We start from the raw sequence: 115,343 nt of genomic DNA on the forward strand, positions 1-115,343 counted from the left end.
CTTTGGTTTGGTTTGGTTTGGTTTGGTTTGGTTTGGTTTGGTTTGGTTTGGTTTGGTTTGGTTTGGTTTGGTTTGGTTTGGTTTGGTTTGGTTTGGTCATTTAGCAGCCTCTAGTTTTTAATGATATATTTAATATTCATTTTAGTATATTATGTTAGAAAAAACGCCCCGAATTTGGGACTTTTGTGAATGAACGTGATTTAAATCATATAATAGCAAGGGTCGCTTTTTATACTTGATTATTTGTATAATGAGAAAATTTGACTAACAAAACTATAATAATGGAGAAGTATACGATGGAATATTCAGAATTGTCTAAAACTAACTTGATGGATTTACTAGCACAAGCGTATCAGGTGTTGTCTGATAAAAAAGAACGAGAGGATCAAATTGCAACAATTAATCGTCGTGTACATCAAACGCTAAACAAACCAGTGGGTTTTCAAGGTATTTTAAAATGGGGAATACCTGCCGCTGCTTTCTTGGTAGTCCATGTCTTAGTATATTCTGTTTTAGGTATTGGCATTGGCATTATCTGTGGTGGCGTTGCAGCATACTATGCCTACAACTACAGTTCTGGTAAAAAAGATAAAGCCTTGGTGAAGGAGAAGGTAGCCCAGTATCGTCAACTGGCGAACAAAGCACAGAATGAACTAGAAATTTATCAAGCAAGTGACTCTTTTCTAGACAGTCTTGATTTTTTATTGCCTGAAATGAAAGATATATATGCTGTAGCAGCTTTATATAACATACTGAATAGTGGTCGAGCTGATAATTGGAAAGAAGCTATTAATAAATATGATACTGAAATACATAGGTATCGCCAAGAGCAGAATCAACAAGAAATCATTAATAATCAAAAGAAGCAAATGATGAATGCAGAGCAAAATAACATTTTAATGAATAGAATAACTACATCTATTGGTACACAAAATGCAATGATCGCAACACAAATTGCGCAAATTGACAATATTAATAAAAATACCTCATCGATTAACAGTAGTATTAACGCAATTAAAAATCGATAAAAAAGGAGTACATCAATGGGATTATTTAAAATGTTTGGGAATCATATCAAACAACAAACAATTCAAAATTTGGCTGATTCTAGTGGCCTTATGCGTGATCTAATTAGAATTAATCAGATAAAAAAACGTGAGAATGCACAAAATAAATTTGGTGTGAGATTGGAATATGTACCAGAAACATCTGAAGAAGATTTAGTCAGTGTCTCTAGTGAATTATTTGATATGACAAAAGATCAAGTATTAGGTTATGTAGCAAGCACACCTGTTGTATATGTTAAAGGGTTGGATAATCACACAGCAAAAGAGGTTGTTAAATATTTAAAAGGTATTGGTGTTCAGTCCAGTGTTTCTTAAGTCGGGTAGTATTTTTAAAGATGTTAGCCGACAGTAATATATCAGGGAGATTATAAATGAATCAGTATAATAATAGGGCAACAACACGCAGGGAACGATACGCTGTCAAGTCACACAAACAGATAATTGCTTTAACTACAGCAACGGTAGTCACAGCAACAATTGCATCAACTACTGTCAATGTTAATGCTGATGTCATCAGCGGTAATCAGTCAACGGATACAGCAACACAGACAAGTTCAAATCAAGTTACACCAAAGTCAGATTTTGAGAATGCTCAAGAATCAGAAGCTCAAAAATTAGCTACGTTGCAAGCACAGCAAAAAGCCGATGAAGAGGCCAAAGCGCAAGCTAATGCCAAAGCCCAAGAAGCTACTGAACAAGCCAATGCTAAGGCATTGGCTGATGCACAAGCAAAACAAGTCGCCCAAGCGAACGCTGATGCACAAGCTAACGCGCAAAAGCTCGCGGATGAACAAGCAGCAAACGAAGCTGCAAAAGCACAACAAGCTCACGACGCTCAAGTTGCTCATGATGCTGAAGTTGCCAAGCAACAACAAGCAGCAACTGATTTTGCAAATCAACAAGCTCAAGAATCTGGTTCTGCTCAAGCACAACGTGACACTGTGACTAATCAATACAATGCTGACCAGCAAGCTGCTCAAACAGATGCTACCGCAACAGACAAGGCTATTGATACTGATGCAAAAACAGCTACGGATGTTGCATCTACCCAGCAAGCTACAGCTAATCAAAATGCTGATGCCGCACAAGCTAAGGCTCAAACTGATGCTCAGAACCAACAAGCATCAGATACAACAAAACAATCTGCTGAAAACACAAAAGCCCAAACAGCTCAAAAGCAAGCTAACACAAAAGCTGAAGCTACTGCTCAAAAGACTGTTACTTCAGCTAAGCAAGCTGTTGATAAGACTAGCGTAAAAACAGCAACACCAGCCAATCCATACGCTGACAATTTTGACTCATATGATTCTGATGCACCATCTAGTGTCAATGAAGTTGGCAACTTACCAACAAAGATTACAGACCCAAAGATTCCATCAAATCATGTTAACGACCAAGGTTATATTGATTATTACCAATACTTTGGTGACAATGACAAGACACCTGAAATTAAGGGTACTCCTACGGATATTCAACAAAATGAATTAGCTGATTATGCAGTAACTCTTGTTAATTCATATCGTGCAACACAAGGTAAAGCACCTGTTCGCTGGACAAAAGAAAACCAAAAAGCTGTTATTGCTTCAGCAAAGGCTCGTGAAGAAGCCAATGCCGGATTCAAGCATACAGCCTACTTGGGAAATTCAGCTACAACAAAAACAGATGAAGCCTATGCCGCTCAAAACCTTTGGTTTGCTGGCGAAAATCTCGGTGTTTCACCTTATTCTGACTTAACAATGTTATCAGCCAAAGTTAATCTCTTAAATGTTATTACTGCCATGATTTACCAAGATGGTGCCTATGGAAATGGTCATCGTAACAATTTCATGAAAGATGACCAAATTATGGGATTTGCTATGCAGAAAGATAACACTGGTGATTGGCCATATGTTGTTATTTTCCAGAATGCTGCTATTTCCGATAATTTGGATTTAACAACTGACATACAGACAACTTCAACTCAAGCAATTGAAACGGCTCGTGGTGGTAACACGCAAGCCAACAAGCAAGCTTTAGCTGACGCTCAAGCTAAGTTAGCCCAAGTTAAAGCTAACAATGCAACAGCTTTGTCAAACTTGCAAGCAAAGAATCAAACTGCAATTGACAATATCAATCAAGCTTATGCTGACGCTATTGCTCAAATCAAGGCAAACCATGATTCAGCAATTTCTCAAAATGCTACGAACTATGCAAACAAGATTGCTAGTATCAAGGCTGATGCCACAGCAAAGCATGATGACAATGCAACCAAATTAGCTGAAACACTAGCTAATTTGAAGACTGACTATGAGACTACAATTGCTAGTATCAAGGACCTTTCGCCTGAAGACTTAGCAAGTAAGAAAGCCACTGAAAAGGCAGCCTTTGACAAAGCACAAGCAACTGAATTAGCTACGTTTGAAGCACAACAAGCTCAAGATGCAAAGACTTTCTCCGCGCAATTGGATACAAACCTAGCTAACTTGAAAGCCCAATTGGATGCTGATTTGGCAACAAAGACAGCTCAAGGAGCAAAGAACGTTGCTCAAATCAAAGCTCAAAATACTGATGCTTACAACAAGTTAGTAGCAGCTAATGCTAAAGCATTGACAAATCTCCAAACAGCCAATGCATTAAGTTATGGCAAAGCCAAGGCTGAAAGTCAAGAATACTTGAACCGTATCAACCCAGCCAACGCTAAGCCAACACCAGAACCATCAAAGCCCGATGATACAAAGCCATCTCAACCAGATAACTCAAAGCCATCAAAGCCTAATGATTCTAAACCTGGTAAGACTGATTCAAACAGTAAAGATGAGTCAAAGAAGCCAACTGCAAAGCCAGTTGCCGACAAGACAAATTCTGAGTCTCAAGCCAAGACTGACTCAAAGAAGACAACGATTCAAAAAGCCGATACAAACAAGAGCTTAACGCATACAAAAACTCAAGTAAATACTGTCAAAAAAGTACCCCAAGTGACAGTAGCTAGCAAAACAAATATCGTAATTGCACCTGATAATACAACATATATCTATGATACGGGTACTAAAGCGTTAAATATGATATCAGTAGAAAATCAACATATGAATGTTACAGCTCAGCCCGAGATTAATAGGCCAGTATCAGTGAAACAAGGGAACCAAGTTAATGCTACACCAGCTGTGCTACTTCCTAAAACCGCAAAAAATCAACAACACAGTAATCAGGCAATATTAATCAGTTTATTTGGTTTACTGGGCGTTTCATTGTATGCCCCAAAGCATATGAAAAACAAACGTTTTAATGCATAATATCAGCAAACTAAAAAAGGACTTCAAATTTTCATACTTTGAAGTCCTTTTTAAATACTTATCATTAAAATTTCAAAAACACCCCGATATAGGGAGGTTTAGGTAAATATACTTTTTTTATATTATAATTTTTGGATAATGGGTTTTTATTGAGAAAATCGAAGTAGGGAGATCGTATGGCTACGAAGCAAGAATGGCAAGAATATTTTGCACTAATTAATGACCGCCAACCATCAGCAGATGAGGTATTGGCAGCCATTGAAAAAGGGGAGATTACACTGGGGAATCAAGAACAAACTATACCTAAGGCAGAGATTACAGAGGACGCTAATCGTGTTTATACGAATGCGAAGCAACATGCTGGGAATTATTGGACATGGGTTAAACCAATCATTGTTAATCCAAGTCGCTCTAGTGATGCATCAGACAATACACTATTTTTGTGGGTGTCGTTTGTTATCGCATCATTAACGGGAGCATTTTCATTCTCAAACGTTATTCGACGTGGTTTGAATGTTGCATTGAATAGTTATTCATCTTTTGGCACAGATTTAACCAAGATTCGTAGTCAGTTAAGTGCACTAAATTGGCAATTATTTTTTTATGTTGTCATTATTTTTGCCATATTTTATCTGGCAGCATTGCCTGGGTTACTACTACTTAATCGTCGGTATCTTACTGTGAAACAAACAGTTTCCAAGTATTTAAAGTGGTTCGTACCGTTATCTTTGATTAATATTATTGGTGCCATATTATCATTTTTTGTACCAATTGCATCTATTTCAATTTCAACATTGGAAGATATGTCGTCAATCGTTAATACCTTTTTTGCTTCCTTTGCGGTGATTACTTTTATTTTGACACTCGGAGCAGCGTTGTTAATTGCAGCCCAACAATTTTTAATTTCAGAAGTACATTTACATCAAGGTAAATTTGATGCTGCCTGGGTTACTTTACTCCAGTGGATCATCAGTATAGTTGTGATTGCCATTGAAGTACGTATTATTGTAATACCATTACTTCAAAATCTAACCCAATCAATAGGAAATTGGTAAGGAGCATAATATGGATCAGAAGAAAAAATGGTTAGCTGATTTCAAAGCTAAAAATCATCGTAATCCAACAATCGACGAAGTTACTGAAGCTGATAAACATGGTTTTGTTTTAATTGATGATGAAATGCCTGTACAGAGTGAAGAAGACTTAGCAACAGCAACGCCATCAGTAACACCGGCAACGTCTTGGCGTGAAAAGTTTAAATTAGCTAATGGTCGCTTACCCAACCTTGAAGAGGTGAAGCAAGCTAAAGCTACTGGTTTTAAAAGTGTAGAACCACTAATAACAGCCCAAACTGAGAGTGAACAAAATCCAGTGCCTAGAGCACCGAGACAACAAATGTCTAAAGGCAAAAAAATTGCACTAACAACTGGAGTAGTGATTATTGCGGTTGGCGTTGCCTTGGTGACTTGGGGCAATAAACATTATGCTAAATCAGCAACAGCACAACGTACTTTAAAAATTTTGAAGTCAGAGAGTGCTTCGCAATACGCGAAGAATTTTGTCTGGTCAGATACAAAGAAAAAAATTGACCAAGATGAATTGGCACCATTTGTTAATAATATGGCTAGTAGTAAGTGGTCTAATCAACGTGAGAACGACATTTATAATCAATTGTTATCTGGACAAGCTGGCAACGGTTTTACTTTTAAACGAACAGGGCATGCTTTCTTAGTATTTCCGAAGTATCAATTAACTGTGAAACCCGTCGATTTTAATGTTTCAACGAACAATAAAGATATAACCTTAAAAATGAATGGTAAAACGATTGGTACTTCAGATTCGGATAGTTATTCTAAATCATATAAACACCAAGTTAGTGGTTTATATAAATTTAATGCGACAGGCAAGATAAGTGGTCAAGATGTCGCAACGAGTGATGAAAAAGAAATTGATAATAATACCAATGTTAATTTGGCGATTGACATGATTAGCTTTGATGTTAATTCAAATCTTAGTTCAGGTGATTTATACATTGGTGACACAAAAGTTGGTACTTTAACAGATGGCTTATTATCAGTAAAAAATATGCCAGTCAGTAAGGGTGCAAAGGCCTATGTACAAGCTAAGTTTGGAGATCAAACCATTCGAACAACTAAAACAAGTTTGCAAGACATATATGATGGGGAAAGTATCAATTTAAATGCAGATGGTTTAATGACAGAAGATGATGCTAACAGCACAGTTTCGTCAATGTATGATGCTTTGGGGTCATATGCTTCACAAGAAGAGGATCCAGACAACTTGGATATGTTTAAAAATGGTGCTAATAACAAAGCCTATCAAGACTATAAAAAAATGATACGTCACAATCTTCATGATGCCAAACGAAATGCAGAGTCTGTTTCATTTAACTCGCCAGACGTTAAATCGGTCAAGCAAACTAGTCTGACGACAGCAAATGCAGTGTATCAGGTAAAAACTGATTTTTATTACAGCTCTGATGATGATAATGATTCATATGGGGATTTAACGCAGACATTTGAATTAACCGCACATATGGTTTATGACAAACGTAATGAAACGTGGCAGGTTGATTCAATTGATCCTAATCAAAAGAAAATTTCTGAAGATAATAATGTTAGCTAATCGAAAAATAAGGGAGTATACAAATGTCTGAAAACGGTGCAAGTCATGTTGTCATCAATAATGTTGTAGCAGAGAAAAATGGTATAGGACTGGCTGGATTGATTGTCTCAATCGTTGGTTTTTTCTTATCATGGATTCCGGTACTGGGATGGATTGTTTGGATTGTCGGATTAGCACTGTCTATTGGCGGCTTATTCCGTAATCCTAAAGGAACAGCGATTGCTGGTTTAATTATTTCTTTCTTAGATTTAATTCTACTAATCATACTAGTAAGTTTAATTGCTGGTGTAGCTAGTACAATCTAAAATATTGCTAAGATGTGCTTTTAGCACATCTTTTTAATTGATTATAAGAAAGGACGTTATGATGAAACGTTATTATAAATTAGGAGTCGGTGTCGTTGTTATCATTGTGTTATTGGTGATTGCTGTTCGGATGTGTACTCATACTAATGATCCTATCGCACAGCGAGAAAAAGAGAATAATCAACAAACTGCATCAAACGCAGGGAAATCTGTCAAACGTTTTATGACAAAAAAGACTGTTGATTTACAGTCGGCATCCACGGAAAAGCGTATTCAGGTTGTGAAAAAGTTTTATAATTGGGCTGGCACATATGCTAGTCAGCATAATCAGGCTCTAACAGCTGTGGATACTGAAGCATTAGGTATGCGTCAAGGTGGGCCAACATCATATTATATTAGTACAAGTGATGGTGATATGTCGGTATGGAACCAAGTAGATGCTGTTGACTATCAACTACAATCTGTTTATGCACAAAAAGATGAAAATGATCAATTCAGTGGTCATGTAAGCGATATGTTGTGGTTGTATACTAATACAAACGGTGATACAGGTATTTCGGATGAAAACGATACAGACGAAAGTGAGGCGACGAGATATTCAAATGTTGATATGACTAAACCAATCACAATGCTAGTACTTGGACTAAATGGCAAGGTTTATAGTGCTACATTTCATCAAATGCCAACGCCGTTTGGTCAAAAGCCAATAACTCGAAGTATGATTAATCGTGGGAATACATCTAAAACAGGTATTTGGACTTCAGAACAATTAAAAAAACTAAATCCCATCGAAGTTAATCATAATATGACGCATTTACTTGCACCACAGGCTAGTATTTTTAAATCAAATCATACAGAAATATCAGAACAATATCAAAAACTAATTCAAAGCCAAATTGGTCAATAAACAGTGGGTTTCTTGAAGCAATAAAAAAGATGACTAATATATATTAGTCATCTTTTTTATTTAGCTGAGTCCAGTACTTTGAATTTTGCTGTCTGGTAGTCAATTTCAATGCCTGGTTGAACATTGAAAATCCAGTAATTTAAATTAAGCGTTTTACCGTTATCTTGAACAGATTTTGCCATGTAATGAACACCACGGGCTAAACGATTGTTAGCAATGTATAACGGGGTTACTTGGGCGCGAATTGTGATAGTTGGATGTTTATTAATGGCATCTCGAATATCATCTTCAGGAGCTAACTGGCCAGGATAGGCATTTTGTACACGTGTACCAGTAGTCATATTTTCAGTTACCATAGTTGGTAAGCCAAAAAATTGATAGCCAACAATATGTGATTTATTCCATAATGCCTGCTTACCATTACCTAGCTTGACGTTTGGATTATCATGGTAACCACCAACCCATTTTGTACCATTATAATGATCATTTATAAACCAACCTGATGGCCGTACATCATAAGGAATACGGTCAGGACGTGCAGTGACCTTTCGAATAGCTTTTTTGCTAGCGACAAAATTGGCCTGTTGAGAACGTCCTTGTGAATCAAGTGGCGATAGACTTAAACCATCAGCAGGTCGTAATTTTGAACCTTGAGATGGGAAGGTTTCATCAAGTTGATCATCAGTAAATGTGGCCTGATTGTTATTGATACGCACAATATCACCATCTAAAGTGCCATCCCATTTTAAATTAATTAATGCTTGATCTGATTGGGCAGTGACAGTTTTAGATTTTGAGGTATCAGGTGAAGTGGGTTTGCTATTTTGTTCATTTTGCCAAAAGTAAAAACCGGCAACAATGAGGACAATAAAAAGTGATAATATTTTGTTCTGGGGTTGCTTTTTACGGCGATAAGTACGTTTTTTAGCCATGTTAGTCTCCAATAAATACAGTTAATCATACCATCTTTTATAAACAAATAAAAACAGACATATTGTCTGCTTTTATTTGTTTATAAAAGATGATTACTGGATATAAGTAGAAAATTATTTCGTTAAGTGCCACTCAGATTTAAACTGATCTAGGAAAGCTAACATAAATTGATGGCGACTAACAGCAATTTTCTGTGCTGTTTTTGTGTTAAGTCTGTCTTTGATCAGGAGTAGCTTTTCATAAAAATGATTGATTGTTGTACTGTCATCTTGGCGATATTGTGCTTTAGTTTGAGCAATGCGTGGTGGTATATTTGGGTCGTATAAAATCCGATCTTTTACAGCACCATAAGTGATGGCACGTGTAATAGCTATCGCACCAATCGCTTCTAAACGATCAGCATCTTGCACGATTTGACCATTAAGGTCAAGTGGTTTGACGTTACCAGCAATTGATTTAGACCATGACATATTGTCAATTATTGTGATGATTGCGTTGATTTGATGTTTAGTCACGCTAATAGACTGTAAAAACAAGATCATGTTTTCTTTGGCGGCCTGTGCTTGTGCTAGTGAATGAAAGAGTTTATCATCATAGACGTCATGCAATAATGATGCAGCGCGTACAATAAAAGTATCGGCTTGAGGATAGTCTTGAAGAATTTTATTTGATAAAGCAAGTACTCGATCAATATGATCAACGCTATGACCAGTTTTATCGGCACTTAGCGATTTTTGCATATAATCTGTAATATCATCGAGTTGGGTCATAATTGTCCTTCCAAAAGCATAAAAGCGCATTCAGCTAGCTTTATTTTAATTTTGTATCAATCTAAAATTACTATACCAGAAAAAATTTTTAAAAACTATGAAAAGTCCTTAAAATTAGTTATAATTATCTTAGTAAAGTCGGCCTCATGCGGCTAAATGTGCGAATGAATATGATAAACGTTAATTGACTCATCGACACATTAGAAAGAGAGAAGACTCATATGTCAGAACCAAACAATGTCTTGTTTAATACAGCTAATCTTACGGATTCAGCAGTTATTTATGATAAGTTTTCAAAAGCAGAACAACAATTTGCAACTAAGAAAGATAAAACTTTCTATATTACAACGCCTATTTATTATCCATCTGGTAAATTACAATTAGGTAATACTTATACGACGGTGTTGGCAGACGCTGCTGCGCGGTATCATCGTTTACTAGGGGAAGATGTTTATTTCCTAACAGGAACAGATGAGCATGGTTTGAAAGTACAGCAAAAAGCTAAAGAAATTGGCAAATCTGAAATTGAATATTTAGATGGCATGGCTAAACAAATTAAAGATTTGTGGCAGTTAATGGATATTTCTTACAATGATTTTATTCGAACAACTGAGGAGCGTCACGAATCGATTGTTCGTAAAATTTTTAAGCACTTAGTTGATAATGGTGATATTTACAAAGGTGAGTATCAAGGTTGGTATTCCGTTTCAGATGAAGAGTATTTTACAGAATCACAACTTGCTGAGGTTTATCATGATGATGAAGGTAAAGTTATCGGTGGTAAGGCACCGTCAGGTCATGAAGTGGAATTGGTCAAAGAAGAATCTTATTTCTTTAAGATGAGCAAATATGCTGATTGGTTGTTGGAATATTATAAAACACATCCAGAATTTATCCAACCAGAAGCTCGTATGAATGAAATGATCAATAATTTCATTGCACCAGGCTTAGAAGATTTAGCAGTGACCCGTACAAGTTTTGACTGGGGTGTGTCCGTTCCTGGGGATCAAAAGCATGTTATATATGTTTGGGTTGATGCGTTGGTCAACTATATTACAGCGCTTGGGTATGATACTGATCATGATGAGTTGTTTAAACGCTATTGGCCAGCCAATGTCCAATTGGTGGGCAAAGAAATCGTTCGTTTCCATACAATTTATTGGCCAATTATTTTGCATGCCCTAGGTCTAGAGCTACCAAAGACAGTTCTTGGTCACGGTTGGTTAGTGATGAAAGACGGTAAAATGTCAAAATCTAAGGGTAATGTCATTTATCCTGAAGTTTTGGAAGAGCGGTATGGCTTAGATGCTGTCCGTTACTACTTGTTGCGTGCTATGCCATTTGGTAATGATGGTGTCTTTACACCAGAAGATTTTGTTTCACGGGTTAACTTCGACTTAGCAAATGATCTTGGTAATTTACTAAATCGTACCGTAGCTATGATTAACAAGTATGAAAATGGTATTGTACCAGAACTAAATACTGGTAAAACTGAATTTGATGATGATTTGGTGCGTACTGTGTCAGAAGGCATTGCTGAATACCATAAGAACTTTCAGAATATGCGGACAGCTGATGCACTTGAGAGTGTATGGACAATTATTCGTCGTGCAAATAAATATATTGATGAAACGCAGCCTTGGGTATTAGCTAAAGATGAAACCAAAAAAGTGATTTTGTCTAGCGTGATGGCACATTTAGCTGCTTCATTACGTGTTGTAGCTGTGTTGTTGCAACCTGTTCTGACCAAAGCGCCACGCAAAATATACGAACAACTAGGATTTGATTATCCTAAAAATGGTGCGCCAATTGCTGGTTTGTCATTTGGTAAATTACCAACAGGTGGTAAAGTCGTTAAAAAAGGACAGCCGATTTTTCCACGGCAAGATGTTGCTGAAGAAGTTGAGTTTATTTCTGGATTGGTATCAAAAGATACTAAAGGCAAGGGCCGCGCTGTTAAAGAAGCTGCTAAACAAGCGGCTGTTGCAGCTGATTCTGGTAAGTCACTAATTGCTTATGATGATTTTGATAAAATTGAATTAATAGCGGCCAAAATTACCGCCGGTGAAATTGTTGCTAAATCTGATAAGCTGTTGAAATTTACACTTGATGATGGTTCAGATAAACCACGCCAAATTCTGTCAGGGATTCGTCAATGGTATGAAAATCCAACTGTATTAGTTGGTAAGACAGTTGTCATTGTTGCCAATATGAAGCCTCGTAAAATGGCTGGTGAAGTATCAGAAGGCATGATTTTATCAGCAGAAAAGAACGGGATAGTCACTGTTACAACAGTACCAGATAGTATTGAACCTGGTTCAGGAATAGAATAAATATACTGTGTATTAGCATGATTTAAGAAGACGCTTTGGCGTTTTTTATGATCGGATGAATATTGTTTGATATTTCACAAATAAGTTTAAAAAGTAACACACCGCTGAATCTTAAAGTATGTGAGATTGTGATCAGTACAATTTCAATTTTAAAGGAATGACTATAAAGTATATTTATCTTAAAACCAGTCATACCTAATGATAGACCATTTTTTTGCTGATATAGATAGGCAGTTTATCTGTCATGAATTGTGCTTGGAAATACTATAAATACGGAGATTTATTCAGAAAATAGTGGTATGTTTACATTCGCTCACCTGATAACTTTGTGCTATAATAGTGTTGTTGACATAAGTCAAAAAATTTTGGAGGATCTAAACACATGACTGTTAAGATTGGTATTAACGGATTTGGACGTATTGGCCGTTTGGCTTTCCGTCGTATTCTTGAGTTGTCAGACAAGGCTTCAGATATCGAAGTTGTTGCTATTAACGATTTGACAAGCCCTGATATGTTGGCATACTTGTTGAAGTATGACTCAATTCACGGTACTTTAAACGCTGAAGTTTCATCAGATGATACAGGTATTGTTGTTAATGGTAAGCACTATGCTGTTTACTCAGAACGTAACGCTGCTGACTTGAAGTGGGTTGCTAATGATGGTGTTGACTATGTATTGGAAGCTACTGGTTTCTATACATCAGCCGAAAAGTCACAAGCTCACTTAGATGCAGGTGCTAAGAAGGTATTGGTTTCTGCTCCAGCCGGTGCAGTTCCTACAGTTGTCTATGGCGTTAACCAAGACATCTTGACAGCAGATGACAAGATTGTTTCTGCTGGTTCATGCACAACGCAATCATTGGCTCCAATTGCTAACGTATTGGAAACAGAATTCGGTGTTAAAACTGGTTTGATGTTGACAGTACACGCTTACACAGCTTCACAAAGCTTGCAAGATGGTCCTAAGTCAGCTAAGTTTGCAAAGCGTCAAGCTAACCGTGACGCAGCTTCAAACTCATTGCCACATTCATCTGGTGCTGCTAAGGCTATCGGAATGGTTGTTCCTTCATTGGATGGTAAGTTGACTGGTTCAGCTATCCGTGTTCCTGTTCCTGATGGTTCAATCACTGAATTGACTGCTGTCTTGAAGAAGGATGTTACAGTTGAAGACGTTAACGCAGCTATGAAGAAGTACGAATCAGATTCATTTGGTTACAATGGTGATGGTTTGGTATCTACCGATATTATCAATGATACACATGGTACTGTCTTCGATCCAACACAAACTGAAGTTGTTTCTGGTGACGGACAACAATTAGTTAAGGTTGCTGCATGGTATGATAACGAATACGGTTTCACTTCAAACATGATCCGTACATTGTTGCATTTCGCCACAATGTAATATTAAAACTAGATAATCTTGACATCGTCATATATATTGTCAAGCGTAAGAATCCCATTTTGGTGGGGTTCTTTTTCTATTTGTGCTAGAATATTGTGACTAATATGTGCTATAATCTATTCAGTGCTTTGAAAGAGGTTTCACTTGTGAAAGTTGCATTTTCATCAGATAATCACTTAGATTTGAATAAAATTAATGTTGAGCGTATTATGAATGTCCAAGCGCTTTATTTGCTGAATGCGAGTATAAATCTATATGTCATTGCTGGGGATTTATTCAATGATTTTGAAAAAACCTTAACTTATGTTCGCGATATGCAAACATTATTAGCAGATAAAGTACAGATTCGTTTTATTGCTGGGAACCATGATATGGCTAAAGGTGTCACTTATGAAGAGTTAGAAAGTGATATTGACCCATTGTACTTACACAATAAGTTTATTGATCTGACACCAACTGTTCGCCTAATTGGCAACAACGGTTGGTATGATTACGATTTTGTAGGTGATACCTACACAGATGCACAGATTCAACAATTCAAACAAACTTTTTGGTATGATCGTCGTATCCAACAACCTGTGACAGACAAGGAACGCTTTAATAGGAATATGGCGCAAATTCAGGCACAATTGGATGCTGCTGATCGCCGGCAGACAGTAGTAGTATCTCACTTTGTGCCACGAAGTGACTATATTAAGCGTTTTCCAGCTAGTAATCAACGCTTAGACATGGCAAACGCCCTTCTAGGCAGTTCAAAATTAGGGAAGATACTAGATAATTCTTATACGGTAGCTACGGTTACCGGGCATTTACATTTACATCCGGCGCCGTTAAAGGTAGGGAATAATACCTATTATAATGCTGCTGTAGGATATCACACTGTTCGAGTAAATGAATGGGATAGTGATGATTTCATGACTGAATGGCAAAGACGTTTGGTGGTATTGGATTTTTAAGATATTGTAAACAATGGTTTGTTATATAAAAATAGTTTGACTATCGAAGTAAATAATGCGATAATTTCTTTATCATATTATTTCGATAGTCAAACTATTTTTTCGAAAGGACTAATTTAATACTTAAAACGTATTAAAACAATTAAAATTATGGCAGTACTTACAACAACAGAAATTATGGCATTGATTCCCAATCGTTATCCCATTCTTTATATGGATTTCGTTGAAGAAATGACGCCAGATGAATCAATTGTCGCAGTAAAAAATGTAACGATTAATGAACAATTTTTCCAAGGACATTTTCCAGGGAACCCAGTAATGCCAGGGGTTTTAATTATTGAATCACTTGCACAGGCAGCTTCTATTTTGATTTTATCATCACCACAATTTAAGGGTAAGACAGCTTACATGACTGGTATTGATAATGCTAAGTTTAAGAAAATGGTTGTACCAGGTGATGTCTTAAAGTTACATGTTAGTTTTGGTAAGTTACGTGCCAATATGGGTAGCGTACTTGTTGAAGCAAAAGTTAATGGACAAACAGCAACATCTGCTGAATTGATGTTTGTTGTCTCACCAGACGAAGAGAAATAATTATGGGTGAAACACTAATAACTAATTTTGAACAAATAAATAGTGAATTAGTAGGTGTTTTTAATAATGTAATGTGGATTGAAGAAGCTGCATTAAAACAGAGCCTTTTTAAAGATCTTTCTATTAAAGATATGCATACAATTGAGGCAATCTCGATGTATGAAGAAAAGAGTGCTTCTGAAGTTGCAAGGATAATCCATATCACACCCAGTTCTATGACTAGCGCAATTGATAAGCTAGTTGAAAAAGGTTATGTGGAGCGGCGTCGTTCGATTCAAGACCGACGAGTCGTTAAGCTAGGGTTGACACACAAAGGACGTATTGTTTATCGTGCTCATCAAGGTTTCCATCGCGATATGGCACGTAACTTTTTGGAGGGCATGTCATCTGAGGACGTCACGGTTGTGCAGAAAGCTATTCACAATTTGATGAGTTATTTGACACGGTTACTTCAGAAATAAGGGGATTATGGAACAAATTAAAATTGTGGCCAGTGCGCGGCAAATACCGCAACGTACTGTGACAAACGATGAATTGAGCGCCATGATGGATACCGATGATCAATGGATTTATTCACGTACAGGTATTCATGAGCGCCATGTTGTGACAACAGAAAATACAAGTGATTTAGCCTTAAAGGTAGCACAAAAGTTATTAGAACAAAGTAACTATGATGCTAATGATATTGACTTTATTTTGGTAAGTACAATGTCTCCTGATGCGACATCGCCCAATACAGCAGCACTTGTACAAGCAGGGTTAGGTGCTAACCAAGCATTCGCAATGGATTTAAGCGCTGCTTGTTCAGGTTTTGTTTACGGCATGAGTGTGGCAACATCATTGCTTAGTTCGCGTTACCGACGCGGTATTGTGATAGGTGCAGAAGTCTTATCTAAATTAGTTGACTGGACTGATCGCACGACAGCTGTACTGTTTGGTGATGGTGCAGCTGGCGTATTGATCGAAAAAACAGATGATGCTGTGGGACTATTAGCTGAAGATTTACGATCATTTGGTGACGTGAATGGTTACTTAGTGGCAGGAAGATTTGCAAATGCAAATGCTTTCAGTGGTGAAATTACTACATTGGATCCTTTTTTTCACCAAAATGGTCGAGAAGTGTATAATTTTGCTACACGTGAAGTACCAAACACCTTAACACGTGTCTTAGCTAAGGCAGAGTTAACCGCAGATGACGTCGATGTATATCTGTTGCATCAAGCCAATGCACGTATTATTATGTCAATTGCTAAGCGGCTTGGACAAAACATTGAAAAGTTTCCTATGAATATGAATAAATATGGGAATACAAGTGCAGCGACTGTGCCAATTTTGTTGGATGAACTACGTGCTGATAATGTTGTCCATGAAGGGCAAACAATCGCACTGGTAGGATTTGGTGGCGGATTAACGATTGGCGCACAAATTTGGAAGTTATAATCAGGGTATTATTTTAAACAAACGTTTGGTGTGGGACGGCTGCACCATAAAAATCTAACCGATAAATATAAAAGAATCCTACAGGAGAAAAGAAATATGACAGATGCAGAAGTTTTTAACAAGGTAAAAGAAATTTTGGTTGACCAATTTGATTTGGAAGACGACGAAGTGTCTTTAACAACTGATTTAACTAATGATATCGATGCCGATTCATTGGATTTGTTTGAAGTTTTGAACCGTGTTGAAGATGATTTTGATATTAAGTTGGCTGTTGCTGAAGATATCAAAACAGTACAAGACTTGGTAGACAAGGTAAAGGCGCAATTAGCAGCCTAAATGTTACAAGTGGTCGGCAATGATCACGTACATAACTTTATTTAAAGGAAAATGAAATGGTTGTAAAAGAAATGAGCCCAATTTTTAAAAAGTTAGGCATGAAGTATCCTATTGTTGAAGGCGGAATGACATGGGCAGGAACAGGTAAGTTAGCTGCTGCTGTTTCTGAAGCTGGAGGCCTTGGTTTTATTGGTACAGGTTATTGGCATGGTGAAGATGTGCGTAACGAAATTCGTCGTGCAAAGTCACTGACAGATAAGCCTTTTGGTGTCAACGTGATGTTATTGAGCCGTCACATTCGTGAAGTGTTTGATGTCATTATTGAAGAAGGTGTCAAAGTTGTTGCTACTGGTGCGGGAGATCCCTCACCGTTCTTAGATGAACTTCATGAAGCAGGCATTATCGTTATTCCAGTTGTACCTTCTGTATCATTAGCTAAGATGATGGAAAAAAAGGGTGTGGATGCTGTCGTTGCTGAAGGCATGGAGTCTGGTGGCCATATTGGGATGCTGACAACAATGGCCTTAGTACCACAAGTTGTGGATGCTGTTAATATTCCAGTTATTGCAGCTGGTGGTATTGGTGATGGACGTGGTGTGGCTGCTGTCTTTATGTTAGGCGCAGCGGGAGCTCAAATGGGCACACGTTTCTTAACAGCAGCGGAATCTGAAGTTCATCCAAACTTTAAGCAAAAGGTTTTGAAAGCTAAAGATATCGACACAATTGTTACAGGTAATTTGCTTGGTAATCGTGCACGTGTTTTGAAAAATAAAATGGCTAAGTCGTTTGTCAAAAACGAAGTACTTGAATTACAAAAAGAAAAGCCAGATGCTGCAGCTATCGAAAAATTAGAATCTGGTACCTTGCGTAGTGCGGTACAACAAGGTGATAAAGAAGGCGGTGCATTCATGGCTGGTCAAATTTCTGGTTTGATCCACGATGAAAAGCCTGTTAATGAAATTTTGGCTGATATTTGGCAACAAGCAACAGATGTCATGGGCATTGAAAATACGACATTATAGGAGGCAAGCTACTTTCGTAGCTGCTTCTTGTAAAGAAATAGTATATGGGGTTTAATATGAAATTAGGCATTTTATTTAGTGGTCAAGGGGCACAGAAAGCAGGTATGGGATCTGATTTATACCAATCTCTGCCTGCATATAAAGAGACTGTTGACAAGGCTTCTGAGATTGTTGGATATAATCTCCAAGAAGTAGCCAGAGATGAAACTAAAATTTCTCAAACAGCATATGCACAACCAGCTATTTTAACAATGAGTCATGCGATTATCAGTGCTTTAGGTGATGCATTACCAGTACCTGTAGCTGGGTTAGGTTTAAGTCTTGGAGAATATTCTGCCTTGACAGCAAGTGGTGCGTTAACGTTTGATCAAGCAGTTGCTATCATAAAAGATCGTGGTGCTTACATGCAAACAGTCGGGGATGCGAATCCTGGTAAAATGGTTGCTGTGATGGGTGATGATCAAAAATTAGTCGAAAATGTTTTGGCAACATTGCAATCAGAAAGAAAAAAAGTTTACCCGGCTAACTACAATACATTTGCTCAATTAGTTATCGGTGGTGTGGCGGCTGATGTTGATCTGGCTGTTGAAAAATTGACAGAAGCTGGTATTCAACGCATGGTAGAGTTACCAGTTTCAGGTGCTTTTCATACGCCATTATTAAAGGACGCGGCGACACAGTTGGCAACACGTTTGACTGGCGAGAAATTCAACAGTTTCAAATATCCTGTATACTCCAATACAACTGGAGATATATTTACGCAAGACACACTTTATGATACTTTAACGCAACAGATTATTTCGCCAACATATTTTGCGCAAGCTGTGCAAAATATGTTAGATTTGGGAGTAGATACATTCCTAGAAGTTGGACCATCTGAAACGTTGGTAAAGTTTGTTAAAAAGATTGCACCTAAAAGTGTAAAACGTTATGCTATTACAGATTTAGAAAGTTTTAATACTGTTCGGGATATGCTAATAGCAGAAGGAGAGGAAACTAAATGATGGATTTTACAAATCAAACAGTGTTAGTTACTGGATCATCACGTGGTATTGGCTTAGCCATTGCGCAAGCATTTGATGCTGCTGGAGCCAAGTTGATTTTGCACGCACGATCAGAAATCAAGCCTGAAATCATCGCATTGTTCAAGCAAGAGCCACAGGTTTTGCAATTTGATATTGCTGATGCAGAAGCTGCAGAAGCTAGCTTGAAAGCGTTATACAAACAAGATGATTTTGATGGTATTGATGTATTAGTTAATAATGCAGGTATCACAAAAGACCAGTTAGCAATGGCATTGGCGCCAGCCGATTTTGCTGCAGTTGTTAACGTTAACTTAAATGGGACATTCAACGTAACACAACCCGTATTTAAAAAAATGATTCGTCAAAAGCATGGTGCAATTATTAATTTGAGTTCAGTTGTCGGGCAAATGGGTAATATGGGGCAAAGTAACTATGCTGCGTCAAAGGCTGGCATCATTGGTTTAACTAAATCATTGGCTAAAGAGGGTGCGCGTCGCAATATACGTGTCAATGCTGTTGCGCCAGGTATGATTGTATCTGACATGACTAGTGTTTTGCCAGAAGCAACACAAACAGAAATTTTAAAGAATATCCCGCTGTCACGCTTTGGCAGTGCAGAAGAAGTGGCTGACGCGGTGTTATTCTTAGCTGAAAATTCATACATAACAGGACAAACACTTACTGTTGATGGTGGATTATATATTTAATCAAAGGAGATCTTAATGTCACGAGTAGTAATCACTGGGCTTGGTGCTGTTACACCACTTGGAAATGATACAGAAACATTTTTAAATGGTATTTTTAATGAAGAAATCGGTATTAAGCCTATCACAAAGTTTGATGCATCTGAAACAGGTATTACAGTAGCTGGACAGGTCGATGGTTTTGACCCAGCTCAGCGTGTGGGTAAGCGTAATGCTCGTAAGCTGGATTTGTTTTCACAGTATGCTATTGATGCTGCAGATCAAGCATTGGAAAATGCTGGCTTGAAAGCACCAGAAGGATCAGAAAATCCAACAACTGTTAAGGATCCAAACCGATTTGGTGTTATTTTAGGTAATGGTATTGGTGGATTAACAACAATCCAAGAACAAGTTATTAAAATGCATGACAAAGGACCACAACGTGTGAGCCCATTGTTCGTACCAGAATCAATTCCAAATATGGTTGCTGGTAACGTATCATTGCGTTTTGGTGCTAAAGGTGTGAACTACACCATCGTTACAGCGTGCGCCTCAGCTACCAATGCAATTGGTGAAGCATTTTGGCGTGTACAATCGGGTAAAGCTGACGTGATGTTGACCGGTGGTTCTGAAGCGACAGTTAACGAAATAGGTATTGCTGGTTTCGCCGCTCTAACAGCATTGTCCACTGAAACAGATCCTAAAAAAGCTTCAAAGCCATTTGATAAGAATCGTCACGGTTTTGTCTTGGGTGAAGGATCAGGTATCTTGGTTATCGAGAGTCTAGAACATGCTCAAGCCCGTGGTGCACATATCTTGGCTGAATTAGTAGGCTATGGTTCATCTTCTGATGCTTACCATATGACGTCACCATCACCCGATGGTGAAGGAGCTGCTCGCGCTATTAAAGATGCACTACAAGATGCTGATTTACAACCACAACAAATTTCATATATTAATGCACATGGTACTGCTACGGGTGCTAATGATTCTGGTGAAGCCCACGCTATCGCTACAGTGTTTGGTGAGAATACAGTAGCTGTATCATCTACAAAGGGTATGACAGGTCATTTGCTTGGTGCGGCAGGTGCTATTGAAGCATTAGTTTCTGTTGGTTCGTTAGTTCGTGGTGAGTTACCTGTTAACGTAGGTATCGATGAGCCAGATGAAGATACTAAAGTTGTTAATTTAGTATCGGCAGCTACAAAGAATCAAGCACCAGAGTACGTTATGAGTGCAAATTATGGCTTTGGTGGTCATAATGCTGTTGTTGTATTTAAAAATTGGCATGAAGAGGCTTAATTCATGAGTTTAAAAATTGATGAAATCCGTGAACTGATTGCAGATTTAGAAAATAGTTCGTTGCGTGAATTTGAAATTGCAGATGGTGATTTTAAATTACATTTGTCAAAAAATGATAATGCAACAGTTATTAATACACCAGAAACACCTATATCAAAACCAGCTGCTAAAGTAGATGCTGAACCTGAGCATCCTTTGGCTCAGCCCGCTCAAACAGGTACTGAGATTGTGGCTCCCATGGTTGGAACAGTATATTTGCAACCAAAGCCTGATGCGCCAATGTTCAAACGAGTAGGGGACAAAGTGTCAGTTGGTGAAACAGTTGCTGTCATTGAAGCTATGAAACTTATGACTGAAATCCATAGTGAAGTAGCTGGTACGATTGCTGAAATTTTGGTAGAAAATGAAGAAGTTGTTGATTACAATAAGCCTTTGTATGTTGTAACAACGGACTAATGCATGCGGTTTTTCCGCGTACATATTTTGGAGGAAACACAAATGAGCGTTTTAAGTACAACAGAAATTATGGCAATCATTCCGCATCGTTATCCAATGTTGATGTTGGACACAGTTGAAGAATTAATACCTGGTGAGAAAGCCGTTGCGTTGAAGAATATTTCTGTTAACGAAGAAATTTTTCAAGGCCATTTCCCAGGTAATCCAACTTTTCCTGGTGCTTTGACGGTTGAAGCATTGGCACAAACTGGTGCTGTTGCCTTATTATCACTCCCTGAATTTAAAGGAAAGACTGCCTATTTTGGTGGGATTAAAAAAGCACGTTATCGCCAAATGGTACGTCCAGGAGATCAATTACGTTTAGAAGTAACGCTTGATCGTTTACGTGGCCCAATTGGAACAGGTAAAGGTACTGCTTGGATTGGCGATAAGAAGGCAACAACTGCTGAATTAACATTTATCATTGGAGATTAACTGTGTTTAAAAAAGTATTGGTTGCAAACCGTGGTGAAATTGCGGTACGCATTATCCGAACATTAAAAGAAATGGGCATCGCTTCTGTAGCAATTTATTCAACAGCTGATAAAGACAGCTTACACGTACAAATTGCAGATGAAGCAATTTCAGTTGGTGGTCCAAAACCAAAAGACTCTTACTTAAATATGAAAAACATTTTAAGTGCTGCCCTATTAACTGGTGCCGAAGCAATTCATCCAGGATACGGTTTCTTGTCAGAAAATGCACTATTTGCCGATATGGTTGGTGAAGTAGGCATTAAGTGGATCGGTCCAAGACCAGAAACAATTTCATTAATGGGTAATAAAGCCAATGCACGTGAAGAAATGCGTCGTGCAGGTGTACCAGTGATTCCAGGTTCTGAAGGCTTTATTCGTGATTTCCATGAAGCAAAAGCAGTTGCAGAACGTATTGGATATCCTTTGTTACTAAAAGCTGCAGCTGGTGGTGGTGGTAAAGGTATGCGTTTTGTGTATGCAGAAGATGAGTTATCAGATAAATTTGATGATGCTCAAAATGAAGCAAGATCATCATTTGGTGATGATCATATGTATATTGAAAAAGTCATGACTCGTGTTCGTCACATTGAAATGCAGCTTGTACGAGATGAAAACGGCCATGTGGTTTATTTACCAGAACGTAACTGCTCATTGCAACGTAATAATCAAAAAGTGTTAGAAGAATCACCAGCAACTGGTGTCACAACTGAAATGCGTGCTGAATTAGGTGATATTGTAACTCGTGCAGCGCAAGCATTGCGTTATGAAAATACAGGTACAATCGAATTTTTGCAAGACCGTGAAGGCAAGTTTTATTTCATGGAAATGAACACACGTATTCAAGTTGAACATCCAGTGTCAGAAATGGTAACTGGAATTGATTTAATTCGCTTACAAATTATGATTGCTGCTGGTGAGGATTTACCAGTTACACAAGATGATGTTAAGGTTCAAGGTCACTCTATTGAAGTACGATTAACAGCTGAACAACCTGAAAAGAACTTTTCGCCTAGTGCAGGTACAGTTGATTTTGTCTTTTTACCAATGGGTGGTTTGGGTATTCGTATTGACTCTGCTTTGTTTGCAGGTGATAAAATTCAACCATTTTATGATTCGATGATTGGTAAGTTAATTGTCCACGGTGCAAATCGACCAGAGGCAATGGCAAAGTTACGCCGTATTGTTAATGAAACAGTTATTCACGGTGTGCAGACAAATCGTAATTTCCAAAAAGCATTATTAGACGACCCACAGGTACAACGTGGTGAATTCGATACACGCTATTTGGAAAATGAATTTTTACCACGTTGGGCTGAGAGTTTGTCAATTAAAGATTAGTTATAAAGTCGTAGACGGTAAAGAATTGTAAAGAAAGGCATATGTTCAGTTACCTGTGAGGGCACGGAACATACTCTTGAAAATGGATTTATATAATAACGACAAATCAACATCGAAAATTAAACGTGCTGAATCAGTGAATGAACGTATTCCCGACGGCTTATTTCTAGCGTGTCCATATTGTGGTACACAAATGTACAACAAACAATTAGGTGCTTATCGTGTATGCGCTAATTGTGGATATGGTTTTCGTTTACAAGCAAGGGAACGCATTGAACTTTTAACTGAGTCGTTTGATGAATTGGATGCAGATGTTACAATGACACATCCTGATTTCCCTGGTTATGCTGATAAGTTACAACGAGCCAAGGATCAGACAAATCTTGGCGAGTCTGTTTTGACTGGTGTCGCAACGATTAAGGAACAAAGGGTTGCGCTAGGTATTATGGATTCGTACTTTATGATGGGATCACTTGGATCAATGACAGGTGAGAAGATCACGCGTTTATTTGAGCACGCAACATCAAACAGGCTACCAGTCGTATTATTTACGGCATCTGGTGGTGCACGAATGCAAGAAGGTATGAATTCCTTAATGCAAATGGCAAAGGTTTCAGCAGCGGTGGCGGAACATCAAGAAGCTGGACTATTGTATTTGGTTGTATTGACTGATCCAACAACTGGCGGCGTGACGGCTAGTTTTGCTATGCAGGCAGATATTACCCTGGGAGAACCACATGCTTTGGTTGGTTTTGCTGGTGCGCGAGTGATTGAATCAACGATTCATGAAAAACTACCAAAAGACTTTCAGCGTGTGGAAACACTCTTGAAGAACGGCTTTGTTGATGATATTGTACCAAGACCGGAACTCGCTGAAAAGATTGCAACCTTAGTGAAATTTCATCAAGTGACGGAGGAGTGATATGGCTGTTAATATTGGTTTGAAATTATTTAAACGCGAGCTGACGCCAAAGGATATTGTAAAGAAATCACGAGAAGATCGCTTTCTTGCTCGTGAAATCATTAATGGGATTTTTACAGACTTTGTGGAATTACATGGTGATCGATTGAGTGGGGATGATACATCGGTTATCGGTGGTATTGCACGACTTAATGACCAGCCAGTTACGGTTATCGCCATTGATAAAGGCGTTGATATTCATGATAAGCTAAGTAAGCGCAACGGTTCGCCTGAGCCATGGGGTTACCGTAAAGCACAACGCTTAATGCAACAAGCAAATAAATTTCACCGACCTATTGTGACTTTTATTAATACACCAGGAGCTTTTCCAGGTAAAACAGCTGAGGCACAAGGACAAGGCGAGGCGATAGCACAATCTATTTTGTTATCGATGAAGCTAACAGTACCTATGATCGCTATCATTTACGGTGAAGCTGGCTCTGGGGGAGCGCTAGCGCTAGCAACTAGTGATCAAGTCTGGATGTTCCAAAACTCTACGTACTCCATTTTATCGCCAGAAGGATTTGCTTCTATCTTATGGAAAGATAGTAAACGTTCTGATGAAGCTGCGGCATTGATGGGTTTGACACCTAAAGACCTATTAGAAAAACAAGTAATTGACTATATTATTCCTGAATCTCGTAACCATCCCCGTGTATTTAGTTTAATTAGAAAACGTTTGGACAATGAATTTAAGCAGTTAAATTCATTAACACCTGAAGAGTTAATGAAACAAAGACGCGCAAGGTTTAGAGCATTTTAATTTGTGGTATAATAGATTATCAGCTGTTGTTGATAATCTATTATTTTTCTTTATTGAGAAAAACTATTGGTTTTTGGGGCCGTTTTTGGAATTCGACGGGTTGTTTAGGGCAGGGACTGCGTTTCGCCATCCGGGCGTAAAGCGGGCAGACATTTTAACTGCAAAAAACGAAAACACTTTCGCAGTTGCTGCTTAAAAAACAGTAACGCGTAACTTAGTCTTGGTTGCTGACATCTAAGATTAGGTCATAAAAGGTCAGATCGTATACTTGTTTAAATCTGGAGCAATTATATTAAATTAATCAGGTTAGTGATTAATATTAGCCTCGTTTTGTGGCGTGATTAATTATGAAATTTAAATGACAAAGCTATAAGCGTAGATGTTTCTGTACCGGGCGGTCTGGACAGGGGTTCGACTCCCCTCGGCTCCATTCAGTATTTCATGGCGTTGCATAGGGTTTCAAAAACCTAATGTAGCGCTTTTTTGTTCAAAAACGTTGCACTGTATTTCATAGCATTTCACACAAAGTGGGGAACTTTTTGGGAAATATTTTAAATACGTAAGTAAGCAGTGTAACGGCGTTTAAGCCGTTTTTTATTTGCAGAAAAGGGCAACAAATAACACATAAACTAGAATGTGGTACATATTTTAATAGCATAAACGAGATAAAGAATGACAAACAAAACAGATAGATTAGTTTGTGATTGCTGCTCTGGCCGATTAAACCTTATGGTAGAGCTGAGCCAACTTACAAGAAATATATTACTGATATTACTTTTTATTTAAAAGTCATCTGGCTAGGTCAGTTGTAAACAAGAGTTTATAATGAACATAGGTATAATTAAGGGGGATATTAAGTAATGACTATTTTTGATGAAATAGTAGATGACAAGGCAAATTCTGAGTTTACTAGCAAAGGACTGAAACCAATCTATCATGCGCCAACGAGCGCAAAAATAGTTATTATCGGACAGGCTCCGGGATTACGTGTCCAAAACTCAGGTATAATGTGGAACGATGCTTCAGGAGATAGGTTGAGAGACTGGATGGGTATCAGTAAAGATGTTTTTTACAACTCTGGTAAGATTGGTGTCATACCCATGGACTTTTATTATCCTGGAAAAGCTAAGTCGGGTGATTTACCACCACGTAAAGGTATCGCAGACAAATGGCACCCACGTTTGTTAAAACAGATGCCCAATGCACAGATGACTATCTTAGTAGGTTCCTATGCACAAAAATACTATCTAAAGCTAAATAGTCAGGCTAAAATAACGACAGTCATAAAAGATTATCAAAAATATCTTCCTAATTACTTCCCAATTGTTCATCCTTCTCCTAGAAATAATATTTGGCTCAAAAAAAATCCTTGGTTTGAGCAAGAAGTTGTCCCAGACCTGCAGAAAATGATTTCTCAAATCATATCAAATTGAAATCCAGGTTGACATACTTGATAATCAATAATATAACAAGTTCAATACCTCATATAATGGCGAAAAATATGCTTTCATATGTACGCACTCTATGAGTGCATGATTATTATTTATAAACTATTAAGGCAGTATATGCAAACACAGGCGTTCTATACTGTACCTCAATAATTTCGTGGCCATGAGCCTCTAAATCAGCTAAATCCTCATTTAGTTTGTCAGTAAATCCTTTGGCTGTCCAAAAACCAAGTACAAGTTGTGTCCTCATTTGTCATCCCCTGTAATGCTTTTAACGTGGTTCAATGCACGTATTATGTAATCACTCTGTGAGTACTTTTGATTTGTATAATCAGGATGTACAAACAATTGATAGTATGTGCCATTGGAAGATAATTGATAACATCAAATGAGTACATTTCTTTTTATTGCTTTTAACAATTATAATACCAAAGAATATCACGTATTTAAAGGCAAATACCCACCGATGTAGCTTAAATTGACATTGATCATACTAAATGAAACGATGATTTTTTGCTAAACAAATACTAAAATATATATCAATCTAAAAATATATTTTTAATCTAAATCACTAGGAGAATTGCTCATGAAAAAAATATCTATGCCAATTAGAGCTATATTGTTTACTCTAGTTATTTTCTTATTAGGAGCGTTGTCCTCTTTTAGTGTTGAATGGATTAGAGGTGTGTCAATCGGTGAGGTATATGGCACATTTAGATTACCACCTTTTGCACCACCGAGATGGCTGTTTGGACCGGCGTGGGGATTTTTGTATATTTTGTTAGGTATTTATTGTGCTAACTTAAATTCAGTCAAAAAGAATAGAACGATGATATATAGTTTCATGTATATTCAATTAATATTAAATATCTTTTGGACTGTTGTATTTTTCTCTTTTGCTAATTTATTCTGGGCTAGTGTAATGATTGTGGTGATGGATATTTTAGTTTTTGGTTTACTTCTCGCGGATCATCGACGTATTAGATATATTTTGATACCATATTTAGTTTGGTTACTGTTTGCTAGCTACTTATCAATTGCTGTTCTTTTATTAAATTGAGTACTTATCAATAAAACTAGTCAATCAATTCGTTAAAATGTGACATCACTTGAAAATGAGAATACAAAAAGCACGGAAACTTTAATATTAAAGTTTCCGTGCTTTTTAATGACATTAATTGTCTACAACAGTATAATGATTTTGACGTAAGCACACTATGGCTTTTGAAAGGTTAGCTTCTTTGCTGTAATGTACTCTTTTTACCCAGCAGGATATTTTCAATGTTGGTCGCAAAGTCCCTCCGTGAGATAGGACGTAAATTGTTAAAATATTTAATCCAACTAAGATAGGTTAAAAATAGACCTGGTAGATATGAACTATATCTTGCTTTATCAAAGATAATACCAGGATAAACAAAATATGCACGACTTGCTAATCGTTTTTTGGCTTCGTTTTCGACAGCGCGTTTGGCGTTAAGATAAGGTTTCATAAAGAAAGGACCTGTATTTGCTGAAATAAATAAGAACTTTGGTGTAGGTTCCGCAACCAGAACGTCAATAATACTTTTCGCTGGCTCATAGCTACTGTTTTGATAATTTTGTTTTTTAATTGGGTTCGGTAACAAGATACCTATTGCATCAATAATCCAGTCGGCATCTGCGACAATGTGTTGCCATTCCGTAGGATTACTGAGGTCTACTGCATGATAAAAAGTTTGATCCTTAGCATGTGATGAAAATGGGTGCCTGGATAAACTGTGTACTTCAAAAAATTCTGGTGAAAGTTGTTGAATAATACCTTGTCCAACAAACCCAGTACCACCGGCAATGACAATTTTTTGTTTTTTTATAACATCCATACTTTAAAACCCTTTCAAATTGTATTGTGGTAGGCTTGGAAATTAAGGATAGGGCAAATGTAGTTACCTCACTAATAAAACATGTGATATCTGCCCAGTAATTGTGAACATAAAAAGTAGCAGCAAGGGGATGATGACAAGTGACAATTTCGTTTTCCAAATATCAGGGTATTTTATGTTGATATGATAATAATTTTTGACATAATATTGAACACTTTACATTGGTATTTCAATAATTTCTGTTCATCATAGTTGATAAAAATATTACTATAAACAAGAGATATAGCGCCATTAAAACAATAAAAATAATAAATTGGACTAAACCTGCACGGTTCCATGTCGCTTGCACAGCCTTAAATGTGTCAATATCTTTATAATCGCCCTTTTGCCATGCCCACTCATTACCTTTAAAGCCACAAACAAACATCCAAAATAAGTTAAACACTGGAATCAAGCAGAGCAAAGGTAGATAAGTTTTGTTACCTATACCCCAGAATACATTGTACATGAAGGCACCCCAGTTCCATCCTCTAATCTCATTTGGTACGGTTATGCTATTCTCGTCCATAATATTTTCTCCTAATCTTTTTAACATGTGTCAGTGTAGTGATTGAGCGATGTGCATTATATGCCATCCTCATTGTTAATCAAAAAAGATTGCATTTGTTGCATAAAATATCATATTCTAATTAAATCATACCATTTACGAGTTGGTCGGTGGGGTTTGTTGTTTGTCATCTAGGATAAACGAAATATAGCTATGATAAAAACGTCACGCGTTTAAAAAAACACATGTTCTAACTTAATATTAGAGCATGTGTTTTTGAAATAAATTAGAACCACAAAGGTAACATGATGGCTGATGCTGCAATGGCATCATATTTTGTGGCATATTTTTTGATTTGGTTATGTAATGTAATTGCTGCTTCAGGCAGTTGATTTTTGGTTTCCCAGTAATACAAAACAAGACTTTTAATCATTTTTGAAGCGACCAAATGATAGTTTTGTGTCTTATCTAATTCTTTTGCATAGTTAAGAATCATGTCGCGTAAATCAGGCTGTGCTTTCACTTGTGGATCAGAAAATGCAACGCTCATCTGGTCTAAGATTGTTTCAACTGTTTCTTCTTGTGAAGCCATACTTCCCCCTAATTATTTATATACTTGTGTGGCGCGTGGATCTGTTAAAAAGTGTGTTATTTCATTAACCCATTACGATTATCCCAAATGTAAGAAATCGCCAGAATAAGTAAACCTAAGTTAGAAGCTAAAATAGCAAAGGTAGATTCGTTCATAATCCAGCTAACTAACGAAACAAACATCAAAATTAAAGCTAAAATAACGACATATACTGAACTTTTTTTCATAATAATCTCCTTGGCAGTTTAACGTGATTACGAGGCACGTAGGGTCATGATTTATATCATGTTGTATTGTCAAATCAGAGTACGGCTTTTTTCCACTTGCGTATTTTTGTTCTGAACGTACCAAAGGGTGCAACAGAGTTGATATGAACCCATTTCCAAACTGGACATTGTGCAGCAGTAGTTGCCCATTGACGTTGATTTGGTTCAAATAAAACCTCATCGTTGATAGGATAAGTTTTCACTAGGCATATGATTTCATTGAGTTAGTACCCGTTCTTAACAATTTGGTGACCAGTAGAGGGATATGTAGCAAATTATTTTATATCATTAGTGTAGCAGATTATGCTTATATTATAAAGATTAGCAGATAGTATGTTAATTTTGTAACAATATTTTTTAATTTGGCGTTATATTATTAAAAATGGTAGGATAGAGGTAGTTAAATAAATCACGGTTGGGCGAAAGCTTCAAGAAATGAATTGGTCGGGGAACCAATTATTTCTTGGAGTTTTTTGAATTAAGGAGAATGTCATGGTCTATGTATCAATTATACTATTAATTATTGTCACAATAATATTTGGAAAGATAGGTGTTAAGTTAGGATTTTCAGAAGTTGTCGGACAACTGTTAGCTGGTATTGTATTGGGAGGTAGTGTATTTAATATCGTACAACCGACTAATTTAATTCATGTGATATCTGAAATTGGTATCTTATTACTAATGTTAAATTCCGGTATGTCATCTGACATCAAAGAAATGAAAAAGTATATTAAAGCATCCGTTCTCATTGCTGTAATGGGTGTTCTTGTTCCGGCAATTGTATTTCCTATAGCATTCATTTTATTAGGTTACAGTATACAAGTTGCGATTTTTTCAGGCGTTATTTTTTCAGCTACGTCAATTTCTATTACTTTAGCAGTATTAGCTGAGCAAAAAAAATTAGCAACGACTATGGGTGCTATTATTCTTTCGGCTGCGGTTTTAGACGATATTATTGCATTAATTGCGGTTATTCTATTTTCAATATTTGTCGGTGGCGGTGGATTAGGTATTAATAGCTTATTACCACTAGTTGCTTTTGCAATCGGTATTTTATTACGAAAAGTATCTTTTTCACAACAACTGTCTAGTGGTTTTAATATGATTGGGCAATGGGTGTTTTATCCCGTATTCTTTGGTGCCATTGGTTTAGGCTTAGCTGTACAAAATTTAAATGATAAAATCTTGCCAATTATTATATTTAGTGTGTTAGCAGTCATCACGAAGTTTGCAGGCTCATTTATTGGTGCAAAAATAGCCGGATTAAGTCAAAATATTGCTAGTGCTATTGGGGCTGGAATGATTTCCAGAGGAGAAATGGCACTTGTGATTACGCAAATAGGTATATCATCTAAAATTATCAGTGAAGCGACATCTGGTGAAGTTATCATAACTGTCATTATTTCTACGATTGTTGCACCGATACTGATGAAACCGTTGTTTAGCAAGGTATAGATCATTTGATGCTAAATAGAGGATAGGCATGAATTGATTGATTGTTGTAAAATATGTTCATGATGAAAAATAGTTTTATGTTAGCAGCAGATGAAGTGTTATCGGATGAGCAGACAGAGATTGTCACGCAAGCAGTTCATTTTGTTGAAACCAGTTTACAACAAGACCAAAAACGTATTTTTGTTATCGAAGGTGGTGCAGGTACCGGGAAAAGTGTGGTATTGCTCGATATTTTTAAACAAATACAAGAAAAAAACATGCAACAAAATCAACAATCAAGTCACTATTTACTCGTCAATCATGCGGAAATGTTAAAGATTTATCGTGATTACGCTGGTAGCCAGCCTCTTTTTAAGAAGAATCAATTCTTGAAACCCACGTCTTTTATTAATCAAATGGATAAGAGGAAAGCCACAGCAGATGTTGTTTTAATTGATGAAGCGCATTTATTGTTAACTTCGCCGGACCGTTATAATAAATTTAAACAAGATAATCAGTTAGTTGAAATCATCAAGCACGCGCGAGTTATTGTTATGGTTTTTGATCCAAAGCAGGTTCTGAAATTTAAAAGTATGTGGGACAATCAATTATTAATGCGCATAATTGCGTCATATCACCCTGTGATTGAACATTTAACCAAACAATATCGGATGACGGGGCAAAGTGAAGCTGTGGTGAAATGGATTAATCAGCTGACGCAAGACCGACAAGTAGCACAATTAACAGCGGTGAAAGATTTTGATTTTCGAGTATACAATGATGCCACAGCAATGTATCAGGCAATTCAGGAAAGAAACCAACAATTGGGAATGTCACGTATATTGGCAACGACTGATTATAAATATACTGTTAATCGCGGGACATGGTACGTCACATTGGATAATTTTCAATTACCATGGGATCAATTAGATACTGGCACAACACCGTGGGCAATGCGGCCAGACACAATTAATGAAGTGGGATCTGTTTATACCATCCAAGGGTTTGATTTGAACTACGCGGGTGTTATTATTGGCCCTAGCATTCAGTTTGACGAACAACTACAGCAATTGGTGATTGATCCCCATCTTTATGAAGACAAAGCAGCTTTTAGGCAGTTAAAAGGGCAATCATTTAATCGTCAGGCAAAAGAAGAATTAATGCTCCATGCATTAGAAGTACTTCTAAAACGCGGTCGATATGGGCTTTATTTGTGTATTGCAGATCGCAAGTTGCGCCGACATGTTTTGAAACAAGTGAGTTCTGAATTGTGTGTTAGTGATAACATATAGATACTAAAAAGCTACAAATATTGACAAGATAATAAAGTGATGGTAAGCTTCATAATATAATTGAATAGAAAAATATCTGGGGTGCCTATTATTTGTTTGGCTGAGAATATACCCATATAACCTGATCAGATTAGAATCTGCGTAGGAAGATGTGATTAATAATATTATTTATTGAACTGTTTTTTGCGTACTTTTAACGTGGGAAACAGTTTTTTTGTATTTTGGCAAGTGATTTTAACAATTGAGAGGTTAATCAATGATAATGACTAATAAAAATGTAGATTACTCGCTTTACTTAGTGACCAACAGATATGATTATTCTGATAAAGCATTTTTACAAATTATTACTCAAGCTTGTGAGAGCGGTGTGACTTTGCTAGAACTAAGAGAAAAAGATGTCACATCAAAAAGATATTTTGAGTTAGCAAAATCTGTGAAACAGGTAACAGATCGTTTTGATATTCCATTGATTATTGATGACAGAGTAGATATTTGTCTGGCAGTTGACGCAGCCGGTGTTCATGTTGGTGATAACGATTTGCCAGTTTATAAGGTACGCCAAATGATTGGACCAAATAAAATACTAGGTGTTTCAGTTAAAGATATGGCTCGTGCGATTGAAGCCAAAGAACAAGGGGCAGATTATTTTGGTGTTGGTGCCATTTACCCAACAAAAACAAAAGTAATTACCAAACATACATCAATTGAAACGTTGAAAAATATAGCAGAGCAAATGAACATACCGGTCAATGCAATTGGTGGGATTAAAGAAGACAATATTAGTAGCTTGAAAAATACTGGTATTGCTGGTGTCTGTATGGTAAGTGATATCATGCAAGCACCTGATGTTCAAACAAAAGTAGCTCATGTATTAGATCAGGTAAAAAAGATACTATAGATAAAGTATTTGGGTAACACCAATGATAGCATTCAGTTTTTAGTCAATTAACCCGGAACGCTAAGAGAAATTGTGTAATAAACAGTATGATATGTAAAATGATGTAGAAAGTAGACTAAATAATATTAAAAAAGCTATATTCTTAATCGAATTAGCTTTTTTAATACGTTTAGAACAAGTACATGAGGTTTGAAGTTATCCCGAGAAATACAAAATACTTATTGTGGAAAGTCATTTTCTCAAAGCGTGTTGTATTATTTGCCGACAAGATGTATACTTACTATTAGTAAGAAAGAAGGATTAAAAAATGACTAAATATGGTGTGGTAGTAGGTTCAATTCGAAAGAATTCATATTCAAAGGGCGTAGCTGATGCTTTGGTAGCGGGGTTACCTGAAGATTCAGAAGTGACTTATATTGATATTCATCACCTACCTTTATATAATCAAGATTATGATGCAGATTCACCTGAAGAATATACAGCATTTCGTTCAATAATAGCAGCGCAAGATGCCTTCATTTTTGTGACACCTGAGCATAATCGTAGTATTTCAGCAGCGCTGAAGAATGCACTCGACGTTGGTTCACGTCCATGGGGTCAAAACAGTTGGGCTGGAAAGCCAGCTTTGGTAGCGTCGCAGTCAATTTCTGGGATTGCCGGTATCTTAGCTAACCATGTGTTACGCCAATCTTTGGTTTTTTTGGATATGACGACAATGCAACAACCTGAATTATATATTGGGAATGTTCAAAATCTAGCAGATGAAGAGGGACATATTACAAATACTGATACACAAGCATTTTTGGCTAGTGCAACACAACAATTTGTCTTGTTTGCAGATAAGTTAATCGGCTAAATTGTTTGGCTTCAATTTGCTGATAGGCGACAAAGAGATACGTGTCCTCATGAAAACGGTTCTGGACAATTAGCAACAACAGTTGGCATGGCATCCTTACTGTCGTTGATGACTTATTGCGAATGCTTAACTTTTATTTGAAAACAGATTAAAAAAGCGCCTTCTTTTAGAAGAGCGCTTTTTTAAGACATTTAATGATGTACTAAAAATGGGGTTACAATAATTTTTTTGCTTTTTGCGTATTAGCAAAATGTAATTTAGCAAAGTGATTGAGATCCAAGCCTTTTTTCATTAGTTTAGCGGCAATGATATCAACTTGATGTCCAGCACCGATAGGGAGCAACATACCAGCTTCTTCACTCAATCTAGCAATGGCATCAAGTTCAACAACACGTGCCAAAATTGAAGCGGCAGCCACGCTTAGATGGTATTGTTCACCCTTTGTTGTAAAATAAACATTTTGATTAACAATATGTGATTGTTGCGCATTGCGTAAATATTTGTAATAAGTACTTTCTTGAGCAAATTGATCAATCAAAATGCCATCTGGCACATTTGGGGCAATTTTTTCTAATACCTTACCCAGGGCAAAATTGTGAGAAATTGCCTTCATTTGATTGACATTATTTTTTGTTTGTAGCACATTATATTTTTCGGGCATAATGTTAACAACATGATGAGGTAAATGATGAATAATTTCTGGGGCAATTTGTTTCATTTTCTGATCAGTTAATGTTTTAGAATCAGCAATGCCAAGTTGGCGTACCCAATCAAGATTATCTTTAGAGACATAAACGGCAGCTGTAGTTAAGGGACCAAAATAAGCACCCGCACCAACTTCATCGGAGCCAAGAACTGACCAATCAGCGAAATCTCGTGGTATACTAATGCCTGGTGTTGTATTTTGCCTCACCATGGCATGTGACTCCTTCTGGGGTTCTTCAGTATGCCAGCGCGCGGCTTCTTGTGCGAAGCCAGCACCTTGGAACATTACTTTACCTGATTGATAACCGGTAATGGTTGCGCGAGGTGTTTTCGCTGCAAAAATTGCGCCGTTTGGTAATTTTGATGTCAGCTGTTTAGCATAATAAGATGCCATTTTTTTTAATTGTGGTTGAGAAACTTGGATAACTGTTTGCATACGATCAATTATATCAAGTTTTAGCTGGTAAGAATATGGTGTATAATTGATTAGACACTATTAAGGAAAAGACTATGGCAGGAAAAAACGATAAACGACGATACAAGGCAAATATTGCTGGCAAAAGTTACACGATTTCAGGTCATGCTAGCTTGCCACATTTTAAAGCAACAGAGACATTATTTAATAAACAATGGACACAAATTCAAACAGTTGCGCCTCAGCTAAAGCCACTTGAACAAGCTGTTTTATTAACTTTCAATACCTTATCTGATCAACTTTACAAGCAGGCTGAGCTAGACGAATTGCAGAAGCAAATCACGTCATTACAAGCAGAATTGGATGAGCTACGGCAATCTCAAAAATCAACATCAAAACGAGAGCCTAAGAGTGCAATTACATCGATTATTGATGATGCTAAACATGATAGTCAAGTAAGGTCAACTAACAAACTATTTAAACAGGATAAAAACACATGATATTATTGATAATTGCAGTTATTTTTGTACTAGCTTCACTGCTTTCAGGATACCGACATGGTTTTGTAAACGGGCTCTTACGCTTGGCATTGTTAGTCGTCGTGTGGTACATTGCGATTAAATTTGCCGAGCCATTAGGAGCAGTATTTTCAAATTTTGTGAGCGGACAATTTGTACGAACAGATGTCCCACAAGATGTTGCTAATCAAGGCTCAAAATTTTTAGCTTCAGGTCTCACGTTTACAGTACTGTTAATCATAGGAGGAGCAGTTAGTCATTATATTCTGAGGTCACTCAGCATTATTCGACGAATTCCATTATTAGGATGGGTTGATGGTGTTCTAGGTGCGATACTATATGGCTTAATTAGTGCAACAATTACCTTTTTTGCGCTACAGTTGTTATCCGTCATACCGAATGTATGGCTTCAGGATCAATTTTTGAATACACCTTTACTAAATGAAATATTAGATAATGCACCATTTTTTGCTCAGCAAATCTATCAATGGTGGTTATGAGTGGTGAACTTTTGAATAGAAAAAAAGGATAGCGTATTTTGCGCGTAGATGGATGAATAAAAAAGTATTACAAACTTTAGAATATGACAAAATAAAATTGCAATTGCATGCTTTTTTGCTGACACCAATTGGGCGGCAAGAAGCAGACGCGCTGGCACCTGAAACAGACATCGACAGGATTAATTATTGGCTACTTGAAACGGCTGATGGTGTTTTAATTGATCGTTTAAAAGGTGGGTTGCCAATTTCTAAACTGGCGGATATTACACCACATTTAAAACGATTAAATATTAATGCTAGCCTGAGTGCCACTGAGTTATCAGAAGTAAGTACGGTACTACGTAACACAAGCACAATTGCTAATTTTTTTGAGCAGTTACAAGATGAGGTGATTGGCGAATCATTACAAGTATTACCTGAACAAGCACAAAATCTTGAAATATTACAAGATGTCACGCGACAAATTCAAATAGCTATTGATATATCGGGGCGAATTAATGATGAAGCCTCCTTTGAATTGAAAGCCATTCGTGGCAAGATTATTGGTCATGAAAATGCAGTTAAGCATCAGATGCAAGATTATACGCGTGGTAAAACAGCACAGTATTTGAGCGACCCAATTGTGACTATTCGTGCTGATCGCTATGTGTTACCGGTTAAAGCTGAGTACCGTAATCAGTTTGGCGGTGTTGTTCATGACCAAAGTCAAACGGGACAAACGCTTTATATTGAGCCACAAGCAGTTGTAGAGTTAAATAATAAGTTAAGCGAATTACGTGTTAAAGAAGCGGTTGAAGAGCAACATGTGCTGCAAGAGTTATCTGCTGCTTTAGCACCACATACTGTAGAAATAGCTAATAATGTGAAAATTATTGGTCATTTTGATTTTATTAATGCTAAATCCAGATTAGCTGCACGCTTAGATGCCATGCAGCCTACGGTTAATCCAAATAATCATGTGAATTTGCAACAAGCTTGGCACCCTTTGCTAGATAAAAAAATTGCGGTAGCTAATGATATTGTTTTAGGTGAAGACTATAAAGCAATTATTATTACAGGACCTAACACTGGTGGAAAAACAATTACCATCAAAACATTAGGTTTGCTGCAATTAATGGCGCAATCAGGTTTATTTATCACAACAAAACGGCCATCCACAGTTGGCATTTTTAATGAGGTCTTTGCTGATATTGGTGATGAACAATCTATTGAGCAAAGTTTATCCACCTTTAGTTCACATATGGCCAATATTGTTTCAATGCTTGATAATATTGATGATCAAACACTGGTTATTTTTGATGAATTGGGTGCAGGTACTGACCCCGCCGAAGGGGCGGCTTTAGCGATTGCTATTTTGGATAAAGTTGCTAGTTTGGGAGCGTATGTTATTGCCACCACCCACTATCCAGAATTGAAATTATATGGTTATAATCGTCCAGAAACAATCAATGCTTCGATGGTATTTGATGTTGAAACATTGCGACCAACTTATCAATTTATGATGGGGGTGCCTGGTCAGTCCAATGCCTTAGCTATCGCTAAACGACTTGGGTTGGGGGAGGATGTGATTGGTGCAGCCACAGCATTAACAAATGAATCAGATCAAGATTTAAATAACATGATTGCCGATCTGGTAACAAAGCGGGATCAAGTTAATAAAGAACGAGAGATTCTTGAGTTACAATTGAAGACGACTGATGAGCAAGCCACGGCTTTTGAAGAAAAGCAGCGCCAACTAGAAAAAGATCGCGCACAGATTGTCTTAGATGCTAAAAATGAAGCCAATCATATTGTAGCGTCAACAAAAAAACAAGCTGAGCAATTGATTTCTGAGATACGTAAGGAACGTCTAAACGCAGGTCAACAGACAGGTCAGTTTAGTGAGCAAGACCTACAAGCTAAAAAAGGTCAATTAGAAAAATTACGTCAGAATAATAGTTTAGAAAAAAATAAAGTCTTACAACGTGCTAAGCGTGCCAAAGCGCTTGCTGCTGGTGATGAAATTTTGGTTAAATCTTATAGTCAGCAAGGTACTTTAGTTAAAAAACATAGTAATGGTCAATGGGAAGTCGAGATGGGTATTTTGAAAATGCTTGTCGATGAAGACGATGTGGTTAAAACTGAAGCAACTGCCAATGCCCAAAAATCTAAAGCAAAACAGAAACAAAGAAAAGTTGTGAAAACAAAAACAGCTGGAAATACAGTACGACAGACAGCTAGTGCTAAGTTAGATCTTCGTGGTGTACGATATGAAGCTGCGTTATCAGAATTAGATCGGTACTTGGATACTGCGGTGTTAGCAAACCTTGGTGCGGTCGAAATTATTCACGGTAAAGGTACAGGTGCTTTACGTAAAGGTGTGACAGAATTTTTACGGTCGGATCGTCGTGTGAAGAGCTTTCATTTTGCCAGTGCCAATGCCGGTGGGGATGGTGCGACAATAGCAGAATTAGCTTGATATAAATTTTAATAAAAAACAATATGATTATTAGATCATATTGTTTTTTTTGTGATTATGACGACAGTCATGTGTTTTTAAAAGAATTTATTGTGTTGAAATTTGATATTAAAAGTGGGAAAATAAATGAGTTCGGGTTAGTAAAGGAGAATACTAAATATTGATTTTAGTAAAAATACAATGATTGAAAAATATTTTGATTTAAGTGGTAACCATACTTCAGTGAGAACAGAATTTTTTGCTGGATTAACAACTTTTGTGTCAATGGCGTACATTCTGTTTGTTAATCCCAGTGTATTGGCTGCAGCGGGAATGGATAAAGGGGCTGTTTTCACAGCAACTGGTTTAATTGCTGCTATTGCAACGATTTTTATGGGCGTAGTGGCTAAGTACCCTTTTGCAATTGCACCTGGCCTTGGGATTAATGCATTCTTTGCCTACACGGTAGTACTTGGTATGGGTGTTAGATGGCAAACTGCTCTAGCAGCGGTTTTTGTTTCTGGTATTATTTTTTGGTTATTAACGGTCTTCAAAATTAGAGAGATCATTATTAATGCAATTCCAGCCGATTTAAAATCAGCCATTGCTGGTGGTATTGGACTATTTATTGCTTTTCTGGGTTTGTCGGATGGAGGCGTTGTAGCAGCCAATAAATCAACAATTATCGGTTTTGGTGACTGGACACAACCGACAACGATGTTAACATTATTTGGTATTCTATTAACTTTTGCTTTATTTGCCAGGAAAGTACCGGGTGCAATTTTTATTGGTTTAGTTCTGACAGCTGTGGCTGGGTTGGTCACAGGGTTGATTCATGGGCCAAACAGCGTTATCAGTGCTGTTCCGAGTTTAGCACCAACATTTGGTCAAGCCATTTGGGGTATCAAGGATCTAGGTTCGTTACAAATGGTAGTAGCCATTCTGACTTTCTTACTGGTCGCTTTTTTTGACACAGCAGGTTCATTAGTTGGATTAGCACGTACAGCAGGTTTTTTAAAAAATAATGAATTACCAAATGCGGGTAAAGCATTGATGGCTGATTCCGTTGGTATGCTGGGTGGTGCGTTGCTCGGCACATCACCGACAACCGCCTATATTGAATCATCAACTGGTATTATGGTTGGTGGACGTACTGGGTTAACATCAGTATTTACTGGTATATTATTTTTACTTTCATTGGCTTTTTCACCATTATTAACTGTAGTGACGTCACAAGTCACTGCACCAGCGTTAGTTGTGGTTGGTGTTTTAATGGCTAGTAGTTTAGGAAGCATTGATTGGAGTGATTTTCCAATTGCAGCTGCCGCATTCTTAACAATTCTTGGTATGCCGTTATCTTATAGCATTTCAGACGGTATTGCGTTAGGGTTCATTGTTTATCCATTTCTAATGCTTGTTTCAGGACGTGGTAAACAAGTTCATCCGATTATGTATGCTTTAGGCATTATTTTTGTATTTTTTATGATTATTTTGCAAATCAATTAAGTGATAAAATCAGGTGTGTGTTCAGCATATCTGATTTTTTTGTTCGTCGCAATTAAAAAATGCTCTTTATTTTTAGTGTTATCACTAAATGATAAAAGTGTTATTGTGGTAAAATTAATATTATTGAAGTTAGGGCAATTGATAGCCGAATGCATTCAATATATTGATGAGTTTATTGGAGGGCAGCATGCCAGAATTACCTGAAGTTGAAACGGTACGTCGTGGTTTAGAAAAACTAATTATTGGTGCTAGAATTACTAAGGTTACGATACCCTATCCAAAGGTTATTACGGGTGATTCTCAGGCATTCACAACAGGTGTTTTGAATGCACAATTTACAGCCATTGATCGACGTGGTAAATATTTACTATTAAGATTATCTAATCAGCATACGATTGTCTCACATTTACGTATGGAAGGGCAGTATTCAGTTGAACCTATTGATGCTGCGCCACGTAAACATACAGAAATTATTTTTGAACTTGATGGGCAGCGTGTGTTATTTTATAATGATACGCGGCGTTTTGGTCGCATGGTCTTAACGACCACAGGGCACGAATCAATTGAGGCACCATCTTTAGCAAAGCTGGGAAAAGAACCTACAGAGGAAAGTTTGACATTGGCTTATATGGTTGCAGTTTTTTCACGATCAAAGAAACCAGTCAAATCATTTTTATTAGATCAAAATCAGATTGCCGGAATTGGTAATATCTATGCCGATGAAGTTTTATGGCAGAGTAAAATCCATCCTGAAACACCGGCAAATCAATTATCAGAGGTCGAGTTAGCTATTTTACGAAAAAATATTATTTTGGAAATGGCACGTGCAATCGCCCATCATGGTACTACGGTTCATAGTTTTAGCAATATTTTTGGTGAAGTTGGCCAGTTCCAAAATGAATTGGAAGCTTATGGTCGTGTGAATCAACCTTGCTTGCGTTGTGGCGCGACGATGGTAAAAATTAAAGTAGGTCAGCGGGGCACAACGTTTTGCCCAGTATGTCAAATAAAACGTGGTTAAGCAAAAGAAACTTATACTATTTTAGTAATATTTTTTAGGAGAATCAATGAAATCATCAGAAACAACAATCATTAGTATTCAAGAGGTAAAACGTGAGGCGCGTGCATTGTATCGTGGGCGCTATGGTGCGGCTGTAAAAATCAATCTCATACCAATTATAATGTCTATTATCGGGGTCATTTCCACTGTGACCATGCTCTATGTTACTGTTACAGAAATTAGAGATATTTCACAGATGGGGACAGTAGCCGCTACTAGTTCAAGCAGCATAGAACCAATGGAAAATATTCTTTCAGCTATCTACAGTGTTTTAATTAGTGCCGTGCAATTAATTTTGTTGTGGACAGCAAGTTGGGCCATTATTGACTGGTTTGAGAAACCGCTTGAAGTACCAAATTTTAAAGTGACTTATCAAGTGTTCTACCGCGGCAATTTTTGGCATACTGCTTTACTGGCCATTGTACAAAGTGTTTTGACATTTTTGTGGACATTGCTCTTTATTCTCCCTGGTGTCATTAAAGTATTTTCATACTCTCAAACCTATTTTGCTTATAAAATAGATGTTGAAAATGGTACAAGACAACGCCAGTTAACAGATTATATTAAGATTAGTCGTCACATAATGGATGGCCGTAAGTGGGAATTATTTTTGCTAGAATTAAGCTTTATTGGTTGGCATATTTTAGCTCTTTTGACTGCAGGTTTGGCGTATATTTATGTTATTCCTTACTTAAATGCTAGTCGTGTTGCTTACTCAAGACATCTCTTTACCTTAGCAGTATCAGAAAAGCAGGCGGCATAATGTTAATTGTTGGGTTGACGGGTGGTATAGCAACAGGCAAATCTAGTGTGAGTACAATTTTACGTGATGCGGGTTGGCCAATAATTGATGCTGATATTGTCGCGCGCGAAGTTGTTGAGCCTGGCACACACACCCTTGAAAAATTAAAGTTAGTCTTTGGTCCGCATATTATTGAAAACGGTATTTTGAATCGTCAACGTTTAGGGCAACAGGTGTTTAGTAATCCAGCTGATCTTGAACGTTTAAATACTGTGATTCAGCCAGCAATTAGTTCAGCGATGGCCGATAAAGTTGCTTTTTGGCGAACGCAACGTGTACCAATTTTAGTGCTAGATGTGCCATTATTATTTGAGCGTGGTTATCATGAGCATAACCACGTCGACAAAATAGTCGTCGTCAGTGCCAACCCTGAAACACAACTAGCGCGGTTGAAAGCACGCGATAATTTGACTGATATGCAAGCAAAGAATCGCATTAACTCGCAAATGCCCCTTGCTGAAAAAGTAGCACAAGCTGACTTTGTTATTAATAATGATGGGGATAAAACACAGTTAAAAATTCAAGTTAAAGAATTAATGAATGAATTAAGGGAATTTGCCGTACAATATGACAAAAAATGATGAGACAATTGAATTTCATCCGAGTGCTGGTGTGTTTTTAAAGAGCGATCATTTAATTACACATGATGATTTAGAGCGGGTTTTTAATTTATATACGCCTTTTGTTGGCGCAACTAGCTATGCAGTATATCATTTATTGGTCAATGAGTTACCATTTACCACGAATCAAATGCAACGGCAAGATCATAATTTTATTATTGATAGTCTGAATATCAGTTTGCCAAACTTTGTGAAATGTCGTCGTCGCTTGGAAGCTGCTGGTTTAATCAAAACTTTTTATGAAAAAGATGCAATTGGTGAGGTGTATGGTTATCGTTTATTGACACCTCTGTCGGCAGACAAGTTTTTTAAAGAAAAATTATTAGCTGGTTTGTTATATAAGTTCGTTGGAGAAGCGCGTTATTTGCAGTTGGAGAGGCGTTATGATGTACAAGGTCAAGATGAATTATCTGGCGCCGATATTTCAGCACGTTTCTTACAAGTCTTTCAACATCAAAACAATAGCAATCTGCCTCATACACCGTTGACCTATCAAGAAGCATCACCACAGGTTGATACTAGTGATTTTCAGTTTGATGATTTCTCAGAAATGGTGCGAGGTGCAAAGATTGAAGAAGTCAAAAAGCATCGTAACTTCCTAGTAGCGATGCATTTGACATACGGTGTCAATGAAACGACATTGGCCGGCGTGGTCAATCAAAGTGTAACACTTGATTCTCATGAAATTAATGAGTCAGATGTTCAAAGATTATTGCGCCAACAAACCCCACAAAAAAAGGCTGTCACAGCAAGTCCAATGCAGGAACCTAAAACAGATGTACCTGAAATCAAAAATGCTGAGGCACGAGCGTTAATTGAAATTGCGAATACAACCGCAGCACAAGATTTTCTGATTTATGTTAAAAATACATTGAAAAATGGGTTAGTATTAAAAAAAGAGCGTGACGTCGTCGATTATTTGATTGCGCAGAGTACGTTGTCTATGCCAGTTGTGAATGTTTTAGTACATTATGTGTTAATTGGCTTACAAAATGAGAGTTTACAACCTGCATTAGTGACGACCATTGCTGATTCATGGACGCAAAACCGTGTTGATTCGCCTGAAAAAGCACTGATTCAAATTCAGCAACATCAAAAAGCTAATCAAGAGCGTCAAGAAAAGCGCTTTACTCGCGGCAATAAACAAGAAAAAGTCACACCAAAATTTGTTAAGCAAAAAGATGCTGATATGGATACAAAAAATGAAGAATCATTACAAGATGGTACAGTTGCAGCCGCTTTGGCTAAACTAAAAAATATAAAGACAAAAAACTAATATGCAAAATTTATCTGACGTGTTAAAGACACTAAAACAAAAATATTCCAAAATAGAAGAGACGGATCTAGTTAATGTCATAAAGCAAATTGCCGATGATGATGATGTCCGGTCTTTTTGGGCAACACATGAAAAAGAGTTGCGTCCGGATGCTTTTCAACTGAAAATGATGGATTTACACGAGTTTGTTCAACAAAAAAAACGTATTGCAAGTGGGGATAAGTCATTATATCCCGGATATTATCCACAGCTAGAAATTGAAAAGGGTTATCCCCATGTGCGATATGTTGCCAATGAAAAAACAAAAAAAGCCTTGCAGCAAGCAGATAATTTAACAGTTTATAAGATGCCAAAAGCCATTCGTGATGCCGATTTACAAACTATTGCATTGGACAATGGGCGAAGTATGGCTGTGACCGAAATTGTAAATATTTTAACGAAATTGCTATCAAATGACGGATCATACGTACAGGGGTTATATCTGTCTGGCGAATTTGGGGTTGGTAAAACTTACCTCATGGGAGCGCTAGCTAATGCATTAGCAGCCAATAATATTAGCGTCATGTTATTACACTTTCCATCATTTGCAGTAGATTTGAAACAAACAATCGGTAAAAATAATAGTATGCGCGAAACACTCATTAATCAAGCTAAGAATACATCTGTACTGATTTTAGATGATCTAGGTGCGGAAAACTTGAGTATGTGGATTCGTGATGATATTTTGGGTGTCATTTTAGAGTATCGTATGCAGAATGAATTAACGACATTTATTACCTCAAATTTTGATATGACTGAGATGGAGAAATACCTGTCAGAAACACGTGATGATCGCGATCCAGGAAAAGCAGCACGATTAATGCAACGTATTAAGTTTTTGACGAAATTTATGGTCGTATCAGGGAAAAATAGACGGCTAGAGAATTGACGTTTATTAAGCGAACAAAAAAATATTGGTTAGTCATGATTGCACTGGCTGCAGTGTGGCTTTTTTTGCGACATGATGCGTTTTTGTACCAAAATCCAGTTGGTGAAATTACACGTGTAAAGCAACACACTTTACATCATATAACCGATGAACATAATAACTCAGATATTGTCATTAACCAAACATTAACTATTAAGCTATTGAATCGTCATGGTAATGTGACGGTGGTCAATCAATACGTCGCTTCTCAGGCTATGTCACATCAATATCGTATTGGTGATCAATTATTGTTAGAAAAAATAGGCCAGCACATGCATATTTTATCGCTCAAACGCGATATGGTAGTTGGTACATTAATCGCATTGTTGGTTGCATTATTATTACTTTATAATAAGTGGCGCGCCACCAGTTGGCTATTATTAAGTATGTTAATTAATATCGGTTTGTTTGCGGGAGCTTTGATACTTAACGTTCATGTAAAAAATGCCAATGTGTTACTGATATTTAGTGTGCTAGCTACCTTATTTGCTGCTGCTAGTTTAGTGTTAGTCTTAGGTAAAACTTTACAGATGGCGGTGACATTATTGACAACACTGTTAACCACTGCCATGACAATTGCTATTTTGCTCATCAGTTTGCGTTTGACCGGTAATTTAGGTGTTCATTTTGAAACGATGTCTTATGTGACACAGGTACCAGCAACGTTATTTATGGCACAAACAGTTATTGGTGTGTTAGGCGCAGTAATGGATGAAGCAGCAGATATTGTTGCTATGCTGTTTGGTGTGCGACGTGAAAGGGTGTCAGTTCGTTTTATTGATTATTGGCATTCAGGGATGACGGTTGGTCGCGATATTATGGGTACGTTAATTAATGTATTATTCATGATTTTTATTGCTGAAACATTACCAATGGTTTTTTTAATGTTGCGTAATGGGAATAATTGGGCATACATTTTAGATCAAACTATGAATTTGGGTATTTTACAGACAATTATTTCTGGTATTGGCATTGTATTAGCAGTTCCAGTAACTAGTGCTTTGGTTGGTTGGATCATGTCACGAAAGGTGATGACACCATGAATACAATCGGTTTGTTAGTGATTATTTTGTTTATATTAATGGTTTTTGTTGGTGGTGGTCAAGGCATTAAAGCGTTTCTGGGTCTAATTATTAATTTTTTTGTGATATTTATTTTAATTATATTGATTAATTGGCAATTCAATCCATATGTTGTCACAGCAATTATGGGAACTATTATTTTAGCCGTGGCAATATACCTCGGCGCAGATAATGCTGATGTTGCGGATACTGCGTTTAAAACAAGTGTGATTGTTGTCGCAATTTTAATGTTATTATCGATAGTCATACAATATTTTGGCCAATTTCAAGGATTTGCAAATGAAAATTCGGAAGAATTAGAAGGGTTGTCTTTAACCGTAGGTTTGTCCTTTTCTCATATTGCGATGATTGTCATGGTTATTTCTATTTTAGGAGCCGTGTCAGAAGCTGCAATGGCAATTGTTGCTGATTTAAATGAAGTTGTGCAACGTACAACCGATATGACAAGTCAGAGTTTATACGCGCATACGAGAATCATTGGGGGGCAAATTTTAGGAACAGCGATTAATACATTGTTTTTTGGTGTGTTGGGTGCTAACTTACCTTTGCTTATCTGGTTTGTACGGTTAAAATACTCACTGGCTATGTTTGTGAATGCCAAATTATTAATGGTCGAAGTCGTCACAATGGTGTTAGGTATGTTAGGTATTTTGTTAAGCATTTGGCTTGCGAGTTGGTTTGTTGTACGTCGTTATGTGCGACAGCAGAAAGTAGGAATCAACAATGAAAGAGACATTTAATTTAATTGAAGAGATTACGCGTTTAGATGATTCGATTTACTTTGAATTGGGAAATATTACGCACAATGGCCGTGCTGAATATGCAGCAGAGCATGGTTATATTAAGCAAGTTCGAATTTTAAAATTGAACATTGCGCGCTCAGCTTATGTAGAAATGTTGGAAAAATATATTAATACAAATTATGAATTATTACCTTTAGAATACCAGGGTTGGGAAGAATGGGTGCGTACATCTGAAATGGAAGATGCTATGCACAAAATATTATTAGAAAATAACTTAGGTTAATTTCGTGAGGTTTAACTATTATTATTTGTAAGGTATAATAAATCTATCCATAGGAAGGAGCGTACTTTAGGTAATTAATATTTGTGCTTAAAGTATACTAAAAAATGCGCTCAGTATTTCATCAGCCAGAAGCCGTTGTGCTTGCTTCAAAACATCTAACAGACGGTAGTGGTAGCTTGCGGTGGGTATATAGAGAATTAGCGCCCACAGAGCAGCAAGACACTGGGTGGTTTTTGTTCGCCGATAATGATAATAAAGCATGGAATGATGATCCTAAAAATTTTATGCCATTGGTTATAGACGCTGCATTGGCCATTGAAAGCAGTTTATCCTTCATTCTAGACATGCCTTATGGCACTGATTTAGTCTTGGATGATCGCTCGGAGATCAAGGGATGGTTGGACCCGACAACCCGTACACTAGTTTGGCTATCAGATGCTTCGATAGTCCCAAACTTCAAAGTAATTGATGGTGAAGTGATTGAAATTAGTAATTAGTGACAAAATGATTGAAATTTTTGTGGTTTTCACATATAATTAAAGGCGTTGCTGTGATTGTAAAATTGTAATGTGACTATTGACCCTTTGCTTGCGACTAATTATGGTAATATAGCCAAGTGGTAAGGCAACGGTCTGCAAAACCGTCATCGCCGGTTCGACTCCGGTTATTACCTTAAAAAAAGAGACATGCTGTGATTAAACAGTGTGTCTCTTTTTACATTGTTATGTTTGCCAGTGTTTCTTTAGTATAGTAGCCGCTGCCTAATTTGTCAGTCATCTTTAAGGCGTTAGTTTGCCATATGTGATACTGGACTTCATCAACTTTGTTTAACTGATCTGCTAGATCATCGAGGTGATCTAAAACAAAACCCAAATTAAGGGCAATAATTTGTTTTCCAAGCGCGCTGTTAGACCAAGCTATTAGTGGTAGTCCTGCTCGTAAGTAAAGACTGGCTTTATGAGGTGTATTGTACTTTGTGTAACTTTGATAAGTTTTGTCATCAAAATCACTATCCCAAATTAAACCAAAACCATCCTGAAACTGATGGACAATATCTTCTGGATTAAAGTTACCTTGGTAATTGATAGCTGGTGGAAAAGTCACATCACGCCATTTCTTTGGTTTAGAGCCAAATACTGTTATTTCTGGTCCATGATAGTTTTGTAGCCAAGGTGATTTTTGAAAAGTACCAGCAAAATTAATTTTATGACTGAATTGTAATGGTAAACTATAGTCACTGAGGTAATCAAAGAAATTTTGGATGATAAATTGCGTATGGACACCCAATGTAATGAGTGCATCTTGCATAGCTTGTGAATGAACAATAACCATGTCGTATTGATTTAGCACATCAAATTCCCATGGTGCTTTTTTTATTAAACGTAGTGGTTCAATGTCATGTATTAAAATAGCACTTTGAACACCACGTTGACGGAGTGCGATTGCGAAATCTCTTTCAAATTCAGCACTCATATAGGTTGGAAATTGGTGCAGTACAATGTCGTCAGATTTTACTGGACTAAGCCAATCATTAATATGATTTACTCTAGTAGTCTGATCAAAACGGCTATCATTATATCGATAAAGTGATAAAATTTGCCAATTGGCTTGTACTGCGATAGTGGCGTAGTCTGCTTTAGCTTTTAATGCACCTTGAGGCATCCAAGGCTCAATTGTATGTGTTATAAATTGTGTCATGAATCTATTTTATCAAAAACCGAACAAATAAGTTGAAATATTCTTAAATAACGAACTATATTTTAATAAAAAAGCTAATATTCGTATTTATTCTGTGAAATGAATTCAAATTTACTTGTTTTTATTCATATATAACGGATAATAAAAGTATAAAATTTTGAGAGGAATTATGCAAGTAGCATTTGATGCATTTGCATATGATGGGAATTATGCAGCGTTCAGCACAAATTGGAATTGGAATTGTCGCAGTAGCAGTCATAGGTGGTGGTATTTATGCCGCTACTAGAGGAGGCTCAAGTTCATCAGACAAGGATAATCATACAGTAGCCTTGGTTACAGACGGTGGTGGTGTGGATGATCGATCGTTTAACCAATCGGCTTGGGCTGGTGTCAAAGCTTACGGGAAAGAACATAACTTGAAACAAGGTGCTACGGGATACAACTATTTCCAAAGTTCTGATGCTTCAGATATTAAAACTAATTTACAAACAGCAGTTAAAGGTGGATACAAACTTGTTTATGGTGTTGGTTTCGCAGCAGCACCGGCTTTAACTAACGTTTCTAAAGCTAACCAAAAGACAAATTTTGCGATTATTGATGCTGTTGTTAAAGAAAATAATGTTGCTTCATTAATGTTTAAGTCAGAGCAGTCATCCTACTTAGCTGGTGTAGCCGCAGCAACACAAAGTAAATCTAAAACTGTCGGCTTTATTGGTGGGATTCATGGTGATATTATTGACACGTTTGAGGCAGGATTTAAAGCAGGTGTGAAGGCTACAAACCCAGACATCAAAGTAGTCACACAATATGCTGATTCCTTTACAGATGCTGCTAAGGGTAAGACAATTGCTGCTTCAATGGTAGCTGGTGGTGCGGATGTAATTTTCCAAGCAGCTGGTGGCACTGGATCAGGTGTATTTTCTGAAGCAAAAGCAAATAACCAAAAGTTAGCACCAAACTCAGATGAAAAAGTTTGGGTTATCGGTGTTGACATGGATCAGAAGCAAGATGGTGCATATACTGCTAAAGGTAATAAAAAATCAAACTTCACATTAGTTTCAGCAGTGAAGCGTGTTGATAACGCTGTTGAATCACTTTCAAATCAAGCACGTAATGATAAATTTCCGGGTGGTAAAACAATCACCTATGGTTTGAAAGAAAAAGGTGTTGGGTTAACAAATGATTCTGCTTCATCAGAAGTGTGGTCAGCTGTACAATCAGCTCAAAAGAAAATTATTGCTGGGGATGTTGATGTACCAGTACATCCATAGACTAAATAAAAAATCGCATGATTGCGATTTTTTATTTTCTCATAATTTCCTATATACTAAATAATAAATGTGAGTCTAATTATTAGAAAATGTCAGCATAATTAATGGAATTAGAGTACCGAAAAGGATAAATTATTTAAAATGTTAATAAATATAACATAGTACGCGACCTTTAATACTTTTTTTGGTATAATTATATATTATGAAGAAAATATTAATTTTTTGTATTGCTTTTTTCGCAGTTTTGGTAACGCTGGTTAATATACCAAATGTCAGTGCAGCTAAACCTCACTATGTCATCACAACAGATGCAACATATCCACCATTTGATTTTCAAGATAAAAATAATCAATACACAGGTATTGATCAAGAAATTTTGAAGACAATTGCAAAGCGCCAAGGTTTTACGTATACGTTGAAGCCAATGAGTTTTAACTCAGCAACTCAGTCAGTTTCGTCTGGCCAAGCAGATGGTGTCATTGCCGGCATGTCGATTACTGATGAACGTAAAGAGGTCTTTGACTTCGGTACACCATATTACCGTTCTGGTATTGGTTGGGCCGTAAAAAAAGGTTCTGATGTTAAATCCTTAAAAGATTTAAAAGGAAAAACAGTTGCACTCAAGACCGGGACATCTGGTGCTGACTATGCTTTATCTGTACAAAAGAAATATGGATTCAAGGTAACATATTTTAACGATTCCGACACATTATATAATGATGTGATTAATGGTAACACGCAAGCAACGTTTGGTGATTTACCAGTTATTCAATACGCCGTTAAGAATGGGACACAATTAAAAGTGATGAATGCGAAATCACCTATTGAAGCTGGGTGGTACGGATTTGGTGTTAAAAAGGGAGACAACGCTAAATTATTGACAGCCTTTAACAAAGGTTTTGCAGACATCAAAGCAGATGGCACTTATGATAAAATTGTAGCGAAATACTTAGGTTCTAGTGCTGCAACATTTACAGGAAATAAAAAAGATAATAGTTCAGTTTTGGGCATTTTGAAGTCAAATGATCAAGCCTTCTTAAAAGGGTTATGGCAAACAGTTCTTTTGACAGTTTTGGCCATTGTCTTAGCTTCAATTTGGGGTGTATTTCTTGGTATTATGGGTATTAGTCAAGTTGCCGGTATTCGCGCATTATCAACAACTATTATTTATATTTTCCGTGGCTTGCCATTGATGGTACTGGCATTTTTCATCTACATTGGCTTGCCTAGTGTGATTGGTATGAAAATTCCAGCGTTCATCGCAGGCTTAGTAACACTGATTTTAAATGAAGGTGCTTATACTGGGGCATTTGTTCGTGGTGGTTTTGAAGCTGTTGAACATGGTCAGATGGAAGCGGCACGTTCGCTTGGTTTGCCATACGGTAAGTCGATGCGTAAGGTTATCATGCCACAAGGTTTGAAGATTATGATTCCTAGTTTTGTTAATCAATTTATTATTACATTAAAAGATACTTCTATTTTATCGGCAATTGGTATTTTAGAATTAACACAAACAGGAACTTTGATTGTTTCACGTAATTCACAAGGATTCCGTGTGTGGGCTATTGTTGCAGCAATATACTTGATTGTTATCACATTGCTAACATGGTTGAGTAACTGGGTAGAAAAGAGGACACGTGCATGAGTGACGCACAAGCTAAAGTAAAAGTACATGTTGAAAAAGTAAATAAGTCTTATGGTGATAATCACGTATTGCGTGATATTTCCTTAGATATTGCAGAAAATGAAGTAGTTGTAATGATTGGCCCTTCTGGGTCTGGAAAATCAACGTTTTTACGGATGTTAAATCAATTAGAAATGCCTGATGATGGGACTATTGTAGTAGATGGTTTTAACATTTCAGATAAGTCAACAGATATTAATAAAGTACGCGAAAATATTGGTATGGTTTTCCAAAGCTTTAATTTATTTAATAATTACTCTGTATTAGAAAATATTATGCTTGCTCCTATTGAGACTGGTAAAATGGATAAGGCTGCTGCTGAAACTAAAGCCCGTCAGTTACTTGATACGGTTGGCTTGTCAGAAAAGGCAGATGTATCAGTTAATTCATTATCAGGTGGGCAAAAGCAACGTATCGCGATTGCACGTGCGTTGGCTATGGAACCAGATATTATGCTGTTTGATGAACCAACTTCCGCATTGGATCCTGAGATGGTTGGGGATGTGTTGGAAGTTATGAAGAATTTGGCAGAATCTGGCATGACAATGATTATTGTGACTCACGAAATGGGATTTGCTAAGCAAGTTGCTGATCGTGTCGTATTCTTTGAATCTGGGAAAATTCAAGAATCTGGCGCACCAAAACAAGTGTTTGATGCACCAAAAAACGAACGTTTGCAGGAATTTTTAAGTAAGGTTATGCACGCGTAACACAACTATAAGTTGATAACATCTAAATAGTGATGGCGTCAACCTGTTTGAAAAAAGCCGACCATTTTGGTCGATTTTTTTTGTAAGAATATGGGAGAATATCAGAATATGTTAAAGAAATGGTTATTTGGCTTGGCGTCATTGGTTACGCTGTTTTCGTTTAATTTAACAATACAAGCTGACAAACCACATTATACGATTACCACAGATGCGACTTATGCACCGTTTACTTTCCAAGATAAGAATAATAAATATGTGGGTATTGAACAGGAAACAATGAAAGCTGTTGCTGATCGTGAAGGATTTACCTATACGATGAAGCCTATGAGCTTCAATTCAGCTGCACAATTAGTTTCTAACGGTCAGGCTGATGGTATTATTGCTGGTATGGGCGTGACAGAGGAACGAAAAGAAGTTTATGATTTTTCAACACCCTACTATAAGACTGGTGTAGCATGGATTGTTAAAAAAGATAGTAACATTAAGTCTTTAAAGGATTTAAAAGGTCAGACGGTTGCACTTAAAACAGGCACGTCAGCTTCAGAATATGGTAAGTCATTGCAAACAAAATATGGCTTTAAAATTAAATATTTTAATGATACTGACACAATGTATAATGATGTGGTTAATGGTAATTCAGCTGCAACATTTGAAGATATGCCAGTTATTCAATACAGTATTAAAAATGGCATTCAATTAAAGATTATGAATCCAAAATCCCTTGGAAATGCTGGTGTGTATGCATTTGCTGTTGAAAAGGGTAAAAATAAAGCATTATTGGCCTCATTTAACAAAGGATTTGCTGGCATTAAGAAAGATGGTACGTATGATAAAATCGTGAAAAAATATTTAGGGGCCACCCAATCTACTTTTTCTGGTTCTAAAAAAGATAATAGCTCAATTTTTGGGATTTTAAATTCCAATAAGTCAGCTTTCTTAAAAGGATTGTGGCAAACTATTGAATTGACAGTGATTGCGATTCTTTTGGCTTCAATTTTCGGTATTCTACTTGGAATTATGGGGGTTAGTGAGTTTAAACTGATTCGTGGGATTTCAACGACTATTATCTATATTTTCCGTGGTCTACCATTAATGGTTTTGGCATTTTTCATCTATATTGGCTTGCCAGGTGTTATTGGTATTAAAATACCTGCATTTACCGCTGGTATTATTACATTGATTTTAAATGAAGGTGCTTATACTGGGGCATTTGTTCGTGGTGGTTTTGAGGCTGTTGAACATGGTCAGATGGAAGCGGCACGTTCTCTTGGGTTGACTTATGGTAAAGCTATGCGACGCGTCATCATGCCGCAAGGTATTCGCATTATGGTGCCTAGTTTTATCAACCAATTTATTATTACTTTAAAAGATACTTCGATCTTGTCAGCTATTGGTTTATTGGAATTGACACAAACAGGTACGCTAATTGTTGCGCGTAATTCGCAAGGATTTAGAGTATGGGCTATCATTGCTATGATGTACCTTATTTTGATTACTTTATTGACCTGGTTAAGTAACTGGGTTGAAAGAAGATTAAAGTAACAAGTGAAAGGCACCTCTAGCGCGTATTATGCGTTGGAGGTGCTTTTTATGATCATTGCATTTGATGATAAGAAACAATATATTTGTGCTAATCGTGCGATTAAATCACAAAATTATTGCTGTCCTGGCTGCCAAGAACAAGTGATACTCAAAGTAGGCGATGTGAATCAACCGCATTTTGCTCACTATTCTGGTACTGTATGTGCAACATTTACAGAAAATGAGACGGCACAACATTTATCTGGTAAATTACAATTGGCAGAACAATTTAAAAAGTACGGGCATGTTCAAATCGAGGCCGTACTGCCAGAGATTAACCAACGACCAGATATTTTAATCACATTGAAAGAGCGGAAAGTTGCCGTAGAATATCAATGCAGCCCAATTTCTCAAAAAAGATTGGATGAGCGTAACGCAGGATATAGTAGTCAAAATATTCAAGTAATTTGGATTCTTGGACAAAACTATTTTGAAAAAAGTATGACACAAAAAAGTATTATAAAGTTTTGGGCACAAAAAAAGTTAACATTTTATTTACCAGACAAAGAACGATTTGTTTATCGAAAAGATTTTTGGAAATGTGATTTTGAACGTATTCATTATTTAGAATGGATGAGTCATTCTTTATTTGAAGGGACAACAAAAACGCAGGGAATTAATTTTAAAATTGAGAAACAAATATACAAATTGCAAAATCTATTAATTCAAAAACGTGTTGATGAGAAAATTGTCCGTTATTTATATAACAAAGAGCGGTTGCTACTTCATGCACCACTTTGGATGCATGAAGGTCACACGTTTGGATTAACTATTCCTAATTGGCATTTTCGGTTATTGATTATGTTACTCTTAGAAAGAGTAGGTCAAGAAAATATGGTGAAAAAAGATGATATAAGCAATAAACTAACAAAATATTTAATGGGGGATGATAATTTTAAACATTATCAAATAGCTTTAATTTTTAATGATTTAGAAAAGAACCATTACATTTTACAACAGGGACAACACTTGTTAGTTCGTCGTCTACCTAATTGGCACACATCATTATCACAAAAATTATGTAAAATGAGAGATAAGTGATAAAATAAGATATTAGATGATAAAAAGGAGACACCGTGGATGGCTACGTCGTTGTTCACTGTAATAAATCATGGCACAACCATTACGTAATGAAGTACCGAAATCCCTGACATGGGATCTCACAACGATTTTTCCGACCGACGAAGCTTGGCAAGCAGCTTTTGAAAAAATACAAAATGATACTCAGAAAGTTCGCCAATTTGCTGGACATGTTGGTGATTCAGCAGAAACAGTACAAGCAGCTTTAGAAGCGAATCTAGCATTAGAACGTCAACTCGAGAGCGTACATGTTTATGCCAATCAAATTTATGACCAAGATACGACTAATCAAAAGTATGCGGCTTTTTATGCCCGTGTACAAGGATTATGGGCGACGGTCAGTGAAGCAACAGCGTATTTTCAACCAGAAGTGTTGAATATTCCTGATGCGGATTTGGCAACATATTTAACGACCGACGGCTTAAAAAAGTATGCACATTTATTTGAGACACTAAAAGCACAAAAGCCATACACATTACCGGCAGATCAAGAAGCACTTCTAGCAGGTGCGAGTGACATTTTTAATGCTTCTGAAAACACTTTTGGTGCATTGGATAATTCTGATATAACATTTGGCGATGTTCACACTGAATCAAGGGAAATTGTACCACTAACTAATGGTTTGTACAGTTTATTATTGGAATCAAAGAATCGAGCTCTGCGACAAGAGGCTTTTGAAACATTGTATGATAGCTATATAGCCTTACAAAACACATTCGCTTCAACGCTTTCATCACACGTTAAGGGACATAACTTTTTAGCTCGAACGCGCCATTACCAATCAGCGCGTGAAGCAGCTATTTTACCACATCAAGTGCCAACAACTGTTTTTCAAACATTAATTAAGACAGTGGATGAACATTTACCATTATTACATCGTTTTGTATCTTTACGTAAAAAGATTTTAAATGTTGAAGATGTACATTCTTATGATTTATATGTGCCACTAGTAGATGAAATAGATTTTGAAGTGACATACGAAAAAGCAAAAGATATTGTTCTGGCAGCGTTAGCGCCATTGGGTGAAGATTATCTAGCCGTTGTTCAAAAAGCTTTTGATGAACGATGGATTGATGTTATTGAAAACAAAGGTAAACGGACAGGTGCTTATTCGAGTGGCACATATGATACGAATCCCTTTATTTTATTGAATTGGCAAAATAATCTGAATAATGTTTACACATTAGCTCATGAAATGGGTCATTCTATTCATTCTTATCTAACGCGACATAATCAACCTTATTACTATGGTGACTATCCAATTTTCTTAGCTGAAATTGCGTCAACAACCAATGAGTCATTACTCACAGACTACTTATTGAAAAATAATGATGATCCAAAGTTTCAAGCATATATCCTCAATCAATATTTGGATGGCTTTAAGGGAACGGTATTTCGTCAAACACAGTTTGCGGAGTTTGAGAATTGGATTCACGAACAAAGTGCTCAGGGTGAAGCTTTAACTGCTGATAAAATGAGTACTTATTATGGCAATCTTAATCAGAAGTATTACGGCAATGATCTATTTCCTGATGAAGAAATCGCGTTTGAATGGTCGCGCATCCCGCATTTTTATTACAATTTCTATGTTTATCAATATGCCACTGGTGAGGCTGCGGCAACGACTTTAGCTGAACGTATTCTAAATCAAAATGGTGCAGAAGCTTACAAAAACTATTTGAAAGCCGGTTCATCAGATTATCCTTTGAATGTGATTGCGAAAGCAGGTGTTGATATGAGCCAAGCTGATTACTTAAATCAAGCTTTTGATGTATTTGAAGAACGCTTAAACCAGTTAGAAATGTTATTAAAGAAGTAAGCACTTTATTTTATTAAAAATATAGTTAAATTTATATTGAAATATAGTAGGATAGAAGTGGATGGTATTATAAAATGATACAGAATACAGCTCCAAAAAAATTAGTAGATGTAGCAATTGAAGCACTGGATCAAACTTACACACCATACTCGCATTTTCCAGTTGGGGCAGCTTTACTAACAGCCTCTGGTGATATATACAAAGGTATTAATATAGAGAATGTATCATTTGGTCTGACAAATTGTGCTGAGCGAACTGCAATTTTTAGCGCTGTTGCGGCCGGTCATCGTGAGTTCGAAGGATTGGTGATTTCCGGGCGTACAAATGAACCTATCGCACCTTGTGGTGCTTGTCGGCAAGTGATGGTAGAATTTTTTGAGCCACATATGCCAATCTGGTTAATTAACGATACAGGTAAAATGATTAAAACAGATATTATGACACTGATGCCTGGGTCGTTTCACACGTTGCAATGACCTCCCAAATGACTTTTGTGCCACGAGTTTGATTGGAAAATAGGAGTTAAATATGAAAAAAGTTTTAGTTTTTGATGGTATTTCACAAAAAGCGATTGACTATCTTGAAAAGAATCATTTTGAAGTGGTTACTAATAAACAAAGTACGGTACAAGATCTCACCGAAAATACTGATATTGAAGCGATGATTTTGATGATGTATCCAATCGATAATCATGTATTTAGTCGTTTGCCACAGTTAAAAATTATTGCACGTTACGGCGTGGGTTATGATAATGTGAATTTAGCTGATGCTTCAGCACATCATGTTATTGTGACGAATGCGCCAGGGGCCAATGCCACAGCAGTAGCTGAAACTGCTATTATGCACATGCTTATGGCTGGGCGATATTTTTATCAGCAAAATCAAAGTATTAATGATAATGCAATGACTATACCAATGGGACAAGAAGTTAGCCACAAAACAGTCGGTATTATTGGCTTCGGAGCGATTGGTCAACGTGTCGATGCGTTACTTACTGGATTTGATGTGGATGTGTTAGCCTATGCTCGTCATGAAAAAGAAGTAAAAAATGGTCGAATGGCAACATTAGATGAAATATATGAACAGTCGGATTTTATTGTTTTGGCCTTACCAGCAACACCTGAAACAATGAACTTAATAGACGCTAAGATATTTGACAAAATGAAGGACAGTGCTGTGCTTGTTAATATTGCTCGCGGTGCTGTTGTCGATGAACAGGCACTAATCAGTGCGTTAAAATCGGGAAAGATTGCTGGTGCCGGCCTAGATGTTGTTACAAACGAGCCAGTTACACCTGATAATGAGTTACTCAGCTTACCAAATGTCTTTGTGACACCGCATGTAGCAGCATCATCACGAGAAGCTTTTGATAGTGTTGGTTTAGTGACGGCACAGGAAGTTGTACGTGTGTTGAATGGTCAAGAAGCAAAATTCCAAGTGAATTAACCATTACAAAATAAACCCGTGAGGTAACACAAAAGTGTGTTGCTTCACGGGTTTATTTTGTAATGGTTTTATTCGGGATTATAGAAAGTAATAGGCAGTACATCATTGACGACAGGATATTGGTTGTTTATTTCAGCAAAGAGTACGTCAATAAGACGCTGAGCAGCCTGACGAATAGGCTGTACTACAGTTGGCAAGTCAGGGTGCAGTAATTGTACGATAGGGGAACCATCGTAACCAACAATACGGATATCTTCAGGTATGCGTTTACCAGCTTTACGTAACGCATTTTGTAATTGAATTGCCATAATATCATTATAAGCGTATATACCATCAATATTTTGTTGAATGACGTCATTAACAATTACATCAATTTCAGACGTTGTTGGCCAACTATTAGAATTAAATTCTTGGATACTGAGAGATACCTTGTCGCCAAGGGCTGCAGTAAATCCTTCGTAACGTTTGGTAGTTGGTGACTGGGAAGAGGAATCGCCACTAAGCATTAAAATATTTTTAGCACCATTTTTGAGTAGATATTCACCAATCAGTTGACCACCTCGATAATTGTCTTCGCGTACGATAGGCACAGTATCTGAAATAAAGCGATCATATGAAACGATAGGTAAATACGTATTGCTATAGGCATCAATATCTAAATTATGTGAAGATGTAATAATGCCTTCCACTTGATTAGCAGCAAGCATTTCTAAATATTGTTTCTCTTTTTCAACATTATTTGCACTTGTCGCGATAATAGATTTATAACCTTTATCAAACAGGATTTGCTCAATTTCATTTGCAAGTGATGTAAAGAATGGATTTTGTATGTCTGGGAAAATTAAACCGATAAACTGAGATGACTTACCTTGCAAAGAACGCGCCATGGCATTAGGTTGGTAGTGTAATTCACGCATAGCAGCATGAACTTTATCGATCGTTTTTTGACTTAAAGATCCGTAACTGTTAATCACACGTGAAACAGTGGTAACTGAGACGCCAGCTAATTCAGCTACGTCAGATAATTTTGAAACCATAATGTCCTCCAAAAGGGATATAAAAATGTTTATTATAATTTGTCCCTTGTATATTCATTTTACCATAATATTATAAGAAAAATATTCATGAAAAAAGTATAATATAACTTGACAGTAAAACATGAAAGGGTTATCATGAATTTGTAAGTTGAAAATATCACAAATAAGAAGGAGCATTTATCATGGACGCATTAGTACTAACTGGCATCAAGTCATTGGAATTGCAAGATATTGCACAACCAGAAGTTAAGCCAAACGAGGTTAAGATTCACACAGCATTTGCTGGGATTTGTGGAACCGATCACGCGCTTTACGCTGGATTGCCAGGATCAGCTCCTGCTGTCCCACCAATTGTATTGGGACACGAAAACTCAGGTGTTGTTGCTGAAGTTGGTTCAGCAGTTACAAATGTTAAAGTTGGAGATCGTGTATCTGTTGACCCTAACATTTATTGTGGACAGTGCAAGTACTGCCGTACAGGACGTCCAGAATTGTGCGAAAACTTGTCAGCTGTTGGTGTAACACGTGATGGTGGATTTGAAGAATATTTCACAGCACCTGCTTCAGTTGTTTATCCAATTCCTGATAACGTCTCATTGAAGTCAGCAGCCGTTGTTGAACCAATCTCATGTGCCGTTCACGGTATCAAGTTGTTGAAAGTTACACCATACCAAAAAGCTTTGGTTATTGGTGATGGATTCATGGGTGAATTGTTTGTTCAAATCTTGCAAGCCTATGGTATTCACCAAGTTGATTTGGCTGGTATTGTTGACGAAAAGTTGGCAATGAACAAGGAAAAGTTTGGTGTTAAAAACACATTCAATACAATGAAGGGTGACAAGATTCCTGAAGGCGAATACGATGTTATTATCGAAGCCGTTGGTTTGCCACAAACACAAGAAGCTGCTGTTGAAGCTTCAGCTCGTGGTGCTCAAGTATTGATGTTTGGTGTTGGTGGTCCTGATGCAAAGTTCGAAATGAACACTTATGAAATATTCCAAAAGCAATTAACTATCCAAGGTTCATTTATTAACCCTAACGCTTTTGAAGATTCATTGGCATTGCTATCATCAGGTAAGTTGGATGTTGAATCATTGATGTCACATGAATTAGACTACAACACAGTTGATGACTTCGTTAATGGTAAGTTAGGTGTTGTTTCAAAGGCTGTTGTTAAAGTCGGTGGAGAAGAGGCATAAGCATATGGATGCAAAAGACGTAGCAGGTAAAACGACTCGTGGTCGTACAATTTCGATTAGTGCTGCATTGTCTTACTTTGTTTTCTCTTTGGTCATTAATGCAGCTGGTAACGTTCTAACTGTGGTTACTAGTCAAAAAATTCATCCGCCATTTTTGGGGTCCGCATACTGGACTGCTGCGTCTGCTGGTTTTAATAAATCAGTTTTTGGTGGTAGTAATAGTATGCTGGGCTGGGTATTTTTTGGTGTTGGTGTTGTCGTGGCGGTGTTAAATGTCGTGCTACAAGGACACTTTGATTGGCGTAAATTTGTTGGAAATATTGCTTTCATGGTACCTTTTTCACTATTGATTAGTTACTTTGCAAACATATTTTCAGCAATTATTCCAGACTCACATAGTGTTGGTATGACGATTTTCTACGTTATCTTAAATTTCTTAGGCGTAGGATTGATTGCCGTTGCCATTTCGATTTATCAACGTACTAATCTAGTTTTACATCCAGCAGATGATTTAATGCAGATCTTGCGTTTCAAGTACTTTAAAGGATCAGCAGCCAAAGCAATGTGGGCTTCGTATATTCCACCCACAATCTTGGCTATCATAGCCGTTATTATCTTCCCTGACTTCTCAAACTATGGGTTAGGTACGGTCTTTGCATTTTTGTTTCAAGGTGGTATAACAGGTTTGGGAGACAAATATGTCTTCCCAGGATTGAAGCATCAAGGTATTTAATAACTAATTAAAGACACAAAGCGCATATTGCTACGTTTTACGCCTTCATTCATTTAATTGATAGGAGATTAACATGTCATTTTCAGATTATTATTCAGGTGTTCAGCATATTGGTATTCCAACAACAAGTTTGGCAACCGCTGAAACTTTTTGGACGAAACTTGGCTTTAAGAAGACAGGTGATTTTCCAGTTGGTAACGTGATTTTCATGCAACGCGAGAATCTTGTGATTGAAACATGGCAATCAGATGAAGTTGCTGGTAAGCCAGGTGCTATTAATCATATCTCAATGGATACAACTGATGCTGATGCCGCTTTCAAAGCAGCTAAGGCTGAAGGATTTAAGTTAATTGATTCTGAAGTACAACATTTAGCATTTTGGGAAAAGGGTATTAAGTTCTTTAATATTGAAGGACCTGACGCAGTTATTGTCGAATTCTGCGAAATTGTTAAATAAATAACAAATAGTAAAAAGCGACCATTTATTAAGTGGTCGCTTTTTAATTCATACTCAACATTATAAAATTAAATACTTGAAATTGACATTTCTAATCATTTGTAATTGTTAAGTGTAGCAATGTTTTCACAATGTTTTCTGAAAAAATGCAAAAAATTACTTTATAAAATTACGATTATAAGCTTGACAATGCCTCATGAAATCTATTAAACTAACAATGATAGCGCTTAACATGTTTAAACAATAAGGAAAAAATATGAGAGTTTAAAGGATACTTGAATAGATTTTTCAATCATATTGTCATATTAATTGTTATTATTTTGATACAAGAAAAGTAATAGAGCCAAGCACTGAGCTATTCTGTTAACAATCAATAGAAGTACCATAGTTAATGGTGAAGTTATTTAAAAAAATATAAGAAGAGAGAAAAAATCATGGGATTATTAGGTGCAATTGAAGCAGGTGGAACGAAGTTTGTCGTTGCTGTTGCTGATCAAGATTACAATATTGTTGAACGGGCAGCGTTTCCAACATTGAATGGTGAAAAGACATTAGACCAAGTGATTGCCTTTTTCGATCAATTTGAAGACATCGATGCCATTGGGATTGCAGCTTTTGGACCAATAGATATTGTTACTGGGTCGAGAACATATGGTCACGTGTTAGATACACCAAAAACTGGTTGGTCAGGATATAACTTCTTGGGCCGCATGAAGGCATGGCGTGATATTCCGTATTACTGGACAACAGATGTGAACGGAGCGGGTTGGGCTGAATTTAAAACAGGTGCAGCCAAAGATGTTGACAACATGGTCTACTTAACGGTCGGTACTGGTGTTGGTGCTGGTATTGTGTCAAGTGGTCATTTGGTCAGTGGATATGGACATCCTGAAGCTGGACATATTTTCTTACAAAAGCACCCTGAAGATAATTATGCTGGTCATTGCCCATTCCATGGCGACAACTGTTTAGAAGGATTGGCAGCCGGACCAGCAATTGAAGAACGTTGGGGTACAAGCGCCAAAGAAATAGCTGATGATGATATTGCCTGGAAGATAGAAGCTTTCTATTTGGCACAAGCTGCATTGGATTATACAATGATTCTACGCCCAGATAAAATTGTTTTTGGTGGTGGGGTACCCCATCGTGAAATCTTGTTCCCATTAATGCGCGAAAGTTTTGCTGAACAAATGAGTGATTACTTAAATGTACCAGATTTAGATGAGTATATTGTCCCTGTTGCCAACGGTGACAATGCTGGTATTCTTGGTTGCTTCTACCTAGCTAAGACGCTTGTTAAATAAGTCCTACTTTTTGTCAATTATTGTGCTTTGTGTTAGTATTAACATATTGATAATAACGCGAGGACAACTTTATGGCAAAATTAGCGGCACACACAGAAGATTTGCTCTGTCAAAATTTCACAAAAACATTTGAAATCCTAGGTCGTAAATGGAACGGGTTAATTATTGAAACGCTCCTAATAAATGGACCAAAGCGTTTTTTAGAAATTTCACGGGCGTTGTCTGGGTGTTCAGATCGTGTCTTAGTGGAAAGATTAAAGTCTTTAGAATCAGTCAACTTAGTGAATCGTGTCACATATGACGATTCAAGTTTGATTGAATATAAATTAACCCCAGCTGGTGAAGCAATGCGGCCTATGATGGCAGCAGTTCATGAATGGTCAGATAAGTTTAACAACACAGCATCTAAAAATCATGGCGACAGCCAGTCATGAACATGATATACTTAGCTAGTAATAAAGTTACAAAGCTTAATGATGTACAATGAGTGACCAAGTAATTGTCTGATTAATTGAAGAGAGTGATATATCTGGTGAAAGTATCATAATTAAAGGACAATGAATTTCAGTCAGGAGTATTTGGCTTAATCGCCAACGTAGTAGACTGCGTTATAGTCGCCAAAGCTGATAAATATCAGGAATTTGGGTGGTACCACGGTATTGAACGTCCCATGTTATTCTTTTTGAATAACATGGGATTTTTATTTGTACTAATTAGTGGTTTGTAAGAGAGAATCGAAAGGATAAAGTTATGAGTTTAAGTCAAGAGCTGACAGAGTTAAAAACTTCAGCAGTTGCGCGCATTAATTCTGCTGCTGCTGATGTTGAGGCACTTCGTGTAAAATTATTGGGGAAAAAAGGTGAATTAACTGCGTTATTAAAAGGTATGAAGGATGTTGCCCCTGAGGAGCGTAAAGCTGTTGGGGCTATTGGTAATGATGTTAGGCAAACAATTACATCATTATTAGCAGCTAAAAAAGCAGCACAAGATGCTGAAAAATTAAATGAGCAGCTGGCTGCTGAAACAATTGATGTCACTTTACCTGGTAGTACACCAACCATTGGTCAACCACACGTGTTGCAACAAATCATCGACGAGATTGAGCAGCATTTTCTAGGACTTGGTTTTAAAATCATTGATGATACAGTGGATTCACCGGAAGTAGAAACTGATGAATATAATTTTGAACGTGAAAATTTACCAAAAGATCACCCAGCACGTGACATGCAAGATACTTTCTATATTACACCCGAAATATTGCTACGAACGCAAACATCACCAGTACAATCACGTGCTTTGGAGAAACATGATTTTTCAAAAGGCCCTTTGAAGATGATTGCGCCAGGAAAAGTTTATCGTCGTGATACGGATGATGCTACACATTCTCATCAATTCCATCAAGTTGAGGGTATGGTTGTTGGTGAAAATATTACCATGGCTGACTTGAAAGGTACGTTGTTATCTATCATGCAAGAATTGTTTGGCGAAAAGCATCAAATACGTATGCGACCATCATATTTTCCATTTACTGAACCATCAGTTGAAGTAGATGTTTCTTGGAATGAAGTGACACCAGATATGAGTCCCGAAGATATTGAATGGATTGAAGTTCTGGGTGCGGGCATGACACATCCGAATGTTTTACGTATGGATGGGATTGATCCTGACAAATACTCGGCATTTGCCTTCGGGTTGGGTCCAGATCGGTTTGCAATGTTGAAGTATGGGGTTGATGATATTCGCCAATTCTATCTCAATGATGTACGATTCCTGTCACAATTTGAACGAAAGGGTAATTAAGCATGAAGACGAGTTTAACGTGGTTAAATGAATACTTAAATAATGCGATTAATTTAGATGAGCAGGCGGTTGCTGATTTAGCCGAACGTATTGAAAGAACGAGTGTTGAAATTGATTCATCTGCAACATTGGCTGGGAAACAAGATGGTCTAGTGGTCGCTGAGGTTGTTCAAGTTACATCACATCCTGATTCAGATCATATGGTCATTGCTAAGTTGAATATTGGTGAAAATGACCTCACACAAGTAGTTACTGGTGCACCAAATATTGAAGTTGGGCAACTCGTTATTTTGGCTAAGGTTGGCGCACATATTATTAACCATGAATCTGGCGAGTTAATGGCGATACAAGCGGCAAACTTACGTGGTGAGACATCGCAAGGAATGGTTGTTGCATTACAAGAAATTGGTTTTGACAGCAAAATTGCACCAAAAGCGTTTGAAGTAGGTATTCATATTTTTAACAAAAATGATGGTGTTCATCCAGGAGATGATGCACTTGAAGTTTTGGGAATGAATGAACCTGTTTTGGATACGGATTTAACACCAAATCGTGCTGATATGTTATCAATGGCTGGTAATGCCTATGAGTTTGGTGCAATATTAAATCAATCAGTCACAACGCCATCATTTGAATTAGTAGAATATGATACACCAGCCGACAAGCAAATCAGCATTAAAATTGATGATGCTAAATTGGCACCAAAGTACGCGCTACGTGTTGTGAATAATGTGACGGTTACAGATTCACCACTTTGGTTGCAAAAGTATCTTTGGAATGCTGGTATTCGACCAATTAATAATGTTGTTGATGTGACTAATTATATGATGTTAACATACGGACAACCCTTACATGCTTTTGATTTAGATAAAATAAACGATTCTAAAATTAATGTTCGGCTCGCGCGTGATGGTGAACAACTGACAACATTAGATAAGCAGACACGTGATTTGCGTTCAGGAGAAGATATTGTCATTGCCTCGGGAGATGAGGTGTTGATGTTGGCCGGTGTCATGGGCGGACAAAGCTTTGAAATTGACGAACAGACAACAAATATCGCAATTGAAGCAGCGGTATTTAATCCGAGTTTAGTTCGAGCTACTGCACGTCGTCATAATATTCATTCTGAGGCTTCAGCGCGTTTTGAGCGTGGCGTTAATTGGGATGCTACTTTTGAAACATTGGATCATGCGGCGAGCTTGATCGACCAATTGACTGGTGGGCAGATCGCTTATGGTCAAGTCAAGGCGGCAGATGAAGCACATCAAGATATTGTTTTATCATTAACAGTCATTCGTGTTAATGAGATTCTAGGTACGTCTTTGGGATTGCAAGATTTGATTGCTATTTTTGATCGTTTGGCATTTAACTATCAAGTGGCAGATGATAAGTTAATCATCACAGTGCCGGCACGTCGCCCGGATATCACAATTGAAGCAGATTTGATTGAGGAAGTTGCGCGCCTGTTTGGTTATGATAATTTACCGGTCACTTTACCCTACGGGCCAACCACGCCGGGTAAATTAACCGTACGCCAACGTCAAATTCGAGCTAGTCGTCACATTATGGAGACCTTGGGTTTGAATCAAGCCATTTCATATGCGTTAACCACGCCTGAAAAAGCACAACAATTTGTTGAGAATACTGACGACAAAGTTGTGACATTGGATTACCCTATGAGTTCTGATCGTACGACATTGCGTCAAAATTTGTTAGCTGGGTTGCTTGAAGATGTCGTTTATAATGTTAATCATTTTGTTCATGACATTGCGCTTTATGAACAAGGTCGTATTTTTGTAGCAAATGGTGATAACGAACTACCTACGGAAACTGAGCATATTGCTGGCGTATTAACGGGCAATCGCGCGACTTCAGATTGGCAAGAGCATAAAACAGCGCGCGCTGTTGATTTCTATGATATTAAAGGTGTTACTGAATCATATTTGTCACAGATTGGTGTAGAAAATATACGTTATGTGGCAACAGAACGACATGATAATATGCATCCTGGACAAACAGCTGATATTTATACAGGTGAGCATTATCTTGGTTTTGTTGGTCAGATTCATCCAAAAATTACTAAGCCTCAGAAATTAGCACCCATTTTTGCTTTTGAGTTAAACTTATTTGCTATTATGGCAAATATTACCGATCATACTCAGTACAGTAAAATTTCTCGTTTCCCGCAAATGAGCAGAGACGCTGCATTGTTAGTTGATGAAACGATAACACATGCAGAAATTGAAGCAGTTATTCGCCAGAGCGCTGGGGATAAATTAGTTAATATCACGTTGTTTGACGTTTATGAGGGTAATAAATTACCTGAAGGTAAGAAGTCATTGGCTTATACACTAGTTTATCAAGATAATGATGAAACCCTAGTGGAATCAGCTGTTAATGATGATTTCAAGCGAGTAACAGAAACACTAGTATCACGGTTGAATGTTGAAATCCGTTAACTCATTATCTAATTTAATTTGAGTTAAGTCTGCTTTCACGGTATAATTACTATTGGACTATAACGATTATAAGGAAATATCATGGCTAAAATAATTGTACGCGGTGGCAAGCGCCTTCATGGTGAAGTCACAATTGGTGGCGCTAAAAATTCAACCGTTGCATTAATTCCGGCAGCTATTTTAGCTGATACACCGGTTAAATTCGATACAGTGCCACAAATTCTTGATGTTAAGAATTTACAGCTAATTTTGAAAGCAATGAATGTTGATTCATCTTTTGAAAATGGTAACTTGGACATTGATCCTACACACATCACTGAAAGTGATTTACCCAGTGGCGCAATTAAATCATTGCGTGCTTCTTACTATTTTATGGGGGCGTTACTAGGTCGGTTCAGTCGAGCTACGGTAACCTTCCCTGGTGGTGATAATTTAGGTAAGCGCCCAATTGATCAACATATTAAAGGCTTTGAAGCATTAGGAGCTAAAGTTACTGAAAGCGATGATATTATTCATATTGATGCTACCGAACATGGGTTAATTGGTGCACGCATTGCGCTAGATACAGTTTCGGTTGGTGCAACGATTAATATTATTTTAGCTGCCGTTCGGGCTAAAGGGCAGACAATTATTGAAAATGCCGCGCGTGAACCGGAAATTATTGATATTGTGACGTTTTTAAACAACATGGGTGCTAATATTCGTGGTGCTGGAACAGACACTATTCGTATTTCTGGTGTGCCTAGTTTGAAAGCTAGTAATACGCATACAGTAATTCCTGATCGTATTGAAGCAGGAACCTATATGAGCATGGCAGCGGCCTTTGGTAATGGTGTCGCGATTAAGAATGTGATTCCAGAACATTTAGAATCATACACGTCAAAGTTGATTGAAATGGGTGTGAATTTAGACATTGGTGAAGATGTGATTTATGTTTATCGGTCAGACACTCTAAATTCAGTTAATATTAAAACAATGCCATATCCTGGTTTTGCTACTGATTTACAGCAACCCATCACACCATTATTGTTAATGGCAAATGGTGAAAGTTTGATTACTGATACTATATATCCAAAACGTGTGAAGCATATTGCAGAATTACGACGTATGGGTGGCGATATTGCTTCTGACAAGCCAGGTAAAATTAAAATTAGCCACTCACCACGTTTAATTGGTACAGATGTTGAGGCTGCTGAAATAAGAGCAGGGGCCGCATTAGTAATTGCCGCTATTATGGCTGAAGGTGTAACTGTTATTAATGATGCTGATCACATTTTACGGGGCTATGACCGTATTCAAAAAAAGCTAACAGGTTTGGGTGCCGACATTAGTATAGAAGGTATTGATCTTATTAACCTGATGCCATAGATTGTTATTGAACTCGGTAATCAAACTTTTGATTAAAAACTTGTCATGCAATATATTGTATGCTAAAATATACTAGTTATAATCTGACTCTGTTACAGAAGTTTCAGGGCGCTAAGGAGAAATTATTATGCAAGCAGAAATCCATCCAGAATACCATCCAGTCGTATTTCTTGATTCAACAACAGGTAAGAAGTTTTTGTCAGCTTCTACTGTAACTTCAAACGATACAATTGATTTTGAAGGTACAGAATACCCAGTTATCCGTATGGATATCACATCTGACTCACACCCATTCTACACAGGTAAGCAGAAGTTTACGCAAGCCGATGGTGCGGTCGACAAGTTCAACAAGAAGTTTGCTGGATTTGGTTTCAAGAACAACGAAGACAAGTAATTGTTCTTGTAAAAGCGTTCACTTTGGTGAGCGCTTTTATTTTGTTGAGAAAGTAAAGAGAAAGGACTATGTTTGACGGTTTATATCGTTAACGCTTATGATATTATGACAAGAACTATCCTGCCAGTTAAATTGCATGAACAAATGACTGTAACAGTTGATGATATACGTATTGATGGTATGGGAATTGTGAATATCACACCAACATATCCAGTATATATAGCAGATGCTATTCCCGGTGAAAAAATTATTTTAGAAGTGACACAGGTTGATAAATTTTCCGGGTATGCCAAAGTCATTGAATACCTAGAAACTTCGGATAAACGTCAAAATAGTCAGCGACAATATCTTATTGATGCTGGGACTGCACCACTGGTTAATTTAAAGTATGAAGCACAGTTGGAGCTAAAAAGAGCCCAGATTAATCGTTTATTTCAAGCACAAAAACTTAACGTTGCAGTAGACACAACAATTGGCATGGAAAACCCAACTTATTATCGTAATAAAACTATTGTACCGGTAAAATGGCAAGATGGTCACTTAACTAGTGGTTTTTATCGTCGAGGCAGCCATGAATTAGTGCCCATGACGGACTATTTTGTAAATGATCAGGCAATTGATCAAGCCATTGTTAAAGTACGAGATATTTTAGAAAAATATCAGATTACTGCATTTGATCCTGATTCACAACAAGGTGCCATTCGTTACATTATGATACGACGTGGGTACTATTCGAAAGAACTAATGGTCGTGTTAGTCTCAAATGATGAAATTATAGCACACGAAGATGCCATTGTAGCTGATATTTGTGTACAATTGCCCGAATTAAAGAGTCTCATTTTTAACTTTAGTCCGAAAAAAGATTTTGTGTTACTTAGTCCCAATAATCGTACACTTTGGGGTGAAAAGACTATTCATGACACATTACTGGGTTATAATTTTATTATTGGACCAAATTCTTTTTATCAAGTTAATCCAAAAATGACAGAAATTTTGTATGATTTAGCTGCTAAAAAAGCTAAACTTAAAGCAACTGACATTGTGATTGATGCCTATTCTGGTATTGGCACAATAGGGATTACAGTTGCTAATCGTGTAAAAAAAGTGTTAGGTGTAGAAGTTGTACCTGGCGCTGTTGCGGACGCACAACTTAATATGCGTGCAAATCATGTTGAAAATGCTGAATATATTTTAGCTGATGCGCCTGAACAATTTAAGAAATGGCAGGATGCGCAACTTAAACCAGATGTTGTATTTGTTGACCCACCAAGACGTGGACTAACTAGTGAATTAATTTCGGCGACTGTCAATATGGCACCAGACCGTATTGTTTATATCAGTTGTAATCCCGTAACATTAGCAAGAGATGCGGCTGAAATTATACAGCAAGGGTATGATATTGATGGGGCTGTCTTACCGGTTGATCAGTTCCCACAAACATCACATGTTGAAAGTATTACAGTTTTTAAGAGAAAACATTAATACAGTGGCTTCAATTAGAGTAGTTCAATGTATTAATTGATGCCATGATTGATAAATTGGTTTATAAGTGATTTTGGAGAAAAAATGAATTATGCAATGACAACAATTGGTGATGTTTTACATGCATCAATACAAGGTAATGGTCGAGTGACGGGTGTTGCTTTTGATTCGCGCTTGGTAAAACCGGGCGACTTGTTTGTGGCGTTAGTGAGTGATAATGATGGTCATCAGTACATTCAAAGTGCTTTGAATCGTGGTGCAGTTGCTGTTTTAGTAGATGATCAACACGATATTAGTTCTGATATACCGGCAATTATAGTCAAGGACACATTAAAAGCTTTACAACAATTAGGCCAGTATCGGCGGCAAGAAATTAATCCGAAAGTAATAGCTATAACTGGATCAAACGGGAAAACTACGACTAAAGATATGACTGCGGCTGTTGCAGCAACGAATTTTAAAACTTTTAAAACACCAGAAAATTTTAATAACGAAATTGGTGTACCAATGACTTTACTTGAAATGCCTGAAGATACCGAAGTATTAGTTGTTGAATTAGGCATGGATCGGCCAGGACAATTGACTGAGTTATCTCATTTAGTGTCACCTGATATAGCAATTATTACAATGATAGGTGAAGCGCATATTGAGTTTTTCAAAACGCGTGCTAACATCGCCAAGGCTAAATTAGAAATTGCGCAAGGGTTGAAACCAGAGGGCACTTTGTTAATACCTTTTGATGAACCATTGTTGACACAAGCTGCTGTGACACAAAAAACGATAACTTTCGGACAAGGCGTTAGTGCGGTTCATACAACAGCTCATGGGACAACATTTGTTTATCAACAGACATTATTTGCAATTTCTGTGATTGGTGGGTATAATATTATGAATGCGCTCGCAGCGATTTCAGCGGGTATCTTATTACATATTGATTTAAAAAACGCCGTAACGGCACTACAAAACTTTGATTTGACAAAAAACCGTACTGAGAGGCTCGCCACTGCACGTGGTATAACTCTGATTAGTGATGTCTATAACTCAAATCCAACGGCAGTAGCAGCAGTTTTATCAGCATTGAAAGCAATACCAGCGCCACACAAGTATCTTGTGCTAGGTGATATGTTAGAATTAGGCGAACAAGCAGACGACTTGCACGCTGGTTTGGGACAAACGGTACTTGATGCAAATGTTGACGGTGTGTACTTAGTTGGGCCATTGTTGAATCAAAACATGGCACCAATTTTGCAAGCACGCTTCGACTCAGCGCATTTGCACCAATATGAAACAGATCAGTTAGCCGAATTAATCGAGGATTTAAAAACGTTAGGTGAAAAAGGGGATGTGATTTTGCTAAAAGCAAGTCACGGTATTCATCTTGAAAACGTTGTTAACGCATTAGTAAAATAAGCTGTCTTCATTGGGGGTTAATGTGGAATGAGACGGGCACAACACCTTCGAATAAGGCGTGTGAGGAATATGTGTATAGTATTTTTGTTTATTATCATGATCATGGTAGTTATTGCTGGTGGATTATTTACGAAGTTTAAAATGCCAACACATGAAGTGACAAAAACATCTAAACATATAAATGATCAACATGCTTTGAATCAAGTAAACCAAGACATTTTTTCGAAAAAAGATGACTTGGCAGTTAAAATAGATCAGCAATTGAAGTCTGCTAATTATATTGGTACAGCTTTAATTGTTCATCATGATCGTATTATTTTACAAAAAGGGTATGGTTATGCTGATAGTACGCATAATCGTTTGAATGATGCGAAGTCAATGTATCAAATGGCTTCACTACAAAAGAGCTTTACTGCAACTATGATTATGCAGCAGGTCGAAGCAGGCAAATTGGCATTAGATACGTTGTTGAGTCAATATTATCCTAACATACCGAATGCCAATCGGATTACAATTCGTCAGTTGTTAACGATGACTAGTGGGTTGAAGCAAATAACAGCCACAAAAATGTTTGCTGATGAGGCTGATAACATTTCATTTGATGCTAGTCATACGGCATTCTTAGGCACGCAGGCTTGGTCTTATCAACCAATTAATTATCGTTTGTTAGCCGGTATTTTAATGCAAATCACGCATAAAACATATGGTCAGTTGTTTAATGAAACATTTAATCAAAAGTTAGGTTTAAATGTGTTGGATTATGCACATTTTATTACTAACTCTAGACGTACAATTGGTTATAGGGAACAGAATTATAGTAAATATTGGTCAAATGATGTGACTGCTTATTCGCTTGAAACTGGTACTGGTAACATGGCAATAACAGCTGGTTCGCTGTACCGTTACTATCGTTTGTTGATAGATCACAAGATAATAATGAACCAATCAAATGCTGAGGCAATGTGGCAACCAGCTAAAGGTACAAAATATGCTAGTGGATTGTACCATTATCCAACATATATGCGGGGGCATGGCATTATTAGAGGATTTGAACCAACGGTGCTTCTATCAAAAGATGGCAAAGAAGCTGTCATTTTGTTGAGTAATCAACATGAAAAGCATCAAAGCTGGCAAAAATTAGCGAATCAATTATTTACACAAACATCAGCAATTCAAGTAACAAAATAAATTGAATTGCTAGCGCGCCATAGAGCGCAGAGGAGAAAATTTTGAAGTTTAGTGAATTAGGTTTATCACAAGATATTTTGGATGCAATTACGACACATGGTTACGTAGAAGCAACACCAATTCAAGAAAAGACAATTCCATTGACATTGTCTGGTAGAGATGTTATTGGTCAAGCGCAGACTGGAACTGGTAAAACAGCTGCCTTCGGTTTGCCAATATTAGAACATATTGACTTGAATAACAAAAATATTCAAGCATTGATCGTGTCACCAACACGTGAATTAGCAATTCAAACCGCTGAAGAATTAAAGAAATTAGGACGTGATAAGCGCGTCGATGTACAAGTTGTTTTTGGTGGTTCAGATATTCGCCGTCAAATTCAGAATTTGAAATCACATCCACAAATATTAGTAGGAACACCAGGTCGTTTACTTGACCATATTAACCGTAAGACCGTAAAAATTGACAACGTAAAAACATTAGTTTTGGATGAAGCTGATGAAATGTTGAACATGGGCTTCTTAGAAGATATTGAATCAATTATCAAAAATACACCTGCTGGTCGTCAGACATTGTTGTTCTCAGCTACAATGCCACCAGCAATCAAGCGTATTGGTGTAAAGTTCATGACCAATCCAGAGCATATTCAGATTGAAGCTAAAGAATTAACAACCGACTTGGTTGACCAATACTTTGTACGCATGCGTGAGAATGAAAAGTTTGATACAATGACGCGTATCTTTGATGTTCAGGCACCTAAATTGGCGATTGTGTTCGGTCGTACAAAGCGTCGTGTTGAAGAATTAGCTCGTGGTTTGGAAGCTCGCGGCTATCATGCAGCTGGCTTGCATGGTGACTTGACCCAACAGATGCGTTCACGCGTATTGTCACAATTCAAGTCACATGAAATCAATATTTTGGTTGCGACTGATGTTGCAGCTCGTGGTTTGGACGTTAAGGATGTTTCGCACGTTTATAACTTCGATATTCCGCAAGATCCTGAATCTTACGTGCACCGTATTGGCCGTACAGGCCGTGCTGGAGCAAAGGGTGTTTCTGTTACATTTGTTTCACCAAATGAAATGGACTATCTACGTGCTGTCGAAGATTTGACAAAGAAGCGCATGACACCATTGGAACCAGCTTCATTACAAGAAGCACGTGTTGGTAAAATCAAAAATGCTGCTGGAGAAGTAAAAGATATTGTTGGATCTATTGATGTTAACAGTATTAAATCTGAAGTTGATAAGTTGACTGCACAATACTCTGTAGAACAATTAGCAGCTGCTCTCTTATCTTCAGTTGCTGATTTAGAGAAACAAAATACGCCAGTTGAAATTACACGCGAACGACCATTACCACGTCGTCGTGGTAATGGTGGTGGACGTAGTAGCGGTGGCGATCGTCGTGGTGGATCAGGATCATCACGTAATCGTAGTGGTTACCGTGGTAATCGTGATCGTCGCGGTAATGGTGATTCTCGTGAAGGTGGTCAACGTCGCGAACGCCGTGAAGGTGGCGCAGCAAATGGCGAACGTCGTTTTGGTGATTACAAACGCCGTGATGGACGCTCAACAGAACGTCACAGTGGTGGCGCACAACGCCAACACCGTGAATTTACAGTTCGTGAAAAAAACTAACAGATTAGTTTAGTAGCGTGTTATCTTAGTTTATACAAGTTAACGTTGTCATAATTTTAAAATATCACGATGAAACCGTCCAAACAAATGTTGGACGGTTTTTCATCACTATGTTATGAAATAACGGAGAGAACCAATGAAATCAGTTGAAGATGCTATTAATTTTATACATAGTCGACCAAAGGGTGGACAAAAAGAATCATTTGCTCGTATGTATGCCTTGTTATCAGCGTTGGGAAATCCACAAAATCAATTGCCACCAGCCATTCATGTAACTGGGACTAATGGTAAAGGTTCGGTATCTACAATGGCGAGCTTTATATTAAAAGCAGCCGGTTATAGGACAGGTTTATTTATTTCGCCCTTTATTGTTGATTTTCGTGAACGTATACAAATAGATAATCAATTAATTTCAGCTGAAGATTTATTGGCCGTTACACGTCAAGCTGCAAATGCTTTAGAAGTAGTTGATCAACAATTAGCACCAGATATACCTACAGAGTTTGAGGTTTTAACTGCTATTATGTTTACCTACTTTTCTCATCAACAGTTGGATGCAATAGTTATTGAAGTTGGAATTGGTGGGTTACTTGATTCAACGAATGTTATGCCCAATTCAAGAGTTGCTATTATTACTAGTATCGGACTAGATCATCAAAATTTGTTGGGAAATACAATCGTTTCTATTGCTAAACAAAAAGCAGGTATTATTCATGATAATATGGCAGTTGTCATTGGGGATCTTCCGGAACAGGCACGCCAAGTCATTGCTGAGCAAGCCAATTCGGCATTGATTCAAGGTGAATTAAATATCTTCAAACAAGGGTTACCGGGAAATTATCAAATTCAAAATACTACAACTGCTGTGGCTGGGGTTCGCGCATTTGATGCTAATATCACAGATGAACAAATTCAACAAGGATTGGATAATACTAAGTTGCCTGCTCGTTTTGAAATGCTAAAACCGGGTGTCTTAATTGATGGTGCACATAATGCACAAGGGCTTAAAAAATTATTTGAAACCTTAAATGTGCCACCATACCAAAAGCAGACGGTTACTTTAATTATTGGTAGTTTAATGGATAAGAACGTGACTGATGAATTTAAGCATATTTTATCCGATCAACGATTTAATATTGTACTAGTCCCTTTTGCTGGACCTAATGGGCGGCACAGTTTAGATATTTTAAAGACGGCTGCAAATTATCGAGTAAGCACAGCTGAAAATTGGCGTGAAGCTTATCAAGAAAGTAATGCTGATTTAACAGTATTTACGGGTTCATTATACTTTGTCAGTGAAATTAGAGGGGAATTATTATAAATGCAAGTCAATGAACGGTTATCCGTGCGCTTAATTTTGAGTGTTTTAGCAATTGGTTTGTTGGGATTTACAGACATTATGTTGGAAACAGCATTAAACGTTAGTTTCCCAATTTTAATGGTTGAATTTAATATTACCTCAAGTACAGTACAATGGCTGACTTCGGGTGTTATTTTGCTAACCAGTATGGTTGTTATTTTATCACCATGGTTAAAAAAACGATTTACAAACAGGAGCCAATTTTTAGTAGCGACTGTAATCTCGATCTGTGGTGTCTTAATTAACGCCATGAGTGGCCATTTTGGTTGGATATTATTTGGTCGCTTATTGCAGGGTATTGGTGGTGGTGTTGGTTTACCACTTATGTATAATGTTATATTCGAACAGGTACCTGAACAGAAACGTGGCACAATGGTAGGTCTTGGCTCATTAATTATTTCGTTTGCTCCTGCAATTGGGCCTGCGTTCGGAGGATTTTTAACTCAGAATTATGATTGGCATATGGTCTTTTGGGTTGTCTTACCCATTCAGGTGGCATCACTTATACTGGGCTGGTTTACAATCAAACAGGTGTCACCATTGACCAAAGAAAAATTGGATTTAATTGGTTGGTTGTTGTTAAGTACATTTTTTATTGCCGGTATATTTGTTATTGAGCGTATCAGTACACATGGTGTAGCTAATTACTTTAGTATCAGTTTATTAATAATTATGGTTTTAGGTCTTATAGGCTATCTAGTCTATGCAAGCCGCGTACGACAACCGTTACTCAATCCTGCTATTTTCCGATTTAGAGTATTTTCTTTAAGTATTATTGCAGCATTTATTACACAGATTGTTAATTTAACTTTTAATTATGCTGTACCAATGGTCTTGCAAATTGTACTTTTTAAAAATTCACAAGTTGCTGGATTGGCATTATTACCAGGTGCTTTGGGTTATGCCATGATGGCAATTGTTTCGGGACGTTTGTATGATCGTTTTGGTGCACGTTTTCCTGTAACCATTGGTTTGGTATTGATGGTTATTGGGACAATTTTAATGGCAAGTATGCCAGTCAGCTTATATGGGATGACATTGAATTTTATGGTTATACAATTAGGCGCTGGCTTCTGGTTTGGTAATAATATGGCTCATGCTGTGAGTCACGTGCCAGTAGAATATCAAAGCGTTGGGAACTCTATTTTTTCGGCAACAAGTAATTATGCTGCTGCTGTTGGTATTGCAATGTCGGCAGGTATTATTTCAATTTTCCAGAAAAACGCACACTCTACAGCAGAAATGATAAACACAACCTATATTGGTTCTCAGTGGGTATCTAGACTAGATGTGATATTAATTTGTTTGGCATCAGCACTATCATTACATGCGCTCATGTCTGTGAGTCGAAAGAATAAATAACGTATCATCTTTTAGAGGTGACATATGACATTACATGAACAAATTAAAAGTTTTTATACAGCGCTTGGTCAAAACGATGATGAAGCATTGCAGACCTTTCGTCACTACTTTCCAAATGATTATGACCTAAATGAAGTGACACACGATATGGCATCAGATTTTATTTCTCATAATCCATCGCTCAACCATGCGCTGCTAATTGGTGTGAACATCGGTAAAAGTGTAGCAACTGCAGTACGTCCTAAATTATTGAGTGCCAAATTTTCGGAAGAAATTGGTTATTATGCGCAACGACAGTTAGGCTATCTACCACAAGAGCAATTGTGTTTAGCACTGTTGGATGCGCAATTAAATGTTATTGGTTGGGAAACATTATTCGTTGGCAGTTTAACAAATGTTCAGGCTTCACCACGTGAAATTTTCCAAAGTGTACTTCGCGCTAATGCATTAGGGTTTATGATTATTCACAACCATCCCAGTGGTAACCTTATGCCATCGGATTCTGATATACGCTTTAGCCAACGTCTGAAATTACTTGGGGAACAAATGGAAATACCATTATTTGATTCTTTTATTGTGACACGAGACAGCTACTGGAGTTTGTCAGAAAATAATCAGCTAAAAAGTATTAAGTGATATTTATGCTATGAAGTAAACAATGAGATTAAGATTATATGGACTTGTTAATTTGACAATTTAATTCGTATGATTGAAGCATAATGAAAGATTGAAGTGATTGTTGTATTGTGATACACTGAACATAGAAAATCTGTTATTTATTTTGGAGGTCAAAATGGTAAAGCGCGATTATACAATTGAAAATGCGAGTGGGCTTCATGCACGTCCAGTATCGCTTATTGTGGCAGCAGCATCGAAATATTCAGAAGTAACCATGAGTTTGTCAAAAAAAGGACAAGCGGTAGATTTGAAATCAATTTTAGGGGTGATGTCCTTATCTATTGGGCAGTATGATGAAATTACAATAGAAGCAACTGGCAGTCAAGCTGAGGAAGCTTTAAATAGTGTCGAAAAAGTAATGGTAGAGAATCAATTAATCTAGAGAAAAATTAAACGGTAATCCGTAATCATACCCATTGAGTTACTACAACTTAATGGGTATGATTTTTAATAGTTGTCATATCATACATAATTATTTTGATATTAAAAATAAAGCAAAAATCAAAAGTGAAAATAGAATACGTATGATTAAGTGAGAGAAAGTTAGTTTACCATGTAACACTTTTCCGTTAATTCCCGCATTCAGAACCAACATAACTAAAGCAATACATATCAGTATTGGCCAAAATAGTGAAGCGCCTAGCACGGTAATAGAAATAATATTAATACAAACTAGCCAAAAAGGGAGCATTTTCAGAGAAGCTATAACAGCAATGGACATAAGCAATGTATACAGGGCGATTAAAAAATTAGTGGCAATTATCATGAATAAAGGGCTCCTTTTTATGTTATATTAATTTAAACATAAGGGGTGTACCCCCGCACAAGGAGGCATAAATGTTTTTAAAAGATTTTTTGATAAAAACAGGTACGAATCGAGATACTATACGTTATTATATTCAACAACAGTTATTAGACCCTGAAAAGATACAAGGTAAATATTATTTCACAACACAAGAGTTTCAAGATTATCAGGATATTATGGCTCTGAAAGAAATGGGATTCTCTATCAAAGCAATTCAAAGTATTAAAAAGTGGCACGACAATAACTGTGGGACAAAAGAACAGTGGGAACATAATCTACAGATAATTGATGAAGAAATAGCTCATATTGAAAAAGAAATTTATATTTTAGAAAATAGAAAACAGCGTTTAGTCCAGGCGAAAGAACAATTAAAAGTGTTGATTTCAAGTAAAACAGTTTCATAAATACGCTAATCTAGCGCTTTTTTTGTCCAGTTAAAACTGGTAAAATAGAATAGATTAAAAATTAATTTATACAATGAGGATAAGATGACAGATAAAAAACCAGCAGTATGGTACGAACATCTTCATACTGAAAAATATACCGGTGCACGCCGTGGCAGAATTCATACACCACATGGTACTTTTGAAACGCCAATGTTTATGCCAGTCGGGACACAAGGTGCGGTAAAAGGTGTTGGTACAAGAGAATTAAAAGATATTGGTTCACAGTTCATTCTGAGTAATACCTATCACTTGTGGGTGCGTCCTGGTGATGAATTAATTGCTGAAGCTGGTGGTCTACACAAATATATGGGTTGGGATCAGGCTATTTTAACTGATTCAGGTGGTTTTCAAGTCTTCTCATTATCTGATGCGCGCAAATTAAAAGAAGAAGGCGTAACATTTCAAAATCATGTGAACGGCGACAAGATGTTTTTGTCACCCGAAGTGGCAATGCGTATTCAAAATAATTTAGGTTCAGATGTCATGATGCAGCTTGACGAAGCCATTCCATATTTTGAAAGTTATGATTATATTAAAGAATCCATGCAACGATCATTACGTTGGGCCGATCGCGCCCAAATTGCGCATAAAAAAGCGGATTCACAAGCTTTATTTGGAATTGTTCAAGGCGCTGGATTTAAAGCTTTGCGTTCAGAATCAGCAAATGGTTTAGTTGGTATGGATTTGCCTGGTTATGCTATTGGTGGCTTATCAGTTGGTGAATCTAAAAAAGAAATGAATCGTGTGTTAGACTTTACGATGCCATTGTTACCAGAAGATAAACCACGTTACTTAATGGGTGTAGCTGCACCGGACTCATTAATTGATTCTGTTATACGTGGTATTGATATGTTTGATTCGGTATTACCGACGCGTATTGCACGTAAGGGAACGCTAATGACACGTTTTGGACGGGTAGTGATTAAAAATTCGAAATATAAAAATGATTTCACACCTCTTGATCCTGATTTGAGCTACTATTCATCGAATCCTATTCGTACAGAACAGTTTGGTAATCAAGCACAATTTGATAACCTTGATTATAATCCGTTCCAGAATTTAACACGATCATACTTGCACCATCTTTTTAATGCAAACGAAATTTTGGGTGCGCAACTGGCTTCTCAACATAACTTACGTTATTTGTTACAGTTTATGGAGGACATGCGTACGGCTATTGAAAATGATGAGTTACTACAATTCCGTGAAACTGTCATGGAAGAATATGGTTATAACAAACCCAACGCACGATTATTTTAATAAGTCTTAAATCTTTGATATAATAGTAGTAAGGTATTTGGTTTTCTAGATACACGTCAGAAAGTAGGAAAGATCCATGAATTTGAATTTGATTCTCCCATTAGTTATCATCGTAGCTATGTTTTGGTTTATGAGCCGCCAACAAAAGAAGCAACGTGCAGCACAGACAGAACGCCAAAATAGTTTAACAAAAGGTTCTGAAGTTATTACAATTGGTGGTTTACATGCCGTTGTTGATAGCGTTGATCAGGTTGCAAAGACAGTTGATTTAGATGCTGAAGGTGTTATTTTAACTTATGAATTGTCAGCAATTCGTACGATAAAGCCACAAACACCAGCAAACACAACTGCTGTTGAAGACTTGAAGCCCGCCGATGATAACAGCGATAAGATTATTAGTGATAGTGACAAACCTTCAGAAAAGTAAGCGATATAGACAAGAGAGCGTAAGCTCTCTTTTTTTGAATGGAAAAGCAACTACACATGATAACAAATTTAAAAATAACGGTTGATGGCGTGGCGTCAAAATTGGCTATGAATTAATTTGTCTTTTAGTTTGTTGAAAATTGATAATAAAGAGAAGCATGCACTAAAACCTAAAATCATGTATGATGAAAATAACAATTTTTTAAGTAAAAGGAGTAATGTGTCAAGCAAATTCAATTTAAAGAAATAGGCTTGATACTGTGATAAATTATGCCAATGCATGAATTTTTTATGGGAATGAATCAACTTGAACTAATCAATCGCGCACCTGGATTTTTTAAATACCAACCACATAATGTGGCAGCCCACTCTTGGAAAGTCGCACAAATTGCTCAATTTTTAGCTGATGTTGAAGAGCAGAATGGTGCGGTTATCAACTGGCAGTCAGTTTATGAAAAGGCACTCAATCATGACTATACTGAGCGCTTTATTGGTGATATCAAAACGCCCGTCAAATACGCGACAGCAACTTTACGATCTATGTTAGCAGATGTGGAAGATTCGATGACAGAAAATTTCATCAAAACTGAAATTCCACAACAATTTCAAACAGCCTACACACGACGTTTAGGTGAAGGTAAAGATGATACGATTGAGGGCAAAATTCTGTCTATCGCCGATAAAGTTGATCTGATGTATGAAGCTTATGGGGAATTGGAGAAATTTAATCCAGAACCGGTCTATGTTAATATTTTTCAGAGTGGGTTAGAGGCGTTGGCAGCATTTAAAGATATGGCAAGTGTGAAATATATTGCCACAGATATTCTGCCAGATATCTTTGCAGAAGAATTTACAAGTAAAGCATTGTTATATGATTTGGCTAAAAGTTTGTTACCAGATTTTACTGGTAAAAAAAGAGATATATAATTGTTTTAGAAATATAATTGTAAGTTGAGTTGAATTGACCTGTCAACTTTGTTAAACTAATAACACAATACAACGTATCAGTACAATAATAGAAAGTGGGCAAAGATGGCTTTTTTAGAACTAAAAAACATTAAAAAATCATATTATCTAGGTAAAGAGGAGTTTCCTGTTTTAAACGGTATAGATTTGTCGTTTGAAAAGGGGGAATTTGTTTCAATACTTGGTGAATCCGGTGGTGGAAAATCAACATTGATGAACATCATTGGCGGATTAGACCGCAATTTTGAAGGTTCAGTGGCAATTAATGGGGAAGCACTTGATCATAAACAAGAGAAAAAGTTAGATGTTTATCGTCGTGAAACAATTGGTTATATTTTTCAAAGCTTTAATTTGATTAATTATCAAACAAACTTGGAAAATGTGGAAACAAGTTTGAATATGACGAGTTTATCAGCTGCTGAGCGAAAGGAACGTGCAACTGAGCTGTTGAAAAAGGTTGGGTTAGGCGAACATATCCACAAGTTGCCTTCACAATTGTCTGGTGGGCAAAAGCAACGTGTTGCTATTGCACGTGCGTTGGCATCTGATCCTGACGTCATGATTGCTGATGAACCAACTGGTGCGTTAGATTCAGTCAACACCACCGAAGTGCTTGAATTATTAAAACAAATCGCTCAAGAAGGTAAGTTAGTCATTGTTGTGACTCACTCACAAGCTGTTGCCGAGTACGGAACACGTATTTTACATATGGCAGATGGTAAAATTGATGAAGAGATACAGCTCAAAGATAAATTTAAAGTGCCAGAAAAAACTGCACGTTTAAATTCTCGTCCTTTGCGCAAATCATCTATCTGGGATATGGCTTTTGACCATTTAAAGTATAAAAAATTACAAAACTTCCTAATTATTCTTGGTTCTGCCATTGGTGTATTCTCCGTAATCCTTTTTCTGGGATTGGGTAATGGTATTAAGGCATACATTACTGATCAAGTCAATTCATTAGTTAATCCAAATTATCAAATGGTGATGCGGAATACGACGACAGATAAGAAAGCTAGTGCTAATGAACGGATGCAAGCAACGATACAAATGCAAGCAACCAATTATACTGCTACAACAATGGACAAGGACATGTTACAACGCTTAAGTGATGTTAAGGGTGTTGATAAAGTCTATGAATGTGGGCAGTTTAGTAATGCAGTGTTTACTTATAACCGTGTCAAGTCAGGCGCTGTGGCATTTCAGTCTTGGACACCGCAATATTCAGATGATATCGTTAAAGCAGGTCATAAACCTAAAGATGGTGAAGTGATCATAGACATTAATTACGCTAAAAAGATTCAAAAAGACTATAAAGCGCTTGTTGGTAAGACGATATCATTTAGTTATATGGCTTTTGATACCAATAATAAGCCAGTCATGATTCAAACCTCAGCTAAAATTTCTGGTATGACTGATGGTGGTCAAAGTGGTGTTATCTTCTCTCAAAATTGGAAAACAATTCAAAATGACTTGCAAAAAAATGGTGCCGCAACAGATGCGAATTATGCAGCGGTTGAAATTAAAGACACTAAAGCCGTTAAAGCTACTATGACACGCATTAACCAAGTCAAAGATGATAATGGAGAACAAACCTTTGTCGGTGTTTCAATTGGTGACGTGTTAAACACAATTAATACGATTACAAGTTTGGCATCTTATGTTTTGGCAGCTATTGCAGGTATTTCATTACTAGTGTCAGCAATTATGATTATTGTAACAACTTATATGTCTGTATCAGAACGTATACGTGAAATCGGTGTACTACGAGCCTTAGGGGCACGTTCAAAAGATATCCGTGGATTATTTACAAATGAAGCGCTGTTAATGGGCATCATTTCGGCTATTATAGGTATTATTATGGCATATGTCGTACAATTTGCTATGAATAGCGCGTTAAAGAGTTTGGTACACTTTAATATTGTGCAAGTCTCCGTTGGGCATGTCATCTTTGCGGTTGTTATTTCCTTAGTAATCGCACTGATTGCCAGTTTTGTACCATCACGACGAGCCGCAAAACTTAATACAATTGATGCTCTAGCAGCTGATTAATTAAGTGTTTAAAAAATGTAGTTTATTCTACGTTTTTTTTGTTACTAAATATTTATTTTATGTTAAACTTATCAGATATGAGAACATTTGTTTCTCTGATTGAGTCAAGGAGACAATCATGTATATTTTAAAAGAACATGCTAAACTATATTGGCGTGATATTCTATTTTCTATTATTGCTGTGGTAATTATGGCAGGGTCCTCGTTATGGCAACCCAGATTATTACAAAGTGTGATGCAAGCCATTATTGCTGATGATCAAGATAAAGTAGTCACTTATGGCATACAATTGATTATTTTGGCAACTATTGGGTTAATCGCTGGTGTGATTAATACAATTTTTGCTGCTAAAGTCTCACAAAGTATTGCAGCTGATGTTCGTCAAAAGGAATACCAACAAATTCAATCTTTTTCGTTCGCTAATATTGAAAAATTCTCGACTGGTAATTTAGTTGTGCGAATGACTAATGACGTTAACCAAGTCCAGCAATTAGTCATGATGATATTGCAATCATTAACGCGCATTCCCATATTGTTTGTAGGTGCGTTTATTCTGGCATTAATCACATTACCACGTTTATGGTGGATTGTGGTTTTGATGGTTGTTTTAATCGTACTATCTTCGCAGTTTATTTTTAAACAAATGGGTAAACTCTTTTTTAAAATTCAACAATTAATTGACCACACTAACACATTAGCAAAAGAGAATCTTCAAGGTGTGCGAGTTGTGAAGTCATTTAACCAAGAAGAAAATGAAACCAAGCATTTTACTGAAAATTCTGATGAATTGACACAAGTGAATACAATCATTGGTTATTTATTCTCTTTAATGATACCGATGTTCATGCTGATTTCTTATTTGGCAATAGGGGCTACTGTTTTGTTTGTCGGTCGTGATGTTGTGAAACACCCGAATGATTTAGCTGCTGTCACATCTTTCATTTCATATCTCATGCAAATATTTTTTGCTATTATGATTGGCGGCATGATGTCGACATTTGCTTCCCGTGGTTTTGTTTCACTCGCTCGAATTAAAGAGGTTTTGGATACAAAGCCAGCATTAACTTATCGAGCTGATGCACCTGAAACTGATTTGTCAGGAGATGTATCATTCAAAAACGTATCATTTACCTATCCAGGAGATGATGAACCTGCACTCAAAAATGTCTCGTTTGAGGTCAAGTCTGGGGAAATGATTGGAATTGTTGGTGCCACTGGCTCTGGTAAAACAACGTTGGCACAATTAATTCCTCGACTTTATGATCCCACGATAGGTGAAGTAGCAGTTGGTGGTACTGATTTAAAAAATGTAAATGAAAAATCTTTACGTGCCGCCGTATCATTTGTTTTACAACGTGCAATTTTGTTCAGTGGTAAAATTGCTGATAATTTAAGACAAGGCAAGAAAAATGCTAGTAGTGAGGATATGAAAAGAGCTGCCTAAATATCGCAAGCTGCCGAGTTTATTAATCGATATGAGGATGGGTTCGATCATTTAGTAGAAGAACGCTCGTCGAATTTATCTGGTGGTCAAAAACAAAGATTATCAATTGCCCGTGGTGTGGTAGGGACACCTAAAATTTTGATTTTAGATGATGCAACATCAGCGCTTGACGCACGTTCTGAAAAACTTGTGCAACAAGCATTAGATAAGGAATTGTCTGGTACAACAGTATTTATTATTGCAGAAAAGATTAGTTCGGTGTTGCATGCAGACCGCATTCTTGTTCTAGATGAGGGTGAGTTGGTAAGTATGGGTAATCATGCCACATTGTTGAAAAATTCACCGATTTATCGCGAAATTTATCAAACACAAAAAGCGAAAGGGGATGATTAATTATGGTAGATATTAAACATGCGATTCAATACTTTGCTAAATATTTAAAGCGGTATTGGTTGAGTCTAAGTTTTGTTGTTGTCATCACGATTCTATCTACCTATTTTCAGGTGACTGCACCAACTTACATGGGAAAAGCAATTACTGAATTGGCTAATTATTTGGCACAATATATGAATCCCGCAACGCGTGCTATTGCTAGTAAAACACCATTTTATCACGCACTTGAAGCTATGATGATTTTCTTTGTTTTGACAGCTGTTACGATGTTTATTTCTAGTTTTTTGTCTTCACGAATTTCTGCTCAAGCATCAGGTCGTATGCGTATTGGTTTGTTTGGTAAGTTGCAACGTATGACGATTAAGTACTTTGATACACATCAAGATGGTGAAATATTATCTTTGTTCACATCGGACTTAGATAATATTTTCAACGCAATGAATCAAGCTATTTTCCAATTGTTATCTCAATTTGCTTTATTTGTCGGTATTATTTGGATGATGTTTAACCAAAACGTTAAAATGGCATGGGTGACAATGGCATCAACACCGGTAGCGATTATTGTCGCGTGGTTTATTATTTCGCAGGCACGACGGTTTATTGATCAACAACAGGATGCTACTGGTAACATGAATGGTTACATTAACGAACAGATTAATGGTGAAAAAGTCATTATTACGCAAGGCTTACAGAGCCAATCTATTGCAGGCTTTTTACCACATAATGAAAAAGTAAAGCAAGCAACTTTCAAGGGCCAAGTCTACTCAGGTATGTTGTTTCCTTTAATGCAAGGACTATCCTTGCTTAATCTAGCGATTGTTATATTTTTTGGTTCGTGGTTAGTTGTCAATGATGGCATGGATAAGGCGGCTGGGTTAGGAATGATTGTTGTATTTGTGAACTATTCCCAACAGTATTATCAACCAATTACGCAAATTACCTCGATTTATAATATGCTACAGTTAGCTGTTACAGGTGCCCGTCGTTTGTCAGACATTCACGGACAAACAGAAGAAAAGAATCCCGTAAATGGGCAATATTTAGATAATTTACAGTCTGATGTTGTGCTAGATGATGTGCATTTTGGATATACTGATGAAAAAGAAATTTTACATGGTGTATCTATTCATGTCAAAAAGGGTGAGATGGTAGCACTTGTTGGTCCAACGGGTTCTGGTAAAACAACGGTAATGAACTTATTGAATCGATTTTATGATGTGAATTCTGGTGCCGTGAAATTTGATAATATCGATGTGAGAAAATTTGATTTAAAATCGTTGCGTGATCATGTCGGGATTGTGTTGCAAGATTCAGTATTGTTTAGTGGCACAATTGCAGATAATATAAAATTTGGAAAACCAGATGCAACAGATGAAGAGATGATTGATGCAGCTAAGCAGGCTAATATTCATACCTTTATTGATAGCTTACCATCTGGCTACGCCACAAAGGTTGATGATGAAAATTCGATTTTCTCAACAGGTCAAAAGCAACTGCTATCGATTGCGCGGACAATTCTGACTAATCCATCGTTTTTAATTTTAGATGAAGCGACATCCAACGTTGATACAGTAACAGAGGCAAAAATTCAGGCAGCAATGGATAATGTTATTGCAGGTCGTACGAGTTTTGTTATCGCACATCGGTTGAAGACGATTTTAGGTGCTAATAAAATTGTAGTTCTGAAAGATGGTCAAGTGATTGAACAAGGATCGCATGAAGAACTAGTTGCTGAAAATGGTTTTTATTCTGAATTGTATCATAATCAAATGGTATTTGAATAAATTGAAAGGCTACGATATGGTAGTCTTTTTATTTTAAATTGTTTCATGTATTTTGTGGTGCTAGTTTTACACACACCGAACAATAGGATGCTTTTAAGTTGGTAACAGGCATTTTTGGCTTATAAGGAGCCTTACTTAATTTATGTTATAATTGTAGTATTGCTATTTATGAGCAGTTTAATGTTCATATAAACTTTGGAGGACACAATGAATATTGGTCTTTTTACGGATACGTATTTCCCACAAGTTAGTGGGGTTGCAACATCCATTAAAACATTGAAAGACGCGCTTGAGGCGCAAGGGCATCAAGTTTATATTTTTACGTCAACTGATCCTAAAGTATCAAAAAACAAGTTTGAACCGCACATTTATCGGTTTTCAAGTGTCCCTTATATTGGGTTTCGAGATAGACGCTTGGCAATTCGTGGCTTAATTCAAGCTGTAGAAATTGCTAAGTCAGTGCAACTAGATATAGTGCATACGCAAACAGAATTTTCGCTTGGTTTATTAGGGAAATTTGTTGCCCGTCAGTTAAAAATTCCAGCTATTCACACATATCATACAATGTATGAGGATTACACACATTATGTTGCTAAGGGATTACTTATTGGTCCTAAAGGAGTTGGTACCTTAATGAAAGCTTACATGCTCAGTCTTGATGGCGTTATTGCGCCATCTCAACTCGTGCAAGAAGCCTTAATAAGGTACGGGGTTAAGACACCCATTCGAATTATTCCAACCGGCGTGTCTTTACCAAGTTCAACAGCAGGTAACCAAGATTTACGACAGAAATTTGGCTTCACACCAGAACAACCTGTTATTTTGTCACTTGGTCGCTTGGCATTTGAAAAAAATGTTGCTTTAACAATTTCAGCTTTTTCAGAACTTTTGCAGACATATCCTGATGCACGCCTTATTATTGCCGGTGATGGACCTGCTCGTCATGCGCTTGAGGAGCAAGTTAATGAACTATCTTTAAATGCTCAAATTACATTTGTTGGCATGGTAGAACATTCTGAAATTGTTGATTATTATCAAATGAGTAATGTTTTTGTGAGTTCTTCAGATACGGAAACGCAGGGTCTAACTTTTATCGAGGCTATGGCAGCAGATCGTCCTTTTGTGGCAATACATTCGCCATATTTAGATAATTTAGTCGATAATGATGCCATTGGTACACTTGTTTCAGATTATGATGAGTTAATGGTTGGCATTGAAAAGTATTTGACACAACCATTGTCAACTTCTGATAGTATGATTCGCCAACAAAAAATGAAGGATGTTGATGCAAAAACGTTTGCTAAACGTGTATTGAGCTTTTATGAAGATGTATTATCTGATTATCATCAGACAGATGATGTTGAAGATGAATATCCAACTGATGATGAGGCTGGCTACATGAAGCGTATTTTGCGCAACCCTTTCAGGAGAAATTAATTGAAAGTCTTACTTTATTTTGAAAACCAAAAACTAATTGCTAAATCTGGTATTGGTCGTGCGCTTAAACTACAACAAGAAGCCTTGTCCGATACTCAGGTTGAGGTTACTATTGATCCCAAATGTAGGGATTATGATGTTTTACATATTAATACTTATGGTGTAAAAAGTCATTACATGGTTGACCATGCACATAAAATGGGAAAAAAAGTTGTTTACCATGGTCATTCGACTTACGAAGATTTTCGTAATTCATTTACTGGATCGAATGCGATTGCACCTTTTTTTAAACGCTATTTAGTTTCTTTATATAAAAAAGCAGATGCTATTATCACGCCGACACCCTATTCGAAACAGCTGTTACGTGGTTATCAGCTGGATCAACCAATTACACCGATATCAAATGGTATTCCACTAGATAAATATCGCCAAAATATCCAGAAAGTTAAACGGTTTCGTGAGTATTTTGACCTATCTGATGATCAAAAAGTTATTATGAGTGTTGGCTTGTTTTTTGAACGTAAAGGCATCTTAGATTTTATTGAGCTGGCTAAAAGACATCCAGAACTAGTTTTTATTTGGTTTGGTTATACTGATTTGCGACTGGTACCAAAAAAGGTGAGTCGTTTGATTAAAGGTGATCATCCCAGAAATCTGATTTTTCCAGGATATATTACTGGCGATGTTATTCAAGGTGCATACCAAGGTGCAGATTTATTCCTTTATCCATCATTTGAAGAGACTGAAGGCATAGTTGTACTAGAGGCTTTGGCATCAAAACAAAAAGTATTAATACGTGATATTCCAGTTTACAAGAATTGGTTACAAGATGGTGTGAATAGCTATAAAGCAGCTGATATAGATGAATTTGAGTCTAAAATGATGCAGATTTTAAACGATGATTTACCAGATGTCAGTCAAGCGGGGTATGAATTAGCAGTAGCACGTGATTTACCAGAAATTGGGAAACAATTGCAACGTGTTTATGAGGCAGTTTTGCAAGAATAGCGGACTGTCAGGAGTGAAAATATGTCTAGAACTGATAAGATATCAGCGGCAATTGTTGTTTTATTAACAGCTATAGTCGTCTATTTTTTAACAAATGAATTGCGTGGCAGAGGGCATCAGTTAGAGATTGCGTTAAAACATTTAAATTGGCATTGGTTGGTTGCTGGATTGTTAGTAATGATCTTATCAATTTTCCTAGAAGCAGCAGCCACTTATGCATTGCTGAAAAAAAGTGACCGCCGCAGGACTTCTCTTTTATCTGTGCTACGTGTACCACTATTGAATTTATTAGGGACTGGTTTAACACCTTTTGCAACAGGTGGTCAGCCAGCACAAGTATATGGTTTAGCGCGATCTGGTATTGATTCTGGTAGAGCAATGTCAGTTATTCTGATGAAATTTTTAGTTTATCAAGTGGTTGTCGTTTTATTTTTTATAATTGGCTATTTTACGGCTGAACATTTTATCTATGCCCAAGTTGATCCAACTTTTGCAACATTTATTCCCTTAGCAATTGCGATTCATGCTGTTGTCATTATTGGTATTGCATTAGTAATGTTTTGGCCAGCCTTAACTTTACGTTTGGTGGATGCTGTGTCACCACTTATTAGAAAGTTTATGTCACGTGAGCGACATGCAAGAATGATTATCACTATCAAAAGAAAAATTGATAATTTTCACCAAGAATCAAGACGTGTTATTAGTAGTTGGGAGTCTTTGGTTGGTGCAACAATATTGACCATATTAAAATTACTTGTTTTTTATATGATTCCTTATTTTGTTATTCGAGCTTTCGGCTATTCTAATGTCAATCCTTGGCTAATTGTGACGATGAATATTATGATTGTTATGGTGATTTCCCTTTTTCCAATTCCAGGTGGTGTTGGTGGGGCAGAGTTAAGTTTTCAACTTCTATTTTCACCATTTGTTAAAAATGGTGCGACATTAATACTTGTGATATTATTGTGGCGCTTGATAACTTATTATTTTGGCCTGTTTGCTGGTATTATTGCATATATAATTCCCGCAAGACATCGTATGAGGATTAACAATGACTGATAAAAATGAACGTCATACAAGTGATTTAAAACAAATTCTCAATCGGTTACGTGCTATGATTGATTCAACTGATAATCAACATCAAATTCGACGGTTTGATGCTTTTGGTATTGAGGCAGTGCAGGTTGAATATGATCAATTGACTAAAATTTGGACCGTGCACGAGCACCGTGAAGTGCGTCAATTTCAATTTGATGACATTGATTTAGTTGCAATCGAAATATATGATGTTTTACACGATTTTAAACTGATATTTTAGTGAAGACGTTCAACTATTAATAATCTCATTTTTTAGTGATTTAATGTATCTATGCGAAGGAAATCAACATGCTAAACCTCCTCAAAAGAATTCCCAAACCAAGTACTTGGTGGCAAAAAATTAAACGAACGATGGATATTTCAGCGCCATTAGTATGGTTTTTTATCTTGAATGTTGTTTTAATTTGGGTTAAAACATTTGTGAATTATCACATGAATTTCAATTTGGGTGCCGAAGGGTCAACCCAACAGTTTTTACTATTTTTCAATCCTATTCCAACAGCAATTATTCTGTTAAGTATTGCACTTTATTTTCGAGGCTCTGTTAGTTATTGGATTGCTATTTTATTTAATTTTATACAATCTCTTTGGTTATTTGCCAATATTTTATATTATCGTGAATTTTCAGATTTCTTATCAATGGGTATTTTAGGTTCTGGTAGTTCCACGGGGAATAACCTTAGTAAATCAATTGCAGCTATCATCCATTGGTCAGATTATATGATCTTCATTGACATTGTTATATTGGCTTTGTTGGTGATATTTAAGCAATTAACTATTGATAAAAAGGGTGTTCAAAAACGTTTTGCCATGTTAACCACAGCACTAGGTATTGTACTAATGTTTGTTGGTTATGGCATTGCGTCTACGAATCGTTCGGGTCTACTGACACGTTCTTTCGATAATAATTACATCGTAAAGTATCTAGGATTAAATGAGTACGCCGTTTTTAATGGTATACAGACCTATAACCAGACTGAGAGTCGTAAACATGCAAAACCAGCTGACTTAGAGAAAATTAAGCAATTTGTTTCAAAGCAAAAACTACCAGATGATGTACAGTATTATGGGACACAAAAAGGAAAAAATGTTTTTGTTATTCATTTGGAATCATTTCAGCAATTTTTAATTGATTACAAAGTCGAAGGACGCGAAGTAACACCGAACCTCAATAAATTCTATCATGATCAAAAAACACTAAGTTTTGATAATTTTTATCATCAGGTGGGTCAGGGTAAGACTTCGGATGCTGAAATGATGCAAGAAAACTCATTGTATGGTTTGTCAACTGGCTCTGCGATGGTTAAATACGGGACAAACAATACATTTGAATCTATGCCGGCTATTTTGAGCCAACGTGGCTATACAACAGCTGCTTTTCATGGTGACGTGGCAACTTTTTGGAATCGTGATAATACTTATAAATCATTTGGTTATAATTATTTCTTTTCTAAAGCCTACTATCCTAATGCTAGCAAGCCAAACTTTAATGTTGGGTATGGTATGAAAGATAAAATTTTCTTACGAGACAGCATGGAATATGTTGAGCAACTGCCACAGCCGTTTTATGCCAAGTTAATCACTGTCACAAACCATTATCCTTATGACTTAGATAAAGAGAATATTGATTTTCCGGCTACCAAGACAGGAGATAAAACTGTTGATGGTTATGTTCAGACAGCGCATTATTTAGATCAAGCTTTTGGTGAATTGATGAATTATCTGAAAAAGGCTGGTTTATATGACAATTCAATGTTTGTCCTGTATGGTGATCATTATGGTATTTCTGAAAACCATCAACCAGCTATTGCACAATTATTAGGTAAAGATAAAGTATCTAATTACGACTTAGCGCAATTTCAAAAAGTACCATTTATGATTCATGCCAATGGGTTAAAGGGTGGCGTTAATCACACATATGGTGGTGAAATTGATATGCTACCAACATTGCTCGATTTGCTTGGTGTGCCAGATGACAACATGACAATGTTTGGAAAAGATATGTTATCGCCAAAAAATGATGGGATTGTGCCATTTCGTGATGGTGATTGGATTACGCCAAAGTATATTAAGTACAATAATCAGTATTTTAATACAGAAAATGGTCAACAATTGACGTTGCAGTCAGATGATGATCTCAAGAAGACAGCTGAAAAAGTGCAATCGCATGTTGATAAAGTGCTTGATTACTCTGATTCTGTGATTACAGGTGACTTATTGCGTTTTGATAAGTCGCGATCTGATTTCCACGCAATAGATAAAAAAGATTATAGTTACAAAAAATCTGATGGTTTATCTGCTTTGCAAAGAGCACAAAAGACTAACCCTTCTAGTGCATTAGCCAAAAATAAATCAAAATCCACACTTGATCTCTATAAAACGGATGCGCCAGAGTTAGCGCCTTCATCTTCTGATGAGAATAGCAATGCTAGTTCTTCATCAAAATAAAACGAACAAACAACTAAAACGTTTGTTCGTTTTTTAATATATTAGAAAAACAACTATATACAGGGCAACTATCATGATATCATGCGTTATTTATCATATGATAGTTTTATATTTTGTGAGCGAAGGAAGTTGATAACAATTTTAAATGAGATTGAAGGCACAAACGCGAAAATTTGTTCGTTTTACTGTATAATGTAGGAAAGTAGATGAAAGAAGAGAACTATGCGTGAACATGTTGCTGACCACGGCTTCGAAGTGGTTTCAAAATATCAGCCAACAGGCGATCAGCCACGAGCCATTGATCAACTCGTGAGAGGTATTAATGCTGGCGTGAAAGAGCAAGTTTTACTTGGTGCTACGGGAACAGGGAAGACTTTCACAATTTCTAATGTCATTAAAGATATTAAGAAGCCAACACTGGTATTGAGTCATAATAAGACCTTAGCTGGTCAACTTTATGGTGAGTTGAAAGAGTTTTTTCCAAATAATGCGGTTGAATATTTTGTGTCCTATTATGATTATTATCAACCAGAAGCTTATGTCCCTAGTTCTGATACATTTATTGAAAAAGATTCAGCTGTCAATGATGAAATCGATCAATTACGTAACTCAGCAACTAGTTCGTTGCTATCAAGAAATGATGTCATTGTTGTGGCATCAGTTAGTTCTATTTTTGGATTAGGTGATCCGCATCAGTACCAAGAACATGTGATTAATTTACGTGTAGGAAATGAATATGGTCGTAATCAGTTAATGATGGATTTGATTAACGTTCAGTTTACGCGAAATGATATTGATTTTCACCGTGGTACTTTTCGTGTGCGTGGGGATGTTGTGGAAATTTTCCCAGCATCTGAAGATGAAATGGCATTACGCGTTGAATTTTTTGGAGATGAAATTGATCGTATTCGTGAAATTAATTCATTAACGGGGGAAACATCATCTGAGCGTGACTATGTTGCAATTTATCCAGCTAAACATTTCATGACGGATGATGATCAAATGTCGACTGCTTTGGCCGGCATTACTGAAGAAATGAATCAACAAGTGGCCTTATTTGAAAAAGAGGGCAAGTTAATAGAGGCTCAACGTATCAAACAGCGAACAGAGTACGACTTAGCAATGTTAGAAGAAATGGGATTTGTCGGTGGTATTGAAAACTATTCGCGTTGGATGGATGGTCGCCAAGTTGACGAACCGCCATTTACTTTGCTAGATTTCTTCCCAGATGATTTTCTCGTAGTGGTCGATGAGAGTCATGTGACCATGCCGCAAATTCGTGGTATGTTCAATGGAGATCGGGCACGTAAAGAAACGTTAGTAAATTATGGTTTTCGTTTGCCATCGGCACTTGATAATCGACCACTGAAACTGCCTGAGTTTGAACAGCATGTGAACCAAATTATTTATATGTCAGCGACACCAGGTGACTATGAATTAGAACGAGTGACGAGTGATCACATTATACAGCAAATCATTCGACCCACTGGGTTATTGGATCCAGAGGTTGAAGTACGGCCTGTTATGGGACAAATTGATGACTTGGTAGGTGAAATTAATAAACGTGCACAAAAGGATGAACGTGTATTTATTACAACCCTAACTAAGCGAATGGCAGAAGATTTAACTGATTATTTAAAGGACATGGGAATCAAGGTAGCCTATTTACATGCAGATATTAAGACGCTTGAACGAACTGAAATTATCCGTGATTTACGTTTAGGTAAATATGATGTGCTGATTGGTATTAATTTATTACGTGAAGGTATTGATGTACCTGAAGTGTCCTTAGTTGCTATTTTAGATGCCGATAAGGAAGGCTTTTTACGTAATCCACGTTCTTTGATTCAGACGATAGGTCGTGCAGCCAGAAACTCGGATGGCCATGTGATTATGTATGCTGATAAAACGACTAGGTCAATGAAAGAAGCTATGGATGAAACAGCCAGACGACGTGAAATTCAAACACAATATAATGTTGAACATGGTATTACACCAACAACAATTAAAAAAGATATTCGCGATTTGATTTCCGTACGTACAGATTCAACTGATAATCAAGAAGTGATTGATTTGACACAAGTTGCTTTCAAAGATTTGCCAAAAGATGAACAAATGAGTATTATTGGTAATCTTGAAAAGCAGATGAAGGCTGCCGCCAAGTCACTAGACTTTGAAGAGGCGGCACAGCTGCGCGATAATGTGATGGAATTAAAAGCTGTTTTGTAAAATTATCAGAGTTACTGAGTTAGCAGTCAAAATAAATAATAATTTGTAATAGAACAGATAATAAAATTTAAGATAAGGAAGTGCGCTGATAGCGATGAAATTAGTCGTCGATGCGTTAAACATATGGCAAAAACAAATATTGAAATACGTGGTGCTCGCGTCCAAAATTTAAAAAATATTGATGTTGATATTCCAAAAGATAAATTAACTGTGGTAACTGGACTTTCTGGTTCAGGTAAATCATCTCTAGCTTTCGATACACTGTATGCGGAAGGACAACGACGATATGTTGAAAGTTTATCATCATATGCGCGTCAGTTTCTTGGTCAAATGGATAAGCCAGATGTTGATTCAATTGATGGCTTATCACCAGCTATCTCAATTGATCAGAAAACAACATCTAGTAATCCGCGTTCGACAGTAGGAACGGTGACAGAAATTAACGATTATTTCCGCCTGCTGTATGCTCGAGTTGGACGACCAGATGACCCTAAAGATGGGACAAAAATTATGATAACCATTGATCAAATGGTTGAGTATACCTTGAATCAGTTACCAACTGGTACCCGGTTACAAGTTTTTGCACCAATTATTATGGGTAAGCGCGGATCACACGAATCAGCATTTGATAATATGCGTAAGCAAGGGTATATTCGTGCTCGAGTGGATGGTACTATTATTGAATTAGACGATCAAGAAAAATTATCGTTAGAAAAAAGCAAGCCACATGACATTGACGTGATGATTGATCGTATTGTCTTGCGCGATGATTCACGATCACGTTTTTTTGATTCCATGGAGGCAGCCATACGTTTAACTAATGGGTTAGTGCAACTAGATATTGTGACACGTGGGGATGAAGCAGCCATTGAACCATTGAAATTCTCTGATCATTATTTAGGTGATTTGAGAGACTTTAGAGTGGGCCGATTAGAGCCAAGATTGTTTAGTTTCAATGCACCTTTAGGTGCGTGTGAATTTTGTCAAGGACTTGGTGTAACGCGGGAAGTCGATATTGAATTAGTCATTCCTGATAGCAAAAAAACATTACGAGAAGGGGCAATTGCCCCATGGAACCCTATTTCATCAAATTATTATCCTGAAATGTTACATCAATTTGCGGAACAGTTTGATATTAATCTGGATATTGCATTTGAATCATTACCTAAAAAAGATCAGGATTTAATTCTAGAAGGTTCCGGATCAAAATCATTTCACTTTCATTATCAAAATGATTTTGGTGGTGTACGTGATGTTGACATACCTTTTGAAGGGGTCATTAAGAATATAGCGCGTCGATTTAATGAAACAAATTCTGACTTTACACGGGATCAAATGGCGCATTATATGACGGAATTGACCTGTCAGGCATGTCAAGGATATCGTTTAAATCCGGCAGTACTCTCTGTGAAAATCAATGGGCAGCACATTGGTGAAGTTTCAGAAATGTCAGTTGATAAAGAATTAGCATTTTTTAATGCGATTACATTAGGCGAACAGGACACAATAATTGCCGCACCAATTATTAAAGAAATAAAGGATCGTCTCGGCTTTTTAGAAAGTGTTGGTTTGAAATATCTGACGCTTGCACGTTCTGCGCGTACGCTATCAGGTGGAGAATCACAACGTATTCGTTTAGCCACACAAATTGGTTCTAATTTATCAGGCGTTTTGTATGTATTAGATGAACCCTCGATAGGGCTACACCAACGCGATAACGATATGTTGCTCTCAGCGATGCAGCATATGCGTGATTTGGGTAATACACTTGTTGTGGTTGAACATGATGAGGATACCATGCGCGCTGCAGATTATTTAATTGATGTTGGTCCTGGTGCAGGCACTTTGGGTGGTGAAATTGTTGCCACAGGTACACCAGATGAAGTAGCTAATAACAAGTCATCATTAACTGGACAGTATTTATCAGGGAAAAAATTTATTCCTGTACCAACTAAGCGGCGTAAAGGAAATGGTAATTTTGTCACAATTAAAGGTGCTAAAGAAAATAATCTCAATAATATTACAGTGAAATTCCCATTAGGTAAATTCATAGCCGTTACAGGTGTGTCTGGATCTGGCAAATCAACGCTGGTAAATCAGATTTTAAAACGCGCACTAAAACAAAAAATTAATAATAATTCTGAAAAACCAGGTCGCTATCGAGCCATTGAAGGTGTAGAAAACATTGAACAGGTCGTTGACATTGATCAATCGCCTATTGGACGTACACCTAGATCAAACCCAGCGACTTATACGGGTGTTTTTGATAATATCCGTGACCTGTTTGCACAAACAAATGAGGCAAAAATGCGTGGCTACAATAAGGGGCGCTTTTCGTTTAATACAAAAGGTGGGCGTTGTGAAAATTGTCATGGTGATGGTGTGATTAAAATCGAAATGAACTTTTTACCAGATGTCTATGTTTCTTGTGAAGTTTGTCATGGGACGCGGTACAATTCAGAAACACTAGAAGTGACCTATAAAGGGTTGAATATTTCACAAATATTAGATATGTCAGCTTCCGAAGCTTTGGAATTTTTTGCTCCTATTCCAAAAATTGCGCGTAAATTACAAACAATTAATGATGTTGGTTTAGGATATGTCAAATTAGGACAGTCAGCCACAACCTTGTCTGGTGGTGAGGCACAGCGAATGAAATTAGCATCTGAATTGCATCGCCGTACAAACGGCAAAACAATTTATATTTTAGACGAACCAACGACGGGGCTGCATGTTGATGATATTTCTCGATTGCTGACAGTATTGCAACGTTTGGTTGATGCTGGTAATACAGTTGTTGTGATAGAACATAACCTAGATGTCATTAAATCAGCTGATTGGTTGATTGATATGGGACCCGAAGGTGGTGTTGGTGGGGGTAATGTTTTAGTTTCTGGAATACCTGAAAAAGTAATGAATACAAAAAATTCATACACGGGTAAGTATTTAAAGCAGGTTATTGAACGTGACTTAGCACGCGCAAAATAAACATGTGTAAAACAAAATGCCCACAGAATAATATTCTGTGGGCATTTTGCGGTTACTTTGAAAAGTTTTTGAGCTTTGATAAGTCGTTGAGCGCTTTCAAGGCACGCTTGCGTGTCTTGATGTTGGGACTCTTTAACTTACGTGTTGCTGAAGCGATGTCTAATTTTTCTGTCATAATGTAGATCTCCAATTTGTTATTTTCGCAAATAGGGACGGCAACAGCCAATAGGGACATGTTGCTAGCAATCTCACTTACAATTCATAAGTATACCAGAATAGCAAAGAATTACAAATGTCATGGTAGAATAGAGAGAAGAAAACTTTAGAAAGTGAAAAATGTTGATTATTTGTGGTGGAGCATGTTGGATGCAATATAAGTTTGCTTTGTACATAAATAGTTGACACGCTGATAAAATGATAAATAAACCAAAAATTGTAATTATTGGTGGTGGCTCTGGATTACCAGTTATTATTAAACCACTCATTAAAAAAAATATTGATTTAACAGCCATTGTGACAGTCGCAGATGATGGTGGTTCTAGTGGCTTATTGCGAAATTATATTAACATTGTGCCACCAGGCGATATCCGTAATATCTTAGTGGCTATGTCCCATGTTGATCCATCAATTACAGAAGTTATGCAGTATCGTTTTAATGCCAAAGACGATTTTTTTGCTAAACACGCTGTTGGTAACTTAATTATTGCTGCGATGACAGAAATGCATGGTAATATTTTTGATGCGGTCCAACATTTGGCACGTTTCATGCATGTTCATGGACAAATTTATCCAGTGTCTAATGAGCCGTTAATTCTACACGCTGAGTTCAAAGATAGGACCGTACTTGCTGGTGAGGCTGAAATTACTCACGCGCATAAAACAATTGACCATGTCTGGGTTACTGGTGATGAGCCAGGAGAAGAACCAAAGGCTGCACCGGAAGTTGTGGAAGCCATTCTAAATGCAGATATGATTGTTTATGGACCAGGTAGCCTGTTTACATCTATTTTACCTAATGTTGTCGTGCCAGAAGTTAGTGAGGCACTACGAATCACTACGGCAGCGCAAGTCTACATTGCCAATATTATGACCCAAAAAGGTGAAACGGACGCTTACACAGATGCCCAGCATCTCTTGGCACTTAACGCGCATATCGGACAACAAACGATTGATTACGTGATTTCAAATAATGCTGTTGTACCTAATGATTTTGTGGATTTTCAAAAGTGGGACGAAATTTCAAATCAGGTAAAGCTAGATAAGGCAGCAGTTGAAGTACAAGGTGCGCATCAAATTGCTGGTGATTTTTTGAGCTTGCGCGATGCTGGTGCTTTCCATGATGGTGAAAAAATTATGAATCAATTAATTAAAATTTTGGAGCAAAATTAATGTCATATGCATCAGATGTCAAAAAAGAATTAACCGGATTATTGGTACATGACGGTAATGCTAAGGCAGAATTATCCGCTTTAATGCGAATGAATGGCGTAAGTACTCTGGGCGTGAATCAGACAGTTGCTGTTAAAACTGAAAACGCAGCAATTGCCAGGCGAATATATACCTTATTAACACAAAATTATGATCATGTGATTGTTGAAGTAACAGTTTCTGAACCTAATCATATTTCTCAGCATAAATCTTATGGCGTACTACTTAAAAATCAGGTTGATGAGGTAATGGCAGATTTAGGTGTTGATCCTTTTGGTCTACATCCAGAAATTCCAGCGCGTATTTTAAATCAGGTTGATAAAAGACGATCTTTTCTCAGAGGGGCTTTTTTGGCAGCGGGCTCTGTCAATTCACCTGAAAAAGCCAACTACCATTTGGAATTATTCACGACACATGAAGAGTTAGCAGAACAGCTCCGTGATATGATGTTGGAGTTCAATTTACCAGCAAAAATTATTGATCGTTCTGGAGGTTTCATCGTCTATTTGAAACGTGCTGAAAAAATTGTTGATTTTTTATCGACTATTGGTGCGACACAAACGATGCTGCGATTTGAGGATATTCGAATGATGCGTGATATGCGTAATTCAGTTAATCGTATGACTAACGCCGAAATGGCTAACATTCAAAAGACTGCAGATGCGGCGAATAAACAAGTGCAACAAATTTTGTTAATTGCTGATGAAATAGGTGATCTAGATTTGTTACCCAAAAAACTACGTGATATCGCTAAAGTCCGTCTCGAACATCCAGATGATTCCTTAGCAGAAATTGGGGAGTTGTTAGAAATTAGTAAATCAGGTGCTAATCATCGCATACGTAAGTTAAAAGAATTAGCTCAGATGATTACTAATGAGGAACCATATGATTTAAATAAGTTATAAAACAATTTTTAGCACTCTTGGTGTGTTTGTGCTAAAATAGTATTAAGTTAAATGCATGATTGCATGAAAACGTACTAGTGTTGTCCATAGGTGGTGTGTTGGTATTTATTTTAACGAATGGATCAACTCACAATATCTTGCAATAGTGCTAAGTACTCTAAAATAAGGAGCTGAAAATTATGTGGCCAGGAGTTATTGAACAAACTGCTAATGGACGTGAAAGCTATGATTTACCTTCACGTTTGCTAAAGGATCGTATTGTTTTGGTTCAAGGCGAAATTGAAGATAGTATGGCGACATCAATTGCTGCGCAATTACTATTTTTGGAAGCGCAAGATCCAACAAAAGAAATTTCAATGTATATTAATTCACCAGGGGGCTCAGTTACAGCGGGACTATCAATTACTGATACAATGAATTTCATTAAGGCACCGGTAACAACAATTGTTATGGGATTAGCTGCTTCAATGGGAACTATCATTGCTAGTTCAGGTGAGAAGGGGCATCGGTTTATGTTGCCCAATGCCGAATACCTGATTCACCAACCAATGGGTGGTGCTGGTGGCGGTACGCAACAGACTGATATGGCAATTATTGCTAAGCAGTTGACTAAGACACGTGAAAAACTAAATAAGATTCTAGCAAATGCTTCAGGGAAAGACTTAGAAACAATCGCGCATGACACAGAGCGTGATTATTGGATGAGTGCTGAAGAAACGTTGGAATATGGTTTGATTGATGGTATTTTAACAAAAGCCGGCGAGAAACCAGTTATTAAGTAATTACAAATATATTAAGACAACAAAAAAGCAGATTGATAATGATTATCGTCAATCTGCTTTTTTGTTGTCTTAAAGAGGGGTATTCTCTAGCATCGTGGCATGATCAATAATTGGGAGTTCTTTATAAATATGAGGCAATAATTATGTAGGTTTGTTAAGCGGTTTCAATGTTTATAAATAGCGGTTATCGGTGGGTTTAAAACATTAATAATATACGTGCGAAAATGCACAAAATAAGGTACAATGGTATTGTAATAAAAATTAGGAGGATCTTATGAAGATTTTTGCTTATGGTATCCGTGATGATGAAAAGCCATCACTTGAAGATTGGAAGTCAACTCACCCAGAAGTTGAAGTTGATTATACACAAGAATTATTGACACCTGAAACTGCCAAATTGGCTAGTGGGTCTGATTCAGCAGTTGTATATCAACAATTGGATTACACACGTGAAACTTTGACTGCTTTGTCAGAGGTAGGTGTAACAAACTTGTCATTGCGTAATGTTGGTACGGACAACATTGATTTTGAAGCTGCTAAAGAATTGAACTTTAACATCTCAAATGTCCCAGTATATTCACCAAATGCAATTGCTGAGCACTCAATGATTCAATTGTCACGTTTATTGCGTCGCACAAAGGCCTTGGATGCTAAAATTGCAAAACACGATTTGCGTTGGGCACCAACAATTGGTCGCGAAGTTCGTATGCAAACAGTTGGTGTAATAGGTACAGGAAACATTGGTCGTGTCGCTATCAAAATTTTGCAAGGATTTGGCGCAAAAGTTGTTGCATATGATAAGTTCCCAAATGCTGAAATTGCAGCACAAGGATTGTATGTTGATTCGCTAGACGAATTATATGCGCAAGCTGACGCCGTGGCATTGTTTGTGCCAGGTGTACCTGAAAACCATCATATGATTGATGCTTCTGCTATTGCTAAAATGAAGGATGGCGTAATCATTATGAACGCGTCTCGTGGTAATTTGATGGCCATTGATGATATTATTGATGGATTGAATTCAGGTAAAATTTCAGACTTCGGTATGGATGTTTATGAAGAAGAAGTTGGTTTGTTCAATGAAGATTGGTCAAACAAAGAATTCCCAGATTCTAAAATTGCTGACTTGATTTCACGTGAAAATGTTTTGGTAACACCACATACTGCTTTCTATACTACGAAAGCAGTCCTTGAAATGGTTCATCAATCAATGGATGCAGCCGTGGCCTTTGCAAACGGTGAAACACCATCTATTGCAGTTAAATACTAAAATAATCATAACAAATAAAGCACGTGTTTATGATGAAAACATGGGGGAGATTCATCAGCCACATGTGTTTGTAGGATAATTGAGATAGTCGTGAGAGACTGTTAAGGGAAAGAAAATGAGTATTAAAGCAGATGGTCACAAATGGGCCTCAAAAGAATCTCAAGAAGTACGTAATGAAGAGTATGCACGTAAGGCCACTGAAATTGCAACGGTTGAGTTTAGTGGTGCTACAGAATTAAGGTTGAAAGATTTTTTCTTTAAAGTACTGTCTGGATCAGCGCAAGGTATTTTGATTGGTGTGCTACCTTCAGCTGTTATGAAGTATATCATTCAATACTCTGGTTTGGGTGCAACAGATTTTGGTGCTAACTTAAGTGCGATTTTAACTTTGTTTACATCATTGATACCATTCTTAATTGGTATGGCGGTTGCATTACAGTTTAAAATGAAGAGCTTGGATGTCGGTGTTGTTGCTGTTGCAACAGCAGTTGCCTCTGGATCCATCAAGTGGGCAACTGCACCAGCGGGCTTTACCAATCCAGTTACAGGGTTGAAGTCGATAGCACCAGCTAATGTTTATATTGCTAGTGGTGCTGGTGATGTTATCAATGCGATGATTGTTGCTGCTATTGCTGTACTAGTAACATGGTTGGTATCACGATATCTTAAAGGATTTGGTTCAGTTGCTATTATTTTAAGTCCCATTATCGTCGGTGGCGGTGTCGGCTTAATAGGTAAGTATATTGCACCTTACGTCGGATTAGTAACAACAGAAATTGGTGATTTGGTAGCAACATTTACTAAACTAGCACCAATTCCGATGTCTATTCTGATTGCTATGGCATTTGCCATTATTATTATTACACCAGTATCAACAGTTGGAATTGCTTTGGCTATTTCATTGTCTGGTATTGGTTCGGGTGCTGCAGCCATGGGTGTTGTGGCAACAACGATTGTATTATTGATTAATTCTTGGCGTGTTAATAAGCCTGGTGTGACTATTGCCATTGCTTTAGGTGCTATGAAAGGCATGATGCCTTCAGTATTTGCTAAGCCAGTTACAATGTTACCATTCTTATTGACAGCAGCTATTTCTGGTATTCCTGTTGCTTTGTTTAATATTCAAGGAACACCGGTAACGGCTGGGTTTGGTTATATTGGTTTAGTTTCACCAATTCAATCTATGGTAAAAGATCCAAGTGTACCAGCCAGTGTAATGAACCACTTCATTAACCCTATTGTGGCGTTAATTGCTTGGTTGATTGTTCCAATAATTGCTGGATTTATCGCCCAGTTTGTATTTAGCAAGTTATTGAAATTATATTCTCCAATGGATTTTCAACAAGATTTATAATATGACATGATATTGAAACATAAAAAATCACTTCGGTGATTTTTTTATTATTTAAAGTACTTAATAACTCTGAAATAATTAATTATATTATTATAGTCATATAATTGATTCCGAAATTGTTTATCAGACAGTAATGTAAATACAAAGTTGCAAAATAATGATTGATGTCAGTTTATTTCTGAAGGTAATATTTACTTTTTTGTGATGTTTTATCCACCAAAAAGAGGTTAAACAGAAAAATAAACAAATTATATGTACATTGTTTAATAATACCTTTTTGTACTGATTTTTGACATATATTGTCATTGTTTTGTAACATAGTTCGTGCAAAATAGAAAACATGATGTTAAAGAGAATAGTGATTATGAGTGCAACTGTGACGGGTTTGACGTTAGGTGTATTGGGAACACACTTTACAACAGACCGCCAACCAACCGAAGCTTCACTGCTTGATACGAAAATTGAGGTACGAGCTGTTGATTCATTAGCTGATATGAAAACAGTGCAACTAATGCCACAACGACAAAAGAATCAAGTAGTTACAAAAAATGTATCTGAAACAGCACAGGTACAAAATACTAACCAGGCAGTAACAGGGTCAAATGATGATCTGACAGTTAAAGACGATGAGTTAGTGAATAATGCAACAGTACCAGCAGAACCTAAGGCAGAACAAGCTGAAGTAGCTGAGATAGCGACTAGTACACCATCTCCAGTGCGAGCAGAAGCGAATAAAGCAGTACCAGTAGCTACAAGCGAAGAAAAGGCGAACCAATCAACAGCATCGGCATCTGAACCAGCAGCTGATATGCAATGGCTGATTACACGCGAAAGTCATGGTGATCCGCATGCTCAAAACGGATCATATTATGGTATTGGACAGTTATCTGAAAATTATTATGAAAAATATGTACCCGGTCAAGACTATCGTGGTAATTATGGCGTACAATTAGTAGCCATGCAAAAGTATATTGCAGAACGTTATGGTACGGTAGGGAATGCCATTACACACTGGCAAGCAAACAATTGGTATTAAAATCTCGTAGAACAAGTAACACAAATTTATCATACGGTTTTTAAAAGCATACAATGATGTGTGCTTTTTTGATTTTAGTACAGTGGTTTTAAATTTACAGTGATTGTAGTGTATAATAAGATAGATAAATAAATTGGACGAGGGCTTTTATGCGCTTAGAACGCTTTACGCCGACCTACATGGTTGAAAGAATATATGATTTAACAGTTGAAGATTTAAAAGCACATGGGATTACAACGGTTTTAGCCGATTTAGATAATACATTACTAGCTTGGAACAATCCGGAAGGGACACCAGAATTACGCCAATGGTTACAAGATTTACGTGAAGGTGGTATCGAGTTGATAGTTGTGTCTAATAACACAACTAAACGTGTTGCTAAAGCGGTTAAGCCACTGAATGTTAATTTTGTATCGTGGTCATTAAAGCCAATGCCACGTGGCATATTGCACATCTTACGTACACAGCATCTCAAACGCGAAGAAGTTATTATGGTAGGTGATCAGATGTTGACTGATGTGTGGGCAGCGCATGGTGCAGGTGTTCGTAGTGTGTTGGTCAAAAGATTGATTGAGTCAGATATGTGGCAAACTTGGTTGAATCGTAGTATTGAAAAACAAGTGAAAAAGATCGTTTTTAAAGCGCATCCTCACTTAAAATGGGAGAAATCACTTCGTGACAGATGAAGTAACGGACGCATATGTCCAAGAACAATTAAATGAAGGTTTACGATGTGTCGGTTGTGGCGCATTGATGCAAATAACAGAACCGCAAAATGCCGGTTATTTGCCTTTAAGTGCGTTAAAAAAGGCCATTGATAGTGAAGAATTATTTTGTCAACGGTGCTTCCGTTTACGTCATTACAATGAAATTCAGCCGGTTGAATTAACAGACGATGATTTTGCTGACCTATTACACCAAATTTCAGATACAAAGTCATTAATTGTCTATGTGATGGATGTATTTGATGTAACTGGATCAGAAATTTCTGGGCTGCCACGTTTTGTTGGCCAGGATAACCCAATTCTTGTGGTAGCTAATAAAGTTGACCTATTACCTAAGCTATTAAACAAAAGACGACTAAAAAACTGGCTACAAGCAGAATTAAAGTCGCAAGGCATACAACCAGCCGATATTTTTTTGACATCTGCTACGCATCCTAAGAATTTGGATGATTTATTGGAAACAATCGACGACTTACGTCAAGATCGTGATGTTTATGTTGTAGGTGTGACGAATGTTGGTAAGTCAACTTTAATTAATCAGATTATCAAATCGCGTACTGGTATACAGGACTTAATTACAACTTCTCGATTCCCTGGTACAACATTGGATCGTATTGTCATTCCTTTGTCTGATGGTAAAGATCTTATTGATACACCGGGAATTATTAAGCGTGATCAAATGGCATATGTTTTGTCGAATAAAGATTTAAAATATGCTTTACCAAAAAATGAAATTAAGCCACGAACTTATCAATTAAACCCTGAACAGACACTCTTTATTGGTGGTTTAGCACGTTTTGATTTTGAAAGTGGAGAACGTACAGCGATAACGGCTTACTTTGAAAATAATTTAAAGTTACATCGCACAAAGCTAGCTGGTGCTGATGAACTCTACGACAAACATGTTGGTGAGCTATTACAACCTGCACCAAGTGGTATCAGTACACATGAACTTATCAAGCATGAATTTAATGTAACAGAAAAAAGTGATATTGTATTTTCAGGGCTCGGTTGGATGACTGTACCTGCTGATATTAAAGTTTCTGGTTGGGCACCAAAGGGCGTTTCAGTCCTTATTAGAAAGGCAATGATTTAATGTTAAAAATAACAGGTAAACAAAAACGTTTTCTACGTTCAAAAGCTAACACATTAACACCAATTTTTTCAGTTGGGAAAAACGGTTTAGCTCAAGCATGGGTTGATGAAGTTGTACTAGCATTATCAAAACGTGAGTTAGTTAAAATTAGTTTGCAACAGAGTGCAGATGAATCAGCAACAGATGTTGCTGATTTCATTCAAACACATTCAGATATTACCGTGGTACAGACTATTGGGCGAACGTTGGTTTTGTTTTTGCCAGCACAAGAAGATAAATACAAGAGAATTTCGGTTGAATTAGCTAAGATTTAATTTAAGGCGGTAATATCAATGAACGGGACGTATATCTTTTCAACTCAAACACAAGTAGAATCCAAACCATTGCTTCAAAAAAAGCGTATTGGTATTTTTGGTGGGACCTTCAATCCACCACACATTGGGCAATTGGTCCTGGCAGAATGCGTAGGTAAACAATTAGGTGTAGAAAAAGTATATTGGATGCCTAATTCACAGCCAGTGGATGGTACGCATGCAAGTGCCATTGAACCTTCTTATCGTGCACAATTGGTTAAAAGTGCAATTATGGGGAATCCTTTTTTTGATATTGAACTGATTGAAATCCGTAACGGTGGACAATCATATACCTATCAAACTATGCGTGAGCTTGTTGAGTCACATCCCGAGAATGAATACTATTTTATTGTTGGCGCTGAAAAAGTTAAAAAAATGCAGTCATGGGACTACATCGATGAATTAACTCAATTAGTTAAGTTTGCGGTTGGTGTTCGTGACGGGCAGAAAAAACAATTAAATTTCCCTGCCTTGTGGTTTGATGTACCAGATATACGTATTTCGTCGTCGGATATTCGAACACGATTGCGGTTGAAGCAAAGTATTAATTATCTCGTCCCTGAACGTGAAGCATACTTTATTCAGGAGTATAATTTATATAGAGGCTTATATGACTAAATATTTTGATGGTACAATGATGGACTTAGAAGCAAAAGTTGCTGCTAAACTTTCTGAATATCGTTTTCAACATGTTTTGCGTGTGCGGGACTATGCTCGAAAGCTAGCCATTGCTAATGGTGTTGACGTTGAGCAAGCAGAAGTAGCGGCATTAGTACATGATTACGCTAAAGAACGTTCAAATTCAGAATTTTTGACGTTAATTCGCGTCAAAAATTTAGATCCTGATTTGGCTAACTGGGGTAATTATATTTGGCATGGTGTGGTTGGTGCTGAAATCATTCACGATGAGTTAAATATTCAAGATAATGACATTTTAAACGCTGTTCGTGAACATACAACTGGGGCAGCCGAAGGCATGACGAAATTGTCGCAAGTAATATTCATGGCAGATTATTTAGAACTTGGCCGTAATTTTTCTGGTGTAGACACAGCGCGTCGTATCACCGATGAATCATTAACCGCAGGTGTTAGGTACCAAATTGTTCACACTGTTTTACATCTTGTAAAGAAAGAAACCGCAATTTATCCTAAGAGTATCACAACATATAATTATTGGATAAATCAAAAATAAACTGGTTGATCCAGATTGAAAAGAAAGAGTATAGGAAGAAAATTTTGACAACACCATTAAATATACAAAAAAAGTTGGAAATAGCAGTAAAAGCAATTGATAGTAAAAAAGCAAATAACATTGTCGCTATGGATATGCATAAAGTGAGTTTGATGGCGGATTATTTTGTGATTGCTGACGCAACGTCTAATCGCCAAGTACAAGCCATTGTAACCGAAGTAAAAGATAAAATTCAAGAAGCTGGTGGTGACATTAAGTTGATTGAAGGTTTTCAAACAGCAGACTGGGTTTTGATTGATTTGGGGGATGTCATTGTTCATGTCTTTTCAACAGAACAACGTGATTTCTATAATTTAGAACGTTTGTGGCATGATGCGCCATATGTTGATTTAACTAAATTACTTGTAGCGGAATGAAGAATAGAGATGGGCGGCAGCTCGTCTTTTTTTCTGTTAAAATAAGTTTATGACTAACAAAAATTTACAACAAAATTATACAACTTTTGCCGAGAAATATGATCAGTTATTTGATGATGACATGTATCAAGCATGGGCAAATTATGTGACACAAAATGTCACAAAAGGCTCAGTACTTGACTTGGGTGGTGGCGCAGGTAGATTGGCTGTATTATTGGCAAAACAACAATATGAAGTTGATATTTTAGACTTATCAGAGGATATGTTATCATTGGCGCAACGGCATGCTACTGAGGCAGCTGTTGATTTAAATTTGTTACAAGCAGACATGCGAGAATGGACTGACTGGCAAAAGACATATCCGGTAATTGTTAGTTTTGCTGATGCTTTGAATTATTTACCGCAATTGACAGACTTAACAGCTACGATTGAACAGGTTTATTCACATTTAGAGCCTGGGGGTGTGTTTTTATTCGATGTAATCACACCTTATCAAACTAACGTATTGTACGATAATTATTATTATAATAACGATGATGATGAAGACAATATTTTTATGTGGACTAGTTATCTAGGTGAGGCAGTCAATAGTGTGGATCATGATTTAAAATTTTTTGTTTATGATCCAAAAATTGATGGTTTTAATATTTTAAGAGAAATCCACCATGAGCAGACATATGATTTAGATATTTACCAACAAGTTTTGTCAACAGTAGGATTTACTGATATTGAAGTAACAGCTGACTTTGGGAAACGTGCAATAGATGATAAAACTGAACGGTGGTTCTTTAAGGCGGTGAAAAAATGAAAGTTGTAGGATTGGTAACTGAATATAATCCATTTCATAATGGACACATTCACCACATACAAGAAGCTAAAAGAGTGACTCAGGCTGACGTTGTGGTTGCTGTTATGTCAGGTAATTTTGTTCAACGTGGTGAACCAGCACTATTTGATAAATGGACAAGAGCAAAAGCAGCACTAGAAAATGGTGTTGATTTGGTCATTGAACTGCCCACTTTTTATGCGGTACAGCCGAGTCATTTATTTGCGGAAGGTGCAGTTAAATTACTATCAGCATTGGGAATTGAGGACATGGTGTTTGGCAGTGAACATGCAGATGTTGATTTTTTAGCGTTAGCTAACGAAGCACCTGCCATTGATCAAGGACAAAAATTTCAAAATAAAAATCAGACTTTTGCGAAATCTTATGCCCAACAATTAGAGAATGAGACAGGATTTGTATTAGAAGATCCAAATGATATTTTAGCATTTGGTTACGCGAAGGCAGTGTTGAAATTGGATGTTAATATGGCACTGCACCCAATTCAACGCGTTGTGGCTGGATATCATGATCAGACACTGATGGACTCTCAAAGCATTGCTTCAGCTTCTTCTATTCGTTTAGCACTACATAAAGGTAAATTAGAAAAAATACAAAATGTCGTGCCGAACAATACTTTGGCTGCAATTAATTCAGAAATAAACACGGTTGGCTTTGAAGAGAAATTTTGGCCACTACTTAAATACCGTTTAACAACAGATACAATTGGCCAACTTGGGCAAGTATACCAAATGGCTGAAGGGTTGGAACATCGTATGGCAGCTGTCGCGTTAGCCGAACCAGGGCCACAAAGTTATCAAAGTTTTATTAAATCCGTGAAATCTAAACGTTACACTTTCGCACGGATTCAACGTATGTTGTTTTACACACTGCTTAATGTTAAGGTGGATCAAATGCAAGCAGCCATGCAGGACCCCTATTTGCGCGTACTTGGTTTCACTGATGCAGGACAACATTACCTCAATGAAATTAAGAAAACTGTTACTTTACCAATCATTAGTAAGGTTGATCAACAGTTAGCTAAAGCTAATTTGCGTCTTGACTTTAAAGCAGGAAAATTGTGGCAAATGCTGGCCAGTGAGCAAGATCAACAGCAAGATGTGACACGTAAACCCATTTATGTGACAAAGAAATAGGTATCGAAGGAAAAATTATGAAGTATAATAAAAATCAACTCCAAAAATATCATCAAGCACCACTACAATTTAATGAAACACTGGATTTAGAAGCAATTGCTAAACAACGATTTCCAGAAACTATTTTAGCATTATCATCATTAACTGTTGATGGTACAATCCGTTACGATGAAGCTGATGATTTACTTTTACATGTCACTGTAACTGGACAAATTACTGTGCCATCTTCTCGATCGCTCGAGCCCGTACTATTGGATGTTGATCTAACTATTGATGAACTATATATTGATAATGAGAAACACCTTGAAGACTTTGAAGAGACAGAAGCAGTTTTTGTATTAGAAAATGATACACTTAATGTCGATGAAGCCATACTTGACAACATTGTAGCCAATTTACCGTTGCAAATTTTAACGGCTAATGAGCTAGAAAATGATGTATTACCATCAGGTCAAGATTGGCATGTTATCAGTGAAGAGACCTTCGAAAATGAGAAAAAACAAGCAACTAAGCCACCATTGGACCCCAGACTAGCTAAATTAGATGATTTTTTCAAAGAATGAGAAAATACTTGCAAAACTTTAGAAATTACTCTAGAATAAAAGGAAGTAATAGAAATAAATTCGGTTTAACCGAGCTAAACATTGAGGGCAAATAATGAGTAAAGTATTGATTGTTGAAGATGAAGAAAACTTGGCAAAGTTTGTCGGGTTGGAGTTAAAACATGAAGGATATGAAGTAGAGACGGTTTTGGATGGTCGTTCAGGGTTAGATTTAGCTTTAGAGAATGATTATGATGTTATTTTGCTTGATTTAATGTTACCAGAATTAAATGGTTTAGAAGTTGCGCGTCGCTTACGTGAAGTAAAAAAGACGCCAATTATTATGATGACTGCGCGCGATTCTGTTATTGATCGTGTCTCTGGGCTGGATTATGGTGCAGATGACTACTTGGTGAAGCCTTTTGCCATTGAAGAGCTACTAGCACGTATTCGCTCATTATTGCGCCGTATTGCCATTGAAACAGAATCTAATGACAAGCACCGTGCTATTATTAATTTTAAAGATTTACGTATTGAAAAAGAAAATCGTATTGCACGACGCGGTGATCAAATTATTAATTTGACTAAGCGTGAATATGATTTACTATTAACATTGGTGGAAAATATCAATGTTGTCCAATCACGTGAACAACTGCTGAAAGAGGTCTGGGGATTTGATTCAGAAGTAGAGACTAACGTTGTTGACGTTTATATTCGATACTTACGTAATAAAATTGATGATCCAGAAAGCAAGGCGTCATACATTCAGACTGTTCGCGGTACTGGATATGTCATGCGTAGTTAATTTAAATGATGACTAACAAAAATATCAAAACTGAAAAAGCTTCACGTCGTTTTTCGCTGCGTTGGCAGTTAGCATTGGGTATGGCGTTAGGCTTTTTTGCTATATTCATTATATTTGCATTACTTGTGACTGAACGGCTACAAAAATATTATGGCAGATTGCCAAACGAACTCTATCATTGGTTAGAATTAATTGTGATTGCAGGTAGTGTGACTATTTTTGTGTTTGCCATTGTTCTAGCACGATACATTTTACGCCCAGTAAAATCAATTCAAACCACAATCAAAGCCCTTGAAGATGACCCTATGACAGATATTCGTGCGAGTGAAATTGGCGCTAATGATGAATTGTCTGATCTTGTTCGTGTTTTGAATCGTATGATTGACCGATTGCAGAGCTTAATTAGTGCGCAACAGCAGTTTGTTTCTGATGTATCTCACGAGTTACGCACACCTGTTACGATTGTTAAAGGACATATGGATTTACTTAACCGTTGGGGAAAAGATGAACCAGAAGTCTTAGATGATTCGATTAAATCTTCCCTTGCGGAAATGCAACGGATGGAAACCTTAATCAATGAGATGTTGAATTTGACGCGTGCGGAACAGATACCGATTGAGAATGTTAAGGAAATTAGCGAAGTAGGGGGCTTGGTTCATCGTGTATTCGATAACTTCAAAATGATTTATCCCGATTTTGTTTTCACCTTGGATGATGATTTAACACGAGAAGCACGAGTGAGAGCACGTCAAGATCATGTTGAGCAGATTTTGATTATATTGGCGGATAATGCTGTTAAGTATTCTTTAGATCGTAAAGAAATTCATTTTGCTTTGTCACAGACCGCTAATCAAGTTGAAATTGGCATTCAAGATTTTGGTGAGGGTTTATCTACGGATGATGCTGAACATGTTTTTGATCGTTTTTATCGTGTCGATAAAGCCCGTTCTCGAGCCAAAGGTGGTAATGGGTTAGGATTAAGTATTGCTCAGCGGTTGGTTGAAGGTTATGGTGGTGAAATCAATTTAGAAACAGCTTTGGGTTCAGGCTCCGTTTTTACCATACGTCTACCACTTTATAAAGAGGTAATTGATGATGAAGAGTTATCAAGTTAATGTTTTTGGTATTGTACAAGGTGTAGGATTTCGCTGGTTTGCGCAACAAACAGCTCGGACATATCATATTGTTGGCTGGGTTAAAAATGAGTCAAATGGTTCAGTACTTATGCATATACAAGGAAAAGAAACAGAAGTTATAGATTTTATCGCAACGATTCAACAGGGGACAGGGTTTAGCCGTGTAGATAAGATTATTAAAGAAGTAATTATACCATTTGATGCGAATAGTTTTGCTATTAGGTAGTAAATATTGGTATAATATACTTTTGTAACAATCAGGAGAAAAATAAACTTATGAAACAGCTAAAACGTGTCCTTACAGCAGCCTTTGTTATCTTGGACATTATCTTAATTACTGGCGGCTATGATGAACATAGTAAGATGTATCGTTGGATTGGGCATCCCTTAGCCGATATAATGACAAGTATTGCGCACATGATTGGTGGCGTTAATGGCATTGGTTGGGCAATTATTATTATTACCGCTATTTTGCGTTTGATTTTACTGCCTTTCTTTTTGAATCAACAAGTCAACACTACAATTAACCAAATCAAGATGCAAAAGTTGAAGCCAGAAATTGACAAGTTGCAGTCTCTTTCTCGTAAAGCAGGAACCACTCAAGAACAGCAGCAAGCTAGTATGGCAATGATGTCTTTGTATCGTGAAAATGAAGTTAATGTCATTGGTGGTATTTCATTCTTGACGATGGCTATGCAGTTACCGGTGTTCTCTGGCTTGTATTCTGCTATTTTGCATGCGCCAGCTTTGAAAGAGGCATCATTCTTAGGTTTTGACCTGAGTCAACCGCAAATTGTTTTTGCAGTTATCGCGGGTGTTATATATTTGATACAAGCATGGTTAATGATGCAATATATGCCAGCAGAACAAAAGAAGACATCAGCAATGATGTTGTTTATTAGTCCCATCATGATTATGGTGTTTGCGATGATTGCTAGTGGAGCTATTGGACTTTATTTCGTGGTTGGTGGTGTGTTTGCGCTTATTCAATCCCTGATTCAACATTATCAACGACCTGGTTTAGAAAAGCGAGTTGCATTAGAGTTTAAAATTAAAAAAACAGCTGATGATTTAATGGCCGAAGGTATCAAGGTGCCAACTGCCAAAGATTCGCAAAACGTTAACCAAAAGAACAGTAACATAGTATCAACTAAACAGTTAAATAAGGAAAAACGTAACGCTGGTAAGCAGCAACGTTGATGGGTAAGTACGTCAAAAAAGTTTGACGTACTTTTGTCAGTTCTCAGAAG

General features: G+C 37.0%; 111 protein-coding genes, 1 tRNA gene, 1 other RNA gene, 1 pseudogene, 1 riboswitch and 1 other annotated feature. Of the genes and pseudogenes, 102 read left to right on the forward strand and 12 right to left on the reverse strand.

The window, feature by feature from the left end; translation table 11 throughout:
• Positions 1 to 296 precede the first annotated feature (296 nt).
• The 7 genes from HNQ98_RS05440 (at position 297) to HNQ98_RS05470 (ending at position 8,194) form a co-directional block, all read left to right on the forward strand.
• Positions 297 to 1,028: a hypothetical protein gene (locus HNQ98_RS05440; RefSeq protein WP_135197767.1), complete on the forward strand. Its 732-nt coding sequence runs from the start codon at positions 297 to 299 to the stop codon at positions 1,026 to 1,028.
• Between the two features lie 15 nt (positions 1,029 to 1,043).
• The gene (locus tag HNQ98_RS05445; RefSeq protein WP_135197766.1) at positions 1,044 to 1,382 is read left to right on the forward strand and encodes a hypothetical protein; all 339 of its coding nucleotides are present in this window, start codon (positions 1,044 to 1,046) and stop codon (positions 1,380 to 1,382) included.
• A 56-nt stretch (positions 1,383 to 1,438) separates the two neighbouring features.
• On the forward strand, positions 1,439 to 4,336 hold the full coding sequence (locus HNQ98_RS05450; RefSeq protein ID WP_135197765.1) for an SEC10/PgrA surface exclusion domain-containing protein: 2,898 nt from the start codon (positions 1,439 to 1,441) through the stop codon (positions 4,334 to 4,336).
• Positions 4,337 to 4,512: 176 nt separating this feature from the next.
• Positions 4,513 to 5,391, forward strand: coding sequence for a hypothetical protein (locus HNQ98_RS05455; RefSeq protein ID WP_135197764.1), 879 nt, complete (start codon positions 4,513 to 4,515; stop codon positions 5,389 to 5,391).
• 10 nt (positions 5,392 to 5,401) lie between these two features.
• Positions 5,402 to 6,982 carry a zinc ribbon domain-containing protein gene (locus tag HNQ98_RS05460; RefSeq protein WP_135198194.1) on the forward strand — a complete coding sequence of 527 codons (1,581 nt, stop codon included), beginning with the start codon at positions 5,402 to 5,404 and terminating at the stop codon, positions 6,980 to 6,982.
• Positions 6,983 to 7,005: 23 nt separating this feature from the next.
• Positions 7,006 to 7,287, forward strand: coding sequence for a hypothetical protein (locus tag HNQ98_RS05465; protein WP_019040409.1), 282 nt, complete (start codon positions 7,006 to 7,008; stop codon positions 7,285 to 7,287).
• Between the two features lie 58 nt (positions 7,288 to 7,345).
• The gene (locus tag HNQ98_RS05470) at positions 7,346 to 8,194 is read left to right on the forward strand and encodes a hypothetical protein (protein WP_135198193.1); all 849 of its coding nucleotides are present in this window, start codon (positions 7,346 to 7,348) and stop codon (positions 8,192 to 8,194) included.
• 56 nt (positions 8,195 to 8,250) lie between these two features.
• Here HNQ98_RS05470 and HNQ98_RS05475 read toward each other — a convergent pair whose 3' ends face one another.
• Both HNQ98_RS05475 and HNQ98_RS05480 read right to left on the reverse strand, forming a co-directional pair.
• Positions 8,251 to 9,126, reverse strand: a complete 876-nt coding sequence (locus HNQ98_RS05475; RefSeq protein WP_135197761.1) for a DNA/RNA non-specific endonuclease — start codon at positions 9,124 to 9,126, stop codon at positions 8,251 to 8,253.
• Positions 9,127 to 9,240: 114 nt separating this feature from the next.
• A complete protein-coding gene (locus tag HNQ98_RS05480) occupies positions 9,241 to 9,897 on the reverse strand; it encodes an HD domain-containing protein (RefSeq protein WP_135197760.1) in 657 nt (218 codons plus the stop codon).
• A 221-nt stretch (positions 9,898 to 10,118) separates the two neighbouring features.
• On the opposite strand from HNQ98_RS05480, the gene metG reads away from it, so the two are divergent.
• The 18 genes from metG (at position 10,119) to HNQ98_RS05570 (ending at position 26,456) form a co-directional block, all read left to right on the forward strand.
• Positions 10,119 to 12,230, forward strand: coding sequence for a methionine--tRNA ligase (gene metG / locus HNQ98_RS05485; protein ID WP_135197759.1), 2,112 nt, complete (start codon positions 10,119 to 10,121; stop codon positions 12,228 to 12,230).
• A gap of 382 nt (positions 12,231 to 12,612) precedes the next feature.
• A complete protein-coding gene (gap, locus tag HNQ98_RS05490) occupies positions 12,613 to 13,632 on the forward strand; it encodes a type I glyceraldehyde-3-phosphate dehydrogenase (protein ID WP_014974820.1) in 1,020 nt (339 codons plus the stop codon).
• 146 nt (positions 13,633 to 13,778) lie between these two features.
• Complete coding sequence (locus HNQ98_RS05495; protein ID WP_014974819.1) at positions 13,779 to 14,588, forward strand: metallophosphoesterase; 810 nt, start codon at positions 13,779 to 13,781, stop codon at positions 14,586 to 14,588.
• 150 nt (positions 14,589 to 14,738) lie between these two features.
• Positions 14,739 to 15,182, forward strand: a complete 444-nt coding sequence (gene fabZ / locus HNQ98_RS05500; RefSeq protein WP_014974818.1) for a 3-hydroxyacyl-ACP dehydratase FabZ — start codon at positions 14,739 to 14,741, stop codon at positions 15,180 to 15,182.
• Between the two features lie 2 nt (positions 15,183 to 15,184).
• A complete protein-coding gene (locus tag HNQ98_RS05505; RefSeq protein ID WP_014974817.1) occupies positions 15,185 to 15,643 on the forward strand; it encodes a MarR family winged helix-turn-helix transcriptional regulator in 459 nt (152 codons plus the stop codon).
• 7 nt (positions 15,644 to 15,650) lie between these two features.
• A complete protein-coding gene (locus tag HNQ98_RS05510; RefSeq protein ID WP_135197757.1) occupies positions 15,651 to 16,622 on the forward strand; it encodes a beta-ketoacyl-ACP synthase III in 972 nt (323 codons plus the stop codon).
• Positions 16,623 to 16,718: 96 nt separating this feature from the next.
• Complete coding sequence (locus HNQ98_RS05515; protein WP_014974815.1) at positions 16,719 to 16,958, forward strand: acyl carrier protein; 240 nt, start codon at positions 16,719 to 16,721, stop codon at positions 16,956 to 16,958.
• Between the two features lie 56 nt (positions 16,959 to 17,014).
• Positions 17,015 to 17,980: a nitronate monooxygenase gene (locus HNQ98_RS05520; RefSeq protein WP_014974814.1), complete on the forward strand. Its 966-nt coding sequence runs from the start codon at positions 17,015 to 17,017 to the stop codon at positions 17,978 to 17,980.
• Positions 17,981 to 18,036: 56 nt separating this feature from the next.
• The gene (locus HNQ98_RS05525; RefSeq protein WP_135197756.1) at positions 18,037 to 18,984 is read left to right on the forward strand and encodes an ACP S-malonyltransferase; all 948 of its coding nucleotides are present in this window, start codon (positions 18,037 to 18,039) and stop codon (positions 18,982 to 18,984) included.
• Positions 18,981 to 19,712 (forward strand): 3-oxoacyl-ACP reductase FabG, encoded by a 732-nt coding sequence (gene fabG, locus HNQ98_RS05530; protein ID WP_014974812.1) that lies wholly within the window; start codon positions 18,981 to 18,983, stop codon positions 19,710 to 19,712. The genes HNQ98_RS05525 and fabG overlap by 4 nt, the downstream gene beginning before the upstream one ends.
• 15 nt (positions 19,713 to 19,727) lie before the next feature.
• A complete protein-coding gene (gene fabF / locus HNQ98_RS05535; protein WP_014974811.1) occupies positions 19,728 to 20,990 on the forward strand; it encodes a beta-ketoacyl-ACP synthase II in 1,263 nt (420 codons plus the stop codon).
• A 3-nt stretch (positions 20,991 to 20,993) separates the two neighbouring features.
• A complete protein-coding gene (gene accB, locus HNQ98_RS05540) occupies positions 20,994 to 21,446 on the forward strand; it encodes an acetyl-CoA carboxylase biotin carboxyl carrier protein (RefSeq protein WP_014974810.1) in 453 nt (150 codons plus the stop codon).
• A 42-nt stretch (positions 21,447 to 21,488) separates the two neighbouring features.
• Positions 21,489 to 21,920 (forward strand): 3-hydroxyacyl-ACP dehydratase FabZ, encoded by a 432-nt coding sequence (gene fabZ, locus HNQ98_RS05545; protein ID WP_014974809.1) that lies wholly within the window; start codon positions 21,489 to 21,491, stop codon positions 21,918 to 21,920.
• Between the two features lie 2 nt (positions 21,921 to 21,922).
• Positions 21,923 to 23,299, forward strand: coding sequence for an acetyl-CoA carboxylase biotin carboxylase subunit (gene accC, locus HNQ98_RS05550; protein ID WP_135197755.1), 1,377 nt, complete (start codon positions 21,923 to 21,925; stop codon positions 23,297 to 23,299).
• A gap of 82 nt (positions 23,300 to 23,381) precedes the next feature.
• On the forward strand, positions 23,382 to 24,221 hold the full coding sequence (locus tag HNQ98_RS05555; RefSeq protein ID WP_135197754.1) for an acetyl-CoA carboxylase carboxyltransferase subunit beta: 840 nt from the start codon (positions 23,382 to 23,384) through the stop codon (positions 24,219 to 24,221).
• 1 nt (position 24,222) lies between these two features.
• A complete protein-coding gene (accA, locus tag HNQ98_RS05560) occupies positions 24,223 to 25,023 on the forward strand; it encodes a carboxyltransferase subunit alpha (protein WP_014974806.1) in 801 nt (266 codons plus the stop codon).
• Positions 25,024 to 25,098: 75 nt separating this feature from the next.
• Positions 25,099 to 25,456, forward strand: a transfer-messenger RNA (tmRNA) gene (ssrA, locus tag HNQ98_RS05565).
• Positions 25,457 to 25,883: 427 nt separating this feature from the next.
• Positions 25,884 to 26,456, forward strand: a complete 573-nt coding sequence (locus HNQ98_RS05570; RefSeq protein ID WP_135197753.1) for a uracil-DNA glycosylase family protein — start codon at positions 25,884 to 25,886, stop codon at positions 26,454 to 26,456.
• A 106-nt stretch (positions 26,457 to 26,562) separates the two neighbouring features.
• Here the strand turns inward: HNQ98_RS05570 and HNQ98_RS05575 are convergent, their stop codons facing one another.
• Entirely contained in the window at positions 26,563 to 26,721 is a 159-nt protein-coding gene (locus tag HNQ98_RS05575) for a hypothetical protein (RefSeq protein ID WP_019040187.1), read from the reverse strand.
• 336 nt (positions 26,722 to 27,057) lie between these two features.
• Here HNQ98_RS05575 and HNQ98_RS05580 point away from each other — a divergent pair, with 336 nt between their 5' ends.
• Positions 27,058 to 27,531 (forward strand): TspO/MBR family protein, encoded by a 474-nt coding sequence (locus HNQ98_RS05580; protein WP_135197752.1) that lies wholly within the window; start codon positions 27,058 to 27,060, stop codon positions 27,529 to 27,531.
• A gap of 172 nt (positions 27,532 to 27,703) precedes the next feature.
• Here the strand turns inward: HNQ98_RS05580 and HNQ98_RS05585 are convergent, their stop codons facing one another.
• From HNQ98_RS05585 to HNQ98_RS05605, 5 genes are all read right to left on the reverse strand, one after another.
• Positions 27,704 to 28,330 (reverse strand): NAD-dependent epimerase/dehydratase family protein, encoded by a 627-nt coding sequence (locus tag HNQ98_RS05585; protein ID WP_135197751.1) that lies wholly within the window; start codon positions 28,328 to 28,330, stop codon positions 27,704 to 27,706.
• 229 nt (positions 28,331 to 28,559) lie between these two features.
• Positions 28,560 to 28,898, reverse strand: a complete 339-nt coding sequence (locus HNQ98_RS05590; RefSeq protein WP_014974801.1) for a hypothetical protein — start codon at positions 28,896 to 28,898, stop codon at positions 28,560 to 28,562.
• Positions 28,899 to 29,163: 265 nt separating this feature from the next.
• Positions 29,164 to 29,469, reverse strand: a complete 306-nt coding sequence (locus HNQ98_RS05595) for a bacteriocin immunity protein (protein WP_135197750.1) — start codon at positions 29,467 to 29,469, stop codon at positions 29,164 to 29,166.
• A gap of 56 nt (positions 29,470 to 29,525) precedes the next feature.
• Positions 29,526 to 29,696, reverse strand: coding sequence for a hypothetical protein (locus HNQ98_RS05600; RefSeq protein WP_014974799.1), 171 nt, complete (start codon positions 29,694 to 29,696; stop codon positions 29,526 to 29,528).
• A gap of 74 nt (positions 29,697 to 29,770) precedes the next feature.
• Positions 29,771 to 29,950 (reverse strand): ClbS/DfsB family four-helix bundle protein, encoded by a 180-nt coding sequence (locus HNQ98_RS05605; RefSeq protein ID WP_373306184.1) that lies wholly within the window; start codon positions 29,948 to 29,950, stop codon positions 29,771 to 29,773.
• Positions 29,951 to 30,227: 277 nt separating this feature from the next.
• Here HNQ98_RS05605 and HNQ98_RS05610 point away from each other — a divergent pair, with 277 nt between their 5' ends.
• The 4 genes from HNQ98_RS05610 to HNQ98_RS05625 all read left to right on the forward strand — a co-directional run bounded on the left by HNQ98_RS05610 (position 30,228) and on the right by HNQ98_RS05625 (position 34,215).
• Entirely contained in the window at positions 30,228 to 31,190 is a 963-nt protein-coding gene (locus HNQ98_RS05610) for a cation:proton antiporter (RefSeq protein WP_135197749.1), read from the forward strand.
• Positions 31,191 to 31,243: 53 nt separating this feature from the next.
• Positions 31,244 to 32,461: a DUF2075 domain-containing protein gene (locus tag HNQ98_RS05615; RefSeq protein ID WP_135197748.1), complete on the forward strand. Its 1,218-nt coding sequence runs from the start codon at positions 31,244 to 31,246 to the stop codon at positions 32,459 to 32,461.
• A gap of 67 nt (positions 32,462 to 32,528) precedes the next feature.
• A riboswitch (TPP riboswitch) is annotated at positions 32,529 to 32,626 on the forward strand.
• Between the two features lie 97 nt (positions 32,627 to 32,723).
• Positions 32,724 to 33,359 carry a thiamine phosphate synthase gene (gene thiE / locus HNQ98_RS05620; RefSeq protein WP_223822776.1) on the forward strand — a complete coding sequence of 212 codons (636 nt, stop codon included), beginning with the start codon at positions 32,724 to 32,726 and terminating at the stop codon, positions 33,357 to 33,359.
• 307 nt (positions 33,360 to 33,666) lie between these two features.
• The gene (locus tag HNQ98_RS05625; RefSeq protein ID WP_135197746.1) at positions 33,667 to 34,215 is read left to right on the forward strand and encodes an NADPH-dependent FMN reductase; all 549 of its coding nucleotides are present in this window, start codon (positions 33,667 to 33,669) and stop codon (positions 34,213 to 34,215) included.
• Between the two features lie 214 nt (positions 34,216 to 34,429).
• Here the strand turns inward: HNQ98_RS05625 and rnhC are convergent, their stop codons facing one another.
• On the reverse strand, positions 34,430 to 35,356 hold the full coding sequence (gene rnhC, locus HNQ98_RS05630; protein ID WP_135197745.1) for a ribonuclease HIII: 927 nt from the start codon (positions 35,354 to 35,356) through the stop codon (positions 34,430 to 34,432).
• Between the two features lie 74 nt (positions 35,357 to 35,430).
• On the opposite strand from rnhC, the gene zapA reads away from it, so the two are divergent.
• The 14 genes from zapA (at position 35,431) to HNQ98_RS05700 (ending at position 47,802) form a co-directional block, all read left to right on the forward strand.
• Complete coding sequence (gene zapA, locus HNQ98_RS05635; RefSeq protein ID WP_014974792.1) at positions 35,431 to 35,835, forward strand: cell division protein ZapA; 405 nt, start codon at positions 35,431 to 35,433, stop codon at positions 35,833 to 35,835.
• Positions 35,832 to 36,353, forward strand: a complete 522-nt coding sequence (locus tag HNQ98_RS05640) for a CvpA family protein (protein ID WP_135197744.1) — start codon at positions 35,832 to 35,834, stop codon at positions 36,351 to 36,353. Before zapA ends, HNQ98_RS05640 begins: the two co-directional genes overlap by 4 nt.
• A 52-nt stretch (positions 36,354 to 36,405) precedes the next feature.
• On the forward strand, positions 36,406 to 38,811 hold the full coding sequence (locus HNQ98_RS05645; RefSeq protein WP_135197743.1) for an endonuclease MutS2: 2,406 nt from the start codon (positions 36,406 to 36,408) through the stop codon (positions 38,809 to 38,811).
• 180 nt (positions 38,812 to 38,991) lie between these two features.
• The gene (locus HNQ98_RS05650) at positions 38,992 to 40,296 is read left to right on the forward strand and encodes an NCS2 family permease (protein ID WP_135197742.1); all 1,305 of its coding nucleotides are present in this window, start codon (positions 38,992 to 38,994) and stop codon (positions 40,294 to 40,296) included.
• Positions 40,297 to 40,483: 187 nt separating this feature from the next.
• Positions 40,484 to 41,317 carry a bifunctional DNA-formamidopyrimidine glycosylase/DNA-(apurinic or apyrimidinic site) lyase gene (mutM, locus tag HNQ98_RS05655; protein WP_014974788.1) on the forward strand — a complete coding sequence of 278 codons (834 nt, stop codon included), beginning with the start codon at positions 40,484 to 40,486 and terminating at the stop codon, positions 41,315 to 41,317.
• 46 nt (positions 41,318 to 41,363) lie between these two features.
• Entirely contained in the window at positions 41,364 to 42,119 is a 756-nt protein-coding gene (locus tag HNQ98_RS05660; RefSeq protein ID WP_135197741.1) for a DUF975 family protein, read from the forward strand.
• Complete coding sequence (coaE, locus tag HNQ98_RS05665) at positions 42,119 to 42,739, forward strand: dephospho-CoA kinase (RefSeq protein WP_019040811.1); 621 nt, start codon at positions 42,119 to 42,121, stop codon at positions 42,737 to 42,739. The genes HNQ98_RS05660 and coaE overlap by 1 nt, the downstream gene beginning before the upstream one ends.
• Entirely contained in the window at positions 42,726 to 44,054 is a 1,329-nt protein-coding gene (locus HNQ98_RS05670) for a replication initiation and membrane attachment family protein (protein ID WP_135197740.1), read from the forward strand. The genes coaE and HNQ98_RS05670 overlap by 14 nt, the downstream gene beginning before the upstream one ends.
• Position 44,055: 1 nt before the next feature.
• On the forward strand, positions 44,056 to 44,982 hold the full coding sequence (dnaI, locus tag HNQ98_RS05675) for a primosomal protein DnaI (protein ID WP_135197739.1): 927 nt from the start codon (positions 44,056 to 44,058) through the stop codon (positions 44,980 to 44,982).
• Positions 44,979 to 46,064: a YibE/F family protein gene (locus tag HNQ98_RS05680; protein WP_135198191.1), complete on the forward strand. Its 1,086-nt coding sequence runs from the start codon at positions 44,979 to 44,981 to the stop codon at positions 46,062 to 46,064. The genes dnaI and HNQ98_RS05680 overlap by 4 nt, the downstream gene beginning before the upstream one ends.
• The gene (locus tag HNQ98_RS05685) at positions 46,061 to 46,843 is read left to right on the forward strand and encodes a YibE/F family protein (RefSeq protein ID WP_135197737.1); all 783 of its coding nucleotides are present in this window, start codon (positions 46,061 to 46,063) and stop codon (positions 46,841 to 46,843) included. The genes HNQ98_RS05680 and HNQ98_RS05685 overlap by 4 nt, the downstream gene beginning before the upstream one ends.
• Positions 46,827 to 47,129 carry a hypothetical protein gene (locus tag HNQ98_RS05690; protein ID WP_014974781.1) on the forward strand — a complete coding sequence of 101 codons (303 nt, stop codon included), beginning with the start codon at positions 46,827 to 46,829 and terminating at the stop codon, positions 47,127 to 47,129. Before HNQ98_RS05685 ends, HNQ98_RS05690 begins: the two co-directional genes overlap by 17 nt.
• 104 nt (positions 47,130 to 47,233) lie before the next feature.
• Positions 47,234 to 47,626, forward strand: coding sequence for an immunity protein Imm33 domain-containing protein (locus tag HNQ98_RS05695; RefSeq protein WP_135197736.1), 393 nt, complete (start codon positions 47,234 to 47,236; stop codon positions 47,624 to 47,626).
• A 105-nt stretch (positions 47,627 to 47,731) separates the two neighbouring features.
• Positions 47,732 to 47,802: transfer RNA gene (locus tag HNQ98_RS05700), tRNA-Cys, on the forward strand.
• A 41-nt stretch (positions 47,803 to 47,843) separates the two neighbouring features.
• On the opposite strand, the gene HNQ98_RS05705 is transcribed toward HNQ98_RS05700, so the two are convergent.
• The gene (locus HNQ98_RS05705) at positions 47,844 to 48,827 is read right to left on the reverse strand and encodes a sugar transferase (protein ID WP_135197735.1); all 984 of its coding nucleotides are present in this window, start codon (positions 48,825 to 48,827) and stop codon (positions 47,844 to 47,846) included.
• 209 nt (positions 48,828 to 49,036) lie between these two features.
• Here HNQ98_RS05705 and HNQ98_RS05710 point away from each other — a divergent pair, with 209 nt between their 5' ends.
• From HNQ98_RS05710 to HNQ98_RS05745, 8 genes are all read left to right on the forward strand, one after another.
• Complete coding sequence (locus HNQ98_RS05710; RefSeq protein ID WP_135197771.1) at positions 49,037 to 50,098, forward strand: BMP family lipoprotein; 1,062 nt, start codon at positions 49,037 to 49,039, stop codon at positions 50,096 to 50,098.
• Between the two features lie 202 nt (positions 50,099 to 50,300).
• Positions 50,301 to 51,743 (forward strand): ABC transporter substrate-binding protein/permease, encoded by a 1,443-nt coding sequence (locus HNQ98_RS05715; RefSeq protein ID WP_135197734.1) that lies wholly within the window; start codon positions 50,301 to 50,303, stop codon positions 51,741 to 51,743.
• Positions 51,740 to 52,492: an amino acid ABC transporter ATP-binding protein gene (locus HNQ98_RS05720; RefSeq protein WP_135197733.1), complete on the forward strand. Its 753-nt coding sequence runs from the start codon at positions 51,740 to 51,742 to the stop codon at positions 52,490 to 52,492. The genes HNQ98_RS05715 and HNQ98_RS05720 overlap by 4 nt, the downstream gene beginning before the upstream one ends.
• A gap of 108 nt (positions 52,493 to 52,600) precedes the next feature.
• Positions 52,601 to 54,034 (forward strand): ABC transporter substrate-binding protein/permease, encoded by a 1,434-nt coding sequence (locus HNQ98_RS05725; protein ID WP_135197732.1) that lies wholly within the window; start codon positions 52,601 to 52,603, stop codon positions 54,032 to 54,034.
• A 48-nt stretch (positions 54,035 to 54,082) separates the two neighbouring features.
• Positions 54,083 to 55,114 (forward strand): competence protein CoiA, encoded by a 1,032-nt coding sequence (locus HNQ98_RS05730; protein WP_135197731.1) that lies wholly within the window; start codon positions 54,083 to 54,085, stop codon positions 55,112 to 55,114.
• A 70-nt stretch (positions 55,115 to 55,184) separates the two neighbouring features.
• The gene (gene pepF / locus HNQ98_RS05735) at positions 55,185 to 56,972 is read left to right on the forward strand and encodes an oligoendopeptidase F (protein WP_135197730.1); all 1,788 of its coding nucleotides are present in this window, start codon (positions 55,185 to 55,187) and stop codon (positions 56,970 to 56,972) included.
• A gap of 74 nt (positions 56,973 to 57,046) precedes the next feature.
• Positions 57,047 to 57,448, forward strand: coding sequence for a cytidine deaminase (locus tag HNQ98_RS05740; protein ID WP_014974772.1), 402 nt, complete (start codon positions 57,047 to 57,049; stop codon positions 57,446 to 57,448).
• A gap of 52 nt (positions 57,449 to 57,500) precedes the next feature.
• Complete coding sequence (locus tag HNQ98_RS05745) at positions 57,501 to 58,418, forward strand: phosphoglycerate dehydrogenase (RefSeq protein WP_019040113.1); 918 nt, start codon at positions 57,501 to 57,503, stop codon at positions 58,416 to 58,418.
• Between the two features lie 68 nt (positions 58,419 to 58,486).
• Here the strand turns inward: HNQ98_RS05745 and HNQ98_RS05750 are convergent, their stop codons facing one another.
• Complete coding sequence (locus HNQ98_RS05750; RefSeq protein ID WP_135197729.1) at positions 58,487 to 59,455, reverse strand: LacI family DNA-binding transcriptional regulator; 969 nt, start codon at positions 59,453 to 59,455, stop codon at positions 58,487 to 58,489.
• 182 nt (positions 59,456 to 59,637) lie between these two features.
• On the opposite strand from HNQ98_RS05750, the gene HNQ98_RS05755 reads away from it, so the two are divergent.
• From HNQ98_RS05755 to uvrA, 31 genes and pseudogenes are all read left to right on the forward strand, one after another.
• Positions 59,638 to 60,654 (forward strand): zinc-dependent alcohol dehydrogenase family protein, encoded by a 1,017-nt coding sequence (locus HNQ98_RS05755; RefSeq protein WP_014974769.1) that lies wholly within the window; start codon positions 59,638 to 59,640, stop codon positions 60,652 to 60,654.
• 4 nt (positions 60,655 to 60,658) lie between these two features.
• On the forward strand, positions 60,659 to 61,387 hold the full coding sequence (locus HNQ98_RS05760) for a DUF6198 family protein (RefSeq protein ID WP_135197728.1): 729 nt from the start codon (positions 60,659 to 60,661) through the stop codon (positions 61,385 to 61,387).
• Between the two features lie 73 nt (positions 61,388 to 61,460).
• Positions 61,461 to 61,844: a VOC family protein gene (locus tag HNQ98_RS05765; protein ID WP_014974767.1), complete on the forward strand. Its 384-nt coding sequence runs from the start codon at positions 61,461 to 61,463 to the stop codon at positions 61,842 to 61,844.
• A 434-nt stretch (positions 61,845 to 62,278) separates the two neighbouring features.
• Positions 62,279 to 63,148: an ROK family protein gene (locus HNQ98_RS05770; protein ID WP_135197727.1), complete on the forward strand. Its 870-nt coding sequence runs from the start codon at positions 62,279 to 62,281 to the stop codon at positions 63,146 to 63,148.
• Between the two features lie 71 nt (positions 63,149 to 63,219).
• Entirely contained in the window at positions 63,220 to 63,582 is a 363-nt protein-coding gene (locus HNQ98_RS05775; RefSeq protein WP_014974765.1) for a winged helix-turn-helix transcriptional regulator, read from the forward strand.
• A 40-nt stretch (positions 63,583 to 63,622) separates the two neighbouring features.
• Positions 63,623 to 63,822 (forward strand) — a binding site (T-box leader).
• Positions 63,823 to 63,898: 76 nt separating this feature from the next.
• Positions 63,899 to 64,948, forward strand: coding sequence for a phenylalanine--tRNA ligase subunit alpha (pheS, locus tag HNQ98_RS05780; protein WP_135197726.1), 1,050 nt, complete (start codon positions 63,899 to 63,901; stop codon positions 64,946 to 64,948).
• Between the two features lie 2 nt (positions 64,949 to 64,950).
• Positions 64,951 to 67,407, forward strand: a complete 2,457-nt coding sequence (gene pheT, locus HNQ98_RS05785; protein WP_184284963.1) for a phenylalanine--tRNA ligase subunit beta — start codon at positions 64,951 to 64,953, stop codon at positions 67,405 to 67,407.
• 81 nt (positions 67,408 to 67,488) lie between these two features.
• Complete coding sequence (gene murA, locus HNQ98_RS05790; protein WP_014974762.1) at positions 67,489 to 68,775, forward strand: UDP-N-acetylglucosamine 1-carboxyvinyltransferase; 1,287 nt, start codon at positions 67,489 to 67,491, stop codon at positions 68,773 to 68,775.
• Positions 68,776 to 68,902: 127 nt separating this feature from the next.
• On the forward strand, positions 68,903 to 69,169 hold the full coding sequence (locus HNQ98_RS05795; protein ID WP_135197724.1) for a type B 50S ribosomal protein L31: 267 nt from the start codon (positions 68,903 to 68,905) through the stop codon (positions 69,167 to 69,169).
• Between the two features lie 105 nt (positions 69,170 to 69,274).
• Positions 69,275 to 70,651 carry a 23S rRNA (uracil(1939)-C(5))-methyltransferase RlmD gene (rlmD, locus tag HNQ98_RS05800; RefSeq protein WP_135197723.1) on the forward strand — a complete coding sequence of 459 codons (1,377 nt, stop codon included), beginning with the start codon at positions 69,275 to 69,277 and terminating at the stop codon, positions 70,649 to 70,651.
• Between the two features lie 84 nt (positions 70,652 to 70,735).
• The gene (locus tag HNQ98_RS05805; RefSeq protein ID WP_135197722.1) at positions 70,736 to 72,061 is read left to right on the forward strand and encodes a UDP-N-acetylmuramoyl-tripeptide--D-alanyl-D-alanine ligase; all 1,326 of its coding nucleotides are present in this window, start codon (positions 70,736 to 70,738) and stop codon (positions 72,059 to 72,061) included.
• Positions 72,062 to 72,130: 69 nt separating this feature from the next.
• Positions 72,131 to 73,249: a serine hydrolase domain-containing protein gene (locus HNQ98_RS05810; RefSeq protein ID WP_135197721.1), complete on the forward strand. Its 1,119-nt coding sequence runs from the start codon at positions 72,131 to 72,133 to the stop codon at positions 73,247 to 73,249.
• Between the two features lie 41 nt (positions 73,250 to 73,290).
• Positions 73,291 to 74,889, forward strand: coding sequence for a degradosome RNA helicase CshA (gene cshA / locus HNQ98_RS05815; RefSeq protein ID WP_135197720.1), 1,599 nt, complete (start codon positions 73,291 to 73,293; stop codon positions 74,887 to 74,889).
• A 136-nt stretch (positions 74,890 to 75,025) separates the two neighbouring features.
• Positions 75,026 to 76,210 carry a bifunctional folylpolyglutamate synthase/dihydrofolate synthase gene (locus tag HNQ98_RS05820; protein WP_135197719.1) on the forward strand — a complete coding sequence of 395 codons (1,185 nt, stop codon included), beginning with the start codon at positions 75,026 to 75,028 and terminating at the stop codon, positions 76,208 to 76,210.
• Positions 76,211 to 77,611 carry an MFS transporter gene (locus tag HNQ98_RS05825; RefSeq protein ID WP_135197718.1) on the forward strand — a complete coding sequence of 467 codons (1,401 nt, stop codon included), beginning with the start codon at positions 76,211 to 76,213 and terminating at the stop codon, positions 77,609 to 77,611. It begins immediately after the preceding gene.
• A 24-nt stretch (positions 77,612 to 77,635) separates the two neighbouring features.
• Positions 77,636 to 78,247, forward strand: coding sequence for a JAB domain-containing protein (locus HNQ98_RS05830; RefSeq protein WP_135197717.1), 612 nt, complete (start codon positions 77,636 to 77,638; stop codon positions 78,245 to 78,247).
• 157 nt (positions 78,248 to 78,404) lie between these two features.
• A complete protein-coding gene (locus HNQ98_RS05835) occupies positions 78,405 to 78,671 on the forward strand; it encodes an HPr family phosphocarrier protein (RefSeq protein WP_135197716.1) in 267 nt (88 codons plus the stop codon).
• A gap of 455 nt (positions 78,672 to 79,126) precedes the next feature.
• Positions 79,127 to 79,498, forward strand: a complete 372-nt coding sequence (locus tag HNQ98_RS05840) for a MerR family transcriptional regulator (RefSeq protein ID WP_135197715.1) — start codon at positions 79,127 to 79,129, stop codon at positions 79,496 to 79,498.
• Between the two features lie 84 nt (positions 79,499 to 79,582).
• Positions 79,583 to 80,800, forward strand: coding sequence for a tRNA guanosine(34) transglycosylase Tgt (gene tgt, locus HNQ98_RS05845; RefSeq protein WP_135197714.1), 1,218 nt, complete (start codon positions 79,583 to 79,585; stop codon positions 80,798 to 80,800).
• A 76-nt stretch (positions 80,801 to 80,876) separates the two neighbouring features.
• Entirely contained in the window at positions 80,877 to 81,227 is a 351-nt protein-coding gene (yajC, locus tag HNQ98_RS05850) for a preprotein translocase subunit YajC (protein ID WP_014974751.1), read from the forward strand.
• Between the two features lie 269 nt (positions 81,228 to 81,496).
• Positions 81,497 to 82,153 (forward strand): YfbR-like 5'-deoxynucleotidase, encoded by a 657-nt coding sequence (locus tag HNQ98_RS05855; RefSeq protein ID WP_135197713.1) that lies wholly within the window; start codon positions 81,497 to 81,499, stop codon positions 82,151 to 82,153.
• Between the two features lie 105 nt (positions 82,154 to 82,258).
• Positions 82,259 to 84,244 carry an ABC transporter ATP-binding protein/permease gene (locus tag HNQ98_RS05860; protein WP_135197712.1) on the forward strand — a complete coding sequence of 662 codons (1,986 nt, stop codon included), beginning with the start codon at positions 82,259 to 82,261 and terminating at the stop codon, positions 84,242 to 84,244.
• A gap of 118 nt (positions 84,245 to 84,362) precedes the next feature.
• Positions 84,363 to 86,081, forward strand: a pseudogene (locus HNQ98_RS05865) (ABC transporter ATP-binding protein).
• Between the two features lie 2 nt (positions 86,082 to 86,083).
• Positions 86,084 to 87,865 (forward strand): ABC transporter ATP-binding protein, encoded by a 1,782-nt coding sequence (locus tag HNQ98_RS05870; RefSeq protein ID WP_135197710.1) that lies wholly within the window; start codon positions 86,084 to 86,086, stop codon positions 87,863 to 87,865.
• A 207-nt stretch (positions 87,866 to 88,072) separates the two neighbouring features.
• Positions 88,073 to 89,302: a glycosyltransferase family 4 protein gene (locus HNQ98_RS05875; RefSeq protein ID WP_014974746.1), complete on the forward strand. Its 1,230-nt coding sequence runs from the start codon at positions 88,073 to 88,075 to the stop codon at positions 89,300 to 89,302.
• Positions 89,303 to 90,310 (forward strand): LTA glycolipid anchor biosynthesis glycosyltransferase, IagA/BgsA family, encoded by a 1,008-nt coding sequence (locus HNQ98_RS05880; protein ID WP_135197709.1) that lies wholly within the window; start codon positions 89,303 to 89,305, stop codon positions 90,308 to 90,310.
• A 21-nt stretch (positions 90,311 to 90,331) separates the two neighbouring features.
• Positions 90,332 to 91,369, forward strand: coding sequence for a lysylphosphatidylglycerol synthase transmembrane domain-containing protein (locus tag HNQ98_RS05885; protein ID WP_184284964.1), 1,038 nt, complete (start codon positions 90,332 to 90,334; stop codon positions 91,367 to 91,369).
• Positions 91,362 to 91,628 (forward strand): YkuJ family protein, encoded by a 267-nt coding sequence (locus tag HNQ98_RS05890; RefSeq protein ID WP_014974743.1) that lies wholly within the window; start codon positions 91,362 to 91,364, stop codon positions 91,626 to 91,628. The genes HNQ98_RS05885 and HNQ98_RS05890 overlap by 8 nt, the downstream gene beginning before the upstream one ends.
• A gap of 68 nt (positions 91,629 to 91,696) precedes the next feature.
• A complete protein-coding gene (locus HNQ98_RS05895; protein ID WP_135198188.1) occupies positions 91,697 to 93,856 on the forward strand; it encodes an LTA synthase family protein in 2,160 nt (719 codons plus the stop codon).
• A gap of 222 nt (positions 93,857 to 94,078) precedes the next feature.
• Positions 94,079 to 96,085 carry an excinuclease ABC subunit UvrB gene (gene uvrB, locus HNQ98_RS05900; RefSeq protein WP_014974741.1) on the forward strand — a complete coding sequence of 669 codons (2,007 nt, stop codon included), beginning with the start codon at positions 94,079 to 94,081 and terminating at the stop codon, positions 96,083 to 96,085.
• A 123-nt stretch (positions 96,086 to 96,208) separates the two neighbouring features.
• Positions 96,209 to 99,073, forward strand: coding sequence for an excinuclease ABC subunit UvrA (gene uvrA / locus HNQ98_RS05905; protein WP_135197705.1), 2,865 nt, complete (start codon positions 96,209 to 96,211; stop codon positions 99,071 to 99,073).
• A 52-nt stretch (positions 99,074 to 99,125) separates the two neighbouring features.
• Here uvrA and HNQ98_RS05910 read toward each other — a convergent pair whose 3' ends face one another.
• Positions 99,126 to 99,248: a putative metal homeostasis protein gene (locus tag HNQ98_RS05910; protein WP_172600981.1), complete on the reverse strand. Its 123-nt coding sequence runs from the start codon at positions 99,246 to 99,248 to the stop codon at positions 99,126 to 99,128.
• Between the two features lie 239 nt (positions 99,249 to 99,487).
• On the opposite strand from HNQ98_RS05910, the gene HNQ98_RS05915 reads away from it, so the two are divergent.
• The 19 genes from HNQ98_RS05915 (at position 99,488) to yidC (ending at position 115,293) form a co-directional block, all read left to right on the forward strand.
• Positions 99,488 to 100,462 (forward strand): gluconeogenesis factor YvcK family protein, encoded by a 975-nt coding sequence (locus tag HNQ98_RS05915; RefSeq protein ID WP_014974738.1) that lies wholly within the window; start codon positions 99,488 to 99,490, stop codon positions 100,460 to 100,462.
• A complete protein-coding gene (gene whiA, locus HNQ98_RS05920) occupies positions 100,462 to 101,406 on the forward strand; it encodes a DNA-binding protein WhiA (protein ID WP_014974737.1) in 945 nt (314 codons plus the stop codon). The genes HNQ98_RS05915 and whiA overlap by 1 nt, the downstream gene beginning before the upstream one ends.
• 179 nt (positions 101,407 to 101,585) lie before the next feature.
• Entirely contained in the window at positions 101,586 to 102,188 is a 603-nt protein-coding gene (locus tag HNQ98_RS05925; RefSeq protein ID WP_014974736.1) for an ATP-dependent Clp protease proteolytic subunit, read from the forward strand.
• Positions 102,189 to 102,462: 274 nt separating this feature from the next.
• A complete protein-coding gene (locus tag HNQ98_RS05930) occupies positions 102,463 to 103,458 on the forward strand; it encodes a D-2-hydroxyacid dehydrogenase (protein WP_014974735.1) in 996 nt (331 codons plus the stop codon).
• Positions 103,459 to 103,573: 115 nt separating this feature from the next.
• Positions 103,574 to 104,812 carry a PTS sugar transporter subunit IIC gene (locus HNQ98_RS05935; RefSeq protein WP_135198187.1) on the forward strand — a complete coding sequence of 413 codons (1,239 nt, stop codon included), beginning with the start codon at positions 103,574 to 103,576 and terminating at the stop codon, positions 104,810 to 104,812.
• Between the two features lie 364 nt (positions 104,813 to 105,176).
• Positions 105,177 to 105,848 carry an aggregation-promoting factor C-terminal-like domain-containing protein gene (locus tag HNQ98_RS05940; protein ID WP_223822775.1) on the forward strand — a complete coding sequence of 224 codons (672 nt, stop codon included), beginning with the start codon at positions 105,177 to 105,179 and terminating at the stop codon, positions 105,846 to 105,848.
• 149 nt (positions 105,849 to 105,997) lie between these two features.
• Entirely contained in the window at positions 105,998 to 106,534 is a 537-nt protein-coding gene (locus tag HNQ98_RS05945; RefSeq protein WP_135197702.1) for a YqeG family HAD IIIA-type phosphatase, read from the forward strand.
• Entirely contained in the window at positions 106,524 to 107,669 is a 1,146-nt protein-coding gene (gene yqeH / locus HNQ98_RS05950; protein ID WP_135197701.1) for a ribosome biogenesis GTPase YqeH, read from the forward strand. Before HNQ98_RS05945 ends, yqeH begins: the two co-directional genes overlap by 11 nt.
• Complete coding sequence (gene yhbY / locus HNQ98_RS05955; RefSeq protein WP_135197700.1) at positions 107,669 to 107,983, forward strand: ribosome assembly RNA-binding protein YhbY; 315 nt, start codon at positions 107,669 to 107,671, stop codon at positions 107,981 to 107,983. The genes yqeH and yhbY overlap by 1 nt, the downstream gene beginning before the upstream one ends.
• A gap of 18 nt (positions 107,984 to 108,001) precedes the next feature.
• Positions 108,002 to 108,640, forward strand: a complete 639-nt coding sequence (gene nadD / locus HNQ98_RS05960; RefSeq protein WP_135197699.1) for a nicotinate-nucleotide adenylyltransferase — start codon at positions 108,002 to 108,004, stop codon at positions 108,638 to 108,640.
• The gene (yqeK, locus tag HNQ98_RS05965) at positions 108,633 to 109,214 is read left to right on the forward strand and encodes a bis(5'-nucleosyl)-tetraphosphatase (symmetrical) YqeK (RefSeq protein WP_135197698.1); all 582 of its coding nucleotides are present in this window, start codon (positions 108,633 to 108,635) and stop codon (positions 109,212 to 109,214) included. Before nadD ends, yqeK begins: the two co-directional genes overlap by 8 nt.
• A 41-nt stretch (positions 109,215 to 109,255) precedes the next feature.
• Positions 109,256 to 109,630 (forward strand): ribosome silencing factor, encoded by a 375-nt coding sequence (gene rsfS, locus HNQ98_RS05970; protein ID WP_373306185.1) that lies wholly within the window; start codon positions 109,256 to 109,258, stop codon positions 109,628 to 109,630.
• A 49-nt stretch (positions 109,631 to 109,679) separates the two neighbouring features.
• Entirely contained in the window at positions 109,680 to 110,438 is a 759-nt protein-coding gene (locus tag HNQ98_RS05975; protein ID WP_014974726.1) for a class I SAM-dependent DNA methyltransferase, read from the forward strand.
• The gene (locus HNQ98_RS05980) at positions 110,435 to 111,610 is read left to right on the forward strand and encodes a nucleotidyltransferase (RefSeq protein WP_135197696.1); all 1,176 of its coding nucleotides are present in this window, start codon (positions 110,435 to 110,437) and stop codon (positions 111,608 to 111,610) included. Before HNQ98_RS05975 ends, HNQ98_RS05980 begins: the two co-directional genes overlap by 4 nt.
• A 17-nt stretch (positions 111,611 to 111,627) precedes the next feature.
• Positions 111,628 to 112,173: a YceD family protein gene (locus HNQ98_RS05985; RefSeq protein WP_135197695.1), complete on the forward strand. Its 546-nt coding sequence runs from the start codon at positions 111,628 to 111,630 to the stop codon at positions 112,171 to 112,173.
• Positions 112,174 to 112,267: 94 nt separating this feature from the next.
• The gene (locus HNQ98_RS05990) at positions 112,268 to 112,957 is read left to right on the forward strand and encodes a response regulator transcription factor (RefSeq protein WP_014974723.1); all 690 of its coding nucleotides are present in this window, start codon (positions 112,268 to 112,270) and stop codon (positions 112,955 to 112,957) included.
• 5 nt (positions 112,958 to 112,962) lie between these two features.
• Positions 112,963 to 114,072, forward strand: a complete 1,110-nt coding sequence (locus HNQ98_RS05995) for a sensor histidine kinase (RefSeq protein WP_373306183.1) — start codon at positions 112,963 to 112,965, stop codon at positions 114,070 to 114,072.
• Positions 114,053 to 114,319 (forward strand): acylphosphatase, encoded by a 267-nt coding sequence (locus tag HNQ98_RS06000; protein ID WP_172600982.1) that lies wholly within the window; start codon positions 114,053 to 114,055, stop codon positions 114,317 to 114,319. Before HNQ98_RS05995 ends, HNQ98_RS06000 begins: the two co-directional genes overlap by 20 nt.
• Positions 114,320 to 114,369: 50 nt before the next feature.
• On the forward strand, positions 114,370 to 115,293 hold the full coding sequence (gene yidC, locus HNQ98_RS06005) for a membrane protein insertase YidC (RefSeq protein ID WP_135197693.1): 924 nt from the start codon (positions 114,370 to 114,372) through the stop codon (positions 115,291 to 115,293).
• Positions 115,294 to 115,343 lie beyond the last annotated feature (50 nt).

It is taken from the genome of Leuconostoc carnosum (assembly GCF_014207505.1).
In the GTDB taxonomy this organism is placed as follows: Bacteria; Bacillota; Bacilli; order Lactobacillales; family Lactobacillaceae; genus Leuconostoc; species Leuconostoc carnosum.

Bases quoted from the DNA above. Each gene is read 5' to 3' on its own strand.
- HNQ98_RS05440 (WP_135197767.1), top strand. From the start codon at position 297: ATGGAATATTCAGAATTGTCTAAAACTAACTTGATGGATTTACTAGCA.
- HNQ98_RS05445 (WP_135197766.1), top strand. From the start codon at position 1,044: ATGGGATTATTTAAAATGTTTGGGAATCATATCAAACAACAAACAATT.
- HNQ98_RS05450 (WP_135197765.1), top strand. From the start codon at position 1,439: ATGAATCAGTATAATAATAGGGCAACAACACGCAGGGAACGATACGCT.
- HNQ98_RS05455 (WP_135197764.1), top strand. From the start codon at position 4,513: ATGGCTACGAAGCAAGAATGGCAAGAATATTTTGCACTAATTAATGAC.
- HNQ98_RS05460 (WP_135198194.1), top strand. From the start codon at position 5,402: ATGGATCAGAAGAAAAAATGGTTAGCTGATTTCAAAGCTAAAAATCAT.
- HNQ98_RS05465 (WP_019040409.1), top strand. From the start codon at position 7,006: ATGTCTGAAAACGGTGCAAGTCATGTTGTCATCAATAATGTTGTAGCA.
- HNQ98_RS05470 (WP_135198193.1), top strand. From the start codon at position 7,346: ATGATGAAACGTTATTATAAATTAGGAGTCGGTGTCGTTGTTATCATT.
- HNQ98_RS05475 (WP_135197761.1), bottom strand. From the start codon at position 9,126: ATGGCTAAAAAACGTACTTATCGCCGTAAAAAGCAACCCCAGAACAAA.
- HNQ98_RS05480 (WP_135197760.1), bottom strand. From the start codon at position 9,897: ATGACCCAACTCGATGATATTACAGATTATATGCAAAAATCGCTAAGT.
- metG (WP_135197759.1), top strand. From the start codon at position 10,119: ATGTCAGAACCAAACAATGTCTTGTTTAATACAGCTAATCTTACGGAT.
- gap (WP_014974820.1), top strand. From the start codon at position 12,613: ATGACTGTTAAGATTGGTATTAACGGATTTGGACGTATTGGCCGTTTG.
- fabZ (WP_014974818.1), top strand. From the start codon at position 14,739: ATGGCAGTACTTACAACAACAGAAATTATGGCATTGATTCCCAATCGT.
- HNQ98_RS05505 (WP_014974817.1), top strand. From the start codon at position 15,185: ATGGGTGAAACACTAATAACTAATTTTGAACAAATAAATAGTGAATTA.
- HNQ98_RS05510 (WP_135197757.1), top strand. From the start codon at position 15,651: ATGGAACAAATTAAAATTGTGGCCAGTGCGCGGCAAATACCGCAACGT.
- HNQ98_RS05515 (WP_014974815.1), top strand. From the start codon at position 16,719: ATGACAGATGCAGAAGTTTTTAACAAGGTAAAAGAAATTTTGGTTGAC.
- HNQ98_RS05520 (WP_014974814.1), top strand. From the start codon at position 17,015: ATGGTTGTAAAAGAAATGAGCCCAATTTTTAAAAAGTTAGGCATGAAG.
- HNQ98_RS05525 (WP_135197756.1), top strand. From the start codon at position 18,037: ATGAAATTAGGCATTTTATTTAGTGGTCAAGGGGCACAGAAAGCAGGT.
- fabG (WP_014974812.1), top strand. From the start codon at position 18,981: ATGATGGATTTTACAAATCAAACAGTGTTAGTTACTGGATCATCACGT.
- fabF (WP_014974811.1), top strand. From the start codon at position 19,728: ATGTCACGAGTAGTAATCACTGGGCTTGGTGCTGTTACACCACTTGGA.
- accB (WP_014974810.1), top strand. From the start codon at position 20,994: ATGAGTTTAAAAATTGATGAAATCCGTGAACTGATTGCAGATTTAGAA.
- fabZ (WP_014974809.1), top strand. From the start codon at position 21,489: ATGAGCGTTTTAAGTACAACAGAAATTATGGCAATCATTCCGCATCGT.
- HNQ98_RS05555 (WP_135197754.1), top strand. From the start codon at position 23,382: ATGGATTTATATAATAACGACAAATCAACATCGAAAATTAAACGTGCT.
- accA (WP_014974806.1), top strand. From the start codon at position 24,223: ATGGCTGTTAATATTGGTTTGAAATTATTTAAACGCGAGCTGACGCCA.
- HNQ98_RS05570 (WP_135197753.1), top strand. From the start codon at position 25,884: ATGACTATTTTTGATGAAATAGTAGATGACAAGGCAAATTCTGAGTTT.
- HNQ98_RS05575 (WP_019040187.1), bottom strand. From the start codon at position 26,721: ATGAGGACACAACTTGTACTTGGTTTTTGGACAGCCAAAGGATTTACT.
- HNQ98_RS05580 (WP_135197752.1), top strand. From the start codon at position 27,058: ATGAAAAAAATATCTATGCCAATTAGAGCTATATTGTTTACTCTAGTT.
- HNQ98_RS05585 (WP_135197751.1), bottom strand. From the start codon at position 28,330: ATGGATGTTATAAAAAAACAAAAAATTGTCATTGCCGGTGGTACTGGG.
- HNQ98_RS05590 (WP_014974801.1), bottom strand. From the start codon at position 28,898: ATGGACGAGAATAGCATAACCGTACCAAATGAGATTAGAGGATGGAAC.
- HNQ98_RS05595 (WP_135197750.1), bottom strand. From the start codon at position 29,469: ATGGCTTCACAAGAAGAAACAGTTGAAACAATCTTAGACCAGATGAGC.
- HNQ98_RS05600 (WP_014974799.1), bottom strand. From the start codon at position 29,696: ATGAAAAAAAGTTCAGTATATGTCGTTATTTTAGCTTTAATTTTGATG.
- HNQ98_RS05610 (WP_135197749.1), top strand. From the start codon at position 30,228: ATGGTCTATGTATCAATTATACTATTAATTATTGTCACAATAATATTT.
- HNQ98_RS05615 (WP_135197748.1), top strand. From the start codon at position 31,244: ATGTTCATGATGAAAAATAGTTTTATGTTAGCAGCAGATGAAGTGTTA.
- thiE (WP_223822776.1), top strand. From the start codon at position 32,724: ATGACTAATAAAAATGTAGATTACTCGCTTTACTTAGTGACCAACAGA.
- HNQ98_RS05625 (WP_135197746.1), top strand. From the start codon at position 33,667: ATGACTAAATATGGTGTGGTAGTAGGTTCAATTCGAAAGAATTCATAT.
- rnhC (WP_135197745.1), bottom strand. From the start codon at position 35,356: ATGCAAACAGTTATCCAAGTTTCTCAACCACAATTAAAAAAAATGGCA.
- zapA (WP_014974792.1), top strand. From the start codon at position 35,431: ATGGCAGGAAAAAACGATAAACGACGATACAAGGCAAATATTGCTGGC.
- HNQ98_RS05640 (WP_135197744.1), top strand. From the start codon at position 35,832: ATGATATTATTGATAATTGCAGTTATTTTTGTACTAGCTTCACTGCTT.
- HNQ98_RS05645 (WP_135197743.1), top strand. From the start codon at position 36,406: ATGAATAAAAAAGTATTACAAACTTTAGAATATGACAAAATAAAATTG.
- HNQ98_RS05650 (WP_135197742.1), top strand. From the start codon at position 38,992: ATGATTGAAAAATATTTTGATTTAAGTGGTAACCATACTTCAGTGAGA.
- mutM (WP_014974788.1), top strand. From the start codon at position 40,484: ATGCCAGAATTACCTGAAGTTGAAACGGTACGTCGTGGTTTAGAAAAA.
- HNQ98_RS05660 (WP_135197741.1), top strand. From the start codon at position 41,364: ATGAAATCATCAGAAACAACAATCATTAGTATTCAAGAGGTAAAACGT.
- coaE (WP_019040811.1), top strand. From the start codon at position 42,119: ATGTTAATTGTTGGGTTGACGGGTGGTATAGCAACAGGCAAATCTAGT.
- HNQ98_RS05670 (WP_135197740.1), top strand. From the start codon at position 42,726: ATGACAAAAAATGATGAGACAATTGAATTTCATCCGAGTGCTGGTGTG.
- dnaI (WP_135197739.1), top strand. From the start codon at position 44,056: ATGCAAAATTTATCTGACGTGTTAAAGACACTAAAACAAAAATATTCC.
- HNQ98_RS05685 (WP_135197737.1), top strand. From the start codon at position 46,061: ATGAATACAATCGGTTTGTTAGTGATTATTTTGTTTATATTAATGGTT.
- HNQ98_RS05690 (WP_014974781.1), top strand. From the start codon at position 46,827: ATGAAAGAGACATTTAATTTAATTGAAGAGATTACGCGTTTAGATGAT.
- HNQ98_RS05695 (WP_135197736.1), top strand. From the start codon at position 47,234: ATGCGCTCAGTATTTCATCAGCCAGAAGCCGTTGTGCTTGCTTCAAAA.
- HNQ98_RS05705 (WP_135197735.1), bottom strand. From the start codon at position 48,827: ATGACACAATTTATAACACATACAATTGAGCCTTGGATGCCTCAAGGT.
- HNQ98_RS05710 (WP_135197771.1), top strand. From the start codon at position 49,037: ATGCAGCGTTCAGCACAAATTGGAATTGGAATTGTCGCAGTAGCAGTC.
- HNQ98_RS05715 (WP_135197734.1), top strand. From the start codon at position 50,301: ATGAAGAAAATATTAATTTTTTGTATTGCTTTTTTCGCAGTTTTGGTA.
- HNQ98_RS05720 (WP_135197733.1), top strand. From the start codon at position 51,740: ATGAGTGACGCACAAGCTAAAGTAAAAGTACATGTTGAAAAAGTAAAT.
- HNQ98_RS05725 (WP_135197732.1), top strand. From the start codon at position 52,601: ATGTTAAAGAAATGGTTATTTGGCTTGGCGTCATTGGTTACGCTGTTT.
- HNQ98_RS05730 (WP_135197731.1), top strand. From the start codon at position 54,083: ATGATCATTGCATTTGATGATAAGAAACAATATATTTGTGCTAATCGT.
- pepF (WP_135197730.1), top strand. From the start codon at position 55,185: ATGGCACAACCATTACGTAATGAAGTACCGAAATCCCTGACATGGGAT.
- HNQ98_RS05740 (WP_014974772.1), top strand. From the start codon at position 57,047: ATGATACAGAATACAGCTCCAAAAAAATTAGTAGATGTAGCAATTGAA.
- HNQ98_RS05745 (WP_019040113.1), top strand. From the start codon at position 57,501: ATGAAAAAAGTTTTAGTTTTTGATGGTATTTCACAAAAAGCGATTGAC.
- HNQ98_RS05750 (WP_135197729.1), bottom strand. From the start codon at position 59,455: ATGGTTTCAAAATTATCTGACGTAGCTGAATTAGCTGGCGTCTCAGTT.
- HNQ98_RS05755 (WP_014974769.1), top strand. From the start codon at position 59,638: ATGGACGCATTAGTACTAACTGGCATCAAGTCATTGGAATTGCAAGAT.
- HNQ98_RS05760 (WP_135197728.1), top strand. From the start codon at position 60,659: ATGGATGCAAAAGACGTAGCAGGTAAAACGACTCGTGGTCGTACAATT.
- HNQ98_RS05765 (WP_014974767.1), top strand. From the start codon at position 61,461: ATGTCATTTTCAGATTATTATTCAGGTGTTCAGCATATTGGTATTCCA.
- HNQ98_RS05770 (WP_135197727.1), top strand. From the start codon at position 62,279: ATGGGATTATTAGGTGCAATTGAAGCAGGTGGAACGAAGTTTGTCGTT.
- HNQ98_RS05775 (WP_014974765.1), top strand. From the start codon at position 63,220: ATGGCAAAATTAGCGGCACACACAGAAGATTTGCTCTGTCAAAATTTC.
- pheS (WP_135197726.1), top strand. From the start codon at position 63,899: ATGAGTTTAAGTCAAGAGCTGACAGAGTTAAAAACTTCAGCAGTTGCG.
- pheT (WP_184284963.1), top strand. From the start codon at position 64,951: ATGAAGACGAGTTTAACGTGGTTAAATGAATACTTAAATAATGCGATT.
- murA (WP_014974762.1), top strand. From the start codon at position 67,489: ATGGCTAAAATAATTGTACGCGGTGGCAAGCGCCTTCATGGTGAAGTC.
- HNQ98_RS05795 (WP_135197724.1), top strand. From the start codon at position 68,903: ATGCAAGCAGAAATCCATCCAGAATACCATCCAGTCGTATTTCTTGAT.
- rlmD (WP_135197723.1), top strand. From the start codon at position 69,275: ATGACAAGAACTATCCTGCCAGTTAAATTGCATGAACAAATGACTGTA.
- HNQ98_RS05805 (WP_135197722.1), top strand. From the start codon at position 70,736: ATGAATTATGCAATGACAACAATTGGTGATGTTTTACATGCATCAATA.
- HNQ98_RS05810 (WP_135197721.1), top strand. From the start codon at position 72,131: ATGTGTATAGTATTTTTGTTTATTATCATGATCATGGTAGTTATTGCT.
- HNQ98_RS05820 (WP_135197719.1), top strand. From the start codon at position 75,026: ATGAAATCAGTTGAAGATGCTATTAATTTTATACATAGTCGACCAAAG.
- HNQ98_RS05825 (WP_135197718.1), top strand. From the start codon at position 76,211: ATGCAAGTCAATGAACGGTTATCCGTGCGCTTAATTTTGAGTGTTTTA.
- HNQ98_RS05830 (WP_135197717.1), top strand. From the start codon at position 77,636: ATGACATTACATGAACAAATTAAAAGTTTTTATACAGCGCTTGGTCAA.
- HNQ98_RS05835 (WP_135197716.1), top strand. From the start codon at position 78,405: ATGGTAAAGCGCGATTATACAATTGAAAATGCGAGTGGGCTTCATGCA.
- HNQ98_RS05840 (WP_135197715.1), top strand. From the start codon at position 79,127: ATGTTTTTAAAAGATTTTTTGATAAAAACAGGTACGAATCGAGATACT.
- tgt (WP_135197714.1), top strand. From the start codon at position 79,583: ATGACAGATAAAAAACCAGCAGTATGGTACGAACATCTTCATACTGAA.
- yajC (WP_014974751.1), top strand. From the start codon at position 80,877: ATGAATTTGAATTTGATTCTCCCATTAGTTATCATCGTAGCTATGTTT.
- HNQ98_RS05855 (WP_135197713.1), top strand. From the start codon at position 81,497: ATGCCAATGCATGAATTTTTTATGGGAATGAATCAACTTGAACTAATC.
- HNQ98_RS05860 (WP_135197712.1), top strand. From the start codon at position 82,259: ATGGCTTTTTTAGAACTAAAAAACATTAAAAAATCATATTATCTAGGT.
- HNQ98_RS05870 (WP_135197710.1), top strand. From the start codon at position 86,084: ATGGTAGATATTAAACATGCGATTCAATACTTTGCTAAATATTTAAAG.
- HNQ98_RS05875 (WP_014974746.1), top strand. From the start codon at position 88,073: ATGAATATTGGTCTTTTTACGGATACGTATTTCCCACAAGTTAGTGGG.
- HNQ98_RS05885 (WP_184284964.1), top strand. From the start codon at position 90,332: ATGTCTAGAACTGATAAGATATCAGCGGCAATTGTTGTTTTATTAACA.
- HNQ98_RS05890 (WP_014974743.1), top strand. From the start codon at position 91,362: ATGACTGATAAAAATGAACGTCATACAAGTGATTTAAAACAAATTCTC.
- HNQ98_RS05895 (WP_135198188.1), top strand. From the start codon at position 91,697: ATGCTAAACCTCCTCAAAAGAATTCCCAAACCAAGTACTTGGTGGCAA.
- uvrB (WP_014974741.1), top strand. From the start codon at position 94,079: ATGCGTGAACATGTTGCTGACCACGGCTTCGAAGTGGTTTCAAAATAT.
- uvrA (WP_135197705.1), top strand. From the start codon at position 96,209: ATGGCAAAAACAAATATTGAAATACGTGGTGCTCGCGTCCAAAATTTA.
- HNQ98_RS05910 (WP_172600981.1), bottom strand. From the start codon at position 99,248: ATGACAGAAAAATTAGACATCGCTTCAGCAACACGTAAGTTAAAGAGT.
- HNQ98_RS05915 (WP_014974738.1), top strand. From the start codon at position 99,488: ATGATAAATAAACCAAAAATTGTAATTATTGGTGGTGGCTCTGGATTA.
- whiA (WP_014974737.1), top strand. From the start codon at position 100,462: ATGTCATATGCATCAGATGTCAAAAAAGAATTAACCGGATTATTGGTA.
- HNQ98_RS05925 (WP_014974736.1), top strand. From the start codon at position 101,586: ATGTGGCCAGGAGTTATTGAACAAACTGCTAATGGACGTGAAAGCTAT.
- HNQ98_RS05930 (WP_014974735.1), top strand. From the start codon at position 102,463: ATGAAGATTTTTGCTTATGGTATCCGTGATGATGAAAAGCCATCACTT.
- HNQ98_RS05935 (WP_135198187.1), top strand. From the start codon at position 103,574: ATGAGTATTAAAGCAGATGGTCACAAATGGGCCTCAAAAGAATCTCAA.
- HNQ98_RS05940 (WP_223822775.1), top strand. From the start codon at position 105,177: ATGAGTGCAACTGTGACGGGTTTGACGTTAGGTGTATTGGGAACACAC.
- HNQ98_RS05945 (WP_135197702.1), top strand. From the start codon at position 105,998: ATGCGCTTAGAACGCTTTACGCCGACCTACATGGTTGAAAGAATATAT.
- yhbY (WP_135197700.1), top strand. From the start codon at position 107,669: ATGTTAAAAATAACAGGTAAACAAAAACGTTTTCTACGTTCAAAAGCT.
- nadD (WP_135197699.1), top strand. From the start codon at position 108,002: ATGAACGGGACGTATATCTTTTCAACTCAAACACAAGTAGAATCCAAA.
- yqeK (WP_135197698.1), top strand. From the start codon at position 108,633: ATGACTAAATATTTTGATGGTACAATGATGGACTTAGAAGCAAAAGTT.
- HNQ98_RS05975 (WP_014974726.1), top strand. From the start codon at position 109,680: ATGACTAACAAAAATTTACAACAAAATTATACAACTTTTGCCGAGAAA.
- HNQ98_RS05980 (WP_135197696.1), top strand. From the start codon at position 110,435: ATGAAAGTTGTAGGATTGGTAACTGAATATAATCCATTTCATAATGGA.
- HNQ98_RS05985 (WP_135197695.1), top strand. From the start codon at position 111,628: ATGAAGTATAATAAAAATCAACTCCAAAAATATCATCAAGCACCACTA.
- HNQ98_RS05990 (WP_014974723.1), top strand. From the start codon at position 112,268: ATGAGTAAAGTATTGATTGTTGAAGATGAAGAAAACTTGGCAAAGTTT.
- HNQ98_RS05995 (WP_373306183.1), top strand. From the start codon at position 112,963: ATGATGACTAACAAAAATATCAAAACTGAAAAAGCTTCACGTCGTTTT.
- HNQ98_RS06000 (WP_172600982.1), top strand. From the start codon at position 114,053: ATGAAGAGTTATCAAGTTAATGTTTTTGGTATTGTACAAGGTGTAGGA.
- yidC (WP_135197693.1), top strand. From the start codon at position 114,370: ATGAAACAGCTAAAACGTGTCCTTACAGCAGCCTTTGTTATCTTGGAC.